Annotated in this window: 104 protein-coding genes, 4 tRNA genes and 5 pseudogenes (1 of these 113 running past the window's edge); 84 read left to right on the forward strand and 29 right to left on the reverse strand. The window is 68.9% G+C overall.

Annotation, left to right across the window (positions count from 1 at the left end; translation table 11 throughout):
* Both H1D24_RS19945 and H1D24_RS19950 read right to left on the reverse strand, forming a co-directional pair.
* Positions 1–1,045, reverse strand: a 1,045-nt coding sequence (locus tag H1D24_RS19945; RefSeq protein ID WP_181659000.1) for a helix-turn-helix domain-containing protein, incomplete at its 3' end; no start/stop codon positions are given.
* A 106-nt stretch (positions 1,046–1,151) separates the two neighbouring features.
* Positions 1,152–1,793 (reverse strand): HAD family hydrolase, encoded by a 642-nt coding sequence (locus H1D24_RS19950; protein WP_181659001.1) that lies wholly within the window; start codon positions 1,791–1,793, stop codon positions 1,152–1,154.
* A gap of 152 nt (positions 1,794–1,945) precedes the next feature.
* Here H1D24_RS19950 and H1D24_RS19955 point away from each other — a divergent pair, with 152 nt between their 5' ends.
* From H1D24_RS19955 to H1D24_RS19965, 3 genes are all read left to right on the forward strand, one after another.
* Positions 1,946–2,227: a ribbon-helix-helix domain-containing protein gene (locus H1D24_RS19955; protein ID WP_181659002.1), complete on the forward strand. Its 282-nt coding sequence runs from the start codon at positions 1,946–1,948 to the stop codon at positions 2,225–2,227.
* Positions 2,224–2,643 (forward strand): PIN domain-containing protein, encoded by a 420-nt coding sequence (locus H1D24_RS19960; protein WP_181659003.1) that lies wholly within the window; start codon positions 2,224–2,226, stop codon positions 2,641–2,643. The genes H1D24_RS19955 and H1D24_RS19960 overlap by 4 nt, the downstream gene beginning before the upstream one ends.
* 291 nt (positions 2,644–2,934) lie before the next feature.
* Positions 2,935–4,755 (forward strand): hydroxysqualene dehydroxylase, encoded by a 1,821-nt coding sequence (locus H1D24_RS19965; RefSeq protein ID WP_181659004.1) that lies wholly within the window; start codon positions 2,935–2,937, stop codon positions 4,753–4,755.
* Positions 4,756–4,845: 90 nt separating this feature from the next.
* On the opposite strand, the gene H1D24_RS19970 is transcribed toward H1D24_RS19965, so the two are convergent.
* Positions 4,846–5,643: a C40 family peptidase gene (locus H1D24_RS19970; RefSeq protein WP_181659005.1), complete on the reverse strand. Its 798-nt coding sequence runs from the start codon at positions 5,641–5,643 to the stop codon at positions 4,846–4,848.
* 768 nt (positions 5,644–6,411) lie between these two features.
* Here H1D24_RS19970 and H1D24_RS19975 point away from each other — a divergent pair.
* The 15 genes from H1D24_RS19975 (at position 6,412) to recQ (ending at position 25,047) form a co-directional block, all read left to right on the forward strand.
* Positions 6,412–6,771: an NADH-quinone oxidoreductase subunit A gene (locus H1D24_RS19975; protein WP_181659006.1), complete on the forward strand. Its 360-nt coding sequence runs from the start codon at positions 6,412–6,414 to the stop codon at positions 6,769–6,771.
* 36 nt (positions 6,772–6,807) lie between these two features.
* A complete protein-coding gene (locus H1D24_RS19980) occupies positions 6,808–7,362 on the forward strand; it encodes a NuoB/complex I 20 kDa subunit family protein (RefSeq protein WP_181659007.1) in 555 nt (184 codons plus the stop codon).
* The gene (locus tag H1D24_RS19985; protein WP_181659008.1) at positions 7,359–8,093 is read left to right on the forward strand and encodes an NADH-quinone oxidoreductase subunit C; all 735 of its coding nucleotides are present in this window, start codon (positions 7,359–7,361) and stop codon (positions 8,091–8,093) included. Before H1D24_RS19980 ends, H1D24_RS19985 begins: the two co-directional genes overlap by 4 nt.
* Positions 8,090–9,415 carry an NADH-quinone oxidoreductase subunit D gene (locus H1D24_RS19990; protein ID WP_181659009.1) on the forward strand — a complete coding sequence of 442 codons (1,326 nt, stop codon included), beginning with the start codon at positions 8,090–8,092 and terminating at the stop codon, positions 9,413–9,415. The genes H1D24_RS19985 and H1D24_RS19990 overlap by 4 nt, the downstream gene beginning before the upstream one ends.
* A complete protein-coding gene (nuoE, locus tag H1D24_RS19995; RefSeq protein WP_181659010.1) occupies positions 9,412–10,272 on the forward strand; it encodes an NADH-quinone oxidoreductase subunit NuoE in 861 nt (286 codons plus the stop codon). Before H1D24_RS19990 ends, nuoE begins: the two co-directional genes overlap by 4 nt.
* Complete coding sequence (nuoF, locus tag H1D24_RS20000) at positions 10,272–11,648, forward strand: NADH-quinone oxidoreductase subunit NuoF (protein ID WP_181659011.1); 1,377 nt, start codon at positions 10,272–10,274, stop codon at positions 11,646–11,648. The genes nuoE and nuoF overlap by 1 nt, the downstream gene beginning before the upstream one ends.
* Positions 11,645–14,155, forward strand: coding sequence for an NADH-quinone oxidoreductase subunit G (locus tag H1D24_RS20005; protein WP_181659012.1), 2,511 nt, complete (start codon positions 11,645–11,647; stop codon positions 14,153–14,155). The genes nuoF and H1D24_RS20005 overlap by 4 nt, the downstream gene beginning before the upstream one ends.
* Before the next feature lie 26 nt (positions 14,156–14,181).
* Positions 14,182–15,540 (forward strand): NADH-quinone oxidoreductase subunit NuoH, encoded by a 1,359-nt coding sequence (gene nuoH / locus H1D24_RS20010; RefSeq protein ID WP_181659187.1) that lies wholly within the window; start codon positions 14,182–14,184, stop codon positions 15,538–15,540.
* Entirely contained in the window at positions 15,533–16,219 is a 687-nt protein-coding gene (gene nuoI, locus H1D24_RS20015) for an NADH-quinone oxidoreductase subunit NuoI (RefSeq protein ID WP_181659013.1), read from the forward strand. Before nuoH ends, nuoI begins: the two co-directional genes overlap by 8 nt.
* Positions 16,216–17,031 carry an NADH-quinone oxidoreductase subunit J gene (locus tag H1D24_RS20020; protein ID WP_181659014.1) on the forward strand — a complete coding sequence of 272 codons (816 nt, stop codon included), beginning with the start codon at positions 16,216–16,218 and terminating at the stop codon, positions 17,029–17,031. The genes nuoI and H1D24_RS20020 overlap by 4 nt, the downstream gene beginning before the upstream one ends.
* A complete protein-coding gene (gene nuoK / locus H1D24_RS20025; protein WP_181659015.1) occupies positions 17,028–17,327 on the forward strand; it encodes an NADH-quinone oxidoreductase subunit NuoK in 300 nt (99 codons plus the stop codon). Before H1D24_RS20020 ends, nuoK (H1D24_RS20025) begins: the two co-directional genes overlap by 4 nt.
* 13 nt (positions 17,328–17,340) lie before the next feature.
* Positions 17,341–19,302 (forward strand): NADH-quinone oxidoreductase subunit L, encoded by a 1,962-nt coding sequence (gene nuoL, locus H1D24_RS20030; RefSeq protein WP_181659016.1) that lies wholly within the window; start codon positions 17,341–17,343, stop codon positions 19,300–19,302.
* Positions 19,303–19,307: 5 nt separating this feature from the next.
* Positions 19,308–20,897 carry an NADH-quinone oxidoreductase subunit M gene (locus H1D24_RS20035; RefSeq protein ID WP_181659017.1) on the forward strand — a complete coding sequence of 530 codons (1,590 nt, stop codon included), beginning with the start codon at positions 19,308–19,310 and terminating at the stop codon, positions 20,895–20,897.
* Entirely contained in the window at positions 20,894–22,558 is a 1,665-nt protein-coding gene (nuoN, locus tag H1D24_RS20040) for an NADH-quinone oxidoreductase subunit NuoN (RefSeq protein WP_181659018.1), read from the forward strand. The genes H1D24_RS20035 and nuoN overlap by 4 nt, the downstream gene beginning before the upstream one ends.
* Before the next feature lie 284 nt (positions 22,559–22,842).
* Complete coding sequence (gene recQ / locus H1D24_RS20045) at positions 22,843–25,047, forward strand: DNA helicase RecQ (protein ID WP_258564204.1); 2,205 nt, start codon at positions 22,843–22,845, stop codon at positions 25,045–25,047.
* 94 nt (positions 25,048–25,141) lie between these two features.
* Here recQ and fahA read toward each other — a convergent pair whose 3' ends face one another.
* The 3 genes from fahA to H1D24_RS20060 all read right to left on the reverse strand — a co-directional run bounded on the left by fahA (position 25,142) and on the right by H1D24_RS20060 (position 29,245).
* Positions 25,142–26,383 (reverse strand): fumarylacetoacetase, encoded by a 1,242-nt coding sequence (gene fahA / locus H1D24_RS20050; RefSeq protein WP_181659019.1) that lies wholly within the window; start codon positions 26,381–26,383, stop codon positions 25,142–25,144.
* 116 nt (positions 26,384–26,499) lie between these two features.
* Positions 26,500–27,048, reverse strand: a complete 549-nt coding sequence (locus H1D24_RS43625; RefSeq protein WP_309484395.1) for a GNAT family N-acetyltransferase — start codon at positions 27,046–27,048, stop codon at positions 26,500–26,502.
* 85 nt (positions 27,049–27,133) lie between these two features.
* On the reverse strand, positions 27,134–29,245 hold the full coding sequence (locus H1D24_RS20060) for a penicillin acylase family protein (RefSeq protein WP_181659021.1): 2,112 nt from the start codon (positions 29,243–29,245) through the stop codon (positions 27,134–27,136).
* A gap of 382 nt (positions 29,246–29,627) precedes the next feature.
* On the opposite strand from H1D24_RS20060, the gene H1D24_RS20065 reads away from it, so the two are divergent.
* From H1D24_RS20065 to H1D24_RS20080, 4 genes are all read left to right on the forward strand, one after another.
* Positions 29,628–31,091 carry an MFS transporter gene (locus tag H1D24_RS20065; RefSeq protein ID WP_220136990.1) on the forward strand — a complete coding sequence of 488 codons (1,464 nt, stop codon included), beginning with the start codon at positions 29,628–29,630 and terminating at the stop codon, positions 31,089–31,091.
* Positions 31,092–31,229: 138 nt separating this feature from the next.
* Positions 31,230–32,045, forward strand: a complete 816-nt coding sequence (locus H1D24_RS20070) for an HAD family hydrolase (RefSeq protein WP_181659023.1) — start codon at positions 31,230–31,232, stop codon at positions 32,043–32,045.
* 219 nt (positions 32,046–32,264) lie between these two features.
* Entirely contained in the window at positions 32,265–33,536 is a 1,272-nt protein-coding gene (locus tag H1D24_RS44095) for an RNA polymerase sigma factor (protein ID WP_374064277.1), read from the forward strand.
* A gap of 129 nt (positions 33,537–33,665) precedes the next feature.
* A complete protein-coding gene (locus H1D24_RS20080; protein ID WP_181659025.1) occupies positions 33,666–34,226 on the forward strand; it encodes a hypothetical protein in 561 nt (186 codons plus the stop codon).
* Between the two features lie 81 nt (positions 34,227–34,307).
* On the opposite strand, the gene H1D24_RS20085 is transcribed toward H1D24_RS20080, so the two are convergent.
* Positions 34,308–36,446: a CocE/NonD family hydrolase gene (locus tag H1D24_RS20085; protein ID WP_181659026.1), complete on the reverse strand. Its 2,139-nt coding sequence runs from the start codon at positions 36,444–36,446 to the stop codon at positions 34,308–34,310.
* Positions 36,447–36,773: 327 nt separating this feature from the next.
* Here H1D24_RS20085 and H1D24_RS20090 point away from each other — a divergent pair, with 327 nt between their 5' ends.
* The 7 genes from H1D24_RS20090 to H1D24_RS44395 all read left to right on the forward strand — a co-directional run bounded on the left by H1D24_RS20090 (position 36,774) and on the right by H1D24_RS44395 (position 43,370).
* Complete coding sequence (locus tag H1D24_RS20090; protein WP_181659027.1) at positions 36,774–37,784, forward strand: polyprenyl synthetase family protein; 1,011 nt, start codon at positions 36,774–36,776, stop codon at positions 37,782–37,784.
* A gap of 287 nt (positions 37,785–38,071) precedes the next feature.
* Positions 38,072–39,325 (forward strand): LolA family protein, encoded by a 1,254-nt coding sequence (locus tag H1D24_RS20095; RefSeq protein ID WP_181659028.1) that lies wholly within the window; start codon positions 38,072–38,074, stop codon positions 39,323–39,325.
* Between the two features lie 45 nt (positions 39,326–39,370).
* Positions 39,371–40,339, forward strand: coding sequence for an ABC transporter ATP-binding protein (locus tag H1D24_RS20100; RefSeq protein WP_181659029.1), 969 nt, complete (start codon positions 39,371–39,373; stop codon positions 40,337–40,339).
* A complete protein-coding gene (locus H1D24_RS20105; RefSeq protein ID WP_181659030.1) occupies positions 40,326–41,243 on the forward strand; it encodes an ABC transporter permease in 918 nt (305 codons plus the stop codon). Before H1D24_RS20100 ends, H1D24_RS20105 begins: the two co-directional genes overlap by 14 nt.
* A gap of 196 nt (positions 41,244–41,439) precedes the next feature.
* Positions 41,440–42,114, forward strand: a complete 675-nt coding sequence (locus H1D24_RS20110) for a hypothetical protein (RefSeq protein ID WP_181659031.1) — start codon at positions 41,440–41,442, stop codon at positions 42,112–42,114.
* A 270-nt stretch (positions 42,115–42,384) separates the two neighbouring features.
* Positions 42,385–42,741, forward strand: a complete 357-nt coding sequence (locus tag H1D24_RS20115; RefSeq protein WP_181659032.1) for a PadR family transcriptional regulator — start codon at positions 42,385–42,387, stop codon at positions 42,739–42,741.
* Positions 42,738–43,370, forward strand: coding sequence for an HAAS signaling domain-containing protein (locus tag H1D24_RS44395; RefSeq protein ID WP_445194921.1), 633 nt, complete (start codon positions 42,738–42,740; stop codon positions 43,368–43,370). The genes H1D24_RS20115 and H1D24_RS44395 overlap by 4 nt, the downstream gene beginning before the upstream one ends.
* A gap of 20 nt (positions 43,371–43,390) precedes the next feature.
* On the opposite strand, the pseudogene H1D24_RS20120 reads toward H1D24_RS44395, so the two are convergent.
* From H1D24_RS20120 to H1D24_RS42515, 6 genes and pseudogenes are all read right to left on the reverse strand, one after another.
* Positions 43,391–44,194, reverse strand: a pseudogene (locus H1D24_RS20120) (IS630 family transposase); the annotation flags it as partial.
* 115 nt (positions 44,195–44,309) lie between these two features.
* On the reverse strand, positions 44,310–44,897 hold the full coding sequence (locus H1D24_RS20125) for a flavodoxin family protein (RefSeq protein ID WP_181659033.1): 588 nt from the start codon (positions 44,895–44,897) through the stop codon (positions 44,310–44,312).
* Between the two features lie 139 nt (positions 44,898–45,036).
* Positions 45,037–45,413, reverse strand: a pseudogene (locus H1D24_RS20130) (VOC family protein); the annotation flags it as partial.
* A 244-nt stretch (positions 45,414–45,657) separates the two neighbouring features.
* The gene (locus tag H1D24_RS20135) at positions 45,658–46,266 is read right to left on the reverse strand and encodes a serine hydrolase (protein WP_181659034.1); all 609 of its coding nucleotides are present in this window, start codon (positions 46,264–46,266) and stop codon (positions 45,658–45,660) included.
* A 604-nt stretch (positions 46,267–46,870) separates the two neighbouring features.
* Positions 46,871–47,203, reverse strand: a complete 333-nt coding sequence (locus tag H1D24_RS20140) for a hypothetical protein (protein WP_181659035.1) — start codon at positions 47,201–47,203, stop codon at positions 46,871–46,873.
* Complete coding sequence (locus tag H1D24_RS42515) at positions 47,200–47,346, reverse strand: hypothetical protein (RefSeq protein ID WP_258564223.1); 147 nt, start codon at positions 47,344–47,346, stop codon at positions 47,200–47,202. The genes H1D24_RS20140 and H1D24_RS42515 overlap by 4 nt, the downstream gene beginning before the upstream one ends.
* Positions 47,347–47,632: 286 nt before the next feature.
* Between H1D24_RS42515 and H1D24_RS20150 the strand changes: the two genes are divergently transcribed.
* Entirely contained in the window at positions 47,633–47,908 is a 276-nt protein-coding gene (locus tag H1D24_RS20150) for a GntR family transcriptional regulator (RefSeq protein ID WP_181659037.1), read from the forward strand.
* A 50-nt stretch (positions 47,909–47,958) separates the two neighbouring features.
* Here H1D24_RS20150 and rarD read toward each other — a convergent pair whose 3' ends face one another.
* Both rarD and H1D24_RS20160 read right to left on the reverse strand, forming a co-directional pair.
* Entirely contained in the window at positions 47,959–48,924 is a 966-nt protein-coding gene (gene rarD / locus H1D24_RS20155) for an EamA family transporter RarD (RefSeq protein ID WP_181659038.1), read from the reverse strand.
* Between the two features lie 137 nt (positions 48,925–49,061).
* On the reverse strand, positions 49,062–49,916 hold the full coding sequence (locus H1D24_RS20160; RefSeq protein WP_181659039.1) for an SDR family oxidoreductase: 855 nt from the start codon (positions 49,914–49,916) through the stop codon (positions 49,062–49,064).
* Between the two features lie 106 nt (positions 49,917–50,022).
* On the opposite strand from H1D24_RS20160, the gene H1D24_RS20165 reads away from it, so the two are divergent.
* On the forward strand, positions 50,023–50,424 hold the full coding sequence (locus H1D24_RS20165) for a winged helix-turn-helix transcriptional regulator (RefSeq protein ID WP_181659040.1): 402 nt from the start codon (positions 50,023–50,025) through the stop codon (positions 50,422–50,424).
* Positions 50,425–50,514: 90 nt separating this feature from the next.
* Here H1D24_RS20165 and H1D24_RS20170 read toward each other — a convergent pair whose 3' ends face one another.
* From H1D24_RS20170 to H1D24_RS20190, 5 genes are all read right to left on the reverse strand, one after another.
* Complete coding sequence (locus tag H1D24_RS20170; protein WP_181659041.1) at positions 50,515–51,588, reverse strand: 2-oxoacid:ferredoxin oxidoreductase subunit beta; 1,074 nt, start codon at positions 51,586–51,588, stop codon at positions 50,515–50,517.
* On the reverse strand, positions 51,581–53,530 hold the full coding sequence (locus H1D24_RS20175; RefSeq protein WP_181659042.1) for a 2-oxoacid:acceptor oxidoreductase subunit alpha: 1,950 nt from the start codon (positions 53,528–53,530) through the stop codon (positions 51,581–51,583). Before H1D24_RS20175 ends, H1D24_RS20170 begins: the two co-directional genes overlap by 8 nt.
* 336 nt (positions 53,531–53,866) lie before the next feature.
* On the reverse strand, positions 53,867–54,556 hold the full coding sequence (locus tag H1D24_RS20180) for a response regulator transcription factor (protein WP_220136973.1): 690 nt from the start codon (positions 54,554–54,556) through the stop codon (positions 53,867–53,869).
* Between the two features lie 185 nt (positions 54,557–54,741).
* Entirely contained in the window at positions 54,742–56,103 is a 1,362-nt protein-coding gene (locus H1D24_RS20185) for a sensor histidine kinase (RefSeq protein WP_181659043.1), read from the reverse strand.
* A 187-nt stretch (positions 56,104–56,290) separates the two neighbouring features.
* Complete coding sequence (locus H1D24_RS20190; protein ID WP_181659044.1) at positions 56,291–57,523, reverse strand: sensor histidine kinase; 1,233 nt, start codon at positions 57,521–57,523, stop codon at positions 56,291–56,293.
* Between the two features lie 266 nt (positions 57,524–57,789).
* Between H1D24_RS20190 and H1D24_RS20195 the strand changes: the two genes are divergently transcribed.
* The 13 genes from H1D24_RS20195 (at position 57,790) to H1D24_RS20255 (ending at position 71,131) form a co-directional block, all read left to right on the forward strand.
* Positions 57,790–58,254: an NADH-quinone oxidoreductase subunit A gene (locus H1D24_RS20195; RefSeq protein ID WP_374064264.1), complete on the forward strand. Its 465-nt coding sequence runs from the start codon at positions 57,790–57,792 to the stop codon at positions 58,252–58,254.
* Positions 58,255–58,319: 65 nt separating this feature from the next.
* Positions 58,320–59,012 carry an NADH-quinone oxidoreductase subunit B gene (locus H1D24_RS20200; protein WP_181659190.1) on the forward strand — a complete coding sequence of 231 codons (693 nt, stop codon included), beginning with the start codon at positions 58,320–58,322 and terminating at the stop codon, positions 59,010–59,012.
* Positions 59,009–60,583 carry an NADH-quinone oxidoreductase subunit C gene (locus H1D24_RS20205; RefSeq protein WP_181659045.1) on the forward strand — a complete coding sequence of 525 codons (1,575 nt, stop codon included), beginning with the start codon at positions 59,009–59,011 and terminating at the stop codon, positions 60,581–60,583. The genes H1D24_RS20200 and H1D24_RS20205 overlap by 4 nt, the downstream gene beginning before the upstream one ends.
* Complete coding sequence (locus H1D24_RS20210; protein ID WP_181659046.1) at positions 60,580–61,548, forward strand: complex I subunit 1/NuoH family protein; 969 nt, start codon at positions 60,580–60,582, stop codon at positions 61,546–61,548. The genes H1D24_RS20205 and H1D24_RS20210 overlap by 4 nt, the downstream gene beginning before the upstream one ends.
* An 83-nt stretch (positions 61,549–61,631) precedes the next feature.
* On the forward strand, positions 61,632–62,261 hold the full coding sequence (locus tag H1D24_RS20215; RefSeq protein WP_181659192.1) for a NuoI/complex I 23 kDa subunit family protein: 630 nt from the start codon (positions 61,632–61,634) through the stop codon (positions 62,259–62,261).
* Positions 62,258–62,932: an NADH-quinone oxidoreductase subunit J family protein gene (locus H1D24_RS20220; RefSeq protein WP_181659047.1), complete on the forward strand. Its 675-nt coding sequence runs from the start codon at positions 62,258–62,260 to the stop codon at positions 62,930–62,932. Before H1D24_RS20215 ends, H1D24_RS20220 begins: the two co-directional genes overlap by 4 nt.
* Positions 62,932–63,324, forward strand: coding sequence for an NADH-quinone oxidoreductase subunit NuoK (gene nuoK / locus H1D24_RS20225; RefSeq protein ID WP_181659048.1), 393 nt, complete (start codon positions 62,932–62,934; stop codon positions 63,322–63,324). Before H1D24_RS20220 ends, nuoK (H1D24_RS20225) begins: the two co-directional genes overlap by 1 nt.
* Entirely contained in the window at positions 63,321–65,315 is a 1,995-nt protein-coding gene (locus tag H1D24_RS20230; RefSeq protein ID WP_181659049.1) for an NADH-quinone oxidoreductase subunit 5 family protein, read from the forward strand. The genes nuoK (H1D24_RS20225) and H1D24_RS20230 overlap by 4 nt, the downstream gene beginning before the upstream one ends.
* 6 nt (positions 65,316–65,321) lie before the next feature.
* Positions 65,322–66,896 (forward strand): complex I subunit 4 family protein, encoded by a 1,575-nt coding sequence (locus H1D24_RS20235; RefSeq protein WP_181659050.1) that lies wholly within the window; start codon positions 65,322–65,324, stop codon positions 66,894–66,896.
* Complete coding sequence (locus tag H1D24_RS20240) at positions 66,893–68,413, forward strand: NADH-quinone oxidoreductase subunit N (protein WP_181659051.1); 1,521 nt, start codon at positions 66,893–66,895, stop codon at positions 68,411–68,413. The genes H1D24_RS20235 and H1D24_RS20240 overlap by 4 nt, the downstream gene beginning before the upstream one ends.
* 302 nt (positions 68,414–68,715) lie before the next feature.
* Complete coding sequence (gene htpX, locus H1D24_RS20245; protein WP_181659052.1) at positions 68,716–69,579, forward strand: zinc metalloprotease HtpX; 864 nt, start codon at positions 68,716–68,718, stop codon at positions 69,577–69,579.
* Positions 69,576–69,974, forward strand: coding sequence for a YccF domain-containing protein (locus tag H1D24_RS20250; protein ID WP_181659053.1), 399 nt, complete (start codon positions 69,576–69,578; stop codon positions 69,972–69,974). The genes htpX and H1D24_RS20250 overlap by 4 nt, the downstream gene beginning before the upstream one ends.
* Before the next feature lie 14 nt (positions 69,975–69,988).
* On the forward strand, positions 69,989–71,131 hold the full coding sequence (locus tag H1D24_RS20255) for a barstar family protein (protein WP_181659054.1): 1,143 nt from the start codon (positions 69,989–69,991) through the stop codon (positions 71,129–71,131).
* A 147-nt stretch (positions 71,132–71,278) separates the two neighbouring features.
* Here H1D24_RS20255 and H1D24_RS20260 read toward each other — a convergent pair whose 3' ends face one another.
* Positions 71,279–72,502, reverse strand: a complete 1,224-nt coding sequence (locus H1D24_RS20260; protein WP_181659055.1) for an APC family permease — start codon at positions 72,500–72,502, stop codon at positions 71,279–71,281.
* A gap of 138 nt (positions 72,503–72,640) precedes the next feature.
* Here H1D24_RS20260 and H1D24_RS20265 point away from each other — a divergent pair, with 138 nt between their 5' ends.
* Complete coding sequence (locus tag H1D24_RS20265) at positions 72,641–72,907, forward strand: GlsB/YeaQ/YmgE family stress response membrane protein (protein ID WP_181659056.1); 267 nt, start codon at positions 72,641–72,643, stop codon at positions 72,905–72,907.
* Positions 72,908–73,037: 130 nt separating this feature from the next.
* On the opposite strand, the gene H1D24_RS20270 is transcribed toward H1D24_RS20265, so the two are convergent.
* The gene (locus H1D24_RS20270) at positions 73,038–73,526 is read right to left on the reverse strand and encodes a YajQ family cyclic di-GMP-binding protein (protein WP_181659057.1); all 489 of its coding nucleotides are present in this window, start codon (positions 73,524–73,526) and stop codon (positions 73,038–73,040) included.
* Between the two features lie 191 nt (positions 73,527–73,717).
* Here H1D24_RS20270 and H1D24_RS20275 point away from each other — a divergent pair.
* Positions 73,718–73,802 (forward strand) — tRNA-Tyr (locus H1D24_RS20275).
* Positions 73,803–74,412: 610 nt separating this feature from the next.
* Here H1D24_RS20275 and H1D24_RS20280 read toward each other — a convergent pair.
* Positions 74,413–75,498: a substrate-binding domain-containing protein gene (locus H1D24_RS20280; protein ID WP_181659058.1), complete on the reverse strand. Its 1,086-nt coding sequence runs from the start codon at positions 75,496–75,498 to the stop codon at positions 74,413–74,415.
* Between the two features lie 684 nt (positions 75,499–76,182).
* Here H1D24_RS20280 and H1D24_RS20285 point away from each other — a divergent pair.
* On the forward strand, positions 76,183–76,881 hold the full coding sequence (locus H1D24_RS20285; protein WP_181659059.1) for a class I SAM-dependent methyltransferase: 699 nt from the start codon (positions 76,183–76,185) through the stop codon (positions 76,879–76,881).
* A gap of 378 nt (positions 76,882–77,259) precedes the next feature.
* Here H1D24_RS20285 and H1D24_RS42520 read toward each other — a convergent pair.
* The 4 genes and pseudogenes from H1D24_RS42520 to H1D24_RS20315 form a co-directional block, all read right to left on the reverse strand.
* Positions 77,260–77,979: pseudogene (locus H1D24_RS42520) on the reverse strand (GrpB family protein).
* Positions 77,980–78,072: 93 nt separating this feature from the next.
* Positions 78,073–78,525, reverse strand: coding sequence for a nuclear transport factor 2 family protein (locus tag H1D24_RS20305; RefSeq protein WP_258564206.1), 453 nt, complete (start codon positions 78,523–78,525; stop codon positions 78,073–78,075).
* A gap of 169 nt (positions 78,526–78,694) precedes the next feature.
* Entirely contained in the window at positions 78,695–79,351 is a 657-nt protein-coding gene (locus H1D24_RS20310; protein WP_181659063.1) for an SDR family oxidoreductase, read from the reverse strand.
* A gap of 202 nt (positions 79,352–79,553) precedes the next feature.
* The gene (locus H1D24_RS20315) at positions 79,554–80,744 is read right to left on the reverse strand and encodes an amidohydrolase family protein (RefSeq protein ID WP_220137003.1); all 1,191 of its coding nucleotides are present in this window, start codon (positions 80,742–80,744) and stop codon (positions 79,554–79,556) included.
* 4 nt (positions 80,745–80,748) lie between these two features.
* Here H1D24_RS20315 and H1D24_RS41750 point away from each other — a divergent pair, with 4 nt between their 5' ends.
* The 10 genes and pseudogenes from H1D24_RS41750 (at position 80,749) to H1D24_RS20360 (ending at position 86,778) form a co-directional block, all read left to right on the forward strand.
* Positions 80,749–81,144, forward strand: a complete 396-nt coding sequence (locus H1D24_RS41750) for a hypothetical protein (protein WP_220137027.1) — start codon at positions 80,749–80,751, stop codon at positions 81,142–81,144.
* Between the two features lie 279 nt (positions 81,145–81,423).
* Positions 81,424–81,496 (forward strand) — tRNA-Thr (locus H1D24_RS20320).
* Positions 81,497–81,542: 46 nt separating this feature from the next.
* Positions 81,543–81,615: transfer RNA gene (locus H1D24_RS20325), tRNA-Met, on the forward strand.
* An 87-nt stretch (positions 81,616–81,702) separates the two neighbouring features.
* The gene (rpmG, locus tag H1D24_RS20330; protein WP_003948671.1) at positions 81,703–81,867 is read left to right on the forward strand and encodes a 50S ribosomal protein L33; all 165 of its coding nucleotides are present in this window, start codon (positions 81,703–81,705) and stop codon (positions 81,865–81,867) included.
* A 236-nt stretch (positions 81,868–82,103) separates the two neighbouring features.
* Positions 82,104–82,556: a MaoC family dehydratase N-terminal domain-containing protein gene (locus tag H1D24_RS20335; protein WP_181659065.1), complete on the forward strand. Its 453-nt coding sequence runs from the start codon at positions 82,104–82,106 to the stop codon at positions 82,554–82,556.
* The gene (locus H1D24_RS20340) at positions 82,553–82,993 is read left to right on the forward strand and encodes a MaoC family dehydratase (RefSeq protein WP_181659066.1); all 441 of its coding nucleotides are present in this window, start codon (positions 82,553–82,555) and stop codon (positions 82,991–82,993) included. Before H1D24_RS20335 ends, H1D24_RS20340 begins: the two co-directional genes overlap by 4 nt.
* A gap of 118 nt (positions 82,994–83,111) precedes the next feature.
* Entirely contained in the window at positions 83,112–83,681 is a 570-nt protein-coding gene (locus H1D24_RS20345; protein ID WP_181659067.1) for a TetR/AcrR family transcriptional regulator, read from the forward strand.
* Positions 83,682–83,747: 66 nt separating this feature from the next.
* A pseudogene (locus H1D24_RS20350) lies at positions 83,748–85,200 on the forward strand (DHA2 family efflux MFS transporter permease subunit).
* 58 nt (positions 85,201–85,258) lie between these two features.
* Entirely contained in the window at positions 85,259–85,639 is a 381-nt protein-coding gene (locus H1D24_RS20355) for a DUF3291 domain-containing protein (RefSeq protein ID WP_181659068.1), read from the forward strand.
* A gap of 83 nt (positions 85,640–85,722) precedes the next feature.
* Positions 85,723–86,778, forward strand: coding sequence for a UDP-N-acetylmuramate dehydrogenase (locus H1D24_RS20360; RefSeq protein ID WP_181659069.1), 1,056 nt, complete (start codon positions 85,723–85,725; stop codon positions 86,776–86,778).
* 45 nt (positions 86,779–86,823) lie between these two features.
* Here H1D24_RS20360 and H1D24_RS20365 read toward each other — a convergent pair whose 3' ends face one another.
* A complete protein-coding gene (locus H1D24_RS20365) occupies positions 86,824–87,846 on the reverse strand; it encodes an adenosine deaminase (protein ID WP_181659070.1) in 1,023 nt (340 codons plus the stop codon).
* Between the two features lie 137 nt (positions 87,847–87,983).
* Complete coding sequence (locus tag H1D24_RS20370) at positions 87,984–89,210, reverse strand: pyridoxal phosphate-dependent aminotransferase (protein WP_181659071.1); 1,227 nt, start codon at positions 89,208–89,210, stop codon at positions 87,984–87,986.
* Between the two features lie 238 nt (positions 89,211–89,448).
* On the opposite strand from H1D24_RS20370, the gene H1D24_RS20375 reads away from it, so the two are divergent.
* The 27 genes and pseudogenes from H1D24_RS20375 to rpsQ form a co-directional block, all read left to right on the forward strand.
* Positions 89,449–89,521: transfer RNA gene (locus H1D24_RS20375), tRNA-Trp, on the forward strand.
* Positions 89,522–89,628: 107 nt separating this feature from the next.
* Positions 89,629–89,916 carry a preprotein translocase subunit SecE gene (gene secE, locus H1D24_RS20380; RefSeq protein ID WP_181659072.1) on the forward strand — a complete coding sequence of 96 codons (288 nt, stop codon included), beginning with the start codon at positions 89,629–89,631 and terminating at the stop codon, positions 89,914–89,916.
* A gap of 77 nt (positions 89,917–89,993) precedes the next feature.
* Entirely contained in the window at positions 89,994–90,848 is an 855-nt protein-coding gene (gene nusG / locus H1D24_RS20385) for a transcription termination/antitermination protein NusG (RefSeq protein WP_181659073.1), read from the forward strand.
* Between the two features lie 172 nt (positions 90,849–91,020).
* Positions 91,021–91,455 (forward strand): 50S ribosomal protein L11, encoded by a 435-nt coding sequence (gene rplK, locus H1D24_RS20390; protein WP_067282281.1) that lies wholly within the window; start codon positions 91,021–91,023, stop codon positions 91,453–91,455.
* Positions 91,456–91,527: 72 nt separating this feature from the next.
* Positions 91,528–92,253 carry a 50S ribosomal protein L1 gene (rplA, locus tag H1D24_RS20395; protein WP_181659074.1) on the forward strand — a complete coding sequence of 242 codons (726 nt, stop codon included), beginning with the start codon at positions 91,528–91,530 and terminating at the stop codon, positions 92,251–92,253.
* 182 nt (positions 92,254–92,435) lie between these two features.
* Positions 92,436–93,329, forward strand: a complete 894-nt coding sequence (locus H1D24_RS20400; RefSeq protein ID WP_181659075.1) for an SCO4651 family lipoprotein — start codon at positions 92,436–92,438, stop codon at positions 93,327–93,329.
* Between the two features lie 350 nt (positions 93,330–93,679).
* The gene (rplJ, locus tag H1D24_RS20405; RefSeq protein ID WP_181659076.1) at positions 93,680–94,210 is read left to right on the forward strand and encodes a 50S ribosomal protein L10; all 531 of its coding nucleotides are present in this window, start codon (positions 93,680–93,682) and stop codon (positions 94,208–94,210) included.
* Positions 94,211–94,332: 122 nt separating this feature from the next.
* Entirely contained in the window at positions 94,333–94,719 is a 387-nt protein-coding gene (gene rplL, locus H1D24_RS20410) for a 50S ribosomal protein L7/L12 (RefSeq protein ID WP_181659077.1), read from the forward strand.
* Between the two features lie 633 nt (positions 94,720–95,352).
* Entirely contained in the window at positions 95,353–98,841 is a 3,489-nt protein-coding gene (rpoB, locus tag H1D24_RS20415; RefSeq protein WP_181659078.1) for a DNA-directed RNA polymerase subunit beta, read from the forward strand.
* Between the two features lie 94 nt (positions 98,842–98,935).
* Positions 98,936–102,835, forward strand: a complete 3,900-nt coding sequence (locus tag H1D24_RS20420; RefSeq protein ID WP_181659079.1) for a DNA-directed RNA polymerase subunit beta' — start codon at positions 98,936–98,938, stop codon at positions 102,833–102,835.
* 546 nt (positions 102,836–103,381) lie between these two features.
* Positions 103,382–103,753 (forward strand): 30S ribosomal protein S12, encoded by a 372-nt coding sequence (gene rpsL / locus H1D24_RS20425; protein WP_007823146.1) that lies wholly within the window; start codon positions 103,382–103,384, stop codon positions 103,751–103,753.
* Positions 103,754–103,755: 2 nt separating this feature from the next.
* Positions 103,756–104,226: a 30S ribosomal protein S7 gene (gene rpsG, locus H1D24_RS20430; RefSeq protein WP_003992340.1), complete on the forward strand. Its 471-nt coding sequence runs from the start codon at positions 103,756–103,758 to the stop codon at positions 104,224–104,226.
* Positions 104,227–104,265: 39 nt separating this feature from the next.
* Positions 104,266–106,386, forward strand: a complete 2,121-nt coding sequence (gene fusA / locus H1D24_RS20435) for an elongation factor G (protein ID WP_181659080.1) — start codon at positions 104,266–104,268, stop codon at positions 106,384–106,386.
* Between the two features lie 166 nt (positions 106,387–106,552).
* A complete protein-coding gene (tuf, locus tag H1D24_RS20440) occupies positions 106,553–107,746 on the forward strand; it encodes an elongation factor Tu (protein ID WP_181659081.1) in 1,194 nt (397 codons plus the stop codon).
* A 435-nt stretch (positions 107,747–108,181) separates the two neighbouring features.
* A pseudogene (locus H1D24_RS20445) lies at positions 108,182–108,346 on the forward strand (hypothetical protein); the annotation flags it as partial.
* Between the two features lie 61 nt (positions 108,347–108,407).
* Positions 108,408–109,472, forward strand: a complete 1,065-nt coding sequence (locus H1D24_RS20450) for an endo-1,4-beta-xylanase (protein ID WP_181659082.1) — start codon at positions 108,408–108,410, stop codon at positions 109,470–109,472.
* Between the two features lie 529 nt (positions 109,473–110,001).
* Complete coding sequence (rpsJ, locus tag H1D24_RS20455; protein WP_003948644.1) at positions 110,002–110,310, forward strand: 30S ribosomal protein S10; 309 nt, start codon at positions 110,002–110,004, stop codon at positions 110,308–110,310.
* Positions 110,311–110,327: 17 nt separating this feature from the next.
* Positions 110,328–110,972: a 50S ribosomal protein L3 gene (gene rplC, locus H1D24_RS20460; protein WP_181659083.1), complete on the forward strand. Its 645-nt coding sequence runs from the start codon at positions 110,328–110,330 to the stop codon at positions 110,970–110,972.
* A gap of 8 nt (positions 110,973–110,980) precedes the next feature.
* Positions 110,981–111,640, forward strand: coding sequence for a 50S ribosomal protein L4 (gene rplD / locus H1D24_RS20465; protein ID WP_181659084.1), 660 nt, complete (start codon positions 110,981–110,983; stop codon positions 111,638–111,640).
* Positions 111,640–112,056 carry a 50S ribosomal protein L23 gene (gene rplW, locus H1D24_RS20470; RefSeq protein ID WP_181659085.1) on the forward strand — a complete coding sequence of 139 codons (417 nt, stop codon included), beginning with the start codon at positions 111,640–111,642 and terminating at the stop codon, positions 112,054–112,056. The genes rplD and rplW overlap by 1 nt, the downstream gene beginning before the upstream one ends.
* A gap of 38 nt (positions 112,057–112,094) precedes the next feature.
* On the forward strand, positions 112,095–112,931 hold the full coding sequence (gene rplB, locus H1D24_RS20475; RefSeq protein ID WP_028805741.1) for a 50S ribosomal protein L2: 837 nt from the start codon (positions 112,095–112,097) through the stop codon (positions 112,929–112,931).
* Positions 112,932–112,943: 12 nt separating this feature from the next.
* Positions 112,944–113,225: a 30S ribosomal protein S19 gene (gene rpsS / locus H1D24_RS20480; RefSeq protein ID WP_010986346.1), complete on the forward strand. Its 282-nt coding sequence runs from the start codon at positions 112,944–112,946 to the stop codon at positions 113,223–113,225.
* A 42-nt stretch (positions 113,226–113,267) separates the two neighbouring features.
* On the forward strand, positions 113,268–113,615 hold the full coding sequence (gene rplV / locus H1D24_RS20485) for a 50S ribosomal protein L22 (RefSeq protein ID WP_003974262.1): 348 nt from the start codon (positions 113,268–113,270) through the stop codon (positions 113,613–113,615).
* Positions 113,615–114,442, forward strand: coding sequence for a 30S ribosomal protein S3 (gene rpsC / locus H1D24_RS20490; RefSeq protein ID WP_010986347.1), 828 nt, complete (start codon positions 113,615–113,617; stop codon positions 114,440–114,442). Before rplV ends, rpsC begins: the two co-directional genes overlap by 1 nt.
* Positions 114,443–114,447: 5 nt before the next feature.
* Positions 114,448–114,867, forward strand: a complete 420-nt coding sequence (gene rplP / locus H1D24_RS20495; protein ID WP_033319640.1) for a 50S ribosomal protein L16 — start codon at positions 114,448–114,450, stop codon at positions 114,865–114,867.
* Entirely contained in the window at positions 114,867–115,091 is a 225-nt protein-coding gene (rpmC, locus tag H1D24_RS20500) for a 50S ribosomal protein L29 (RefSeq protein ID WP_010036720.1), read from the forward strand. The genes rplP and rpmC overlap by 1 nt, the downstream gene beginning before the upstream one ends.
* On the forward strand, positions 115,091–115,343 hold the 5' portion of the coding sequence (gene rpsQ, locus H1D24_RS20505) for a 30S ribosomal protein S17 (protein ID WP_181659086.1). 32 nt of this gene lie beyond the right edge of the window; the window shows 253 of its 285 coding nt (coding positions 1–253); it begins with the start codon at positions 115,091–115,093; its stop codon lies off the right edge, out of view. The genes rpmC and rpsQ overlap by 1 nt, the downstream gene beginning before the upstream one ends.

Below are 115,343 nucleotides of genomic sequence, written 5' to 3' on the forward strand. Positions count from 1 at the left end.
TAAGGGACTCGAAGGAATCGTCAGCCATGCCCGCCCACAGTTGTGCGCGGGCCAGTTCGATGTAGAAGCCGCTGCGCCGTTCCGCGGGCAGGGGCTCGGCTGGCTTCCATTCCTTCGCGACGTCCACGGCCCGGTGAACATGGTCGCTGCCGAGGCTGACGGCGACGGAAACCTCATGGATACGCACGGAGTGAGGACCGAAGGCGGTGCCCTGGTAGATGCCCTCCTGAACGCGGTCGCCGAGAGTACGAGCCTCGTCAAGATGGATGTCTGCTGCCTCGGCATTGCCCGCGCGGCCGGCAATGACGGCAGCACGCATGTGCAGGGCGCCGCGGGCTGCGATCGTCGCGGTGTCGCTCGGCGCTGGCGCGGTGTCGACGGCCTGCTCCAAGGCCCGTAAGCCGGGCGCGTGGGCACGTGCCGAGAAGAACGTCTCCGTGCGGACGTAGCTCACGGTTGCCTCGAGGAGAGGACTATCAGCCTCGGGGACGGCCCAGCGCATGAGCTCGATCAGCCGCGCGGAGAGGTCGGAAGCCCCGTACTTGTAGGCGACGGCATCGGCCGAGCGATAGGCCGCGACGAGAAGCGAAGCCAGTTCGGCACGCTCTGCCCCGCGGCTGGCGTGGAAGGCACGCGCGAGCTCACCGAGCAGGGCAGGCAGTTGCCGGGTGATCTGGACGTATTGTGCGGCTAGGCGCCAGCTCGTGGCCGCTGCGACATCGGAGCGGAGTTCGGCGAGAGGCCGAGTGGGGCCGTCGTCGGGGATGTCGTAGGCGGCGACCGCCGCGGAGATGGAGGGCAGGGCGTCGCGGACACGGTGGTCGACTCGGGTGTGACCGGTGAGAAGCCGCGACGGATCCGTGCCCAGGGCTGCCGCGATGGCGTCGAGGGTGTCGTCGCTGGGTAACCGGGACCCTTGTTCGATCTTGCGGAGCATGCTGAGCGAGACGAAGGCTGCACGCGCGAGTTCGTCTTGGGTCATCCTGCGGGCGCGTCGGGCCGCGGCGATGCGCTGGCCCACCTCGCACATAGGGTCGGCGGGCATACTGGCTCCAGTTCGGTGCGTCCACTCCGAACCGTACCCGCGCCGAGACGCTGCGGACACGCAAACGGACCCACCGCATTCGCTGGTGGGGCTGTGTTGTTGACGGTCAGTCGACGACGATCGCCGGGAGCTCGGTGAGGCTGTCGATCTGCCAGTCCGCCGCGGCCCGCACCTGCGGATCGTCTGCCCAGTAGTGTCCCCAGGGCCCGCGACGGATGTGGGCGGCACGAAGGCCGGCAGCCTTCGCCGGGTGAATGTCGTTGGCCGGATGGTCGCCCACGTACAGCGTGGCCTGCGGCTCGGCCTGCGCGACCTCCAGTACCCGGTGGAAGAACGCCGGGTCGGGTTTGGCGACGCCCCACTCACCAGAGGTCACCACCAGATCAGCGGGCAGGTTCAGGCCGCGGAGCAGCGCGCCCGCGCGCACCGTCTGATTCCCCGCGATGATCACGCGCACGCCCTGCTGTCGGAGCGCGGCGAGGGCGGGCCGGACGTCGTCGTACAGGTCTGTCTCGTCGATGCTCTCGCCGCGGCCCGCGGCTTCCCTGGCCTCGTACTCCGCGGCGATGTCGACGTCGGGTTTAACCAGCCGGACGGCGTCGGCGTTGTCGCGGCCGTGGGTGACGACGGCGCCGACGAGCGCGGAGAGGGTGTGCCGGGGGACGCCGAGCCAGTCGGCCCAGGATGCCCAGTAGCGGTCGTCGCGGGTGATGGTCTCGCCTACGTCGAACACCACTGCATGAATCATGGGGGCAGGGTATATGGGCATGCCGAAAGGCCTCTCCCGCGCGAGAAAGCGGCGAGAGGGCGAGTGTTCATCGGTAAAGCAGCCAAACACACGGACGGAACGGCACACGCGGGACCTGCACGTCAGCCAATATGGGGAGTATGGTGTGAAGTATGGCAACCAAGAAGGTGACCATCACCATCCCTGAGGACCTCTTGGACGAGATCCGCTCAGAGACCGACGAACGTGGCCTGTCGGCGTACGTCGCCGAGGCCCTGCGTGCTCAGCGGCAGCGGGACAGGCTTCTGGAGCTCACTGAATGGCTTCAGGAGGAGTACGGCCCGGTGTCCGAGGAGGAGCAGCAGCAGGCCGCCGCAGAGCTGGACGAGATCGATGCCGAGCACGCCCGCCGCCGCGGCGCGCAGGGCGGCAGCGGGACGGGGGCCGCCGCTTGACCGGCCGCGCGCGGGACCACAAGCCGCTGCGCGTGTTCGTCCTGGACTCCGAGGCGCTTTCACAGGCCGTGCGGGGTGAGCGCCGCATGATGGCACTGCTGGATCTGGCCGCCCGGGGCGAGGCCGAGGTGGTGACCTCTCCGATGACGGTCATCGAGGCGTTCGACGGGCGTGTGACGGAGCGGCGATGGGACTGGGTGTTGTCCCGCTTGGAGGTGTCTGAGCTGGGCAGGCAGCAGGCGCGCGAGGCGCGGAAGCTGCTGGCCGAAGCTGGGCTGCACGGCCACAAGTACGCGATCGACGCGGTGTTGGCCGTCGTCGCCCGGGAGCGGCGTGGCCAGGTGACCGTCTTCACCTCGGACGTTGACGACCTGGAGCGGCTGGTGCCGCGGCACGTCGTGGTGCGAAAGGTGTGAGTGTCCCGGCGGCGTGCGCGAGGCCCGGCGCGGGGATTGGCCGACCCTGTCCGCACAGCCGATCCGGACTGTGCGCCGGATTGCGAGGGTGATCGACAGAGGGCCGCACCGGACGCTCACAGGCGTGGAACCATCTGGCGCCGCTGTCGGCGACGGAGGTGGGGCGGTGCCGCGGCACGGTCTGACGGTCGGTGAGAGGCCAGGCTGCCGGGCGAACACGGTGTGAGGATGCTGTGGGCGCCCGTCGGCTTTCTTCCGTGTCGCAGCCGGTCTCCGTAGCCTGACGGACTCATGACAACCGACATCATGGGTTCCACGGGGCAACCCGGACCCTCACGCAGACGCTTCCTGGCAGGCGCCGGGGCGGCGGTCGGCGGCGCGGTCGGCGCCGCCGCGTTATGGCCGGCCGGTTCCGCGGCCGCCGCTTCGGGCAAACGCGTCGCCGTCCTCGGCGGCGGAGTCTCCGGGCTCAGCGCCGCCCAGGAGCTCGCCGAACGCGGCTATGCCGTGACCGTCTACGAGTACTACGACGTCCTCGGCGGCAAGGCCCGCTCGATGGACGTCCCGGGCACGGGCGAGGGCGGCCGCAAGCCGCTGCCCGGCGAGCACGGATTCCGGTTCTTCCCCGGCTTCTACCGCAACCTCCCGGACACGATGCGCCGCATCCCCTTCCCGGGCAACGCGAACGGCGTGCACGACAACCTCCGCAGCGGCACCGAGGCCCTCTTCGCGCGCGAGGCCGGGCGCCCGGATCTGCGTTTCCCGCTGCGCCGTGCCACGACCCCGCCCCGGCCGGTGGACATCACCCCGTCCTGGATCCGCGACCAGGTGCTCAGCGTCCTCGACCTCGGCACGCGGCTGCCCGCGCACGAGGCGGCGTACTTCGCGGACCGGCTGCTCGTCCACCTCACCAGCTGCGACGCGCGCCGAGAGGACGAGTGGGAGAAGACCGCCTGGTGGGACTTCATCCGGGCCGAGGAGATGAGCGAGGAGTACCAGATCTCCCTCGGCATCGGACAGACCCGCAATCTCGTGGCCACCCGCGCCCAGGAGGCCTCCACCCGCACTGTCGGCCGCGTCATCATCGAGGCGCTGCTGCTCTGGGGGCTGCTGGGCCGCGGCATGGATGGCGACGCGGACATCGACCGCGTGCTGAACGCGCCGACGAGCGAGGCCTGGATCGACCCCTGGTCGGCCCATCTGCGCTCGCTCGGTGTGGAGTTCGTGCTGGGCACTCAGGTGCGCGAGGTCGTGTACGAGGGCGGGCGGATCACCGGCGTCCGGGTGTCCGCGCCCGACGGGAGCGGTGCCCGTACCGTCACCGCCGACCACTACGTCTCCGCGCTGCCCGTCGAGCACGCGCGCGTGACCTGGGGCGCGGCCCTGCGCGCGGCCGATCCGCAGCTGGCGCGGTGCGATGAGCTGAAGACGGACTGGATGGTGGGCATCCAGTTCTATCTGCGGACGCCGACGCCCGTGGTGCACGGGCACATCAACTGCCTCGATTCGCCCTGGGCGGTCACCGGCATCGGACAGGCGCAGTTCTGGGATGTACGGGACTTCTCCGCCGATTACGGCGACGGGCAGGCGTACGACTGCCTCTCCGCGATCGTCTCGGAGTGGGATCTGCCCGGGATCCTCTACGGCAAGACGGCGCGGGAGTGCACCCGCGAGGAGATCGTCGCCGAGTGCTGGGCGCAGCTGAAGGACGGGCTCAACGACGCGGGCAAGACCGTGCTGAGGGACGACGACCGGCTCGGCTGGTTCATGGACCCGGCGGTCACCGGCCTCGGCGGACCGAACCCGCAGAACCGCGAGCCGCTACTGATCCATCCCACCGGCACGCTCTACAACCGTCCCACCGCCCGCACCGCCGTCCCCAACTTCTATCTCGCGGGTGACTATGTCCGGACAGATGTGGATCTGGCGACCATGGAGGGCGCCAACGAGTCGGCCCGCATGGCCGTCAACGCCCTGCTCGACGCGGACGGTTCGGACGCCGAGCGCTGCCGCATCTGGGAGCTGTACCGCCCGCCGGAACTGGAACCGCTCAAGCGCGTGGACGAGGTCCGCTACCGGCTGGGGCTGCCCAACACGTTCGACGTGGGCTGAGCATGCCCGGCCCCGGTGACGCCGACTGAGCACACCGGAGGGCCGCCGTCCCCGATCGGCGACGGCGACCCTCCGGACGGTGGCCCAGCGTCAGAGCACGCGGACCGCACCGCTCGCCGGGTATCCGGACAGGTCCTGGATGACGACGCCCTTGGACGGGTTGGCGGCGTCCAGGTACTGGCCGTTACCGATGTAGACACCGGTGTGGTACGCGGAGCCCTTGCCACCCCAGTAGAGGATGTCGCCGACCTGGAGGTTGGAGAGGGAGACCTCGGTGCCGACCGTCGACTGGTCCTGCGCGACGCGGGGGAGGTCCACACCGACCTGCCTGAAGGCGGCCTGGACGAGGCTGGAGCAGTCCCAGGCGTTGGGGCCGGTGGCGCCCATGACGTACGCGTCGCCCACCTGAGCCTTGAGGAAGCTGATGACGGTGGCGACGCTGCCGCTCGCGGGGGCGGCGACGTCGGAGGTCGCGGCGGCGAGCGTGGTGCGTGCGGAGTTCCGCGAGGCGCGCTCCTCGGCGGCCTTGCGCTCGGCCTCGGCCTCGGCCTTCTTCTTGGCCTCCGCCTTGCGCTTGGCCTCGGCGAGGTCCTTCTTGGCCTGCTTTGCGGCCTTCGCGGCGGCCGCGTCCTGCTCCGCCTGCAGCTCGTACTGGGCTGCCGCCAGCTGGGTGGCGGCTGCGGACTCGGCGACCTGTACGGACAGGCCGGTGGTGAGCGTGGGCAGCTCGATGGTCTCGGTCACGGGCTCGGCCGCGGTCGCCGGCCCGGCCGCACCGGCCACTGCCAGGGTGCTGAGGACGCCACCGGCAACTCCGGCGCGCAGGGCGAGCTTCGACGCTCCGCGGCGGGGCTTCCGGTGGCTGGGTATGTGAGCGGTGTGGGACATGTGTAAAAGCGCTATCAGGGACTCCCCGTTACCTTCAAGAAACGTGTGGTGTGCCACAGTTGCTCATTTCGGACACCGAATCCCGGGCGTGTCGCTCTTTATTGACGCCGTAACGGACATTGCGGGCAGGGTCGATCAGGCCTGTGATCATGGGCTTTCGGTATTACGTCCGAATTGCCCGCCACTTACCACTGGTTGGGGCGGTTGGCCAAGCCCGGTTTCTCCGCCCCGTCCGCTCGTGTGGCACAGGTCACGGAACGGTCACCGTCGTAAGGGCGTCCGGCTCGTGAACGGATGCACGCGTTCGACGTCCGCCCGCCGTCGCCCCGCCCGCGCGGGGTCGCGGTTCAATATCAGCCAGAGGCGTCCAGCGCCAATTTGCTGTGGAGTCCCCTCGCTTGATAGTGAGCCCCTCGCCTCCACCTGCGGAAACGAGACAACTTGTGACCTCTGGTGATCACTCAGGCGCTTCGCGTGTGAAGATCACTGCTCATCCGACTTCATGATCCTTCGACGGGTGGTGGAGATCACAAAGTCCGTGACCCACCCCGTGTCGCAGATCACAGACCCGCAGGCATAGGATGCGTGGCAGTTGGGCTTGTGACCTGCTTCACATGTACACGATCTCCGCGGGTCCTTACGGGACTTGTGGGTCGCTCGGGGCTCAAGGAGTCCTTGTGGCCGATGGGGCTTGTGTGACCAGGGGAAGCAGGGAGCCTGCCCGGCGCCGCCGAAACAGTCAGTGCCGACTGAGAGGAGCGAGGAGCGGTGAACGCCTATGCGCCCATCCTCGTACTGGGAGCCCTCGGGGCAGGCTTTGCGATCTTCTCCGTGGTGATGGCCACGCTTGTCGGTCCAAAGCGCTACAACCGGGCCAAGCTCGAGGCCTACGAGTGCGGTATCGAGCCGACGCCGACACCGGCGGGCGGCGGACGATTCCCGATCAAGTACTACCTGACGGCGATGCTCTTCATCATTTTCGACATCGAGATCGTCTTTCTGTACCCCTGGGCCGTCACCTTCGACGCCCTGGGTGTTTTCGGGCTCGTGGAGATGCTGCTCTTCGTGCTCACCGTCTTCGTCGCCTACGCATACGTGTGGCGGCGCGGCGGCCTGGAATGGGACTGACACGCGCAAGGGACAAAGGGGTCTGAGGGGCCACTAATGGGACTCGAAGAGAAACTGCCGAGCGGTTTTCTGCTGACCACCGTCGAACAGGCCGCGGGCTGGGTGCGCAAGTCGTCCGTCTTCCCGGCCACCTTCGGCCTGGCCTGCTGCGCCATCGAGATGATGACGACCGGCGCGGGGCGCTACGACCTGGCCCGCTTCGGAATGGAGGTCTTCCGCGGCTCGCCGCGCCAGGCCGACCTGATGATCGTTGCCGGCCGCGTGAGCCAGAAGATGGCGCCGGTGCTGCGGCAGGTCTACGACCAGATGCCGAACCCCAAGTGGGTCATCTCCATGGGCGTCTGCGCTTCGTCGGGCGGCATGTTCAACAACTACGCGATCGTGCAGGGCGTCGACCACGTCGTCCCCGTCGACATCTACCTGCCCGGCTGCCCGCCGCGGCCCGAGATGCTGATGGACGCGATCCTCAAGCTCCATCAGAAGATCCAGACCTCCAAGCTCGGCGTGAACGCCGAGGAGGCGGCGCAGGAGGCCGAGGAGGCGGCGCTCAAGGCGCTCCCCATCATCGAGATGAAGGGGCTGCTGCGATGAGCGAGCACAACGGCGTGAACCCCGAGCAGGACCTCAACGCCTCGAATCTCCCTGGCCAGCGGGGCGACCAGGGCGAGGAGATCCGCGTCCAGCGCGGCATGTTCGGCGCCAACAACGGCGGCGACACCACCGGGTACGGCGGGCTCGTCCGCTCCGTACGGCTGCCCGGCCCGGCCGCGCGCCCCTACGGCGGCTGGTTCGACGAGGTCGCCGACGAGCTCGAGGGCGCCCTGGAGGAACAGGGACTTCTCCCCGAGAACGCCATCGAGAAGACCGTCGTCGACCGCGACGAGATCACCTTCCACATCGCCCGCGAGTACCTCCTCCGCGTCGCTCAGACCCTGCGCGACGACCCGGCGCTCCGCTTCGAGCTCTGCACCGGCGTCTCCGGGGTGCACTACCTGGGCGACAAGGGCCGCGAGCTGCACGCCGTCTACCACCTGCGGTCGATCACCCACAACCGGCTGATCCGCCTGGAGGTCAGCGCCCCCGACGCCGATCCGCACGTTCCCTCGCTCGTCTCCGTCTATCCGACGAACGACTGGCACGAGCGCGAGACGTACGACTTCTTCGGGCTGGTCTTCGACGGTCACCCGGCGCTGACGCGGATCATGATGCCGGACGACTGGCAGGGCTTCCCGCAGCGCAAGGACTACCCGCTCGGCGGCATCCCCGTCGAGTACAAGGGCGCCCAGATCCCGGCTCCGGACCAGCGGAGGTCGTACTCATGAGCAGCACGCAGTCAGCTTCGGCCCGTGAGACCACCGAGGGCACCGTATACACGGTCACCGGCGGCGACTGGGACGAGGTCGTCCAGACCGCGGCCAAGGCCGACGACGAGCGCCTCATCGTCAACATGGGTCCGCAGCACCCGTCCACCCACGGGGTGCTCCGCCTCATCCTGGAGATCGAGGGCGAGACGGTCACCGAGGCCCGCTGCGGCATCGGTTATCTGCACACGGGCATCGAGAAGAACCTCGAGTACCGCACGTGGACGCAGGGCACCACGTTCGTGACGCGCATGGACTACCTGACGCCGTTCTTCAACGAGACGGCGTACTGCCTCGCGGTAGAGAAGCTCCTCGGCATCGAGGACGACATCCCCGACCGGGCGACGATCATCCGGGTGCTCCTGATGGAGCTGAACCGGTTGTCCTCGCACCTGGTGTGCATCGCCACCGGCGGCATGGAACTCGGCGCCACCACGATCATGATCTATGGCTTCCGTGATCGTGAACTCATTCTCGACATCTACGAGCTGATTACCGGCCTGCGGATGAACCACGCGTACATCCGGCCCGGCGGACTCGCCCAGGATCTGCCGCCCGGCGCGGTCGACCAGATCCGCGAGTTCGTGAAGAAGATGAACAAGAACCTTCCCGAGTACGACAAGCTCGCCACCGGGAACCCCATCTTCAAGGGCCGTATGCAGGACATCGGCTATCTCGACCTCGCCGGCTGTATGGCGCTCGGCGCGACAGGACCGATTCTGCGCTCGGCCGGCCTCCCGCACGACCTGCGCAAGGCGCAGCCGTACTGCGGCTACGAGACGTACGACTTCGACATCCCGACCACCGACACCTGCGACGCCTACGGCCGCTTCCTCATCCGGCTCGAGGAGATGAGGCAGTCGCTGCGGATCGTCGAGCAGTGCCTGGACCGTCTGGAGCCCGGCCCGGTCATGGTCGCCGACAAGAAGATCGCCTGGCCCGCGCAGCTCGCGCTCGGCCCGGACGGTCTCGGTAACTCGCTCGACCACATCAAGAAGATCATGGGCACCTCCATGGAGGCCCTGATCCACCACTTCAAGCTGGTGACCGAGGGATTCCGGGTGCCGCCGGGCCAGACTTACGCGGCCGTCGAGTCGCCCAAGGGTGAACTCGGGGTGCACGTCGTGTCCGACGGCGGCACCCGCCCCTACCGGGTCCACTTCCGCGATCCGTCGTTCACCAACCTGCAGTCCATGGCGGCGATGTGCGAGGGCGGCATGGTCGCCGACGTCATCGTCGCCGTCGCGTCCATCGACCCCGTGATGGGAGGCGTCGACCGGTGACCACCACCCCTTCCGAACAGGGCGTCAGCCTGGGCATGCCGCAGCTGCCCGCGCCCGACTACCCGGACGACGTCCGAGCCCGGCTCGAAGCGGACGCGCGCGAGATCATCGGCCGCTACCCGGACTCCCGCTCCGCGCTGCTCCCGCTGCTGCACCTGGTGCAGTCCGAGGAGGGGTACGTCACGCGCACCGGGATGCGGTTCTGCGCGGACATGCTCGGTCTGACCACGGCCGAGGTCACCGCGGTCGCCACCTTCTACACCATGTACCGGCGCAAGCCGAGCGGTGACTACCAGGTGGGCGTCTGCACCAACACCCTGTGCGCGGTCATGGGCGGCGACGCCATCTTCTCCGCCCTCCAGGAGCACCTGGGCGTCGGCAACGGCGAGACCACCGGCGACGGCAAGGTCACCCTGGAGCACATCGAGTGCAACGCGGCCTGCGACTTCGCGCCGGTCGTGATGGTCAACTGGGAGTTCTTCGACAACCAGACCGTCGAGAGCGCCAGGCGGCTGGTCGACGATCTGCGCGCGGGTGCCGAGGTCCGGCCGACTCGCGGCGCGCCTCTGTGCACGTACAAGGAGACCGCCCGCATCCTCGCCGGATTCCCCGACCCGCGGCCCGGCGCCGTCGACGCGAGCGGCAGCGCGGGCCCGGCCTCCCTGATCGGACTCCGCCTGGCCAAGGGCGAACAGCCCGAGCCGCGCATCGTGCACCCGCGCGGCGAGGAGATCAGGGGCGCGGCACCCCAGGACGAGCCGCCCGCCGAGCACCGCAGCTCGCACGACGCGCCGCAGAAGACATCGGCATCCGACCCCGCGCACCCCGCGGGCCCGGTCACCGAGGAGGGGGAGTGATGACCGTGTCCACCGAATTCGGGGGGACCTCCCGGCCCGAGGCGGGCGGGGAGTCGAGCCCGGAGAAGCTGCTCGCTCCCGTGCTGTCGGCGTTCTGGGACGAGGACAGGTCCTGGACGCTGGAGGGTTACCGGCGGCACGAGGGATACGAGGGCCTGCGCAAGGCGCTCGCCATGTCGCCGGACGACGTTATCGCCTACGTCAAGGAGGCGGGCCTGCGCGGCCGCGGCGGCGCGGGCTTCCCCACGGGCATGAAGTGGCAGTTCATCCCGCAGGGCGACGGCAAGCCTCACTATCTTGTTGTCAACGCCGACGAGTCGGAGCCCGGGACGTGCAAGGACATCCCGCTCCTCTTCGCGAACCCGCATGCCCTCATCGAAGGGATCGTGATCGCGTGTCACGCGATCAGGTCGGAGCACGCCTTCATCTATCTGCGCGGCGAGGTCGTCCCCGTGCTCAGGCGGCTGCACGAGGCCGTCCGCGAGGCGTATGCGGCGGGCTACCTCGGCAAGAACGTGCTGGGCAGCGGACTCAACCTGGAACTCACCGTGCACGCGGGCGCGGGCGCGTACATCTGCGGTGAGGAGACCGCGCTGCTCGACTCGCTCGAAGGCCGCCGGGGCCAGCCGCGACTGCGTCCCCCCTTCCCTGCTGTCGCCGGCCTCTACGCGTGCCCCACTGTCGTGAACAACGTGGAGTCGATCGCGTCGGTTCCCGCGATTCTGCACAAGGGCAAGGAATGGTTCAGGTCGATGGGCAGCGAGAAGTCCCCGGGCTTCACGCTCTACTCGCTCAGCGGCCATGTCGCCAACCCCGGCCAGTACGAGGCCCCGCTCGGCATCACGCTGCGTCAGCTGCTCGAGATGAGCGGCGGGATGAGGCCGGGACACCGGCTGAAGTTCTGGACCCCGGGCGGCTCCTCGACCCCGATGCTCACCGAGGAGCACCTCGACGTCCCGCTCGACTACGAGGGCGTGGGCGCCGCCGGTTCCATGCTCGGCACGAAGGCGCTGCAGTGCTTCGACGAGACGACCTGCGTCGTACGGGCCGTCACCCGCTGGACCGAGTTCTACGCCCATGAGTCCTGCGGCAAGTGCACGCCCTGCCGTGAAGGGACGTACTGGCTGGTGCAGTTGCTGCGCGACATCGAGGCCGGCAAGGGCGCGATGAGCGACCTCGACAAGCTCGCGGACATCGCCGACAACATCAACGGCAAGTCCTTCTGCGCGCTCGGCGACGGCGCGGCCTCGCCGATCTTCTCCTCGCTCAAGTACTTCCGCGAGGAGTACGCGCAGCACATCACGGGCGGGGGCTGCCCCTTCGACCCGGCCAAGTCCACGGCTTGGGCCGACCACCGTACGGAGGTGAACGCATGACCATCGCCACAAGCGCTCCCTCCGGGGGCGGCGAGGCCGCGGTGCCGCGCGAGGACCTCGTATCGCTGACGATCGACGGCATCGAGATCAGCGTGCCCAAGGGCACCCTGGTCATCCGGGCCGCCGAGATGCTCGGCATCGAGATCCCGCGGTTCTGCGACCACCCGCTGCTCGACCCGGCCGGTGCCTGCCGACAGTGCATCGTCGAGGTCGAGGGCCAGCGCAAGCCCATGGCGTCCTGCACCATCACCTGCACGGACGGCATGGTCGTGAAGACCCAGCTGACCTCGCCGGTCGCCGAGAAGGCGCAGCGCGGTGTGATGGAGCTGCTGCTCATCAACCACCCGCTGGACTGCCCGGTCTGCGACAAGGGCGGCGAGTGCCCGCTGCAGAACCAGGCGATGTCGGTCGGCGACCCGGACACCCGTTTCGAGGGCAAGAAGCGGACGTTCGCCAAGCCCGTGCCCATCTCGACGCAGGTGCTGCTCGACCGCGAGCGGTGCGTGCTGTGCGCGCGCTGCACCCGCTTCTCCAACCAGGTCGCAGGCGACCCGATGATCGAGCTGCTCGAGCGGGGAGCACTGCAGCAGGTCGGTACGGGAGAGGGCGACCCCTTCGAGTCGTACTTCTCCGGGAACACCATCCAGATCTGCCCGGTGGGGGCGCTCACTTCGGCGGCGTACCGCTTCCGCGCCCGGCCCTTCGACCTCGTGTCCAGCCCGACCGTGTGCGAGCACTGCTCCGGCGGTTGCGCGACGCGTACCGACCACCGGCGCGGCAAGGTCATGCGGCGGCTCGCCGCCAACGACCCCGAAGTCAACGAGGAGTGGATCTGCGACAAGGGCCGGTTCGGGTTCCGGTACGCGCAGCTGTCCGACCGGATCGAATACCCCCTCGTCAGGAACGCCGAGAGTGGTGACCTGGAGCCGGCCAGCTGGCCGGAGGCCCTGGAGGCGGCGGCCCGCGGGCTGACCGGGGCGCGCGGCAGGACCGGCGTGCTGACCGGCGGCCGACTGACCGTCGAGGACGCCTACGCCTACAGCAAGTTCGCGCGCGTGGCGCTCGACACCAACGACATCGACTTCCGCGCGCGCGTGCACAGCAGCGAGGAGGCAGACTTCCTGGCCTCACGGGTCGCCGGGCGCGGCAGGGACCTCGACGGCACGGGCGTGACGTACTCGGCGCTGGAGAAGGCACCCGCCGTGCTGCTCGCCGGAATCGAGGCGGAGGAGGAGGCTCCCGGCGTCTTCCTCCGGCTGCGCAAGGCCTGGCGGAAGCACGGACAGCGCACCTTCGCGCTCGCCTCGTACGCCACACGCGGCCTGGAGAAGGCCGGCGGCATGCTGCTGCCCGCGGCGCCGGGCACCGAGACCGAGTGGCTGGACGCGCTCGCGAGCGGGGTCGGTCTGGAAGGCGACGGGGCGAAGGCCTCCGAGGCGCTGCGCGCGGAGGGTTCCGTCATCGTCGTCGGTGAGCGGCTCGCCGCTGTGAAGGGCGGGCTGACCGCCGCCGTACGGGCGGCGACGGCGACCGGCGCACGGCTGGTGTGGATCCCGCGCAGGGCCGGTGAGCGCGGCGCGATTGAGGCGGGTGCGCTGCCGTCGCTGCTGCCGGGCGGGCGTCCGGCGACCGACCCGCGCGCGCGGGACGAGGTCGCGGCCGCCTGGGGGCTCGCGGAGCTTCCGCACCGCTACGGACGCGACACCGGGCAGATCGTCGACGCGGCCGCAACGGGCGAGCTCGGTGCGCTGCTCGTCGCGGGCGTCGAGGTCGCCGATCTTCCCGATCCGGCACGCGCGCGTGAAGCACTTCACGAGGTGGGCTTCCTCATCTCGCTGGAGCAGCGCCCGAGCGAGGTCACGGAACGGGCCGACGTCGTCCTCCCGGTGGCCGCAGTCGCCGAGAAGGCGGGCACCTTCCTCAACTGGGAAGGCCGGGCACGGCCGTTCGAGGCCGCGCTCAAGCCGGACCACATGACGCGCCGCCTGGCCCCCACCGACGCACGCGTGCTGCAGATGCTGGCGGACGCGATGGACGTCCACCTGGGTCTGCCCGATCTGCGTGCGGCACGTGTCGAGCTGGACCGGCTCGGCACCTGGGACGGGCCGCGGGCGACCGAGCCCCTCGAGACGGCGGTGCCCCTGCCCAGGCCCGGCGCCGGAGAGGCCGTACTCGCCGGCCACCGGCTGCTGCTCGACCTGGGCCGCCTCCAGGAGGGCGACGAGGCGCTCGCCGGAACCCGGCACGCGGCCGTGGCCCGGCTCTCCGCCGCCACCGCGGCCGAGGCGGGCGTCAAGGACGGAGACGTCCTGGCCGTCACGGGAGACGCGGGCACCGCGGAACTCCCGCTGCAGATCACGGAGATGCCCGACCGCGTGGTGTGGCTCCCGCTGAACTCCACCGGGACAGGCGTCGCCTCGGACACGGGGGCGCGGCCCGGCGAACTCGTCCGTATCGGCCCGGCGATGGAGCCGAAGGCCTCTTCTGTCACGGAGGTGACGTCATGACGCCGCAGGCCCTGGCGCCAGGGGCGCTGACGCCGTTCGCGGCGGAGGACCTGTCGATGTTCGGCACCGATCCCTGGTGGCTGGTCGCGATCAAGGCGGTCTTCTGCTTCGCCTTCCTGATGGTGACGGTGCTCTTCTCCATCGTGTGGGAGCGCAAGGTCGTCGCCTGGATGCAGCTGCGCATCGGCCCCAACCGGCACGGCCCCTGGGGCATGCTCCAGTCGCTCGCCGACGGCATCAAGCTGATGCTCAAGGAAGACGTGATCGTCAAGCGCGCGGACAAGGCCGTCTACATCCTTGCCCCGATCGTCGCGGCGATCCCGGCCTTCATGGCGATCGCGGTGATCCCCTTCGGGCCGGCGGGCAACGAGATCTCGATCTTCGGCCACCGCACCGCGATGCAGCTCACCGACCTGCCGATCGCAATGCTCTACATCCTTGCGGTCGCCTCCGTCGGCATCTACGGAATCGTGCTGGCGGGCTGGAGCTCCGGATCCACGTATCCGCTGCTCGGGGGCCTGCGCTCCTGCGCGCAGATGATCTCGTACGAGATCGCGATGGGCGCCGCCTTCGCCTCGGTGTTCCTGTACTCCGGGTCGATGTCGACCTCGGCGATCGTCGAGTCGCAGCAGGACCGCTGGTACATCCTGCTGCTGCCGGTGTCGTTCCTCGTCTACATCGTCACGATGGTCGGCGAGACCAACCGGGCGCCGTTCGACATGCCGGAGTCCGAGGGTGACCTGGTCGGCGGCTTCAACACCGAGTACTCGTCGATCAAGTTCGCGATGTTCATGCTCGCCGAGTACGTGAACATGGTGACGGTCTCGGCGGTGTCGGTGACGCTCTTCCTCGGCGGCTGGCGGGCGCCGTGGCCGGTCTCCACCTTCTGGGAGGGCGCGAACCACGGCTGGTGGCCGATGCTCTGGTTCGTCGTCAAGGTCCAGCTGCTGCTGTTCTTCTTCATCTGGCTGCGCGGCACCCTGCCCCGCGTCCGCTACGACCAGCTGATGAAGCTCGGCTGGAAGGTGCTCATCCCCGTCTCGGTGGTCTGGCTGATGCTCGTGGCGACCGTCCGGGCGCTGCGGAACGCGAACTACGCCGTCAGCGACATCGCTCTCTACGTCGGCGCAGGCGTCCTCGCCGTCCTGCTGCTGTCCTTCGTCGTCGACATGTTCCGCGCCAGGCAGCCCGCCGAGGAGGCACGCGAGAAGCCCGCGGCCTTCGACCCGATGGCGGGCGGATTCCCCGTGCCGCCGCTGCCTGGGCAGACGCTTCCGCCGGTGCCGAGGCGGCGCCCGCGACGGGAGCGGGAGCTCATTGTCAGTGGCGGCCCGGATACTCCAAGTGACGGACCTACGGATGGAAAGGAGGCGTCCGATGGCTGAGGAGCCCAAGGAGCCCGGGAAGTCCGGCGAGACCGACCAGGGGTTCCAGAACCCGGTGGCCGGCTTCGGCGTGACCTTCAAGGCCATGTTCAAGAAGCGGCTCACCGAGCAGTACCCGGAGCAGAAGAAGACCACCGCTCCTCGCTTCCACGGACGGCACCAGCTCAACCGCCATCCGGACGGCCTGGAGAAGTGCATCGGCTGCGAGCTCTGCGCGTGGGCCTGTCCCGCGGACGCCATCTACGTGGAGGGCGCGGACAACACGGACGAGGAACGCTACTCGCCCGGCGAGCGGTACGGCCGCGTCTACCAGATCAACTACGCCCGCTGCATCTTCTGCGGTCTGTGCATCGAGGCGTGCCCCACACGCGCGTTGACGATGACCAACGAGTTCGAGCTGGCCGACTCGAGCCGCGAGAACCTCATCTACACCAAGGAACAGCTGCTCGCCGGCCTCCAGGAAGACATGGTCGACACGCCGCACGCGATCTACCCGGGCATGGACGAGCAGGACTACTACCGGGGCCTCGTGACGGAAGCGGCGCCGGGGACGGTCCAGCAGGTCGCGGTCTCCAAGGGGGAGCTGCATCAAACAGCAGGCCCTTCGGGCGCGGCCCAAGAGGCATCCTCGGACTTCGGCCCTGACGAGCCCGCCTCGAAGAAGGTGATCGGCCGATGACACAGCTCGCCGCCTACACCACCTCGACCGGCGAGGCCTTCCAGTTCTGGGTGCTCGGGACGGTCGCCGTGATCGGCGCCCTGTGCACCGTGCTCATGAAGAAGGCCGTGCACAGCGCGCTGTGCCTGGCCGGAACCATGATCGTCCTGGCGGTCTTCTATCTCGCCAACGGTGCCTACTTCCTGGGCATCGTGCAGATCGTCGTCTACACCGGCGCGATCATGATGCTGTTCCTCTTCGTGGTCATGCTCGTCGGCGTCACCGCGGCGGACTCGCTGAGGGAGACCATCAAGGGCCAGCGCTGGCTGGCCGCCCTGTGCGGGCTCGGCTTCGCGGTGCTGCTGATCGGCGGCATCGGCAACGCCTCGCTGAAGGAGTTCAATGGCCTCGGACAGGCCAACTCCGCCGGTAACGTACAGGGCCTCGCGGAGCTCCTCTTCACCAAGTACGTCTTCGCCTTCGAGCTCACCGGCGCGCTGCTGATCACCGCCGCGGTCGGCGCGATGGTGCTCACGCACCGCGAGCGCACCGAGCGCGCCAAAACCCAGCGCGAGCTGTCCGAGCAGCGTGTGCGCGAGGGCAAGCACCTGCCGCCGCTGCCCGCCCCCGGCGTCTACGCCCGGCACAACGCGGTCGACATCGCGGGCCTGCTCCCGGACGGCACCCCGTCCGAGCTCACCGTCAACAAGACGCTGCGCTCCCGGGGCCAGATCCGCGACGTCTCCAAGGACGCACTGAACGATCTGAAGGCGCTCGAGCAGCGCGCGGAGGACCGCCTTGAACGGCCGCGGCCCGAGGAGGCATCGAAGTGAACGCGGTCAACTACGTCTATCTCGCCGCCCTGTTGTTCGCGATCGGCGCCACCGGCGTGCTCATCAGGCGGAACGCGATCGTCGTGTTCATGTGCATCGAGCTCATGCTCAACGCCTGCAACCTCGCGCTCGTCGCCTTCTCCCGGATGCACGGCAATCTCGACGGCCAGATCATCGCCTTCTTCACGATGGTCGTCGCCGCCGCGGAGGTCGTGGTCGGGCTCGCGATCATCGTGTTGCTGTTCCGTTCCCGCCACTCGGCCTCGGTCGACGACGCCAGCCTGATGAAGCTGTAAGGGGTCGCTGAACGTGGAGAATCTGATTGCGCTGCTGGTAGCGGCGCCACTGCTCGGAGCGGCCGTCCTGCTGTGCGGCGGGCGCCGACTGGACCGTACGGGCCACTGGATCGGCACGGTGCTGGCGGCCGTCTCCTTCCTCATCGGCGCCGTGCTCTTCGCCGACATGCTGGGCAAGGGTGCCGAGGAGCGGACGCTCACCCAGCACCTGTTCAGCTGGATCCCGGTCGAGGGCTTCCAGGCGGACGTCGCCTTCCAGCTCGACCAGCTGTCGATGACGTTCGTCCTGCTGATCACCGGCGTCGGCTCGCTCATCCACCTGTACTCGATCGGGTACATGGAGCACGACGAGCGGCGCCGCCGCTTCTTCGGCTATCTGAACCTGTTCCTCGCGGCGATGCTGCTGCTCGTCCTCGCCGACAACTACCTCCTGCTGTACGTCGGCTGGGAGGGCGTCGGCCTCGCCTCGTACCTGCTGATCGGCTTCTGGCAGCACAAGCCCAGCGCCGCCACCGCCGCGAAGAAGGCCTTCCTGGTCAACCGCGTCGGCGACATGGGTCTGTCCATCGCGATCATGCTGATGTTCCTGTGGTTCGGCACCTTCGCCTTCGGGCCGGTGCTCGGCACGCACGAGGATCCCGGTCTCGCCGGCGCTGCCGGGGAGGACAAGCTGACCGCGATCGCCCTGATGCTGCTGCTCGCCGCGTGCGGCAAGTCCGCGCAGGTGCCGCTGCAGTCCTGGCTCGGGGATGCGATGGAGGGCCCGACTCCGGTCTCGGCCCTGATCCACGCGGCCACGATGGTGACGGCGGGCGTGTATCTGATCACCCGGTCCGGCGCGGTCTTCAACGGCGCTCCCGACGCCCAGCTGGCGGTCGTCGTGGTCGGCGCGGTCACGCTCCTCTTCGGTGCGATCGTCGGTTGCGCGAAGGACGACATCAAGAAGGCGCTGGCCGGCTCGACGATGTCGCAGATCGGGTACATGGTCCTGGCCGCCGGCCTCGGTCCCATCGGTTACGCGTTCGCGATCATGCACCTGGTGACGCACGGCTTCTTCAAGGCCGGGCTGTTCCTCGGTGCCGGCTCGGTCATGCACGGCATGAACGACGAGGTGGACATGAGGAAGTACGGCGGCCTGCGGAAGTACATGCCGGTCACCTTCGTGACCTTCGGCCTCGGCTACCTCGCGATCATCGGTCTCCCGCCGTTCTCGGGCTTCTGGTCCAAGGACAAGATCATCGAGGCCGCCTTCGCTCAGCAGAGCGATCTGCGGTCCTGGATCTTCGGTGGAGTCGCACTGCTGGGCGCGGGCATCACCGCGTACTACATGACGCGCGTGATGATCCTGACCTTCTTCGGGGAGAAACGCTGGCAGCCGGCCCCCGACCCGGACACGGCGCCGAGCGTCGAGCCCGGCATCGAGGTGCACCCCGGCGAGATGCCGCATCCGCACGAGGCTCCGAAGTCCATGACGATCCCCATGATCGTGCTGGCCCTCGGGTCGGTCTTCGCGGGCGCGGTGTTCGGCATCGGCGAGCGGTTCGTGCACTGGCTGGAGCCGGTGACCTCCTTCGACCACCCGCACCCGGTGGTCGGCGTGCCGGTCATCACGACGGCCACGATCGTGGTGCTGCTGCTCGGCGTCGGCCTCGCCTACCTCCAGTACGGGCGCCGTCCGGTCCCCGTCGTCGCCCCGCGCGGCTCGCTCCTCACCCGGGCAGCCCGGCGCGATCTCCTCCAGGACGACTTCAACCACATCGTTCTGGTCCGCGGCGGCGAACACCTCACGCGCTCCCTGGTGTACGTCGACCACACGCTGGTCGACGGGGTCGTCAACGGCACGGCGGCCTCGGTCGGCGGGCTGTCCGGGCGGCTGCGCAAGCTGCAGAACGGCTACGCACGCTCGTATGCGGTCTCAATGTTCGGCGGTGCGGCGGTCCTCATCGCCGCGACCCTGCTGATGAGGGGAGTGTGACCACGATGTCGCAAGTAGTGAACGCGGGGTTTCCGCTCCTGACGGCGACGGCTGCGCTCCCGGCAGTCGGTGCGATCGCCACGGCCGCCGTCCCGGCCGCCCGGCGGACCGCAGCCAAGTGGCTGGCGCTGCTGGTCTCGCTGGCCACGCTCGTGCTGGCCGCGATCGTGGCCGTACGGTTCGATCCCGGCGGCGACCGCTATCAGCTCGCCGAATCGCACGCCTGGATCGAGGACTTCGGCGTGCGGTACGAGCTGGGGGTCGACGGCATCGCGGTGGCGCTCATCGCGCTGACCGCCGTACTGATCCCGTTCATCATCCTGGCGGGGTGGCATGACGCCGATCCGCTGGAGACCAAGTCGAAGAGGTGGCGGCCGACACAGGGCTTCTTCGCCCTGATCCTCGCCGTGGAAGCGATGGTGATCCTCTCCTTCGAGGCCACCGACATCTTCCTCTTCTACATCTTCTTCGAAGCCATGCTCATCCCGATGTACTTCCTCATCGGCGGCTTCGGGGACAGGGCTCATGCAGGGGGCGACGAGGCCGCGGCTACCCAACGCTCGTATGCCGCGGTGAAGTTCCTCCTCTACAACCTGGTCGGCGGCCTGATCATGCTGGCCGCGGTGATCGGCCTGTACGTGGTGGCGGGGAACTTCTCGCTTCAGGAGATCGCCGCGGCCCGGGCCGGCGGCCAGCTCGACATGGCGACCAACACCGAACGCCTGCTGTTCCTCGGCTTCTTCTTCGCCTTCGCGGTGAAGGCGCCCCTGTGGCCGCTCCACACCTGGCTGCCGAACGCCATGGGCGAGGCCACCGCCCCGGTCGCCGTCCTCATCACAGCGGTCGTCGACAAGGTCGGCACCTTCGCGATGCTCCGCTTCTGCCTCCAGCTCTTCCCGGAGGCCAGCAAGTGGGCGACACCGGTGATTCTGGTACTGGCCGTGATCAGCATCGTGTACGGCGCCCTGCTGGCCGTCGGCCAGCGGGACATCAAGCGCCTGGTGGCCTATGCGTCGATCTCGCACTTCGGCTTCATCATCATGGGCATCTTCGCGATGACGAGCCAGGGCCAGTCCGGCGCGACGCTCTACATGGTCAACCACGGGATCTCGACCGCCGCACTCATGCTGGTGGCCGGCTTCCTGATCTCGCGGCGCGGCTCGCGGCTCATCGCCGACTACGGAGGCGTGCAGAAGGTCGCCCCGGTGCTGGCCGGCACCTTCCTGATCGGCGGCCTGGCAACCCTGTCCCTGCCGGGACTGGCCCCCTTCGTCAGTGAGTTCCTGGTGCTGGTGGGCACATTCACCCGCTACCCGGTGATCGGCATCATCGCCACCTTCGGCATCGTGCTCGCCGCGCTCTACACCCTCGTCCTCTACCAGCGGACGATGACGGGCCCGGTGAAGCCGGAGGTCTCGGCGATGCCGGATCTGCGGGTGCGCGAACTCGTGGTGGTCGCCCCGCTGATCGCACTCCTGATCTTCCTCGGCGTCTACCCGAAGCCGGTCACCGACATCGTCAACCCTGCGGTCGGGCACACCCTGTCCGACGTACAGCAGCAGGACCCCAAGCCCGAGGTGGAGGCGGCCAAGTGAGCGCATCAGCCGTCCACAGCCTGTGGACAACCGCAGCGACAGCGCCTTTGCAAGACCAGATCACCAAGATCGACGCGCCGAAGTTCGAGTACGGGCAGATGTCGCCCACCCTGATCGTCCTGGGCGCGGCGATCATCGGGGTGCTCGTCGAGGCCTTCGTGCCGCGCAAGTCGCGCTACTACGTCCAGGTCTTCCTGTCCGTCGTGGCGCTCGCCGCCGCCTTCGCCGCGATCATCGCGCTGGCGGCCGGCGGATACGGCACCACGAAGGCCAGGATCTCGGCGATGGGCGCGATCGCCGTCGACGGGCCGTCGCTGTTCCTGCAGGGCACCATTCTGCTGGCGGGTCTGGTCGCGGTGTTCACCTTCGCCGAGCGGCGCCTCGACCCGGCGGCGGGCGCCCACCGGGTCGACTCGTTCGCCGCGCAGGCTGCCTCCGTACCGGGCAGCGACAGCGAAAAGGCCGCGGTGAAGGCGGGATTCACCACTACCGAGGTGTTCCCGCTGGTCCTGTTCGCGATCGGCGGCATGCTGATCTTCCCGTCGGCGAACGACCTGCTGACCCTGTTCATCGCCCTGGAAGTCTTCTCGCTGCCGCTCTACCTCCTCTGCGCCCTGGCCCGCCGCAAGCGGCTCGTGTCGCAGGAAGCAGCCGTCAAGTACTTCCTGCTGGGCGCCTTCGCCTCCGCGTTCACGCTGTTCGGCATCGCCCTCCTCTACGGCTACGCGGGCTCCGTGTCGTACGCGACGATCGCGCAGGTCGTCGACGGCAGCATCCAGAACGTCAGCCCGGCCCTCGCAGACACCATGGGCAACGACGCGCTGCTGCTCATCGGCGCCGCCCTGCTGGTGATGGGCCTGCTGTTCAAGGTGGGCGCGGTGCCGTTCCACATGTGGACCCCGGACGTGTACCAGGGAGCGCCGACGCCGGTCACGGGCTTCATGGCGGCCGCGACGAAGGTGGCCGCGTTCGGCGCGCTGCTGCGGGTGCTGTACGTGGTCCTGCCGGGTCTGCGCTGGGACTGGCGGCCGGTGATGTGGGGCGTCGCGATCGTCACGATGCTGGGCGGCGCGATCGTCGCGATCACCCAGACCGACATGAAGCGGCTCCTGGCGTACTCGTCGATCGCGCACGCGGGCTTCATCCTCGCGGGTGTCATCGCCATGACCCCGGACGGCGTCTCGTCGGTGCTGTTCTACCTGGCCGCGTACTCGTTCGTGACGATCGGCGCGTTCGCGGTCGTGACGCTGGTGCGGGACGCGGGAGGCGAGGCCACGCACCTGTCCAAGTGGGCGGGGCTCGGACGGCGCTCGCCGCTGGTGGCAGCCGTGTTCGCGGTGTTCCTGCTGGCGTTCGCGGGCATTCCGCTGACGTCTGGCTTCGCCGGGAAGTTCGCCGTGTTCAAGGCGGCGGCGGAGGGCGGGGCGGCACCGTTGGTCGTGATCGGTGTGATCTCGTCGGCGGTCGCGGCGTTCTTCTACATCCGCGTGATCGTGCTGATGTTCTTCAGCGAGCCGAAGCCGGAGGGCCCGACGGTCGCCGTCCCGTCGCCGCTGACGATGACGGCGATCGGGCTCGGTGTGGCGGTCACGCTGGTGCTCGGTGTGGCGCCGCAGTACTTCCTGGATCTGGCGGGGCAGGCGGGGGTGTTTGTGCGCTGAGGTTGGGGGCGCGGACGCTTGAACGTGGGACGGGCTGAGCTACTCAGCCCGTCCGGCGTTTGAGGACGAGCCCGAAGGGCGATTTCGGGGTCTGGGGGGCGGAGCCCCCCCAGCTTCGGGAAGGGGTGGGATTGGGGAAAGGCCCCGCAGGGCACCCAACCCAGCCTCCACCCAGCCTGTGGATAACTCTCCGGGTGTCAGCGCCGACCCCTATGGTGGCTGTGGTGGTCGAGGGACGACCTACGGGGGGCACGGCAATGATTGCGATGGGCGGAACAGGCGTGATGGCCGAAGTGGAGGCAGGCTCGGAGCCGAGCACGGGGCTGGGCGCGGAGCCGAGCACGGGCCTGGGCGGGGAGCCGAGCACGGAGCTGGGCGCGGAGCCGAAGGCCGGCTTCTCGGCGCCGGACGACGGCTTCCCCGCACCGGCGAGCGCGGGCGCCGGCGCCGGTCCTGCGCCCGGGTCCGGAGGGCCGGCCGAAAGCGACGCGCTCGGCACCCTCCGCCGCGTCTTCGGCTACGAAGCCTTCCGCGGTGAGCAAGACGCGATCATCGACCACGTGGTGGCAGGCGGCGACGCCGTCGTGCTCATGCCCACGGGCGGCGGAAAGTCCCTGTGCTACCAGATCCCGGCGCTGGTCCGCCCCGGCACCGGAGTCGTCGTCTCCCCGCTGATCGCGCTCATGCAGGACCAGGTGGACGCGCTGAGGGCGCTCGGTGTGCGGGCCGGGTTCATGAACTCCACGCAGGACTTCGACGAGCGACGCATGGTGGAGGCCGAGTTCCTGGCGGGCGAGCTGGACCTGCTCTACCTGGCTCCGGAGCGGCTGCGCCTGGACGCCACCCTCGAGCTGCTCTCCCGCGCCAAGATCTCGGTCTTCGCGATCGACGAGGCGCACTGCGTGGCGCAGTGGGGGCACGACTTCCGGCCGGACTATCTGGCGCTGTCGGTGCTGGGCGAGCGCTGGCCGGACGTACCGAGAATCGCCCTGACGGCGACCGCGACGCGGGCCACGCACCAGGAGATCACCCAGCGCCTCGACATGCGGAACGCCCGCCACTTCGAGGCGAGCTTCGACCGGCCCAACATCCAGTACCGCATCGTGTCGAAGGACGACCCCAAGCGGCAGCTGCTGGCCTTCCTGCGCGAGGAGCACGCGGGCGACGCGGGCATCGTCTACTGCCTCTCGCGCAACTCGGTGGAGAAGACCGCGGAGTTCCTGTGCCGCAACGGCATCGAGGCCGTGCCGTACCACGCGGGCCTGGACGCGGGCACACGCGCCGCCCACCAGTCCCGCTTCCTGCGCGAAGAGGGCCTCGTGGTCGTGGCGACGATCGCCTTCGGTATGGGCATCGACAAGCCGGACGTCCGTTTCGTCGCCCATCTCGACCTCCCGAAGTCCGTCGAGGGCTACTACCAGGAGACGGGCCGCGCGGGCCGCGACGGCCTGCCGTCCACGGCCTGGATGGCGTACGGCCTGCAGGACGTCGTTCAGCAGCGCAAGCTGATTCAGAGCGGCGAGGCAGACGAGTCGTTCCGCCGGCGGGCGGCCTCCCACCTGGACGCGATGCTCGCGCTGTGCGAGACGGCCGGCTGCCGACGCGGCCGGCTGCTGACGTACTTCGGCCAGGAACCCGGAGCCCCGGCGTGCGGTAACTGCGACACCTGCATCACGCCGCCCGAGACCTGGGACGGCACGATCCCGGCGCAGAAGGTGCTCTCCGCGGTGGTGCGGCTGCAGCGGGAGCGCGGCCAGAAGTTCGGCACGGGGCAGATGGTGGACATCCTGCTGGGCCGCCGGACCGCCAAGGTCATCCAGTTCGATCACGACCAGCTGTCCGTCTTCGGCATCGGACAGGAGCTGTCGGAGGCCGAATGGCGCGGCGTGGTACGTCAGTTGCTGGCGCAGGGGCTGCTGGCCGTCGAGGGGGAGTACGGGACGCTGGTGCTGACCGACACGAGCGGGACGGTGCTGCGGCGCGAGCGCGAAGTGCCGCTGCGCAAGGAGCCGAAGAAGCCGGCCGTGTCCCGGTCCGGGGTGTCCGCGAAGGGCGAGCGCAAGGCCAAGACGGCCGCGGCCGACCTGCCCGCCGAGCTGGTGCCGGTCTTCGAGGCCCTGCGCTCCTGGCGAGCCGAACAGGCCCGCGAACAGGGCGTCCCGGCGTACGTCATCTTCCACGACGCCACACTCAGGGAGATCGCCACGGCCGGCCCTCGCTCGGTGGCCGAGCTCGGCGGCATCAGTGGGGTGGGCGAGAAGAAGCTGGCGACGTACGGGGAGGGCGTGCTGGGGGTGCTGGCTTCCCTGGACGTGGCCGGCGACGGAGCCCCGGAGCCTGGGGGAGCCCCGAAGCCCGGGCAAGCTCCGAAGCCCGGGCAAGCCCCGAAGCCCGGGCAAGCCCCGGACGCTGGGGCCGCCGAGGCGTCGGCACCGGACCCTGACTGGCCCGAGCTGGACGCGGAGCCGGAGCCGGACGACTGGATATAGAAGCCGCCGGGGTGTGTCTCGGGCGGCTGCCCACTCGGGTCGGCCGCCGACGGTATGCACCCACGGCTAAGGCCGGTCTGCCCGCCCCCCGGTCCTACGCCGACGGGACGATCCTCCCGGTCACCTCGCCCAGACCCACCTTCGTCCCGCCCGGCCCCGGCGCCCACGCCGACAGGGTCACCACGTCGCCGTCCTCCAGGAACGTCCGCTTGCCGTCGGGCAGATCGAGATGGTCGCGGCCGTTCCAGGTGAGTTCGAGCAGCGAGCCGCGCTCGTGCTCCTCCGGGCCGCTCACGGTGCCGGAACCGTAGAGATCGCCCGTACGCAGCGAGGCGCCGTTCACTGTCATATGGGCCAGCTGCTGCGCCGCCGTCCAGTACATCGTGGAGAAAGGGGGCCGAGAGACCACATGGCCGTTGATCGCGACGGAGATGCGCAGGTCGTAGCCGCCGGGTTCGTCCGCCGCGGACTCCGCCGAGTCGTCGAGATAGGGGAGCAGCTGGTGTGTGCGCTCCGGGGGTGCCACGCGAGCCGCCTCCAGCGCCTCCAGGGGCGTGATCCATGCCGAGACCGACGTGGCGAAGGACTTGCCGAGGAAGGGGCCGAGCGGGACGTACTCCCAGGCCTGGAGATCGCGGGCCGACCAGTCGTTGAGCAGGCACAGCCCGAAGACGTGCTCCCGGAAGTCCGACAGCGCCACCGATGCGCCCATGTCCGACGGCACGCCCACCACGAAGCCGACCTCGGCCTCGATGTCCAGGCGCACCGAAGGGCCGAAGACCGGTGCGGGATCCGCCGGCGCCTTCCGCTGGCCGGATGGCCGTACGACGTCCGTCCCGGACACCACAACAGTGCCGGATCGGCCGTGGTAACCGATGGGCAGATGCTTCCAGTTGGGGGTGAGGGAGTCGGCGGCGTCGGGGCGGAAGATCCGGCCGACGTTACGGGCGTGGTTCTCGGAGGAGTAGAAGTCGACGTAGTCCGCCACCTCGAAGGGGAGGTGCAGCGTGACCTCGGACAGGGGGTACAGCAGCGGCTCGACGACGTCCCGGTGGGCGGGCACGGTCACCCAGGCGGTGAGCGCGCTCCGCACATCGCTCCATGTGGTGCGGCCTGCCGCCAGCAGCGGATTGAGCGTCGGCTGCGCGAGCAGCGAGACATACGGCGAGCTGAGCGTGACGGCCGCCGCGCCCGCATCCAGCACGAACTCGCCGAGCCGCACGCCGACCCGCCGCTCTGGAGAACCGTGCCCGGGGCGGGAGAACACGCCGTACGGAAGGTTGTGCGGGCCGAAGGGGTCGCCCTCGGTCAGGTCGAGCGGGATCGGCTCGGGCATCTGTTCCTGCCTCGCTTTCCGTGTGGTTGTGCCACACGTTACGGGGGAGTTGCGGGCAATGGGCAGTGTCCAAAGAGTCCGCAATGCCCGAATGGAGTCGACCCCGCTCTGACGGCTCAGCCGCGGCCCTCGAAGACCTCCCTGCTCAGAAACACCAACTGCGCCCGCTTCTCCGGCAGGTCGACCTGAGGTCCGCGTACGAAGCCCTGCCGGACCAGGCGCGCGATGGCCTTGTCGTTGCGGGCGTCGGGTTCGGCCACGATCCGCCGCCTGCCCGGGACCGAGAGCACGAAGGTGAGGAAGACGGAGAGGAGGGTGCCGGTGAAGCCCGGCTCCGGGGCGCCACCGGGCGGACCGACCATCAGATGGATACCGAAGTCGCCTGGCTGGACGTCGTAGCACTCGCCGACCGGGTCGTGCTCCGGTTCGTACGTCTGGAAGAGTGCGACGGGCTTGTCGTCCCGGTGTATCAGGTACGCGTGGTGCGTGGTGAGGGAGTCCAGGAACTCGTAGATCTCCAGGACGCGCTCCCGTCCGACGTCGCGCATGCCCCAGAAGCGGGCCCGCTCCTCGGCGACCCAGTCGTGGATCAGGTCGAGGTCGCCCGCCGGGTCCACCGGGACGACGCGGACGGTGCCGAAGCCGTCGACCGTCTGCTCGTACACGGCTTGCCGCGGACGGGCAGGGGATTCAACAGGGGAGGCGGCAGGGGGCTCAACACGGGAGTCGGAAGGGGATGCAGCGAGAGACTCAGAGGTCATGGCTCTCCTCGGTCAGAAGGTTCCAGTCGGTGATCACGGGCACGAGTTCTCCTTGGAGCCACAGCGGCAGCTGGTCGCGGTGGTGGGCGTCACCGGGCACGCCGGAGGCACCGAAGGGGACCACCCAGAGACTGTCCTCGCGCCGCGCGAGGTCCCAGACGTAGCGGGCGGCGGGGCCGCGTGCGCTGTGGTCCGTGACCCCGGGGACGCTGGAGGTGGAGAGCACGCAGTCGTGGTCGCCGGACAGTCCCGGCCACTGCGGCTCCGTGGCGTCGGGCAGGGCCTGCCAGGGTGCGAGCCGGTGCACCTCGCCCCACGGCACTGGTTCCCGTCCGTCGGCGGCCACGTCGGCGGCCACCTCCTCCAGGGCTGCTCTGACGAGGTCCGCCCTCAGGTGGTCGGCCCTGTCGACGCCAGGGATCTGACGGGTCGACAGCAGTGCTTCCAGTGCGTACGCGACCCGCGGGACCAGGGCGAGCCACGGCTGGAAGATCGCGGGGTGGGGCGGGGGCTCGCTCAGGCCGGAGAGCGCCGGATGAGCCGCGAGCCGCCGCACCACCGCCGACCGTACGGCCGCATACGCCGTCGCGTCGGTGCTCCCGGCCTCCATCCGGCGGTCCCAGCGCAGCAGCCGCTCCCGCAGCCGCGCGGCCTCCGGGCTGAGCCCGTCCAGATCGCCCAACCCCGCGAGCAGGTCGATGAGGGGTTGAGCCGACGCCAGATGGGAGTCGGTGTGGATGGCCGCCATGTCCTTGCCGGACCAGGCCGTCGACTCGTCAAGGAGCTGCTGGATCCGCCGCTGCCGGTGCGGTGGTGCGAACTCGACGCCGACCGGGCCGGCGATGCCCCGCTGGTTCGCCATCACGGCGACGCCGTCGACGTCCTCGTGGGGCATTTCGTGCCAGCCGCGCCACTCGTGCCCCGGCTCCCAGGCCGGTACGACCCGCAGCATGTTGTCCCGGTGGCGGCGAGGCACCGCGCCCGCGACCCGGTGCAGCAGCCCGCCCCGGGTGTCCGCGGCCTGGACGACGTTGACGGGCTCGGCCCACTGGTCGAAGGCCCGGTCCACGTCGTCGACGCTCCTGGCCCGGAGCAGCGCGGGCAGCGCGCCGAACCCGAGGTCCTCGCGTACGCGCGGGGGATAACGGAGGCTGACGGCCATCGATTCGCCGGGACCGCCGATCACGACGGGGCCGCGCTCGGTCTCGATCACCTCGACTTCGACGGGATCGGCCCCGGCGACCTCGATGGTCTCGACGTGAGCGGAGGCGGGGCGCCAGCCGTCCGGCCCGAGAGCCTCGACGTCGCCTCCCTGTTGCCGGTCTTCGCGGCGCCGGAGCTGCTCGCGGTAGAGGTCCTGGTAGTCGGCCATGGCGTTGGTGATCGCCCAGGCCACCTGGCCGGTGTGCCCGAAGTGCGCGATGCCCGGGACGCCCGGCACGGCGAGCCCGACCACGTCGAACTCGGGGCAGGCCAGGCGGATCTGCTGGTAGACACCCGGGTCCTCGATGAACCGGTGAGGGTCGCCCGCGATGAGAGCGTTCCCGGTGGCGGTGCGGTCGCCGGCGATGAGCCAGCCGTTGCTCCCGGACGTACCAGGCCCGTCCGTGGCGAACAGTTCGATCGCCTCGGCACCGAGCCGGCGGACGACCTCCTCGCGCCACAGCTTGGTGGGGAAGCCCGCGAACAGAATGTGCGTGGACAGCCAGACGCCCAGCGGCGTCCACGGCTGCCAGCGGCCGGGTGTCAGACCGGTCGCCTCGAACTGGGGCGCCCGTCGCGCGCCCTCACCGAGACCTGCGTTGACCCCGTCGACGTAACTCCTGATCCAGGCGGCGGTGTCCGGATCGAGCCTGTCCAGCCTGTCGAAGCAGCGCCTGGCCGTGTCGTCCAGCAATGCCTGCCGCGCGAACCGGTCCCAGCCGACGGCCTCGGCACCCAGAAAAGCGGCCGTGGTTCCCTGCGACCGGTGCCGCTCGACCTCGATCTGCCACGCCCGGTCCAGGGCGACGTTCCGCCCCTGGGCGAAGGCGAGTTCGAGCGCGTTGCCGGCGCGTAGATGGGGGACACCCCAGGAATCCCGGTAGGCCTCGATGCTCACACCACTTCTCCATCCCTTGGGCCTTGGTGGGGCAAGGCTGACCGTCGTACGGCAGAGCCGGGCGGATGTGGTCCTTCGAGCCGTGTGGGGCCGGCGAGCAGGCGCCGCCCACCGCGTTACTTCGGTTAGGTTAACCTAAGTTCGCACGACGTCCAGTGGCCCCCCGACTGAGACGAAGACGTCCAGTGGCCCGCGACTGAGACGAAGACGTCCAGTGGCCCCGACTCAGACGAAGAAGAGAAGACGCCGCCATGTATCGAGCCAGAACCGCAGACTTCCTCCGACGCGGCCCGCTCGGCACACAGTCGTGACGGCGGCCCCCGACACGGCCGCCGATGGGTCCACCGCGGCCCCGGCAGGTGCCAGACTCCCCGCCCGCTGGCTGATCCTCGCCGTGATCTGCCTCGCCCAGCTCACGGTCGTGCTCGACAACACGATCCTGAACGTCGCGATCCCCACCCTCAGCAGGGACTTGAAGGCGACCACCGCCGACATCCAGTGGGTCATCAACGCGTACTCGCTCGTCCAGGCCGGCCTGCTGCTCGCCGCGGGCAGCGCCTCCGACCGGTACGGTCGTAAGAAGCTGCTGCTCGCGGGGCTCGCCCTGTTCGGCCTCGGATCGCTGGCGGCCGGACTCGCCCAGTCCAGCGGCCAGTTGATCGCCGCGCGGGCGGGCATGGGCGTGGGCGGGGCGCTGCTGCTGACCACCACGCTCGCCGTGGCGATACAGATATTCGACGCCGACGAGCGCCCCAAGGCGATCGGCATCTGGGCCGCCGTGAACGCCCTTGGCTTCGCGGCCGGGCCCCCGATCGGCGGGCTGATGCTCGCCCACTTCTGGTGGGGTGCGATCTTCCTGATCAACATCCCGGTCGTCCTGCTCGCGCTCGTCGCCGTCCAGGCACTGGTGCCCGAATCCAAGAACCCCAGCGGTCACCGGCCCGACCTGGCCGGTGCGCTGCTGTCCACCGTCGGTATGTCCGCGGTCGTCTACGCGATCATCTCGGGCCCCGAGCACGGCTGGGGCTCCGGGCAGGTCCTGCTCCCGGCCGCGGCGGGCGTAGTCGTACTCGTCGCCTTCGCCCTGTGGGAGCGCCGCGTCCCGTATCCCATGCTGGACATGCAGTTCTTCCGCGACCGGCGCTTCGTCGGCGCGGTCGCCGGCGTGGTGCTCATCACCTTCGGCAGTGGTGGCACGCTCTATCTGCTCACGCAGCAGCTGCAGTTCGTCCGCGGGTACGCGCCTCTGGAGGCGGGCCTGCGCATCGCGCCCTTCGCGCTCACGGTCGTCGCCCTCAACTCGGTGGGAATCTCGGCACGGCTCATGCGCCGCCTCGGCCTGCCGCTGTCGATAGCCGTCGGCATGGCGCTGCTGGCAGCCGGTTTCATGGTCGCCGCGCTGCCCTCGTCCGACGGTTACGGTGTGCTGCTGGTCGGTCTCGTCCTCATGGGCGCGGGTTGCGCGCTCGCCAATCCGGCCATCGTCGAGGCGATCATGGGCGCCATCCCTCCGGAGAAGGCCGGCGCCGGCGCCGGGGTCGACGGCACCATGTCCGAACTGGGCACCAGTCTCGGCGTCACCGTTCTGGGCGCCGTCATGAACGCCCGCTTCACCGCCCTCCTTCCGGCCGCCGTCGCCGGCGCGGGCTCCCTCCCGGCCGCCCTCACCGCCGCCGACACGGAGGCCGAACGAGGCGCCGTCATGGACGCCTTCATCTCCGGCATCGAGACGAGCCAGCTCGCGGGAGCCGCGGCGGTCCTCGTCGGCGGCTGCGTGGCGGCGCTGCTGCTGCGGAGGGCGGAGCGGCCGGCGGTGGAGGGGTACGAGACGACGAAGGCGGAGTGAGGCGGACGGCCAGGTGCCGACGGCGCGAGGCGGACAGCCAGGTGCCGACGGCGCCGGGCAAGGGTGGTGCCGTTGTGACTGGACCCAACCTGTGCATCCCCTGGGGCTGATGAGGCGATGGTCCGTATTCTCAGGATCATGGCCGCACCCACCGCACCCCTCGCATATTCGCTTATCGCCACAGACCTGGACGGAACGCTGCTCCGCGGCGACGACACGCTCTCCGACCGGTCACGGGCCGCGCTTGCGGGGGCGATCGCCGCCGGCGCGCGGCATCTCGTGGTGACCGGACGCCCCGCGCCACGTGTGCGGCCACTGCTCGACGACCTCGGCTGCCAGGGGCTGGCGGTGTGCGGTCAGGGGGCGCAGCTGTACGACGCCGGGGCGGACCGCATGATCTGGTCGGTGACCCTGGACCGCGAACTGGCGGAGACGGCGCTCGGGAAGATCGAGGCCGAGGTCGGCGAGGTCTACGCGGCCGTGGACCAGGACGGGGTGGACGGCCTCACGCTCATCGAGCCCGGCTACCGCATGCCGCACCCGCTGCTCCCCGCCGTACGCGTGGACCGGCGCGACGATCTGTGGACGGCGCCCATCAGCAAGGTGCTGCTGCGCCACCCGTGGCTGTCGGACGACGAGCTGGCGGCGGCGGCACGGGAGGCCGTGGGCTCGCTGGCCGCGGTGACGATGTCCGGTCCCGGCACCGTAGAGCTCCAGCCGTGCGGGATAAACAAGGCGACCGGCCTTGCCCTGGCGGCCGAACGCCTGGGCCTGACCTCCTCCGGCACGATCGCCTTCGGCGACATGCCCAACGACATCCCCATGTTCGACTGGGCAGCCCATGGCGTCGCCATGGCCAACGCCCATCCCGACCTCAAGGCGGTGGCCGACGAGGTGACCCTCTCGAACGAGGAGGACGGGATCGCGGTGGTGCTGGAGCGGTTGTTCGTTTGATTTATTGGGCAATGTCGCTCGGGTGACGTGCAAACAAGTTCTTCGGCTGCCACCACGGCTGACGCCTCTCCGCTCCCTCCGAGGCCGTCACCGAGAGGGGTGCCGAAACGTTACTCCTCCGCAGGGTTGGTGGACTTCCCCGGGGGTGGACCGGTGACGGTGGATGTCGAGGGCGGCATTGACGGATGCGGGCCGGACGAAGGAGCCCGCTGGCATGCGGTGTTGCAGCAACGGGAAGCACTGATACGCGCCGCCCGTCCACGTACGGCCACCGTGGAGGACGCCGAAGACGTGGTGCAGGAGGCGATGACGCGCGCCGTCGAGTCCTACCGCGGTGACGAGGAGGGACTCGCTCCCTGGCTCATGCGTGTGACGGTGCGGCTGTGCGCCGACACGCATCGGCAGCGTATCCGCGAGCAGCGCAGGTGGTCGCGTCTTCCCGTTTCCATGGAGCCGGGGTCCTTCGACGAGCGAGTGTGCGATCAGGCGGAGGCCGCGTGGGCGGCGGAGGCGTTGTCCCGGCTGCCCGAGCGTCAGGCCAGGGCGCTGCGGCTGCGAGCAGAGGGGCTCACGGTCTTACAGGTCGCCCGGAAGCTCGGGGTCAGTTACCGGACCGCTGAATCATTGCTGGCCCGGGCGAGAAGCACGCTGAAAGCCGTGCTGGCATCGACGCTGGGACTGGCCGCCGTGTGGTGGAGATGGGCAGCGGATGTGGCCCGGCTCGCCCCCGCACACCCGGCTGTTGCCGCCGCCACGGCCACGACCGCCATGGCTGTGATGGTCGTCGTCACGCCCGTACCGGCGACGGTCGAATCGACGCCGCACCCTTCCCGGCCGGGCGTCGTGCCCGCCACAGTCACCGCCGATGTGCGCTCTACCCCGGCTCCGGCCCTGTCTCCGGCCCCGGCCTCGTCCCCGTCTGTGTCTTCATTACCGTCGTTGTCACCGTCGCCATCCGCGTCCTCCCCCTCGGCCGGGACCGGGCACTCGAATGAAGGGGGGCCCTCGGCGACGCCTGCCGCGGACCGGGGGAAGTCGGCGGATGGGGGAAAGCCGGCGGATCGGGGGAAGTCGGAGGATCAGGGGAAGTCGGAGGATTCTGGCAGCGCCTCGGATCCCGGTAAGCCCGCGGATCCCGGTAAGCCCCCGGATCGGGGTAGGCCCGCGGATCCAGGCAGACCCGCGGATCCCGGAAAGCCGGTCGACCCCGGCAGGCCCGGGGGCCCCGGAAAGCCCGCGGACCCCGGAAAGCCTGCGGACCGGGGTAAGCCCGCAGATCCAGGAGGGCCCGCAGACCCCCGAAAGCCCGCAGACCCCGGAAAGCCCGCGGACCCGGGCAGACCCGTCGGCCGGGGCAACCCTTCCATCGCGCTCGTGCCGACCACCTGTGCGTGGCCTGGTGTCGGCGGAGGGGCCACGCCGCCGGACGCGCCCCCGCTGCCGGGACACATCCCGGCGGCACCCGCCAACCCTCGCAGTACGAGGCCGTGACAAGGAAATATGAGGAAGTGTCATGAAAAAAGTGTGAGTGTCAACCGGCGGACGGGCCATCCCGCTGCGTGAAAGACACAGGACTCGACATGCCGTCGCTGTCCTGTGATCGCTTACCGGCAGGAGACCATGCACAGAGCCCGGTCCTCGGAGACGACGATGCCCACCCCGCCTTCGCCCCATCAGACCGTATGGGCCAGAACCCGTGTCGACCACGGCTGTTTCCTCCTCTACGACCCCCCTGCCTTCCATCACGACGACGGTCTGAGGCTGTGGCGGGACGAGGACTACCGCAGGATGCTGGTCTGCACGCCCTCCGGCGTGGTCGCGCGCAGCGCCGTCACAGGCATTCGCCATGCATCCGTGAGCCTCGAGGTCTACGACACCGAACCCATGATCGACGCCGAGTGGGCGCACGATGCGATGGAATGCGATGTCGCGCTGACGGAGGGTCTGGAGCTCCAGCTCCAGAACTTCATGGGGGACAACGTGGCCACGCTCTGGCTCGGTCGGCGCGGCGTCTGGCGGCTGCGCGGTCACCGACGATCGCCCCGGCACCCGGACGCCGTCGACCACCAGGAGGAGTGGCTGTTCCAGCTCTGGCCGACCCCCGGATCACCGGTCGACCCGGCCGGGGGCGCAGCCGCCGGAGGCCTGATGTGCCGGGAGCTTCCCCGGAGCTGCTGCTAGCCCTTCCGCAGAGCCCGCCTTCTTGACGGGTCGTCGGATGCTCCGGCGACCCGTGCGCCCCGACGGCACCGATGCCGGCGGTCAGCCTGCTGTCCGCGGAATGCGCCGTTCCCACGTCCTGTGGAACACCACCTCGTCGCCCTCCCGGCACACGACCTCGTCCGACGTGATGAAGGACGTTGCGTCACACGCGATCTCCGAGCGCGTATCGATCCGTACGTCCCAGGGCAGCTCGGGCCGGTGCAGCCTGATCGACCGGTCCGATCGGGTACGGGCCGACAGCGGGTCGGATTCGTTGATCGTGTACGTGTCCACGGCGTCCTCCGTCAACTCGAGGCCGTCCGGGTACGCGCGCGTGCCGCCGCTCGAGCGCAGTCGAGAGTGGGGGAGGGGATTCACCTCCAGGCGCCATTCGCCCTTGGCGACATCGCGTACGACGAGGCGTTCCGGGCGCTGTTCGTTGAGCGTCAGGGGGATGACGACGCCCAGCGGCTCGGCCTGCTCCGGTTCGGAGAAGGTGATGGCACCGATAGCACCGGTGGCACCGATCGTGTCGATGGTGCCGATGGCCTCGCCGGTTCCCGCGCGGACCGGGAGTTCCAGCGTGCTGCCCGCCGGGTCGAGCAAGAAGCCCGCCTCGGAGCCCGGCTGGGGCCAGATCCATGGCCAGTACGCGGACGAGACGGCGAGCCGGATGCGGTGGCCGGGTGGGAACGCATGGCCGATGCCGTTCAGTTCGAAGTCGAGGTCCTCGGTCGTGCCCGGCGTCCACTCGACCGCCTTGTCCCGGCCCCTGCGCGCTGAGAAATTCAGCGCACCGCGGGTGACCAGCGTCGACGCTCCGTCCGGTGCCACGTCGCAGAGGCGGGCGACCACCTGCCCCCGGGGCGCCCGCGAGGTCAGCCGCAGCCGTACCCGCGGGCGGCCCAGGATCCATGTCTCCCGCTCGACCCTGAAGTCGAAGCACACCGACTTCCCGTCCTCCTCTCGCTGGTCCGGCGGCAGATCGGCGTCGTTGCCCAGAGGGCAGAAGCGGCCCGCGTCCAGACCGGTGTGCATCGGCGACCGTACGAGGACGGGGGCAGGAGCCCGGATATGGGCGGGGGGTTGGGCCGCGGCCTGGGAAGCCGCGTCCCCCAGCCCGTACGGCACGAAGCCGACATTCGGCGACGGCCACGACGGTTCCCCCACCCAGCGGCCCGCCAGCTCCTCGTACACCGTCGCCGGCGGATGGGAGTCGCTGATCCAGCAGCGGAGCTTCGGCTCCGCCGGCACGCCGCCCGTGCCGGAGGCGCTGTCCGGTCCCGTGATGCCCTTCAGATGCCGGTCCCACCAGCGGAGCGTCTCCTGGAGGAAGCCGATCGCCGGGCCCGGCGGCAGGCCCCGGTCCGGGTACTGGTGCGACCAGGGGCCGATCAGACCCCGTACCCGGTCGTCCGGAAGGTGCCGAAGGCGCTCCACCAGCCGCAGGACCGTGTCGCGGTACGGGTCGTGCCAGCCGCCGACCGCGAGGACGGCGGCCTTGATCGCGCCGTAGTCCTCGCAGACGCTGCCGTGCTGCCAGTAGGAGTCGCGTGTCTGGTGGCTCAGCCAGATGTGGATGAGCGGCTCGACGGCCTCCAGGCGCCACAGCCACATGTCGCGCCATGCGTCGCCCACGTACAGCGGGTCGGGCGGACGCGACACGGAGGCGAGCATCGTCGCGGCCCATGCGTGCATGTCCACCGCCAGGACGGAGCCGCCCATGTAGTGCACGTCGTTGTCGTAGCGGTCGTCGGAGGAGCACACGGTGACGACCGCCTCGAGAGGCTCGGGGGCGAGGGCCGCGATCTGGAGGGCGTTGCAGCCGCCCCAGGAGATGCCGAACATGCCGACCCTCCCGCTGCACCACGGCTGGTCGGCCAGCCACTCGATCACCTCGGCCCCGTCACGCAGCTCGACGGGCGAGTACTCGTCGCCCGGCATGCCCTCCGAGTTGCCGTGCCCGCGCACGTCGACCCGCACGGACGCGTACCCGTGCCCCGCGTACCAGGGATGCCGCTGCCAGTCGCGGGGCGCGGTCCAGTCGGTCAGCCGGTGCGGGAGGTACTCGAGCAGCGCCGGTACGGGTTCACCGGTCATCGGGCGCCACACGCGCGCGTACAGCCGCGTTCCGTCCGACAGCGGAATCCGGACGTCCTGGCGGGTCGTCTCGTACGGAAAAGAGGTGCGGATCTTCATGGGGGGACCTCGGGACGGAACTCCGGCGACCGCTTCTGCGTATGACGTGTGAGGCGTCGGACCTGGGTGAGGTGTACGGGCGGGCGCTTCGCAGGTGCGGCCAGGTGTGCGGGCGTTGAGGGATATGGGGCATATGCGGATGATCACGAACATACCGGGGGAGGTCGCGCACCGCCCGGCTTGGACGGGCGGGCGCTCACTGTGATCGAAAGGCGACCGGATACGCTGACTTGAGTGATGGCAGCGACAGATCGACAAACACATCGACGAACCGTGTCATCGACCATGTGACCGACCTTGTGCTCGTCAGCAGACAGGAGATCCCTCGTGACCGTCGTCGGGCCGTTCGGGCTGAGCGTGCGGGACCAGGCTCTCGAAGCCGATGTCCAGGCCGGATTGGCGGCTGTCGAGGAGGGCCTCCTCGAGGCCACCAAGAGTGAGGTCCCCTTCATCACGGAGGCCGCGCAGCATCTCGTCCGCGCGGGCGGGAAGCGGTTCCGCCCGCTGCTCGTGACGCTCGCCGCGCAGTTCGGCGACCCGTATGCGCCGGGCGTGGTGCCCTCCGCCGTGGTCGTCGAGCTCACGCACCTCGCGACCCTCTACCACGACGACGTCATGGACGAGGCCGAAGTGCGCCGCGGCGTCGCGAGCGCCAACAGCCGATGGGGCAACTCCGTCGCGGTCCTGACCGGCGACTTCCTCTTCGCCCGCGCTTCGCACATCCTGGCGGACCTCGGTCCGGAGGCCGTCCGTATCCAGGCCGAGGCCTTCGAGCGCCTGGTCACGGGGCAGATCCTGGAGACTGCGGGGCCGCGTGACGGCCGCGACCCGGTCGAGCACTACCTGGACGTGATCGGCGGCAAGACCGGCTCGCTGATCGCTGTGGCGGGTCGTTTCGGCGCGATGATGTCGGGTGCCGACGAGACGGTCGTGGATGTGCTGACCCAGTACGGTGAGCGGCTCGGCGTCGCCTTCCAGCTGGCGGACGACGTCCTGGACATCGCCTCCGATACGCGCGAGTCCGGCAAGACACCGGGCACGGATCTGCGGGAGGGCATCCCGACGCTGCCGGTGCTGCGGCTGCGCGAGCGCGTGGAGCGGCTCGGCCTGCCCGAGGACATCGCCCTGAGCGAGCTCCTCGACTCCGACCTCAGCGACGACGCCCGCCACGCGGAGGCGCTCACCCGATTGCGCGTCCACCCGGCGCTGGAGCAGGCCCGCAGGGATACTGTGCGGTACGCGGAGGAGGCGCGGAGCGTGCTCGCGCCCCTGCCCGAGTGCGGTGCAAAGGCGGCGCTGGTGGAGCTGTGCGACGCGGTGGTGCATCGGGCGGGCTGAGCCCGGTCTTTCCCTGCCCACCGGCCCGGTCTCCCCTGCCCACCGGCCCTGACGGCCCCTCGACGACGCAACGCGGCGTCTCCCCCTACGGGGCGAAGGAGGCGCCGCCGTGGCATGTCATACCGCAGGAGTACACGGAGTTGAGCCCCGGGTCTGACGCTTCCTCGTGGCCGATTTGGTCAGATGGACAACACCACTTCACAGTAATTCGGGTGAGAATGGCGGCGCGAGGTGGACGAGTACAGGGACAGGGAAGGCCGCCGCCGAACCACGGAGGTAGGGCACAGATGGCACCGTACGAATCCGGCAATACGTCAGCGGAGGGCCCCGGGGCCGCCGCGGAGGTCGAGGACCTGCGCGCGGGCCGCCGCAGGGCGGCGCGCTACGTGGTCCCGGTCGCGGTCGTGGGGGTGGCCGCGGCGACCATCGGGCTCGTCCCCGCGCTCGCCGACTCCGGTGATCCCGATCTGCCGAAGATCAGCGCCCAGGAACTCATCGAGAAGATCGCCGCGTCGGATGTGCAGCAGCTCTCCGGCACGGTGAAGATCAGCACCGATCTCGGGCTCCCCTCGCTGGGCGGCGTGGCGGGCAGCTTCGCGCCCGGCGGCGGCCCGAGCGGAGACGACAGCGGTTCGTCCGCCGATCCCCAGGCCAAGTTGATGGAGCTCGCGTCCGGTACGCACACGCTGCGCGTGGCGGCCGACGGCCCCGACAAGCAGAAGCTGTCCGTTCTGGACGACGCGGCCGAGTACAGCCTGATCCGCAACGGCGACGAGGTGTGGGCGTACGACAGCGCGTCGAACGAGGCGTACCACGCGACGGGCGCGGAGCACGCCGAGAAGGGCGACAAGGCGGTGCCGGAGGACGTGCCGGCCACGCCCAAGGAGCTTGCCGAGGAGGCGCTGAAGGCGGCCGACGACACGACGTCGGTGACCGTCGACGGCACCGCGCAGGTCGCCGGCCGCGATGCGTACAAGCTGCTCATCAAGCCGAAGCAGTCCGGCTCGACGGTCGGCGCGATCTCGGTGGCGGTGGACGCCAAGACCGGTACGCCGCTGAAGTTCACGCTGACTCCGGCCAGTGGCGGCGCCGCCGTCGTCGACGCGGGCTTCACCAAGGTCGACTTCGCCAAGCCGGCCGCGTCCACGTTCGACTTCAGCCCGCCCAAGGGGGCGAAGGTCACCGAGAGCGATGAGTTGACGGCCCAGGAGTCCCAGGAGTTCCAGGACAAGGCGCCCAAGTCGGGCGAGGAACTCGAGGAGGGGCTGAGCGGCCTGAAGGTCATCGGTGAGGGCTGGAACGCCATCGCCACCTTCGAGATGCCGGGCGGCCAGGGTCTGCCGTCGGCCGGCTCGGGCGATGCCGCGCCTGAGGCGCAGCAGCTCCTGGACGCGCTGGGCGACAAGGTGTCCGGCAAGTTCGGCTCCGGCACGGTCTTCTCGACCCGCCTGGTCAACGCCCTCGTCACGGACGACGGCAAGGTCTACGCGGGCGCGGTGACGAAGGACGCGCTGGTGAAGGCGGCCGACGCGGCGAAGTAGCCCGCACGATCAGGCACGGCACGGCACAAGCAGGTTGGGAGAGCCATGGAGGAACTGTCCGCCGCGGAACGGGACACGGGCACGGTGATCGCCACCCGCGCCCTCACCAAGCGCTTCCGCGGCGGGCAGCTCGCCGTGGACGGGCTCGACCTCACCGTCCCGGAGGGCAGCGTCTTCGGGTTCCTCGGGCCCAACGGCTCAGGTAAAACCACCACCATCCGAATGCTGATGGGCCTGATCGAGCCGACTTCCGGCTCGGCACAGGTCCTCGGCCGTGCCATGCCCCGCTCCACCCGGGACGTGCTCCCGCACGTGGGCGCGCTCATCGAGGGCCCGGCGCTCTACGGCTTCCTGTCCGGCCGCGACAACCTCCTGCGGTACGACGCGGCGGACCCGACCGCCGACCCGCGCACCCGCCGGACGCGTGTCGCCGCCGCCCTGGACCGTGTGGGCCTCACGGCCGCGGCGGGCAAGAAGGCAAGGGCGTACTCGCTCGGCATGAAGCAGCGGCTGGGGCTCGCGGCCGCGTTGCTGCAGCCGAGGCGGCTGCTCGTGCTCGACGAGCCGACCAACGGCCTCGACCCGCAGGGCATGCGGGAAATACGCGCGCTCGTGAGGGAGTTGGCGTCGGACGGCGCCACTGTCTTTCTCTCCTCGCATCTCTTGGACGAGATCGAGCAGGTGTGCACCCATGCGGCCGTGATGGCCCGGGGCCGGCTGATCACCCAGGGCCCGGTAGCCGAACTCGCGGCGGGTGCGCGCGGCCGTCTCGTCGTGACGACCCCGGACCCGGGTGACGCGGCCCGCGTACTGAAGGAGCAGGGCGTGTCGGACGTCGTCGTCACGGACGACCGGGTGACGGGCGAGCCGCCGGACGCGGACCGGGACCTCTCGGAGGTGAACGCGGCGCTGGTAGCGGCCGGTGTGCGGGTCCGCGGCTTCGGCCTCGAACGCGCTTCGCTGGAGGACGCGTTCGTGGCGCTGACCGGGGAGGGCTTCGATGTCGCAGGCTGACGAGACCGCCGTACTCGCTACGCGAAGCGCGCCGGCCGCGCCGCCCGCACCCGCCGTACGACGGCTGTGGACCCTGGGCCTGTTCCGCAGCGAGCTGACGACCACGTTCCGCCGCTGGCGCACTCTGGCGCTGCTCGGGGTGCTCGCGGGGGTGCCCGTGCTCGTCGGCATCGCCGTGAAGATCGAGACGAGCGACGGCGGCGTCGGTCGAGGCGGGGGCGGGGGCGGAGCCGGCCCGGCGTTCATCGCGCAGATCACCAACAACGGCCTGTTCCTGGTCTTCACCTCGCTGGCGGCGACCCTGCCCTTCTTCCTGCCGATGGCGATCGGCGTCATCGCGGGCGACGCGATAGCCGGCGAGGCGAACGCGGGCACCCTGCGGTATCTGCTGGTGGCCCCGGCGGGCCGTACGCGACTGCTGCTCACCAAGTACGCGACCACGATGGCGTTCTGCCTCGTGGCGACCCTCGTCGTGGCGGTGTCCGCACTGACCGTGGGCGCGCTGCTGTTCCCGCTCGGCGAGCTCACCACGATCTCCGGCACACGCATCGGCATGGGCGAGGGGCTGTTGCGCGCGCTGCTGATCGCACTGGTCGTCGCCGCGTCCCTGACCGGTGTCGCGGCGCTCGGCCTCTTCGTCTCGACGCTGACCAACAGCGGGATCGCGGCGATGGCGACGACCGTGGGCCTGCTGATCACGGTCCAGATCCTCGACCAGATACCGCAACTGCACGCAATCCAGCCGTACTTCTTCTCCCACTACTGGCTGTCGTTCGCCGACCTGATGCGCGAGCCGGTCTACTGGGACGACCTGACACGCAACCTCGGGATACAGGCCGTTTACGCGGCCGTGTTCGGCTCGGCGGCCTGGGCGAGGTTCACGGCAAAGGACATCACGGCATAGCGGACCGCTGGGCGGCCTCGTGGGGATGGGACCGCTAGTGCTCTGACCAGAAACGATCACCGGGTTGCTGTCGCGTCGAAGGCTGTGCGATCTCCCCGAGTCTGAGCGCCGGGCCGTCTCGCTGGAGATTGAGTGCCTGGTTGGGCCGGGTCCCTTGTGTGTCGGTGGCTCATCCGAGGGCGCGAGAATGGGCGCCATGATGGAGAAGCGTGAATGGACGTACGACGGTACGGAGCTGGCTTGGCTCCGGGACCGGCTTGGCCGCCCAGAGGCCGGGCCTGGGCACGTGGTGTCCGAGCTCGTTCCGAGCGGGTACCAGGCATACGTGCGGATCTTTCACCGCTTCGAGGCTACGGACGGGTCGGGCCGTAGCCGGACGTGGCAAGCGTGGGCCAAGGACACGGCCGTCCCATTCCATGCCGAGCTGTCCCACTGGTGGCTGCGGGACGAAGACCGCAGTCCGGGACGCTCGCTGTGGCAGGCCGAAGATGGGGCTCTCGACGACAGCAGCCGACGGGCGCTGGCTCGCGTGCTTGCCGGGGTATCCGGCGACCAGGCCGCCTACTTCGCCTACGATCTCGCGGCCCTGCTCTGGGGCGAGGACGAACCGCTCATTCGTCGCGCTTCTCTGGCCGACCTGGAGACCGTGAGGGAAGCGGTGAGGGACGTGGTGGGGGACAGCGGCCCGGAGTTTTGGTGGCCGCAGGATCGCAGCTGGGTGGTCACTACCGACTACGATCTGCTGTCGACCTACGTTGGATGCTCGGCGGAGACCGCTGAGCGACTCCTGGGTGACGATGAGCTCGAAACTCTGCCGGTCACCCTTCAGACCCGCGTCGACTGGGAAACCAACCCGCCACAACACCCGTGACCACACCGATCAAGATCCAGTGAGGTTACGCACCCTTCGAGGTGACAGGACAGTTGCGCTGTCATACGGCGAGTGGTCGTCCGCCCCAGCGGATGCCCTTGATCAGCTGGGCGAACTGGTTCAGCTAGCGGGCGGATCAGTTGGCATCGCAGCCGATGCCGTCTCCGCCCCGGTCAAGGCGGTGCGGGTCATCGGGGCCGACCCAGACGGCGAACGGCCCTGAGACGGTGAGGCTAGCGGGACCTTTCTTCAGCAGGTACCTTGTTATGCATGGTACTTCCGGGTGGAGCACGTGCTGGAGTGAGTCAACTCCGTCGGGGGATCCTGCAGTTCTGCGTCTTGGCGCTGCTGCGTGACGGCGAGAGGTATGCCTTTGAACTGGTGCGGGAACTGTGCGACGCCCACGGACTCGTGACCAGTGAAGGCACCATTTATCCGCTGCTCTCACGGCTGCGGAAGGAGGGGTGGGTCAACACGGTCTGGAAGGAATCTGACTCAGGTCCTCCACGCCGCTACTACACGCTTACCGCGACGGGGCGACGAGCGCTGGATGAGTTCGCTGGTGAGTGGGGGCCGTTCAAAACCGCCGTTGACAACCTCCTGGACAGTGAGGAGAGCCACGAGTGACCTCGAGGCGCAATCAGCTCATCGACGAGTACCTGCACCGCTTCGACAATGCATCTGTATTCCTCCCCGCTGACCGACGCGAGGAGCTCAAGCAGGAGATCGTTGAGCACATAGATGCCGGCCTGGAAGAAGCAGACGCCCGGCACGCCGAAGCAGTCCGCACCGTCCTGGAACGACTAGGGCCTCCTGCGGACATCGTGGCTGCTGAAGTGAGTGGCCCAAGGTCCACTGGTTCCACGCCGGTAGTCAAACCGATCGCTCCTACCACCGATGTGAAGGACGGACACAAGGCTGACCGTCACGAACAGCTACGACAGGACGACGTTGCTGCGTCTCTTGCCTCTTCGCCGCCTTCACGAAGAAGGACGATGCTCCTGATCGGGGCAGCAGCGACAGCACTTGTCGTCGGCGCGATGGCCTTCGGCATCAGCACGTCCAACGACGATCAAGGGCAGCCACCCGCACAGCCACCCGCCTACGAGGGGCCGACCATCACTCCCTCCGAAAGCGAAGGGCCCGGCAGCACGTCGCCAAGCGAGTGGCCTACGGATGCCAGCGACAAGCCCACCGCGCCGCCCTCCGACGGGCTCTCCGAGGTCCCGGACGATCCCACGGCCTCGACTTCCTGACGATCACGCTCCGGCGGCCTGTCCAGGATCACGTAGATCGGGGCGCCGTCCGGACGCGCCGCGCGGATCGACTTGAGCGCCGCCCAGGTGGGGCCGGTGCCTTTGCGGCGCCGGTTGACGCCCCACAGGGTGTCGTCGCCGACCGAGTAGCAGCCGTGGAAGTAGGTGACGCCGTGGGTGCGGTGGAAGGTTGCCGGCAGCCGGTCCGGCTGTCCCTGCTCAGCCCAGCAGGACCCGGCGGTCGGGCGGATGCCGAGCGGCCCGAACTCGTCAAAGGCGACGGTCCGTTTGGGGCGCTCGGTCAGCGCGTACTCGATCCGGTCCAGTTTGGCGTCGAAGTCCGGGTCGGTGGACTCCTTCCACGTCTTGGTCCGTTGGAACGTGATCCCGCGGCGGACCAGCAGGCTGCGCAGGGCCTCGCGCCCGATGCGTATCGGATGGGCGACGTTACGCCTCAGATGGTCGGCGAGTTTCCGGATCGACCAGCGAGTGAAGGGCTTGCCGAGCTTGGTCGGGCGGGTGGTGGCGGTCTGGATGACGAACTCCTCGTCATCGGCGTCAAGCAGGCGGGGACGGCCTCCCGCCCACCGAGGGTCCAGGCAGGCCAGCCCGATCTCGTTGAAGCTGTGGATCACGTCACGGACGGTGTCCTCGTCCGCCTGCACGAGCCTGGCGATCACCGGGACGCTGTTCCCGCCTGCCGAGGCCAACAGCATCATTGCCCTGCGGAACCGCACCGTGCTGGCGCTGCCCCGCCGCACGATCTGCTGCAGCTTCTGTCCCTCCTGCTTGGTCAGCCTGCGAACCCTGACCAGCTCTGCCATCCCGCCTCCGCCGATCGGACGTGTCGTCACATCCAACCGGCGCGAGGCCAGTCAGCACCAACCCGGTGATCATTTCCGGTCACAGCACTAGGCGGCCTCGTAGGGATGCGGACCGCTATGCGGCCTCATGGGGATAGCGGGCCAGTGGCGGTTCCTGAGCGAAGAACGTCTTGGCCCGCGCCAGCGCCTTCTCGTCGTTCAGTACGTCGCCGGGCTTGCTGCCGTTGCCCAGCAGCACCCCGCCGAAACGCATGCCCAGGTACGCGGCCGAGTTGTTCAGGGTGCCGATGAGCGGGTCCGCCACTTCCTGCTCCTCCTCGGCCAGTGCCGTCACGCCCCACAGCGTCCTCCCGGCCATCCGGGCCCTGAAGTCGAGGCCGGACATGCGAAGCCAGCCCGACCAGTGGTCGAGGTAGCGCTTCGTATGGGCCGAGACGGAGTACCAGTACAGCGGGGATGCGATGACGATGTCGGTGGCTTCGAGGGTCGCGTCGAGCAGCAGTTCCACGTTGTCGCCGGTGGGCCGGACGTGGTCGCTGTAGTGCCGCAGATCCTCGAAGTCGGGGAGGGGGTGCTCCGCGAGGTGCAGCCAGCGCTGCCGCACGTCACCGGGCAGCTGTTCGGCGGCCTTGCGGGCCAGGATCTCGGTGTTTCCTGAGCTTCGGCTGCTGCCCAGCACGAAAAGGAAGACGCGGCTGCTCACGGTAGGTACCCCCAGTTACTCGCCATACGCGATATGCACGCGCATGCAGTATATGCACGCGCATGCAGTTGTGTCTGCTCATCCCGTCAGCGGCTCGACGGGCGCGTGGCCGTCAGCAGCTCGGTGGACGCCCGGCAGATCAGTGGACGCAGAACTGTTGCCCTCCAGGTCCTGCATGATCACCCACTCGCCCTTGACCCGGATCAGCGCGGCCGCGCCCAGCGCTTCCAGCTGTGCGACCTCGGCGTCGCGCTGCCCGGCCGCGGAGTGGACGTCGATGTGGAGGCGGTTCTTGACGGTCTTCGGTTCCGGTACGCGCTGGCAGAGGATCCGGCGCCCGAGCCCGAGCCCGAGCCCGAGCCCGGTCCCGGTTTCCTCCTCGTACGGGTCGTCCGGGTGCCGTACCGCCATGAGGTCCCGCCAGGCGCGCCGGCCGCGGAACTCGAGTATGAGGGATTCCGGGACGGCTCCGAAGCTGAGGAGCCGTTCGATCAGGGCGCTGTTGTCCTCGACCTCTACCACAACATGGGACGTGACTCGATCATGGCTGTTGCTCAGGACAGTGATAGGCAGATCCGGGCCAGCTCCGGCGGCTGTGGCCTGGCCTTACCGAGGTCGCGAGTGGCCCGGATCTGCCAATCCCGCGATGGCTCCACCACACAACTTTGAGGACCCGCTAGACACGCCCTTTGAGCGGCCCGCTACCTGCACGTCCAAGACCATGGAAATACCTCGCGCAGCCCGTGCTGGTGACCGTGACTCACCGCGTCACACCAAAGCCGCTGCTGCCGGAAACCGCATCGCTCAGGCCTTCGCCGATCCGTCGCATGGCGGTCAGCACGAGGTCGCGCGGGTCCCGGCCGTTCTCGGGCCAGTTGGCCACAACCGCGTAGGCGAAGCTCCCCTCCGGCCCGTCGACGAACCCCACATCCGCACGCACGCCAGCGTCCGTGCCGGTCTTGTTGCGCAGGAGGAGTCCGCGGTCGCTCTCGACATGCGACAGCGGGTCGAGCCCGAACGCTGACGCAACCATCGAAAGATCGGTATCCGTGGCCAACCATCGGCTCATCCTGTCCGACGTGCCAGGAGAGAGGAGCTCCCGTCGGCTCACCAGGCTCATGAACTGTGACAGTTCGCCGGCGGATCCAATCGACAGGCCCGGAGGATGCTCCGACCCTCGTTGGTCCCGGACACGGTCGAGGAGCGCGGTGTTAGTGAGCCCCAAGTCTTTGGCGAGCTGCTTGACCTGGTCCAGGCCGATTCGTTCCAGGAGCACGTTGGTAGCCAAGTTGTCGCTCACGCTTGCCACGAGGACCGCCAGGTCGTCGACGGGCAGGCTGTCTTGCGTCAGGTGTTGAAGTGCCGCCAAGGGCGGCCCGATTTCAAAGCCGGAGGGCTTTTCGACCCGGCAGTTACCGGCATGGATGCGCCGTTCGCTGATTTATATCGCATCTTGTGGTTCTTTGAGCGAGCCGAGATGAACATTCGGTTCAAGCTGGTGGACCCGGAAGTTTTCTTCGAAGCTGCGGGGTTCCATTGCTGGTGGTGGGGGCAGCTTCTCCGGAATGTGCATGGGCCGAAGGCCGTAGCTGCGCCACACCAATTAGCTCCGCAAGCGGCCGAATGGGCAAAGAGCGCCGGTGTGTATACGGGCTGGCTCGCCCACTGTCCGACCGATTTCAACGGAGGCCCCGCGGTTGAGTTCGACACCACGGAACCCCCAGGAGGTTCCGCGTAAACTGAAACCCGCAGGCGTGGAAACTGGGCGATCATGAGAGTCGAGTGAGGGTGAGACGAGGAAACTGGACTAGAGACCTAATTTCCTGCCGGATCCAGGTTGATGCGGCGAGGCGCCGGGTATACGGGTGGCGGCATCCGTAGATCTTCTCTCGTCGCTTGAAACGTGGATGGCGGAGCCCCACATTTCTCGCTTCAGTGGCCGGGAGTGTGGGACTCCTGCTGTTTCAGAGGGCTTACGGCTGGCGCCGCAGGCTGGCTCTCAGCGCCTTGCTCAACGTCCTTGCGGAATCGCTGGTCATTGGCAGTCGTTCCCCGCGCAGTTCTGCGACCTTCACGGCATCGGCTACGGCGTGAGCCAAGTACCGGACAGCGACGCGGAGTTCGGCGAGGGAGGCGTAGGGGTCCGCTGCCAGCGCTGTTGCTCGCTCCGCGTCCTCCTGCGCAGTGAGCAGCATGCCTTCTTCCATGGCGTCGGCGATGCCGTTGACGATGCCGTCCCCGGGCGTCACGTACGCGTGTCCGCCGTTCTCGGCGCCCCAGGGAAGCCGTCGCAGATGGTTGATCATGCCGACACCGCCGGGATGTAGTCCTGGCCCATCGTGGCCAGCACAAGAGCCCGTCGCCGCTCCCTCTGGCGCTGCCTTTCCTCATGGCGTTCAAGGTGGACCAGGTAGGGCCGGACGAGCGGCAGGCCGTCAGCGTTGATCACGTCAGCGGGACGTACGGATCGGAGTGTGGGAAGCGCGTGGGGGACGTGTTGGGCTGGCTGTGTGGGCGCAGCACGGTGCTTGCCTCGGGCGGGGAGGAAGAGGGTCAGGATCCATTCGAGTAGGGTTCGCATTCGTCGGCACGCTCCGTTCGTGTCGGCCATGCCCCGGGGGTGTTCCCGCACCCGCCGGGGTCTTTCCGTAGGTGCATGGTAGCGACTTGTATCGATACGTATCTAGACGTATCTCAAAGTGCCGACTCGAAGGAGTACACCTAGCTTTCGAGCTATGGCCATTGATCCTGATGCGGAGATTGATCACGGCGCTCCACTGACGCCGTACCGGCAGCTTGCTGAGATCTTGCGTGCGCGCATTCAGCGCGGGGACTGGGCGCCGGGGAGGGCGATCGCGTCGGAAACGCAGCTCGTACAGCAATACGGGCTGGCCCGGTCAACGGTGCGTCGCGCCATCGCCGTGCTCGTCGATGAGGGGCTTGTGTTCACCGTGCCCCAGCGTGGGACCTACGTGACGCTGTCCTCTGAGGGGCGCTCAGAGGACTCGTAGCCGCTGGTCAGCCCGGCGACGGGGAGCGTCGGCGCGCGGCGCGGCGGCCGTCAGGCCGTCCGCTCCCGCGCCGGAGCCGATTCCGCGGTGCGCGGCGAAGTCGCGCCACGCAGCGCCTCCGCCTCCACCCGTGACCTGTGGGTGGTCCGCAGCGCATCCCAGGTCAGCATGGCGAGTGCCAGCCACACCAGGGCGAAGCCCGCCCACCGCTCGGGCGGCATGGCCTCGTGGAAGTAGAAGATGCCCAGCAGGAACTGGAAGACCGGCGCCAGATACTGCAGCAGCCCCAGCGTGGACAGCGGCACCCGGATCGCCGCCGCACCGAAGCACACCAGGGGAGCGGCCGTCACGATGCCCGTGGCCGCAAGGAGCGCCGCGTGCCCCGCGCCCTCGGCACCGAACGTGGACCGGCCCTGCGAGCCGAGCCACAGCAGATAGGCGAGCGCGGGCAGGAACTGGATCGCGGTCTCGGCGGCCAGCGACTCGAGTCCGCCGAGGTTGACCTTCTTCTTCACCAGGCCGTACGTCGCGAACGAGAAGGCGAGCACGAGCGAGATCCACGGCGGCCGGCCGTAGCCGACCGTGAGCACCACGACCGCCGCGAAGGCGATGCCGACGGCGGCCCATTGGACGGGCCGCAGACGCTCCTTCAGCAGTAGGACGCCCATGGCGATGGTGACCAGCGGATTGATGAAGTAGCCGAGTGAGGTCTCGACGACGTGGCCGGCGTTCACGGCCCAGATGTAGACGCCCCAGTTGACGGTGATGACGGTCGCGGCGACCGCGATGAGCCCCAGTTTGCGCGGCTGCCGGATCAGCTCGCCGGCCCAGGCCCAGCGCCGCATCACCAGCAGCGCGACGCCCACGACGCCGAGCGACCACACCATGCGGTGCGCGAGGATCTCGCCGGCCGCTGCGGGCTTGAGGAGGGGCCAGAAGAGAGGGACGAGCCCCCAGGCGCCGTATGCCGCGAAGCCGTTCAGCAGACCTATCCGCTGCTCACTCTTCGGCTTCACGGGACCCCTCCTCCAGGCACGGCAACTCCACGAAGGTAACGCCGAAAACCCCGCCTGTCATGCCCGTATCGCAATACGGTCATGACAGGCGGGGAGTCCCCGAGGAGGCGGGGTCGTGGGGCCCGGGGGCCGGGGGCTCAGCCCTTGAGCGCGGCGGCGATCGCGTCCGCGATCGGCGTGGTCGGGCGGCCGGTCAGCCGGGACAGGTCGCCGCTGGTGACGGCCAGCTCGCCCTTCTCGATGGACGTGTCGACGCCCGCCAGGATCGCGGCGAGGGGCTCGGGCAGTCCGGCGCCGGTCAGGATGCCGACAAGGGCCTCGGCGGGAACGGCGTTGTAGACGATCTCCTTGCCGGTCTGCTTGCTCAGCTCGGCGGCGTACTCGGCGAAGCTCCACGCGGTGTCGCCGCTCAGCTCGTACGTCTTGTTCTCGTGGCCCTCGCCGGTCAGCACGGCGACGGCGGCGGCCGCGTAGTCCGCGCGCGCGGCGGAGGCGACCTTGCCCTCACCGGCGGCGGCGACCACTGCGTTGTGCTCAAGGACGGGGGCGAGCTGCTCGGTGTAGTTCTCGTTGTACCAACCGTTGCGCAGCAGGACATACGGCACACCGGAGTCGAGGATCGCCTGCTCGGTGCCCCGGTGGTCGTCGGCCAGTGCGGCCGTCAGGCTGCCGGAGGCGCTGGTGTACGCGAAGAGCGCGACGCCGGCCGCCTTGGCGGCGTCGAGGACGACCTTGTGCTGGCCGACGCGGCCCTTGTCGAACTCGTTGCCCGAGATGAGCAGCACCTTGTCCCCGGCGGAGAAGAGCCCGTCGAAGGTCTCGGGGGCGTTGTAGTCGGCGATCGCGATCTTCACGCCACGGGCCGCGAAGCCGGCACCCTTCTCCTCGCTGCGGACGACGGCGGTGATCTGGTCGGCCGGGACCTTCTCCAGCAGCCCCTCGATGACGAAACGGCCGAGGTGTCCGGTGGCTCCGGTGACGATGATGCTCATGACTGACAACTCCTGTAAGTGCGGTATGCGACTCTTTCGATCTGACACTCACCCTAGGAGATGCACTAACTCTTCGAAAGTACCCACTTTGAAGTAAGGTACTGGCATGGCCGTAAGCGATGCAGCAGGCAGCAAGACGACAGCCGGCAAGTGGGACCTCGGCGCCGAGGCGATGTGCCCGTACCGCCTCGTCCTGGAGCACGTCACCAGCCGCTGGGGCGTTCTCGTTCTGATCGAGCTCCTCGAGCGCTCGTACCGCTTCAGTGAGCTGCGTCGCGCCATCGGCCGCGTCAGCGAGAAGATGCTCACGCAGACCCTGCAGACGCTGGAACGCGACGGCCTCGTCCACCGGGACGCGAAGCCGGTCATTCCCCCGCGCGTCGACTACTCCCTCACCGACCTGGGCCGCGAGGCCGCCGAGCAGGTCCGGGCACTGGCCCTGTGGACGCACGAGCGGATGGACGACGTGACGAAGGCCCGCCAGGCATACGACGAGGCGCGGGCCTGAAGCCGGGCGTACGACACGGAGAGGCCCGGACCTGAAGCGTCAGGGCTTCGGGTCCGGGCCTCATGCCTTGTGTGGCCTGGGTGCCGGCGGTCAGCCGACCACCGTCCAGGTGTCGCCGCCGGCGAACAGCGCGCTCAGGTCGCCCTTGCCGTTCTGCTCGATGGCGGTGTCCAGCTGTTCGGCCATCTGCGTGTCGTAGACCGGCCGGTCCACGGACCGGAAGACGCCGATCGGGGTGTTGTGCAGGGTGTCCGGGTCGGCGAGCCGGGACAGCGCGAACGCCGTCGTCGGCGAGGCGGAGTGCGCGTCGTGGACCAGGATCTGCGACTCGTTCTCGGGCGTGACCGCGACGACCTTCAGATCGCCGGTGGCCGCGTCCCGTACGACACCCTTGGCGTTGTCGCGGCCGAAGCGGATCTGCTGCCCGTGCTCCAGGCGGATCACCGCCTCCTCGGCCTGCTGCTTGTCCTTGAGGGCGTCGAAGGCGCCGTCGTTGAAGATGTTGCAGTTCTGGTAGATCTCCACCAGCGCCGTGCCCGGGTGGGCGGCCGCCTCGCGCAGCACGCTCGTGAGGTGCTGGCGGTCGGAGTCCACCGTGCGCGCCACGAACGATGCCTCCGCGCCGATCGCCAGCGACACCGGGTTGAAGGGCGCGTCAAGCGAGCCCATCGGCGTCGACTTGGTGATCTTGCCGACCTCGGAGGTGGGCGAGTACTGGCCCTTGGTCAGGCCATAGATCCGGTTGTTGAACAGCAGGATCTTGAGGTTGACGTTGCGGCGCAGCGCGTGGATCAGGTGGTTTCCGCCGATGGACAGCGCGTCGCCGTCACCCGTGACCACCCACACCGACAGGTCGCGGCGGGATGAGGCGAGGCCGGTGGCGATGGCCGGGGCGCGGCCGTGGATGGAGTGCATCCCGTACGTGTTCATGTAGTACGGGAAGCGCGAGGAACAGCCGATGCCCGAGACGAAGACGATGTTCTCCTTCGCCAGGCCGAGCTCGGGCATGAAGCCCTGCACGGCGGCGAGGATCGCGTAGTCACCGCAACCGGGGCACCAGCGCACTTCCTGATCGGACTTGAAGTCCTTCATGGACTGCTTGGCCTCGGCCTTCGGCACCAGCGAAAGCGCTTCGATGGTCCCTCCGGTGGTGGTCTCAGGCATCGATGGCCTCCTTGAGAGCCGTGGCGAGCTGCTCCGCCTTGAACGGCATTCCGTTGACCTGGTTGTGCGAGTGGGCGTCGACCAGGTACTTCGCCCGGATCAGGGTGGCGAGCTGACCGAGGTTCATCTCGGGGATCACCACCTTGTCGTAACGCTTCAGGACCTCGCCCAGATTCCCCGGGAACGGGTTGAGGTGGCGCAGATGGGCCTGGGCGATGCTCTCGCCCGCCTTGCGCAGCCGGCGCACGGCGGCCGTGATCGGCCCGTACGTCGAACCCCAGCCCAGGACCAGCAGCTTTGCGTCCCCGGTCGGGTCGTCGACCTCGATGTCGGGCACCTCGATGCCGTCGATCTTGGCCTGGCGGGTGCGGACCATGAAGTCGTGGTTGGCCGGGTCGTACGAGATGTTGCCCGTGCCGTCCTGCTTCTCGATGCCGCCGATGCGGTGCTCCAGGCCCGGCGTGCCCGGCACCGCCCACGGACGGGCCAGGGTCTGCGGGTCGCGCTTGTACGGCCAGAAGGCCTCGGTGCCGTCGTCCAGCGTGTGGTTCGGGCCCTGCGCGAACTGGACCTGCAGGTCGGGCAGCTCGTCGAGCTCCGGGATGCGCCAGGGCTCGGAGCCGTTGGCCAGATAGCCGTCGGAGAGCAGGAACACCGGCGTGCGGTAGGTCAGCGCGATCCGGGCCGCCTCCAGGGCCGCGTCGAAGCAGTCGGCCGGGGTCTGGGGGGCGACCACCGGGACCGGCGCCTCGCCGTTGCGGCCGTACATCGCCTGCAGCAGGTCCGCCTGCTCGGTCTTGGTCGGCAGACCGGTGCTCGGGCCGCCGCGCTGGATGTCGACGATCAGCAGCGGCAGCTCGAGCGAGACCGCCAGACCGATCGTCTCCGACTTCAGCGCCACACCCGGACCGGACGTCGTGGTCACCGCCAGCGAACCGCCGAAGGCCGCACCCAGCGCGGCACCGATGCCCGCGATCTCGTCCTCGGCCTGGAAGGTGCGCACGCCGAAGTTCTTGTGCTTGCTCAGCTCGTGCAGGATGTCCGATGCCGGCGTGATCGGGTACGAACCGAGGTACAGCGGCAGGTCCGCCTGACGAGACGCGGCGACCAGCCCGTAGGACAGCGCCAGGTTCCCGGAGATGTTGCGGTACGTGCCGGTCGGGAAGGCCTTCGTGGCCGGGGCGACCTCGTAGGAGACCGCGAAGTCCTCGGTCGTCTCGCCGAAGTTCCAGCCCGCGCGGAACGCGGCGATGTTCGCCTCGGCGATGTCCGGCTTCTTGGCGAACTTGGACCGCAGGAACTTCTCGGTGCCCTCGGTCGGGCGGTGGTACATCCAGCTCAGCAGGCCCAGGGCGAACATGTTCTTGCTTCGCCCTGCGTCCTTGCGCGAAAGATCGAACTCCTTCAGCGCCTCCACCGTCAGCGTCGTCAGCGGCACCGGGTGCACGCTGTAGCCGTCCAGCGAGCCGTCCTCCAGCGGGGACGTCTCGTAGCCGACCTTCTGCATCGCGCGCTTGGTGAACTCGTCCGTGTTGACGATGATCTCCGCGCCGCGCGGCACATCCCCGATGTTCGCCTTCAGCGCGGCAGGGTTCATCGCCACCAGCACGTTGGGCGCGTCGCCCGGCGTGAGGATGTCGTGGTCGGCGAAGTGCAGCTGGAACGACGACACACCCGGCAGGGTGCCTGCGGGGGCGCGGATCTCGGCGGGGAAGTTCGGCAGCGTCGAGAGGTCGTTGCCGAAGGATGCCGTCTCCGAGGTGAAGCGGTCGCCGGTGAGCTGCATACCGTCGCCCGAGTCGCCCGCGAAGCGGATGATCACGCGGTCGAGACGGCGTACTTCCTTGTCGCCCGTCGCCCCCGCCTCGGACAGCGGCGTGCGCTGCCCGCCGACGACGGTCCCGTCGGCCTGCTCGGCTGGGCTACTGACCTGGCTGGTCACTGAACTGGACCTCCCTCGAGGCGGCTCTTACGAGGCGGCCGGCCGACCGGCCTCCCCATAGCCCACCCTACGTCGGTAAGGGTGTCCTTCCCTGGACCGTTCGCATGGTGGACGCACTTTTGAGATGATCCGATGTCCTGGTTTGGCATGTTCTGCTGGCCCCTGACCCTTCCCTTAGGCGACGACGACCGCTCATCCTTTGGTTCTAGGGCTCACGCCTGGTGCGCCTTGCCGGTGCCTTGCTGTGGGTCGCGTGCGCCTTGCTTTTGCCTGGCATACGCCTTGCTTTTCGCCCCGTCGCATGCCGTGACTGACATTTGACAGAGTGTCAGTTCGCTACGAGTTCAGATAGGTAAGAACCGCCAGTACACGCCGGTGATCCCCGTCACTCTGGGAGAGACCGAGCTTCAGGAAGATATTGCTGACGTGCTTCTCGACCGCGCCGTCGCTGACCACGAGCTGCCTGGCGATCGCCGAGTTCGTCCGCCCCTCGGCCATCAGGCCCAGGACCTCCCGCTCACGCGGTGTGAGTCCGGCGAGCACGTCCTGTTTGCGGCTGCGGCCCAGCAGCTGCGCCACGACCTCCGGGTCGAGCGCCGTACCGCCCTCGGCCACCCGCACCACGGCGTCCACGAACTCGCGCACCTCTGCCACCCGGTCCTTCAGCAGATAACCGACGCCGCGGCTGGAGCCCGCGAGCAGCTCCGTCGCGTACCGCTCCTCCACGTACTGCGACAGCACCAGCACGCCGAGTCCCGGGTGGAGCTTGCGCAGCTGCACCGCGGCCCGTACGCCCTCGTCCGTGTGCGTCGGCGGCATCCGCACATCGGCGACCACCACGTCGGGCAGCGAGCCCTCCGCGGCGAGATCGGTGATGGTCTTGATCAGCGCTTCCGCGTCGCCCACGCCCGCGACGACCTCGTGCCCGCGGTCGGTCAGCAACCGGGTCAGGCCCTCCCTGAGCAGCACTGAATCCTCGGCGATGACCACCCGCACCCTGTCCTCCACGATTCCTCGGCCCCCCATAGCCTCTCCCGGCTCGCCCTGGCGCGGTCCCTGCTCGGCTCCGCTGGTACGACTCTGGTCGTACGACCTCGTGGGGCCGTACGACCAGGGACCAGCATTCCAGCATTCGGGATGTACAGGGCCTGAGGCACGGGAATCGGGGGTCTGACTCCGGTGCGGTCTGCCCTGCGGGCGGGGCGGGAGGCTCAGCCGCGCCAGGGCAGCTCGGCCGTCACGCGGGTCGGGCCGCCCGGCGGTGAGTCGACGACGAGGATGCCGTCGACGGCGTCCAGTCGCTCGGCGAGTCCCGCCAGGCCGGAGCCCTTGGTCACGTCAGCGCCGCCCGTGCCGTTGTCCGTGACCTGCAGCAGCAGGCGGTTCTCGACGCGCCATACGTCGACGGTGGCCCGGGTCGCCTGCGTGTGCTTGCTGATGTTCTGCAGCAGCTCGGAGACCGTGAAGTAGGCGATGCCCTCGATCGCGGGTGCCGGGCGGGACGGCAGGTCCACGTCGACCTGCACCGGGACCGTGCAGCGGGAGGCCACCGAGGACAGGGCCGCGTCGAGGCCGCGGTCGGTGAGGACGGCCGGGTGGATGCCGCGCGCCAGATCGCGCAGCTCCTGAAGCGCCGTCTTCACCTCGCCGTGCGCCTCGTCCACCATGCGGGCCGCGGCCTGAGGGTCCTCCGCCAGCTTCTCCTTGGCGAGCCCCAGATCCATGGCGAGGTTCACCAGGCGGGCCTGCGCGCCGTCGTGCAGATCGCGCTCGATGCGGCGGAGGTCGGCCGCCGCCGTGTCGACCACGGCCCCGCGGTCCGACTCGAGCTCCACCACCCGCGTGGCCAGCCGCGACGGCCCGAGCAGACCCGACACCAGCAGCCGGTCCACGGTGGTCAGGGCCCGCAGGATCCACGGCGTGGCCAGCGTGATCAGCAGCCCGACCGCCGCCGTCACGGTGATCTCGAACGGGTTGTCCAGATAGACGTTGTGGGTGCCGTCGCCGTAGAGCTGGAGGCCGCCGACGCCCACGTACACCGGGAAGACCCACTGCCACAGCGGGTACGTCAGCATCGCCCAGCCGTACGTCCAGAAGGACACCGCCACCGAGAAGGCGAACACGGCCCACGGGAAGTGCACGATCGCGTACACGACATGCCGCCAGGAGGTGCCGCTCCTCATGAGCCCGATCCCCCAGGACAGCGGGGTGCGCTTCACCGGCCGTACCGGCTCCGGGTCCGCCACGTCGAGGCGCAGCAGCGCCCTGGCCCGGGTCCGCTCCAGCGCGCCGAGGCCGCGGCAGCCCGCCAGTGCCGCGGCGAGCACGGGGATGCCGAGGAAGGTGATCAGCAGGCCCGCGCCGAGCGACAGCATCGTGACGGCGAAGGTGAACATCAGGATGCTGACCGGCAGGCTCAGCATCAGATAGCCGAACTCGCGCCAGGTGCGTCCCTCGAACGGCGCGCGCAGCCCGGCCGGCAGAAGGTGCCGCCGCGCCGGTTCCTCGTCGCCCGCCCCGCCGAACCCGGGCCGGTCGAGCCGCCCGTACCCCTGTCCGTACTCCGTGGCCATCGCTGTCGCCCGTCCGTTTCTGCTCGGTGTCCCGCCACATGGCTGCTCAGGTGGCTGTCGTCGTACGTCAACAGTGCTGCCGGCTGAGCCCGCGAACCATGGAGCGGGTCGGCGTCTTGGGGCGGGGGTTTTCCCTACCTCAAGGCTTCTTGGGCACCGAACCTCAAGGCTTCTTCGGTGCCGAACCTCAAGGCCTCTTGGGTGCCCAGTCGTCGTCCGTCCGGTCCCGCCAGGGCAGTTCGGCCGTGATCGTCGTCGGCCCGCCCGCGGGGGAGTCGATCACGAAGAGCCCGTCGACCGCGCCGAGCCGCTCGGCGAGCCCCGCCATCCCCGTACCGCCCTCCAGGTGCGCACCGCCGCGCCCGTCGTCCCGTACCTGGATCAGCAGCCGCTGGTCCGCGCGCCACACGTCCACGGACGTGGAGCGCGCACCGCTGTGCTTGCTGACGTTCTGCAGCAGCTCGGAGACCGTGAAGTACGCGATGCCCTCGATGGCGGCCGCCGGGCGCTCGTCCAGGTCGGCGGTCACCTGCACCGGCACGGTGCATCGCGACGCAACCGAGGAGAGGGCCGCGTCGAGGCCGCGGTCGGTGAGGACGGCCGGGTGGATGCCGCGCGCCAGATCGCGCAGCTCCTGCAGGGCGAGCTTCACCTCGCCGTGCGCCTCCTCGACCATCGCCGCCGCCGCGTCGGGGTCCTCCAGGAGCTTCTCCTTGGCGAGACCGAGACCCATGGCGAGGTTCACCAGGCGGGCCTGCGCACCGTCGTGCAGATCGCGCTCGATACGGCGCAGGTCGGCCGCGGCCGTGTCGACCACGACCCCCCGGTCCGACTCCAGCTCGGCGATCCGCCGCTCCAGCTCGTCGGAGGGCGACAGCAGCCCGCGCACCATGGCCCGGTCGGCGTTGGTGAGCCCGCGCGCGATGAACGGCAGGACCGGCCACAGGACGAACAGCGACGCAAACGTGACCGTGAAGGTCAGCACGCCCCACGGCAGCCGTATGAACTCGTAGAGGACCGTGCGCCAGCCCACCGGGTCCTTCAGGGCCAGCCACAGCTGTGCTAAGAAGCCGCCGCGCCCGCGCAGCGGGAGCGGGCTGGGCTCGTCAACCCGCACCCCGAGCAGCGCCCTGGCCCGCGCCCGCTCCAGCTTGCCGAGCTGCCGCGCCCCCATCAGCCCGGCCGCGAGCAGCGGAAAACCGATCACCGTCACGGTCAGCCAGGCCCCGGTGAAGAGGACCGTCATCACGTACGTGAAGCCCAGCAGCGACACCGGCAGGTTGGCGAGGAGATGCGCGATCTCCTTCCACGTCTGCCGGTCGAAGGCGAAGCGGGCGGGCGGCAGCCGCTCCTCGCTGCGCTCGGCGCCGTCATCCGGGGCGGCTGCGGCGGCGGTACTGGTGCTGGTCCCTGCGGTCATGGCCGCCAGCGTGCCCGGTTGTGCGCCATTGCGCCATGAGGACCTCCGCCGCGGTTAACTGGGGATAACCCCACCTCGTGCGGGCCGCCGCGGGGGATCCGCCGACTGCACGCATGACGGGCCGCTTACCGTTTCTTTAGCAGGCCCTAGACTCCCGTGCGTACAGATCGTCGAACACGGCCCACCACGGGGCGCAACGAAACGCCCGTCACCGGGCGAAACCAAGCCGCCCGGCACCGGGCGCAATGAGGGAACGAGGGGCGGACGTGCCGGAACCGACCGTTCTCGCGGCAGGCCACGTCGCTGCGGGCGACGTCGCGGGGGTTCACGTCGCCGTGGGCGACCTCGCAGCCGACTATGCAGCCGACTATTTCGAGGCGTACTCCGTCGTCGGGCTCCTCGCCGTCATCGGCGTGCTCTTCGTCGCCGTCGCCTTCGGCGCCGGACGGCTGCTGCGACCCGTCGTCCCCACGCCCGAGAAGCTGCTGACGTACGAATGCGGTGTCGACCCGGTCGGTGAGGGCTGGGCGCACACCCAGGTCCGCTACTACGTGTACGCCTTCCTCTACGTGATCTTCGCCGTGGACTCGATCTTCCTTTTCCCCTGGGCAACGGTGTTCGCCGCGCCCGGTTACGGAGCGACGACGCTGGTGGAGATGTTCATCTTCCTCGGCTTCCTCGCCGTAGGCCTGCTGTACGCATACAAGAAGGGCGTCCTGACATGGGCGTGACCCAGCGCGACGCGGACGCGCCCCGGAACGTGGATGCGACCGGGAACGTGGACGCGACCCGGAACATGGACACGACCGGGCCCGAGCCCGTGCTGCTTCCCGAGCCCGCGCTGCTTCCCGAGCCGAAGCGGCTGGGGGCGCTGGCACGGCTCGCCCCCGAGCCGATGAAGGTGATCCTCAACTGGGGTCGCCGCTACAGCCTGTGGGTCTTCAACTTCGGGCTCGCCTGCTGCGCGATCGAGTTCATCGCCGCGTCCATGGCCCGGCACGACTTCATCCGGCTCGGCGTGATCCCGTTCGCGCCCGGCCCGCGCCAGGCGGACCTGATGGTCGTGTCCGGGACCGTGACGGACAAGATGGCCCCGGCCGTGAAGCGGCTCTACGAGCAGATGCCCGAGCCGAAGTACGTCATCTCGTTCGGGGCGTGCAGCAACTGCGGCGGCCCGTACTGGGACTCGTACTCCGTGACGAAGGGCGTCGACCAGATCATCCCGGTGGACGTGTACGTGCCCGGGTGCCCGCCGCGTCCGGAGGCGCTGCTCCAGGGCATCCTCAAGCTCCAGGAGAAGATCGCGCGGGAGTCGCTGGGGGAGCGGTACGGCTCGGGTGAGGGGGCCGGTGCGAGGGCCGGTGCGGGGCGGCCTTCGGCCGCGGCGCTGCAGAGCGGACTGGTGCAGCCGCCTGTTCAGCCGTCTGCTAAGTCGTCTGCTCAGTCGTCAGTCGTTCCGCCGTCTGTTCCGGGGGAGGCGTCCGAGTGACCGGTTGGCTCACCGCTCCCGTCGAGGAACTCTTCGGTGCGGACGCGACAGCCGAGGAGTCGTACGACGTGCTGACCGTCGACGTGCCCTCGTCCTCCTGGACGACGGCCCTCGAGACCGCGCGTTCGGTGCTGGGCTGCACCTATTTCGACTGGCTGAGCGCCGTGGACGAGCCGGGTACGGGCTTCCGCGTCTCCGCACACGTGGTGGCGCTGGCGCCGGTACGCCGCCTCCTCGTCCGAACGACCGTTCCACACGACGCGCCCGTACTGCCGTCCGCGGTCGGCGTCTACGCGGGCGCGGCTTGGCATGAACGCGAGACCCACGAGATGTTCGGCGTGACTTTCGAGGGCCACCCGGGGCTGGCACCTCTCCTTCTCCCGGATGGTTTCGAAGGGCACCCGCTGCGCAAGGACTTCGTCCTCGCGGCGCGGGTGGCCAAGGCCTGGCCGGGCGCCAAGGAGCCGGGGGAGTCGGAGCACGGCGGCCCCAAGCGCCGCCAGATGCTGCCGCCCGGCGTGCCCGACCCCAACGAGTGGGGCCCGTTGAAGGGCCAGCTTCCCGCGGCCCCGGCCCGTCCGGCGCGCGGCGCGGCCCGCGCCGTGGGCGACCGCCCGGTTCGCCGTACTCGTACGGCGAGCGAGGGGTCGGCGAGCCAGGCGGGGGCGGGGGCCGCCGGCGAGGCGGGCGCCGGCGGCGCTGGCCAGGCGGGCGCGGGCGCTGCCGGCCAGGCGGGCGCGGGAGCGGCGGCTGCGGGCGCGGCATCCCCGGCTGCGGGAACGGCATCCCCGGCTGCCGGTGCGGCGTCCCCGGCTGCCGGTGCGGAGTCGGCGGCTGGGTCGGCGGGGGTGGCGACGCCGCGGCGGTCGCGGAGCGCGAGCCAGGGTTCGGCGAGCCAGCGGGCTGCGGCTGCGCGGGAGGGCGCGGGGGCTGAGGGCGCGGAGGCCGCGGCATCCCCGGCTGCCGGTGCGGAGTCGGCGGCTGGGTCGGCGGGGGTGGCGACGCCGCGGCGGTCGCGGAGCGCGAGCCAGGGTTCGGCGAGTCAACGCGCGGAGGCTGCGGAGGCTGCGAGGGCTGGGGGAGCGCAGGCCGCCGCGGCAGCGGCCGAGACCACTGGTGCCCCGGAGAGCCCGACCACGTCCGTACCCGCGGAAGCACCCGGTGCGCCCTCCCCTGCTGACGCCCCCACGCGCGGGGGGACGTCCCGTCCTCCCCGTAGCGCCGACGCCCCCTGGCACCATGCACGACCGGCCTTCAACGAGTCGGAGCCCGGGGCCACAGCTTCGGAGCGCCCGGCAGCGGAGCGCTCGGCCTCGGAGCCCCTGCCAGCGGAGCCCCCGGCAGTGGAGCACGAGCCCCCGGCACCGGAGCCGTCGGCATCGGAGGGCGCCGAGCCCAACGAGAACACCGGCTCACCCGGCCCGAGCCAGAACCCCAAGTCCCCGGACAAGCCTGCGGAGAAGCCGCAGTCCCGAGACGAGCCCGCCGAGAAGCTGCAGGCCCGCGACGAGCCCGCCGAGAACCCTCAGTCCCCAAACGCCCCGACCGACAACCCAGGAGGCCCGCAGTGAACGACGCGCTGGACGTCGCCCTGCGACTCCTCGTCGTCTTCGTCGTCTTCCTCACGCTGCCCCTGATCATCGGGCAGACCGAGCACAAGGTGATGGCGCACATGCAGGGCCGCCTCGGCCCCATGTACGCAGGTGGTTTCCACGGCTGGGCCCAGCTGGTCGCCGACGGTGTGAAGTTCGCGCAGAAGGAAGACGTCGTACCGGCCGGCGCCGACCGCCGTATCTTCCAGCTTGCTCCCGCCGTCGCCCTCCTCCCCTACCTCCTCGTCCTGGTCGCCATCCCGATCGGTCCGAGCGAGAGCGCCGTCGGCCAGATCGTCGACGCGGGCATCTTCTTCGTACTCGCCGTCATGGGCGTCGGCGTACTCGGCTCGCTCATGGCCGGGTGGGCCTCCGCCAACAAGTTCTCCCTCCTCGGCGGTCTCCGCACCGCCGCGCAGCTCCTCGCGTACGAGCTGCCGATGCTGCTCACCGCCGCCTCGGTGGCGATGGCGGCCGGCACCGTCTCGCTCCCGGGCATCGTCAACGCCTTCGAGTGGTGGTGGCTGCCCTGGCAGATCGTGGGCGCCATCGTCTTCTTCGTCGCGGGCCTCGCCGAACTCCAGCGCCCGCCATTCGACATGCCGGTCGCCGACTCGGAGATCATCTTCGGTGCCTACACCGAGTACACGGGCCTCCGTTTCGCTCTGTTCCTGCTCGCCGAGTACGCCGGCATCGTCGTCCTCTGCGGCCTCACCACCGTCCTGTTCCTGGGCGGCTGGCACGGCCCGTGGGGCGCCGACGGGCTCGGCTGGGTCTGGACCTTCCTCAAGACGGCCGTGCTCGCCTTCATCGTGATCTGGCTGCGCGTGACCTACCCGCGGCTGCGCGAGGACCAGCTCCAGAAGCTCTCCTGGACCCTCCTCGTCCCGCTCTCCCTCGCCCAGATCGCCCTCACCGGCGTCGTCAAGGTGGTGATCCAGTAACCGTGGCCGAGTCCCTACCGCCCACGCGGTCCCGCATTCCGGGTGCCGGCCTCGCCAAGGGCCTGGCCGTCACCCTCCGCACGATGACGAGGAAGTCCGTCACCGCGCAGTACCCGGACGTCCAGCCCGAGCTCCCGCCGCGCACCCGCGGTGTCATCGGCCTGTTCGAGGAGAACTGCACCGTCTGCATGCTGTGCGCACGCGAGTGCCCGGACTGGTGCATCTACATCGACTCCCACAAGGAGACGGTCCCGGCCGCGACGCCCGGCGGGCGCGAACGCAGCCGCAACGTCCTCGACCGCTTCGCCATCGACTTCTCGCTCTGCATGTACTGCGGTATCTGCATCGAGGTGTGTCCTTTCGACGCGCTGTTCTGGTCCCCGGAGTTCGAGTACGCCGAGACCGACATCCGCGACCTCACCCATGAGCGCGACAAGCTCCGCGAGTGGATGTGGACGGTCCCGGCCCCGCCCGCTCTCGATCCCGGAGCTGAGGAGCCCAAGGAACTGGCCGGGGCCCGCAAGGCCGCGGAGAAGCTGGCCGCCGCGCAGGCGGAGCCAGGCGCTCCCGAGCCCGGCGCCCCCCAGGCTCCCGGTGGCCCCGCCACCCCCGACACCTCAGACGCCTCCGGCACCTCCGGCACGTCCAGCACCTCCGGCACCTCCGGCACCTCCGGCACCGCCGGAACCCCCAGACAGGAGGGACCCGCGTGACCCTCGCAGCGAGCAGCCACGGCTTCCTCTCCCCGACCGGCGTCGAGGTCGCCTTCCTGCTGGTCGGGATCGTCACGCTCGGCGCGGCGGTCATAACCGTCACCACCAAACAGCTGGTGCACGCCGCCCTGTGGCTCGTGGTGGCGCTCGGCGGCCTCGCCGTCGAGTACCTCCTGCTGACGGCCGAGTTCATCGCCTGGGTACAGGTCCTCATCTATGTCGGTTCCGTCGTGGTCCTCCTCCTGTTCGGACTGATGCTCACCAGGGCGCCCATCGGCCGCTCCCCGGACGCCGACTCCGGCAACCGGTGGGCGGCGCTGACCGTGGCCGTCGCCGCGGCCGCCGCCCTGGTCTGGGTTGTCGTCGATGCCTTCCGTACGACCTGGATCGACCTGGACGGCGCGGCAGGTGGGGCTGACGGCGGCTCCACCGCCGTGACCGGAGCGAGCCTCTTCCAGAGCTGGGTGCTGCCTTTCGAGGCGCTCTCGGTCCTGCTTCTGGCCGCCCTCGTCGGCGCGATCGTCCTCTCCCGCAAGGCCGCAGCCGAGGGCGAACGCCCGCAGGGCTCAACGAACAAGGCGCCGTCCGACAAGGGCAAGGCGCCGTCCGACAAGGACACGGCGCCGTCCGGTAAGGACCAGGCGGCCTCCGGCAAGGAAGGGGTCCGCTGATGCACCTCGCTTATCCCGCCGTGCTCTCCGTCCTCCTCTTCTGCACCGGCCTGTACGGCGTCCTGGCCCGCCGCAACGCGATCCTGGTGCTGATGTCCGTCGAGCTCATGCTCAACGCCGTCAACCTCAACCTCGTTGCCTTCGATGTCTGGCTCAGCCGGGCCGCCCGCGACGCCCTGCACTCCGGTCAGGCGCTCACCCTCTTCACCATCGCCATCGCCGCCGCCGAGATCGGCATCGGCCTCGCGATCGTGCTGGCCGTGTACCGCGCTCGGGGCACCTCGGACATCGACAAGCTCCGCGACACCGCCGAAACGCGCCCCGGCCCCGGCGACGACGGCACCGAACCGGCCGCCCCCGCCATGGCAGAAAAGACTGAGGCCGCCGCGTGACCACGACCACCCTTGCCGTACTCGTTCCTCTCCTTCCGTTCCTGGGTGCCGCGGCCGGCCTGCTACTCGGCCGCACCGCTCCCGGCTTCGTACGCCCCCTCGCGGTCCTGCCCACCCTGCTGTCGACGGTCTTCGCGGTGCTGGTCGCCCTCCGCCAGGGCGGCGGCCAGGCAATCGACGCGGCCACCGAGCTCACCCCCACCGGCTCGGTCCCCGTCGAACTCGCCCTGCACCTGGACGGTTTCGCCGTCCTCGTCGCCGTCCTCGTCGGCGTGGTCGCGTCCTGCGTGCAGATCTACTCCACGGGCTATCTGCGCGACGACCCGCGCTACCCCTCGTACGCGGCACTCATCTCCCTCTTCACCTCCGCGATGCTGCTCGTCGTCTACTCCGGCGACCTGATCGTGCTGCTGGTCGGCTGGGAGATCATGGGCATCTGCTCGTACTTCCTCGTCGGCCACTACTGGGAGACGCCCGAGGCGCGTGCCGCATCCCTGAAGGCCTTCCTGGTCACCAAGCTCGGCGATGTCCCCTTCCTCTTCGGTCTGTTCGCCCTCGCCGCCGATGCCGGGTCGTTCCGCATCACGACCGTCCTCGGCGCCGTCGCGAGCGGCGGGCTCGACCACCCGACGCTGATCGCGCTGCTGCTCCTGGCCGGCGTGGCGGGCAAGTCCGCGCAGTTCCCGCTGCACACCTGGCTCCCCGACGCGATGGCCGGCCCCACCCCCGTCTCCGCGCTGATCCACGCCGCGACGATGGTCGCCGCCGGTGTCTACTTCATCGCCCGACTCCTCCCCGTCTTCACCGCGTCGGCGGCCGCCCTGGTCGTCCTCGCCGTCATGGCCGCCGTCACGATGACCGGCTCGGCGCTGGCCGCGCTCGCCCAGGACGACATCAAACGCGTCCTCGCCTACTCGACCATCGGACAGCTCGGCTACATGACCGGCGCCCTGGCCGTCGGGGACCGCGGTGCCGCCGTGTTCCACCTCCTCTCGCACGGCGCCTTCAAGGCGCTGCTGTTCCTCGCCGCGGGCGTGATCATCCACGCCGCGGGCACCAACTCGCTGGCCGCCATGTCCCGGATGCGCGACCTGCGCAGCCGCGTCCCCGACGCCTACTGGACGATGACCGTGGCGCTCCTGGCGCTCGCCGCGATCCCGCCCTTCGCCGGCTTCTTCTCCAAGGAGGCCGTGCTCGGGGTCGCCGAGCACGCCGCCGCCGGTGAAGGCGCGGCCGTCCCCGCCTCGGCGGGCTGGATCATCCTCGTCTCCGGACTCGTCACCGCCCTCCTCACCGCCACGTACGCCACCCGGCTGTGGCTGCTGGCCTTCCGGGGCCACGGCGCCGAGGCTCCGGACCACGGCAGGCAGCCCGTCGTCATGAACGCCGTGCTGTGGGTGCTCGCCGTGCCGTCACTCGCCTTCGGGCTCACCATGGGCCTGCTGCCCGACTGGTTCGACGGCCACGACCTCACCCCGACCCTCACCACCTCCGTTCTCGGCACAGGCCTGGCCCTGGTCGGCGGACTCGTCACCTACGGCGCCTGGCGGCACACCACCGCGCTGGCCGCTCGCGTCCCGCTCGGCGCCGTCGCGGCCCACCCCGAGGCGGATGCCGGAGTAGTGGAAGCAGAGGCCATCGCGAGCCACGCTCCCGCGTACGGAGACGTGGCCTACGCCCCCGACCCGGCCGACCCCGGTCGCCTGCTGCTCGGACCGCTGCACCGCCACGCGGCCGTCGGCTTCCATCTCGACGCCGCCTACACTGCCCTGTTCGTACGCCCCGTGCGGGCCGCCGCAGAACTGGTCCGCTTCCTCGACCGCGAGGTCGTCGAAACCTACGTACGCGGTGCGGGCACCGCCCCCCGCTGGCTCGGCACGGCCGTGCGCCGCGCCCAGACCGGCAACGTGCAGACCTACCTCAGCGTCCTGCTCGCCGGCTCGGCCGTCCTGGCGGCCGTCGCCGTCCTCGTCGCCACCAGGGGAGCGTGAGCAGCCGTGATCGATATCAGCGAATCCGTGATGCAGTTCCTTCTTGCGTTCATCGTCGTCGGGCCGCTCATCGGCGCCGCCGCCGCTCTCCTCCCGGCCCCGCCCGGACTGAAGGGGAAGTCGCCCGAGCAGGCCGTGCTGCGCCACGGCGTGACCGTGACCGGCGCGGTCCTCGCGGCCGCGATCGTCCTCGCGCTCGGCTTCGACCACAACCAGCCGTCGAAGATGCAGGCCACGACCGACATCAGCTGGATCCCCGCACTCGACGTGCGGATCCACCTCGGCATCGACGGCATCTCGCTCCCCCTCCTCGTCATGACGGCGCTGCTGACCTTCCTCTGCGCGCTGTACAGCTACTTCAAGATGCCCGCGGGCCCGTCCCCCGCAGCATTCGTGGCCCTGCTCCTGGTCCTCGAGTCCGGCACCCTCGCCACCTTCGCCGTCCTCGACCTGCTGCTGTTCTTCCTCGCCTTCGAGATGGTCCTCATCCCGATGTACTTCCTCATCGCCCGCTGGGGCGGTGAGGGGCGCGGTCCCGCCGCTTGGAAGTTCATCCTCTTCACGCTGCTCGGCTCCGTCGTGATGCTGCTGGGCCTCCTCCTCGTCGGGCTCAACTCCGGCACGTTCGACATGCTGGCACTCGCCACTGACAACGGCCGGTCGCTCACCACATCCGTGCAGGTCATCGCCGTTCTCGCGATCGGGATCGGGCTCGCGGTCAAGACCCCGATGTGGCCGCTGCACAGCTGGCTGCCGGACGCCCACACCGCCGCGCCCACGGTCGGCTCGGTGCTCCTCGCCGGTGTCCTGCTGAAGATGGGCACGTACGGGTTCGTCCGCATCCTCCTGCCGATCACACCCGACGGGATGCGCACGTTCGCGCCCTATCTCGCCGCCTTCGCGGTCGTCGGCATCATCTACGGATCCCTGGCCTGCCTCGCCCTTGCCAAGCAGGGCGGGAAGGGCGACCTCAAGCGCCTCATCGCGTACTCCTCCGTCGGCCACATGGGCTTCGTCCTGCTCGGCATCGCCACGATGACCCCGACCGGCGTCAACGGCGCGCTGTTCGCCAACATCGCCCACGGCCTCATCACCGGCCTGCTGTTCTTCCTCGTCGGCGCCCTGAAGGACCGCACCGGGACGACGGACCTCGACGCCCTCGCGCAGGAGACAGGAGCCGCGCTCTACGGCCGCGCACCCCGCTTCGGCGGCCTGCTCGCCTTCGGCGCCGTCGCCTCGCTCGGACTGCCGGGCCTGGCCGGGTTCTGGGGCGAGATGCTCGCCCTGTTCGGCGCTTTCCAGCCCGCCCAAGGCCTCAGCCGCCCCGCGTTCCTGACCTTCATGGTGTTCGCCGGCCTCGGCACCCTGCTCACCGCCGCGTACATGCTCGTCGTCGTACGCCGCGTCTGCATGGGATCCGCCGAGCAGGAGAGCCGGGCGGTCACCGACGTCCAGGGCTACGAGTTCGCCGCCTGGACGCCCCTCGTCGCCCTCACCGTCCTCGCCGGACTCTGGCCCGCGGTCCTCCTCGGCCTGACCGACCCGGCCGTGCAGCAGCTCCTCGCAGGAGGCACCCGATGAGCTCCGTGGCCCAGTCCGTGGTCCAGTCCGTCGACTGGCTCGCGATCGCGCCGCCCACCATCGCCGCGGTCGTCGGACTCGTCGTGCTGGTCGCCGACCTGTTCGTACGCGACGACAGGAAGGCCCTCCTCGGCTGGGTGTCCGTCGCGGGCCTGGCAGCGGCCGCGCTGTCGCTGCTGCCCCTCCTCGACGGCGACCGCTCCACGTTCTGTCTGCGGGGCGACGCGACCGTCTGCAGCTACACCGCCGACCGGTTCACGCTTGTCATCCAGTTCCTCGTCCTCGGCGGAGCCCTGCTGGCCGCTCTGCTCTCGGCGAGTGCCATCAAGGACGCGCAGGGATCCGGAAAGGAACTCCCCGAAGGGGAGTTCTGGTTCCTGCTGCTCTCCTCCGCCGCGGGCGCCGCCCTGCTGCCCGCATCCCGCGACCTCGCCACCCTCGTCGTCGCCCTCGAGGTCGCCTCGCTGCCCGCCTTCGCCCTGGTCGGCCTCAAACGCGGCGACAGACAATCCGCCGAAGCCGCGCTGAAGTTCTTCCTGTCGTCCGTCACCGCGACCGCCGTGACCCTCATGGGCGTCAGCTTCCTCTACGCCGCGACGGGCACCCTGTATCTGACCGAGATGGCCTCGGCGCTCCAGGACGTCGACGCGCAGCTCAGCACGCTCGCCCAGGCAGGTGTCGTCCTCACCCTCGTCGGCTTCGCCTTCAAGACGGCGGCGGTGCCCTTCCATTTCTGGGTGCCCGACACCTACATCGGCGCGCCCTTGCCGGTCGCCGCGTACCTGTCCGTCGTCGGCAAGGCGGTCGGCTTCTCCGGGCTGATCCTCGTCACCGTCGTCGCCTTCCCCGCGTACGCGGACGTGTGGGGCCCGGCGATGGCCCTCCTCGCCGCGCTCACCATGACCGTGGGCAACGCCGGCGCGCTACGCCAGCAGGCCACGCGCGCGTACAGCGCGGTCCGGCTGCTCGCCTGGTCGTCCGTCGGACAGGCCGGCTACCTGCTGGTGCCGATCGCCGCCGCCGGCTACTCCAAGGACGCCGAGCGGGCCATCGGCTCGACCGTGGCGTACGCCCTGATGTACGCCGCCGTGAATCTCGGCGCCTTCGCCGTGGCCGCTCTCGTGGCCCGTACGAAGCCGCTCAACCGCATCAGCGACTACCGCGGCCTCTACGCCGCCCAGCCGGTGTCGGCCCTGGTGCTCGCCTTCTTCCTGCTCTGCCTCGCGGGGCTGCCGCCGGGCATCATCGGACTCTTCGCGAAGGTCACGGTCTTCTCGGCCGCGGTCGACGCCGGTCTCGGCTGGCTCGCGGTGGTCATGGCCGTCAACGTCGTGATCGCGCTCTACTACTACCTGCAGTGGACCGCGCTGCTCTTCCGCGCCCCGGAGGGAGAGCCCGAGAGGCACCGCATCCCGGCCCCGCTGACGGCCGCGATCGCACTGACCGCCGTCCTCGGCATCGCACTCTCAGGGGCGCCCCAGCTGGTACTGCGCTTCGCGGACACCGGGCTGTTCTGACCCGCGCTGTTCTGACCCGAGCGGTTCTGACCCGAGCGGTTCTGACCCGCGCGGTTCCGACCCGCGCGGACAACTCCGCGGACGACTCCACCGGCACGTGGACGACGTCACCGGCACGCGTCCGTGGCCCGTCACCCGGACGGCCCACGCACGGCCGTGCGCGCACAAGGGAACTCGTGCCTCCCGCCTGGCGTTGACCAGTACGGAAGCGTCCACTGGACAGTGAGCATCTACCGACAGTGGAAGCACCAGAGCGTCAACAAGCAGAGGGTTCCCCTGCCGCACCACCAGGAGGGCGTACCGTGCACCGCCGGCACAACGGGTTGAAGACCGCCGTACTCCTCGGGGGACTGTCCGCACTCATCCTCGTCATCGGCAGTTTCTTCGGGCGTACGGGCCTGTTCGTCGCTCTCTTCGTCGCCCTGGGTACGAACGCGTACGCCTACTGGAACAGCGACAAGCTCGCGCTGCGCGCCATGCGCGCGCGCCCGGTGAGCGAGTTCGAGGCACCGGCGCTGTACCGCATGGTCCGGGAACTCTCCACACAGGCACGTCAGCCCATGCCCCGGCTGTACATCTCGCCGACCGAGGCGCCGAACGCGTTCGCCACCGGACGCAACCCGCGCAACGCCGCCGTCTGCGTCACCGAGGGCATCCTCCGGATCCTCGACGAGCGTGAGCTCCGGGCCGTGATCGGCCACGAGCTCAGCCATGTCTACAACCGCGACATCCTGATTTCCTCGGTCGCCGGCGCCCTCGCTTCCGTGATCATGTTCCTGGTCAATTTCGCCTGGCTGATCCCGATCGGCCGCTCGGACAACGACGAGGGCCCGGGCATCTTCGGCATGCTGCTGATCATGATCCTGGGGCCGCTCGCCGCGAGCGTCATCCAGCTGGCGATCAGCCGTTCCAGGGAGTTCGAGGCGGACGCATCCGGAGCCCAGCTGACCGGCGACCCGCTGGCCCTCGCCAGCGCGTTGCGCAAACTCGACGCCGGGACCAAGCAGTTGCCCCTGCCGCCCGAGCCCCGCCTCGAGACGGCAAGCCACATGATGATCGCGAACCCGTTCCGTCCGGGCCAGGGAATGTCGAGGATGTTCTCCACGCATCCGCCGATGGCGGAGCGCATCGCCCGGCTCGAGCAGATGGCAGGTCGTCACCGGTGAAGACAATCCTCAACGTCATCTGGCTTGTCCTGAGCGGCTTCTGGCTGTTCCTCGGGTACGTGCTCGCGGGCCTGATCCTCTGCGTCACGATCATCGGCATCCCGTTCGGCATCGCGGCGTTCCGCATCGGCGTCTATGCCCTGTGGCCCTTCGGCTATACGACGGTCGAGCGCAGGGACGCGGGCGCGCCCTCCTGCGTCGGCAACGTCCTCTGGGTGGTCCTTGCGGGCTGGTGGCTCGCGCTCGGCCACATCACGACCGGCATCGCCCTCTGCGTCACGATCATCGGCATCCCCCTGGGTATAGCCAACTTCAAGCTCATACCGGTCTCGTTGTTCCCGCTGGGCCGAGAGATCGTGCGGACCGACCAGCCCTTCGCGGCGACAGGCTGGTAGCGGGCGGCGCGGGGGTGCAGCTGCCGAAGTACGCCCTGGCCGCGTACGACGCCGAAGAGCCCGAACACGACCAGATCTGGGCCCTGTGCGCCGACGCGGAGGATCTCTTCGCCGATCCACCGCCCTCCGAACGTGTGCGCTTCGAACTGCTCGGCTGTGCGCCGGAAGGACGACTGGCCGCCGCTCTGGCCCACGCACGGGCCGAAGGCTCCGCACCGCTCGGACTTCTGGCCCTCGAGATCCTCGACAAGGCGGGCAACCGCATCGACGAATGGTGCCTGGAGGACGTACGCATCGTCGGCGACCGCCCCTGCGCGCGAGAGCTGTCGCTGCGCGACATCTCCGTGGAGGCGCGCGAGGCCGACAGCCGGCGCGACCACCCCGGACGGCCTCCGCTGTCCCCGGGCTACCTGTTGCTCGGCGGGCGGGACGAACCGTACGGCCGCTGCCGGGACCTGGCCCACGTCAGTGAGCCGTACGCGGAGCCGCGTCCCGAGCCTCCGCTGCGGCTGCTCGGCTGCTCACCGCGCGGCGCCCTGCGGACGGCCCTGGACGCGGGCGACGAGGAACTCGGCCACGCCCAGATCCTGCGTCTCGACGCCTTCGGGCGGGCGCTCCAGTACGCAGTGGAGGGCGAGATCACCGCCTGGATCCCCTCGGCCCACGGCCGCGGACTGGTCGACCTCACCCTCGAACCCTGGTCGCAGCGGCCTCCGTACGCGGCCCGCGCGGTCTGGGACCTGTGGTGGGACGGCGTTCCCGCCGAGCCGAATCTGTGGGCGCGCTGCGACACGGCGAGTCGCGACTTCTGGCTCGGCACCGCCCTGACCAACCGCGACGGCCGCATACCGGACGCGGCGCCCGGCGCCGCCTACCACCTCGACGGCCGCCACATCACCGACGAGCCGGGCTTCTACTGCGCGCTCGGCGAGGCGGTGAACGGCCCCGGCGGGTACTTCGGCCGGAGCCTCGCCGCCTTCGACGACTGCTTGTGCGGCGGCTTCGGCGCCCAATGGCCGTTCACCGTCGTGTGGCACGACGCCCACGTCGCCCGTACCTGCCTCGGTGTGACCCCTCACGCCGACGGCCGCCCACCGGCGTTCGAAGAACTGCTCGACCACCTGGCCGGGAAGGGGATCGAGGTGGTCCTGGCCTGATCGGCCGCTCCCCCACCGCGTCGCCGCGCTCATCGCTCGCCGCGCTCAACGCTCGCCGCGCTCACCGCTCGCCCCGCTCACCTCACCGACCGCTCACCGGCGCCGACCTTGGGGGCAGGCGCCCCCGCCCGGACGACCGTGGCTTTCTCACTGGGCCGACGGGCGCCTCACCGCGTAAGCGACCATCCCTGCCGCAAGTACGCCAACCCCCGCGGCCACCGAGGTGAACGGCAGGGAGAAGGCCAGCAGAAGGCAGCCCAGCAGGCCGACTACGGGGAGTGCTCGCCGGGAACTCAGCGTGGAGGCCGAGACGTTGGCAATGGCGTAGTAGACGAGCACGCCGAAGGAGGAGAAGCCGATGGCTTCGCGCACGTCGATGGTCGCAGCCAGCACCGCGACCACCGTTCCCACGGCGAGCTCCGCCCGGTGCGGCACCTGGAATCGGGGATGCACGGCGGCCAGGGCGCCGGGCATATGCCGGTCCCGTGCCATGGCGAACGTCGTCCGCGACACCCCGAGGATCAGCGCCAGCAGCGACCCGAGCGCCGCCACCGCGGCCCCCACCTGCACGACGGGCGCCATACCCGGCACTCCTGCGGCCCGCACCGCGTCGGCCAGCGGGGCGGACGCATCGGCCAGGCCGCCGGACCCCAGCACCGAGAGAGCCGCCACGGCCACGGCGGCGTATACGCAGAGCGCGATACCGAGAGCCAGCGGGATCGCGCGCGGAATAGTGCGCGCCGGATCGCGCACCTCCTCGCCCAGCGTCGCGATACGCGCGTACCCGGCGAAAGCGAAGAACAGCAGCCCGGCCGCCTGAAGCACCCCGGCAGCCGTGGCGTCGGCCCCGACGTCCAGCCGGGCGAAGTCCGCGTCCCCCGCTCCCAGACAGAGCACGGCGACCGCGGCGAGCACCGCAAGCACCATGGCGACGATCGCCCGTGTCAGCCAGGCGGACTTCTGCACGCCGCCATAGTTCACGGCGGTCAGCGCGACCACGGCGGCGACAGCGACCGCATGCGCCTGCCCCGGCCAGACATACGCTCCGACGGTCAGCGCCATCGCTGCGCACGAGGCGGTCTTGCCGACGACGAACGCCCAGCCGGCCAGATACCCCCAGAACTCGCCGAGCCGCTCCCGCCCGTACACATACGTCCCACCGGACGCCGGATACAGCGCGGCCAGCCGCGCCGACGACATCGCATTGCAGTACGCGACCACGGCGGCGAGCCCGAGCCCGAGCATCAGTCCCGACCCGGCCGCGTCCGCCGCCGGACCGAGAGCCGCGAAGATTCCGGCCCCGACCATCGACCCCAGCCCGATGACGACGGCGTCGAAGACGCCCAACGTCCTCCGCAACTCCTGCGTCATGCGCTGCGCCCCCGTGTCATATGTCGCGCTCGTGTGTCATGTGCCGCACCCTACTGATCACCGCAACCGGGCGCCGCCCCGCCGACGTCATCCCCGACAAGAGCGCACGAACACCGTGCAGGAAAGGCAGGTTCAGGCATGAGCATCATCAGCTGGATCGTTCTCGGATTGCTGGCCGGTGCCATCGCCAAACTCCTGCTGCCCGGACGCGATCCGGGCGGCTTCATCGGCACGACCCTCATCGGCATCGCGGGCGCCTTCGTCGGCGGCTGGATCTCCGCCCGCTACCTCGACCGCCCGGTCGTCAACGACTTCTACGACGGAGCCACCTGGGCCGCCGCGATCGGAGGCTCCCTCTTCCTGCTGATCGCCTACCGTCTCCTGTTCGGGCACTCCCGCCGCTGACCGAGACCGCAGCCTGGGCAGCAGCGGAGGGCGGTACCCGGTCTGTCGGGTACCGCCCTCCGCTGTGCGATCAACCGGTCTCAGCCTGTCGAAGCCGCACTACGACCACCACCACAGGTGGTCGAACGAACTACCGATAGTTCACGAACTGCAGCGCGAAATCGAAGTCCTGGCCCTTCAGCAGTGCGATCACGGCCTGCAGGTCGTCGCGGCTCTTCGAGCTGACGCGCAGCTCGTCGCCCTGCACCTGTGCCTTCACACCCTTCGGGCCCTCATCGCGAATGATCTTCGCGACCTTCTTTGCGTTCTCCTGGGAGATGCCTTCCTGGATCGACGCGAAGATCTTGTACTCCTTGCCGGACAGCTGCGGCTCGCCCGCATCCAGCGCCTTCAGCGAGATCCCACGCTTGATCAGCTTGGACTGGAACACGTCGAGGACCGCCTTCACCCGGTCCTCGGAGTTCGCCTCCATCAGGATCTTCTCGCCGGACCAGGCGATCGACGCGCCGACGTTCTTGAAGTCGTATCGCTGCGAGATCTCCTTGGCGGCCTGGTTGAGGGCGTTGTCGACCTCCTGCCGCTCGACCTTCGAGACGATGTCGAAACTGGAGTCGGCCATGTCCTGTGGCTCCTTGTATCGGGGTGCTCAGAGGCGGCCGCCGGTCCCGTGGCCGCATCAGCAAAGCCTATCCACCGGGCCACGGGTAGGCGCTGATCAATAGGGTGGCGAAGCACCCCCGTGCATCAGGTATCGTTTACGTCGTTGCCACGGAGCACCGCGAAAGCGGCGGCTCAACGGCAGCAACCCCCGGCGGTGTGCCCGAGCGGCCAAAGGGAGCAGACTGTAAATCTGCCGGCTCAGCCTTCCCAGGTTCGAATCCTGGCGCCGCCACCAGACCGAAAGGGTCTGTGACCAGCAGGAATGCTGATCGCAGGCCCTTTCGGCGTTCCTGGAGAACGCGACGACGTTTTAGACTCTTTATCCCAGCGTGTCTCACCCTGATTCACGTGCTGACCAGCGCGTGTGGGGCAGGTGTGGGGCAGTGCTCAGGCCCTACCTCCCGTTCTTCAGCGCTGCTTCGATCCGGGCGTTCGCCGTGGCTGCGCGCCGTCGGGACACTCGGCGTACACGCGGAAGGGCACCGCCACACTGTGGGCGGCGCGCTGGGCGACGACTTGCGGCAGCAGCGAACCTGCCGGGCGACGCCGTCGACGTACTCGCGCCAGAGGTCGCCCGGGGCGTCGCTGAGGCTGAGCGTCTTCGCAGGTATACGAAGTCGGCGGGGTAGGCCCGCTCCCGAGGCCGATCGCAGATGACGGACTCTGCTTCTGCGGGCAGGTGCCTGAGCGCACGAAGCCGCGAGCCCATACGTCGAGGCCCACGCGCCGGTTGATCAGAGTGTTGTCGAGGTCGAAGAGTGCCAGCACGCATCGGAGCTACAGCGCCCCACGTGCGCGCACACTTTGGACGTCACCTGCTCAAATCAGCACCTGCTCAATCAGCCTTACGTGGTGAGTCCCGCCCTTTCACAAGCGGCTTTGTACTTGGGCGTGCAGATCTGATTGATCGTGTACACGCCGTCCTTGACGACCGTGTCCTTGATGTTGTCGGCGGTCAGGGAGATCGGGGTGAGCAGGACGGCCGGGATGTCCTCGATGGTGGGGCTGTCGACCATGTCTGTGGCGATGTCGCCGAGTTGTTCACCCTGGGCCAGGGCGACGGCCATTTCGGCGGCGGCCTCGGCCTCGAGCTTGAAGGGCTTGTAGACGGTCATGTACTGCTCGCCGCTCACGATGCGCTGTACGGCCGTGATGTCGGCGTCCTGGCCGGTGACCGGTGGGAGCGGTGACACCTCGGCGGCCTTGAGGGCGGAGATGACGCCGCCAGCAAGGCCGTCGTTGGCGGAGTAGACGCCGTCGATGTTGTCGGCGCCCAGAGCGGAGATGGCGCCGGACATGTTGATGTGGGCGTTCTCCGGATTCCACCAGGCGGTGTCGTACGCCTTGCCGATCTTCACCTTCCCCTGGAGGACGGACAGGGCGCCCCTCTTGAAGGCGGCCGAGTTCGGGTCGGTCGGGGAGCCGTTCATCATGACGATCTGCCCGCCGTCCGCCTTGTCGCCCATGGCCTTGAGGAGCGCCCGGCCCTGGATCTCACCGACCTTCTCGCCGTCGAAGGAGACGTAGCCCGATATCGGGCCCCTGGCGAGGCGGTCGTAGGCGACGACCGGGATGCCCGCGTGGTCGGCCGTCTCGACCGAGGACCGGGCCGCCTTGGCGTCGACGGGGTCGAGGATCAGGACATCGACCCCTTTGGTGACCATGGAGTGCACCTGCTGGTGTTGGGTGGCCACATCCTCCTTGGCGTTGGCGTACTCCACCCTGCAGTCGCCGCACAGGTCCTTGATCTTCTTCTCGATCAGGGGCCTGTCGAAGTGCTCGGCGCGAGGGGTCCCGGCTCCCGGGAGCAGCAAGCCGATCGTCACGCCGCCCGTGCCGGAGGTGTTCCCGGTCTTGCCACAGGAGGACAGGACGACGGCCAGGGACACCGCGGCCGCAGCGACGGCGGCACGGCGCAGGTAGAGGTTCACGTGCCGGGACCTCCTTACCCGTCGATCGGACGCCGATCAGATCCCCATCCCAGTATGGGCAGGCACAGGGTGCGGAGGACTGACCACACTGCAGCAAGGCGGACGTACCGGAGCCGCAAGTGAAAGATCTGGACGAGACGTGGACGACGACAGGGACCGGACGCCGCGTTGCCGCTTCCGCCGCAGGTGAGCGGACTGTGGATCTTCCTTCGCGAGAGGTCTGTAAAGCCGGCGCTGCACAAGCGGTAGATCTTTCCCTGACGTCTTTCCCTGACGTCTTACGTCTTTCCCTGACTTCTTTCCCTGACTTCCATCGAGCCCGCGCACGGCGCGGGAGCGAGCCGCCTCTGCGGCACGGCCGCCTCCTGTCTTCGCCCCGACTGGCCGCGCCCGGCGGCGCGCTACGTGCAGCGGGCTGAGCAGGAAAACCCTCTGTGGCTGGGACGGCCGGCTCCACGCCTTTAGGGAGCCACCATGGGGCGAACCTCGAAGATCATGGCCCCAACGTCGTGCTTTACCGGGCAGGTCCACAGACTGCCCGACGCGCCATCAGCTTACGGGGCCATGATCACTCGCCCCATGGCGGCTCCCGCCCAAAGCCGCTCCACCGCCCTCAGCCGTTCGCCTCGAACGAGTCGATCTGACTCTGTGGTGCGCGCACGGCGTGGGTGCGAAGGTGACGGGATGACACGAGCCGAGACTGCGTACCACGGAGAGCTGGGGGAGTACTTCGCCACCCTTGCCACGAACAACGCCTCCAACGCCCACACCGATCGGCCGGCCATGCTCAAGCTGGCCGGGGACGTGGGCGGGCTGCGGGCGCTGGACGTCGGGTGCGGGGCCGGGCACTACGCGGCCGAGCTGCGGGACGGCGGGGCGGCCGAGGTCGTCGGGGTGGAGGGCAGCGAGACACTGCTGCGCGCCGCGCGCGAGCGGCTCGGGGACGGCGTCGAGCTGCACCACCATGACCTGGAGGAGCCGCTGACGTTCCTGGAGGACGCCTCGTTCGACATTGCGGTGATGGCGCTGGTGTACCACCACGTGGAGGCACGCGAGCAGTTGCTCGCCGAGCTGCGGCGCGTGCTGCGCCCCGGCGGAACGCTGCTCGTCTCCACCACGCACCCCGCCGCTGAGTGGACATGGTTCGGGGGCTCGTATTTCGCCGACGAGCGTGTCGAGGCCCCTATCGACGGGGGGTTCACCATCTCCTACCGGCGCATGACGCTGGAGAAGTTCCTCGGGGAGCTGCTCGGCGCCGGGTTCGTGCTGGAGCAACTGGTGGAGCCGCGGGCGATGGAAGAGGCCCGCGAGATCGATCCGCGCCGCTACGAGAAGACCCACACCGTGCCCTACTTCCTGGCCGTCCGGCTGCGCCGCCCGTAGCCAGGGGCTCCACCGCCCTCACGTCTCACCAGCTCAGACCCAAACTTCTGACGGGAGTCTGGCGGCAACGTCAGCGGACGCCGCGGTCCCATTGGACGAGATGCGACCCGTCCTGGGCGAGCTCCAGTAGTCGCCCGGCCACGGTGGACTTACCGACACCGGGTACTCCGCCCAACATCACCGTAAGCATCGGCGGACTGTACCCGTCATCCCGTTCATCCCGTCACCGACGCGATCGCTTCGCCCCCTTGTGGGCGCTTCATGTACGTGTCACACAGTTGAGAGGTGGCGATCGAGGAAGGGGGGACGCTGTATGTCCGGCGGCGCACCGACCGAGCTGCCACCCAGCCGGCCGACGCGCCGCTGCTGCGGGTGGGCTCAGGGACCCGGACGACGTGAGACCGCCCACAGCCGCGCTTCGGCCATCACTTCGAGCACGACTGCCTCCTTCGCGTCGCCGTATCGGGCACGGCTGTCGGGATGCAGATCGGCCGCCCGCCGCTTGGACGCCTCGTATCGTCGGGCGGTCTCTGGGCGGGCCCTGAGGTAGTCGCGGAAGATCCGGTTCTCACGCGGGTGCGGCGACGCCACGCCAAAAACGTGCAGGTGATGGGTGCGCTTCCCGGCTGTGTCCTTGGGAAGGAACAAGTGATCCTGGTCATCGGCGAAGACTCACGGTCGAAAGACGTACCCGTGTCGCTCCAGAGCCGAGACATCCGCGGCGACCTCCTTGACGTCGGGCACCACCGCAATGATGTCGATGATCGGCTTGGCTGCCAGTCCGGGGACACTGGTCGATCCGATGTGCTCGATGCTCACCGCTTGGGGCAGCGCGTCCGCCAGGAGCTGTCGCTCGGTCTCGAACTGCTCCGGCCAGGTCGGGTCGTAGGCGACCACCTCGACGACGCGTACGGGTTCGTCCACGCCGACCACTGTACGGAGCCCTTCGGCCCGTGCGGGCGTTGGCTTCGACCCCGTGGGGCATACGCAGGGCGGACGGACCCCAGGGCCGACGAAGCCCAGCTCGGGCGGGAAGGCCCGCGCGGTCTGCAAATCTGCCGGCTCAGCCTTCCCAGGTTCGAATCCCTGCGCCGCCACGCTGAGGCAGTCGTTCCGCTGGGGCGCCCTCCGACTGCGACACGCAGGTCCGAGGGGGTCTCTTCATGTCTGTGCCAGTCCGGTGGCATTCGCTCAGGGCTGCCGAACATCCATCCTGTTCACCAGCCCGTCCGCCCCGAAGGAATAGACGTGTTCGACCGGGGCGCCGGCCCAGTGGTCGCCCGTCTCGTCCCGCATGCCGACGCGCACCGTTGCGACGACTCGCCGAGGTCCCTCCGAGGAAGCCTGGGTGCCCGGCTGCTCCTCCTCGTCGAGCCGCAGCCCCTCCAGCCGTACGAGAGGAGTGCCGGCGGCGAACTGGCTTGCCCAGTACGCGCGTACCTGCTCGTGGCCGTGGAGGCGGACGCCGTCGAGAACGTTGGGCCAGTCCACGTCCGGGGCGAGCGCGACTGCCATGACGGCCTCGCGCTCATCGGTACTGAACACCTCGTACATCCTGCGGAGCAGGGTGGCCTGTTGCGCCGGTACTTCCTGTTGTTGCTTCAGGGGGTCGTCTTGCTTCTTCAGGGGATCGTCGGTGCTCATGGCAGGCGCTCCTCGCTCGGAAAGAGGCGTGACGGGCGCACGGCGTCCAGGCGGCCCGACGGCCGGCCAAGCACCGGCGCGCCCGAGCATCCCTCCGGCTTACGTCCAGAGCGAACGCGTTACGCCAAAGGCGAACCCGCCCAACCACGAAGGGGCCGGGAGCCGGGCCTCAGTTCCCCGCCACCGACTTGACCGCCACTGACACTGGCGTCGAACCGCTGATCAGCTCCAGCGTCAGCCCTGCTGTCGCCGGCGTGTCGACCAGCTCCGCCAGCACCGCCGCGACGTCGTCACGCGGGACCGGCCCGCGTCCGGTGTGCGCCTCCAGGCGTACGAGACCGGTTCCGGCGTCGTTCGTCAGCATGCCGGGCCGGAGGATCGTCCAGTCCAGGTTCTTGCGCTCCCGGATGTCGGCGTCGGCCTCACCCTTGGCACGCAGATACACATCGAAGACCTCGTCGCCCTGGTGGGCCGGATCCGCCCCCATCGAGGACACCACCAGATACCTCCGCACGCCGGCCCGTTCCGCCGCGTCCGCGAAGAGGACGGCCGCCGCGCGGTCCACCGTGTCCTTGCGCGCGGCGCCGCTTCCCGGCCCCGCGCCGGCCGCGAAGACGACGGCGTCCGCGCCCTGCAGATGCCCCGCAACCTCATCCACGGAAGCGGACTCGAGGTCGCACAGAATCGGTTCGGCCCCCGCGGCCTCGAGGTCGGGGGCCTGCTCGGCGCCCCGGATGAGTCCCGCGACCTCGTCCCCGCGCGCGGCGAGCAACCGCTCGAGCCGCAGCGCGATCTGACCGTGCCCTCCAGCAATGACAATGCGCATGCTTCCGACCGTACGCCCGGCCGGGCGAGTTCGCTGCACGGCCGGTTCGTGCCCGCAGAATGCTGACTCGCCTGCCCAGCCCGGCCAGTTGAGAGCCGGTTGTGCCGGCCGCGCCGCACGGCCGGCTCGCAGTCCCGCCCGAGCACAACCTCGCCACACAGTGAGCACGCATTGCCCGGAGGCGGTTACCGCGTCGCAGCTCTCACGGCGAATCGGGGCCCTTCGACCGTCCCTGTCGCGGCAGGTCCAGCGCCACCGCCGCCGCCGAGTCGCAGTACTCGCGTACCGCGCTGGTACGTGCCACCACGCGCCCCCGGTGCACCACGATGCGGCTGTACGCGAGGGAGAGCGCACCCGCGAGCTGGGCCCCCCGCACGGCCAGCAACTCGGCTGGAAAGCCCGCTTCCACACGCACCTCGGGCAGTCCCAGCACGGCCCGGGCCCGGGCGCTCACCGCGTCGTAAGCCTCCTCGGGACGCAACCCCTCCCGCGAGGCCAGCAGATATGCCGCCTCCAGCGGATCGCCGCGCCCCACCGGATTGGACACGTCCCGAAGCGCGCCGCTGCCGGCCGCGACGCGCACCCCGGCCGCCCGCAGCAGCCGTACGGGAGCCGTGCCGCCGCCCTCCACGCCACCACCCCCGCACCCGCCCTGCGGAAGGCACACCACGGCCACTCCGGCCGCGGCGAGCTGGTCCGCGTTGCGCGACGCCGCCTCGGCGGGCAGCCGCCCGAGTCCGGCGCACGGCCCGATCGTCACTCCTGGCCGCAAGCCGCCCGCAATGGCCGCGAGCCGCGACAGGCGCGCCGGATCACCCGCGTCCGTATGCAGATCGACAGGGCAGCCGTGCTCCGCGGCGACCTCCAGCACCGCCTCCACATACCCCGTCGGATCGGGGTCGAGGTCGGGACAGCCGCCGATCACGGAGGCGCCCATCTTGACCGCGTCCCGCAGCATCGCCAGCCCATCCGCCCCGGCGACGCCCGTCAGGAGCCGAGGCACCGCCACCGCCGTCAGATCGACCAGTCCGCGCAGCGACCGTCGTGCCTGGAGCACCGCCTCCATCGGTCCCAGCCCCGGCACATCGCCGATCCGCACATGGGAGCGCAGCGCCGTCGCGCCATGCCCGAGCTGAAGCAGCGCGGCCTCGGTGGTCCGCCGCTGCACGTCCTGGACGTCGTACGAGACCGGGCCGGGGGTCTCGGCCGAGAGCGCCGTGTCGCTGTGGGCGTGCGGCTCCGCGAGTGCGGGCAGCAGGAGATAGCCGGTCAGGTCCACGCGCGCGGCGTGCGCGGTCAGGCTGCCGGCCGTGCCGACCGCCTCGATGCGTCCCGCGGAGAGTCGCACGTCCACCGTCCGGCCATCGGTGAGACGTGCGCCGCAGAGGAGCAGCGCCGTGCCGTCGCCGACCGCCGGGTCACCGTTGCCGCTTCCCGACCGGCCGGACGATCCCGAGGAGCCTGACGAACCCGAGGAACCCGCCGAACCCGAGGAACCCGCCGAACCCGAGGAACCCGCCGAACCCGAGGAACCCGCCGAACCCGAGGAACCCGCCGAACCCGAGGAACCCGCCGAACCCGAGGAGCCCTGGAAGCCCGACGACCCCGGGAAGCCACCTGACCGACCGGACAAGCCTGCGGGTCCCGAGGGCCCCGACTGGCCGGCGTGGCCCGGGGAACCGGGGGAGTCGGGCTGCTGCGGCTGGCTGTCGGGCATCGCGCTCCTGGGGCTCGGGGACGGCTGCAGGCGTCATGTCGAACGCGGGCGACGCGCGCAAGATCACGCAGCGTGAGTCGAGCCTAGGGTGACGGCTCGTCGGCTTCGAGGAGGAGCGGAATAGTCGTACCGGCGTGGTGCGACCTGGCCGAGGGCCGTTGTGGCGGGACGGCGGGCACGAGGAGGGGGGAGCCGTCGCGTGACTGCAGGGGCTGGAGAAACAGCTGGCGACAGACAGAGTCCGCTGGTGCGGGGCTGATGGGAGCCCGCGACTGAGCTCGTCACCGCTGTGGGGCAGGCCCAGGGAAACGGATTTGGGCGATCGGTGGGCGAGCGTGTAATGTCTTCATCGCTCGCCCCAATAGCTCAGTCGGCAGAGCGTCTCCATGGTAAGGAGAAGGTCTACGGTTCGATTCCGTATTGGGGCTCTGATGTGTAAGGCTTTTCGTCTCGGCGGGAAGCCTGCCACATCGCAGCGGTGTAGCTCAGTCGGTAGAGCAAGCGGCTCATAATCGCTGTGTCACCGGTTCAAGTCCGGTCACCGCTACTCTCAGTAGCCGATTGCGGGGTCGGTCCTTCGATCGGCTACTATTTCTGCGTTAAATGACCCATCCGTTCGTCAAGGAGCACTCACGTGGCTGCCACCGACGTCCGCCCGAAGATCACGCTGGCCTGCGTGGAGTGCAAGGAGCGGAACTACATCACCAAGAAGAACCGGCGTAACAACCCGGACCGTCTTGAGATGAAGAAGCACTGCCCGCGTTGCAACGCGCACACCGCGCACCGCGAGACGCGATAAATCAGGCTCGTACGTGAGGCCGTCCCCATCTCCGGGGACGGCCTCACGTCGTTCCAGGGGGATGGCCTCGCGCCGTTCCGCGGGAGGGCCTCGACGTCGCGGAGAGTGGCCCTCGTGACGCTGCGGGGGTGGCCTCGCGTCCTGACCGGCTCCTCCGTGGAACCCTGACCGGGCAGCCGGCGGGTGCGAGCCGTGCCAGCCAGTGAAAGCCGTGGAAACCAGGAGGTGCCGAGCCCATGGCGCTCGACCAGTCCTTCGTGGGGCGGTCCTACCCGCCCACCGACCCCTATGAGGTCGGCAGGGAGAAGATCCGCGAGTTCGCGGAGGCGGTGGGGGACGCCAACCCCGCGTACACCGACCCGGACGCCGCCAAGGCGCTCGGCCACGCCGATGTGATCGCCCCACCGACCTTTGTGTTCGCGATCACCTTCAAGGCGGCGGGCCAGGCCGTCGCGGACCCGCAGCTGGGTCTGGACTACAGCCGCGTCGTGCACGGCGACCAGAAGTTCGCGTACACGCGCCCGGTGCGCGCGGGCGACCGGCTCACGGTCACCTCGACCATTGAGGCCATCAAGTCCCTGGCGGGCAACGACATCCTGGACATCCGCGGTGAGGTCCACGACGAGGCCGGCGAGCACGTCGTGACGGCCTGGACCAAGCTCGTGGCGCGTGCGGCGGAGGAGGCATGACGGTGAGCACGGCGGCGAAGATCGCATACGACGACGTCGAGGTCGGCGCGGAACTGCCGGCCCAGACCTTCAACGTGACCCGCGCGACGCTCGTGCAGTACGCGGGCGCATCCGGTGACTTCAATCCGATCCACTGGAACGAGAAGTTCGCCAAGGAGGTCGGACTGCCGGACGTCATCGCGCACGGCATGTTCACCATGGCCGAGGCGATCCGTGTCGTCACCGACTGGGTGGGCGACCCGGGCGCCGTCGTCGAGTACGGGGTGCGGTTCACCAAGCCGGTCGTCGTCCCGAACGACGACAAGGGCGCGCTGATCGAGGTCAGCGGCAAGGTCGCGGCCAAGCTCGACGACAACCGCGTACGGGTCGACCTGACCGCCACATCCGGAGGCCAGAAGGTTCTGGGCATGTCCCGGGCGGTCGTACAGCTGGCTTAGAGCAGCAGCCGAATCACCCCAGGTAAGGGGCGCCCTCCATGGCGGGGCGCCCCTTACCGTTTTCCTCCGAGGACATGCACCCTTGACGTAGATAGTGATTGGCCACTAACTTACTCGTATGGTCAGGATGAGTGCCGAGGAGCGGCGCGAGAGCGTCATCCGTGCGGCGATGAGCGAATTCGCCAAGGGCGGCTATCGCGGTACGTCCACCGAGGCGATCGCCAAGCGCGTGGGTGTCTCGCAGCCGTATCTCTTCAGGCTCTTCCCCGGAAAGAAGGCGATCTTCCTTGCCGCGGCGGAGCGGTGTCTGGAGGACGCCTGCCGCCTTTTCGAGGAGGCATCCAAGGGTCTGCACGGCGAAGAGGCCCTGCATGCGATGGCGAACGCGTACACCAAGGTCATCGCGGAGAAGCCGGAGCAGCTGCTGATGCAGATGCAGATGTACGTCGCGGTGGCGGCGGCCGATGAGGCCGGCGACCACGAGCTGGGCGAGGCGGTGCGGGCCGGCTGGATGCGGCTGTTCGACACCGTCCATCTGCCGCTCGGGGCCGACGTGGACGAGACCACGACCTTCCTGGCGTACGGAATGCTCGTGAATTGCCTGGTGGCCATGGGTTTCCGGCCGGACCACCGGGTCTGGGAGGGGCTCTATCCCTCGGCGCGGGTCAAGGGCCGCCTCGAGCACTGAACCCCGAAGCCTCTTTGTGCTCGCGAAAGTTAGTTATCAATAACTAACGATCACTCTGGGGGAGCGATGTCGCAGCAAGCAGCACGGGGCGGGGGAGCCGTCTGGGCCCTCGTCATCACCAGCGCCGCCGGTTTCATGGCGGCACTCGACAACCTCGTCGTCACGACCGCCCTGCCGTCCATCCGCGAGGACCTCGGGGGAGGGCTCGACGACCTCGAATGGACCGTGAGCCTACACGCTCACCTTCGCCGTGCTGCTGATGTTCGGCGCGGCCCTGGGCGACCGGTTCGGGCGCCGCCGGCTGTTCCTCGCCGGTCTCGCCGTGTTCACCGGCGCCTCCGCCGCCGCGGCCATGGCGCCGGGCATCGACTCGCTGATCGCCGCCCGCGCGGTGCAGGGCGTCGGCGCGGCGGTCATGATGCCGCTGACGCTGACCTTGCTGACCGCCGCCGTACCGGCCGCCAAGCGCGGCATGGCCTACGGGATCTGGGGCGCCGTCAACGGGCTCGCCGTCGCCTCCGGGCCCCTCGTCGGCGGCAGCCTCACCGAACACATGTCGTGGCAGTGGATCTTCTGGCTGAACGTCCCGCTCGGTCTCGCCCTGCTGCCGCTGGCCCGGCTGCGCCTCGGGGAGTCGTACGGCACGGGCGCCCCGCTCGACATCCCCGGCACCGTGCTTGCCAGCGGCGGTCTGTTCGGGATCGTGTACGGCCTGGTCCGCGGCCCTGTCGACGGCTGGACCAGCGGATTCGTCCTCACGGGCCTCGTCCTGGGCGGGGCGCTGCTCGCGGGCTTCGTGCTCCACGGCATACGCGCTGAGAACCCGATGCTGCCGATGCGGCTCTTCCGCAGCCGGGCCTTCACCGGCATCAACGGGGCGAGCCTGCTGATGTTTCTCGGGATGTTCGGCTCGATCTTCCTGCTCAGCCAGTACATGCAGGGCGTCCTCGGCTACTCGCCCACCGAGGCGGGGCTCCGGATGCTGCCGTGGACCGGCATGCCGATGCTCGTCTCGCCCGTCGCCGGCTACCTGTCGGACCGGATCGGCGGGCGCGTGGTCGTCGCCGCGGGTCTCTTCCTGCAGGGCGTCGGCCTGGCCTGGTTCGCCTCCGTGGTGGCGGCCGACACCACGTACGCCGCTCAGCTTCCCGCCCTGGTCATCAGTGGTGTCGGAATGTCGCTGTTCTTCGCCCCGGCCTCGAGCCTGGTCATGTCCAGCGTCCGCCCGCACGAACAGGGGATCGCATCCGGCGCCAACAACGCGCTCCGGGAGGTCGGCGGCGCGCTCGGCATCGCGGTGATGGCCTCGATCTTCTCCGCCCAGGGCGGGTACGAGACCGCCCAGCGCTTCGTCGACGGCATCGAGCCCGCCCTGTGGGCCGGCGCCTCGACGGTGGCGCTGGCAGGCGTCATGGCCCTGCTGATACCGACCCGTCGGCGCGCGGCGGCAGAGAAGGAGGACGAGGTGGCAGCGGTCTCGCCCGCCCCCGTCCTGGAGGCGTCCTCGGCCTCGCACTGAGCCGACGAGTCCGGAAATCCGACGCGAGAAACCGAACCGAACTCGAAAGGAACCCGCCGTGCCCACCCTCCCCTGGTCAGTGCCCAACACACCGCCCCGGCACGCCGAGGCCCATGTCATGGCCTCCCGGTTCGAGACCCGCACTCTCTGGGGAGCGCTCCGGTTCTTCATCAGGACGCCGGCCGTCTGGCACCAGGTGAGCAGGGCGCCCGGCGCGTACGGGGCCTCGCTGAAGGCGTCGCCGCTGCGGCGCACCTTCTGGACCCTGTCCGCCTGGGAGTCGCCCGAGGCGCTCCGGCGCTTCGCCCGCTCCGGACCGCACGGCCCGGCCGCCCGGGGGCTGCGTCCGCTGATGCGCGACGCGAAGTTCGTCACATGGTCGGCGACGACCGACGAACTGCCGCTCGACTGGGCCGACGCGCTGAAGCGCTTGGAGTGACAAGCCCCGCGTACGGCTCCGGGGAACGGTCCCACGAACGGCCCCGCCCTGACCCGCGGGGCCGTTCTCGTACTCTGGTGCGCGTGCAGGAACTCCACGACGCCCCGCTCGCCCCGCTGACGACCTTCCGGCTCGGCGGCCCAGCAGCCCGCCTGATCACGGCGACCACCGACGACGAGGTGGTCGCCGCAGTCCGTGAGGCCGACGACACAGGCACGCCGCTCCTGCTCATCGGCGGCGGATCGAACCTGGTCATCGGCGACGAGGGCTTCGCCGGTACGGCCCTGCGCATCGCCACGCGCGGCTTCACGCTCGACGGTACGGAGCTGGAACTCGCCGCGGGCGAGGTCTGGACCGACGCGGTCGCGCGCACGGTCGATGCGGGTCTCGCCGGAATCGAGTGCCTGGCCGGAATTCCCGGTTCGGCAGGCGCGACGCCCATCCAGAACGTCGGCGCGTACGGTCAGGAAGTCTCCTCGACGATCACCGAAGTGATCGCGTACGACCGCAGGACGCACGAGACGGTCACCATTCCGAACGCCGAGTGCGGCTTCTCGTACCGCCACAGCCGCTTCAAGGCCGATCCCGAACGGTTCGTGGTGCTGCGCGTCCGGTTCCGGCTGGAGGACGCCGACGGGCTCTCCGCCCCGCTCAAGTACGCCGAGACGGCCCGCGCCCTGGGCGTCGAGCCGGGCGACCGCGTGCCGCTCGCCGACGCCCGTGACACCGTGCTCAAGCTGCGCACCGGCAAGGGCATGGTGCTCGACCCGGAAGACCACGACACCTGGTCGGCCGGGTCCTTCTTCACCAACCCGATCCTCACCGGGCAGCAGCTCGCGGCCTTCCACGCGCGCGTGGCCGAGCGGCTCGGCCCCGACGTCACCGCGCCCGCCTATCCCGCGGGCGACGGCCTCACCAAGACCTCCGCCGCCTGGCTCATCGACAAGGCAGGCTTCCACAAGGGCTACGGCAACGGCCCCGCCCGGATCTCCACCAAGCACACCCTGGCGCTCACCAACCGGGGCTCCGCCACGACCGAGGACCTGCTCGACCTCGCCCGCGAGGTCGTCGCCGGAGTGCGGGACGCCTTCGGCATCACGCTGGTCAACGAGCCGGTGACGGTGGGCGTCAGCCTCTGACGAGGCCGACCGCCGGCAAGCCCGAACCTCGTCAGCGGAACGCCGTCAGCCGGCCAGCCACGCGTCGATCCCTGCCAGCAGCTTCTCCCGTACGTCGACGGGGGCGGCGGAGGCGCGTACCGATTGGCGCGCCAGTTCGGCCAGTTCCGCGTCGGTGAATCCGTGGTGCGTACGCGCGATCTCGTACTGGGCGGCCAGCCGGGACCCGAAGAGCAGCGGGTCGTCGGCGCCCAGCGCCATCGGCACACCGGCCTCGAACAGCGTCCGCAGCGGCACGTCCTCCGGCTTCTCGTACACGCCGAGCGCGACATTCGACGCCGGGCACACCTCACACGTCACGCCGCGGTCCGCGAGCCGCTTCAGCAGGCGCGGGTCCTCCACGGCCCGCACGCCGTGCCCGATGCGGTGCGCGTGCAGGTCGTCCAGGCAGTCCCGTACGGAAGCCGGGCCCGTCAGCTCCCCGCCGTGCGGCGCGGACAGCAGCCCGCCGTCGCGCGCGATGGCGAAGGCGCGGTCGAAGTCGCGTGCCATGCCTCGCCGCTCGTCGTTGGACAGCCCGAAGCCGACGATGCCGCGGTCGGCGTAGCGCACGGCGAGCCGGGCCAGCGTCCGGGCGTCCAGCGGGTGCTTCATGCGGTTCGCCGCGACCAGGACGCGCATGCCGAGCCCCGTTTCGCGGGAGGCGCTGTCCACGGCGTCCAGGATGACCTCCAGGGCCGGGATGAGACCGCCAAGGCGTGGCGCGTAGGACGTCGGATCGACCTGGATCTCCAGCCATCCCGAGCCGTCCTTCAGGTCCTCCTGAGCGGCCTCGCGCACCAGCCGCTGGATGTCCTCGGGCTCCCGCAGACAGGCCCGCGCCGCGTCGTACAGCCGCTGGAAGCGGAACCAGCCGCGCTCGTCGGTGGCCCGCAGCTTGGGCGGTTCCCCGCTGGTCAGCGCGGACGGCAGATGGACGCCGTACTTGTCGGCCAGTTCGAGCAGAGTTGTGGGCCGCATCGACCCGGTGAAGTGCAGGTGCAGATGTGCCTTCGGCAGCTGACTCACATCACGTACTAGGCGCTCCATCCGGAGATCTTGCCGCATACAGGTGTCGCCCCGGTAGCCGCATTCCCCGTTCGTGGCCTTGCCCGAACGAAGAAACGGGCCGCCTCCCCGGAGGGAGACGGCCCGCACGCGCGCGTGAAGCGCCGAAGCCGCAAAGATCAGTCGCGGGCCTCGGCGAGCAGCTTCTGGATCCGCGAGACGCCCTCGACCAGGTCCTCGTCGCCGAGAGCGTAAGACAGCCGCAGATAGCCCGGCGTACCGAAGGCCTCGCCCGGCACCACCGCGACCTCGGCCTCCTCAAGGATCAGCGCGGCCAGCTCGACTGAGTCCTTCGGGCGCTTGCCGCGGATCTCCTTGCCGATCAGGGCCTTCACCGACGGGTACGCGTAGAAGGCGCCCTCCGGCTCGGGGCAGACGACGCCGTCGATCTCGTTGAGCATCCGCACGATCGTCTTGCGGCGGCGGTCGAAGGCCTCACGCATCTGCGCGACGGCCGTCAGATCGCCGGAGACGGCGGCGATGGCCGCGGCCTGCGAGACGTTCGCGACGTTCGACGTGGCGTGCGACTGCAGGTTGGTGGCGGCCTTCACGACGTCCTTCGGGCCGATGACCCAGCCGACACGCCAGCCCGTCATCGCGTAGGTCTTCGCCACACCGTTGACCACGATGCACTTGTCGCGCAGCTCGGGCAGCAGCGCCGGCAGCGACACGGAGACCGCGTCGCCGTAGACCAGGTGCTCGTAGATCTCGTCGGTCAGCACCCACAGGCCGTGCTCGACGGCCCAGCGGCCGATGGCCTCGGTCTCGGCCTCGGAGTAGACCGCGCCGGTCGGGTTCGACGGCGACACGAACAGCACGACCTTCGTACGCTCCGTGCGCGCGGCCTCCAGCTGCTCCACGGAGACCCGGTAGCCGGTCGTCTCGTCGGCGACGACCTCGACCGGCACACCGCCTGCCAGCCGGATCGACTCCGGGTAGGTGGTCCAGTACGGCGCGGGGACGATGACCTCGTCGCCCGGGTCCAGGATCGCGGCGAAGGCCTCGTAGATGGCCTGCTTGCCGCCGTTGGTGACGAGGATCTGCGACGCGTCGACCTCGTAGCCGGAGTCGCGGAGGGTCTTCGCGGCGATCGCGGCCTTCAGCTCGGGCAGGCCGCCAGCCGGCGTGTAGCGGTGGTACTTGGGGTTCTTGCAGGCCTCGACGGCCGCCTCGACGATGTAGTCCGGGGTCGGGAAGTCGGGCTCGCCCGCGCCGAAACCGATCACCGGACGGCCGGCGGCCTTGAGGGCCTTGGCCTTGGCGTCGACGGCGAGGGTCGCGGACTCGGAGATCGCGCCGATGCGGGCGGAGACCCGGCGGTCGGTGGAAGGAGTTGCAGCGCTCATACACCCCATCGTTCCAGACCGGAAACCGGCGCGGCACACGGGTTTCACACACCGGGCACGGCGGGACGGACCAGGACCCTCGCCACGGGACTGACCAGGGGACTGAGCGGGACCTGCCGCTTTCTGTTCGACGAGGGGCTCCGGAACACGTACACTCACTCCTCGTTGGCCTTCACCGGCCGTACTCGTCCCACGCACTCCGTGCATGTGGATGGATGCGGTACGTTGGGGGAACCAAAGGGTCGTAGCTCAATTGGTAGAGCACTGGTCTCCAAAACCAGCGGTTGGGGGTTCAAGTCCCTCCGGCCCTGCTACACACACCTTCGCCAGGATGTGTGCGCATGTACGTACTGCAATGCACCGCCGTGCGGCTCAACCGGGCGCGGCACGGCCACGACCCGGAATCAGGTGAGGACGAGTGACGGACGCCGTGGGCTCCATCGACATGCCTGATGCCCAGGACGAGGCACCGGAGTCCAGGAAGAAGACCCGCAAGGGCGGCAAGCGCGGCAAGAAGGGCCCGCTGAAGCGGCTCGCGCTCTTCTACCGCCAGATCGTCGCCGAGCTGCGCAAGGTCGTCTGGCCGACTCGCAGCCAGCTGACGACATACACCACAGTGGTGATTATCTTCGTCGTCATCATGATCGCCCTGGTGACCGTGATTGACTATGGGTTCAACCAGGCCGTCAAGTACGTCTTCGGCTGAGCCGAGAGCGGAGGGCGCCCTACCCGGCGCCCATTTCGCGTGTTCCACCCCCATGTATCCAGGAAGAAGCAGCCACAGTGTCTGACCCGAACCTGAACGAGGCGATCGAGCCGGTCGAGTCCGCTGAGGACGAGCTCGACATCGTCGAGGCGGCGGACGCCGTGGACCCGGACCAGGCCGAGGCTGCCGACGCCGCCGCCGGTGAGCCCGCCGAAGAGGCCGCCATCCACGTCGTGGGCGAGGACGAGACCGCTTCCGAGGACGAGGCCCCCGCAGCGGACGCCGAGGCCGAGGCCGAGAAGGAGAGCGAGCCGGTCGACCCGGTCGCCGCGCTCCGCGAGGAGCTGCGCACTCTCCCCGGCGAGTGGTACGTGATCCACACCTACGCGGGCTACGAGAACCGCGTGAAGACCAACCTCGAGCAGCGAGCCGTCTCGCTGAACGTCGAGGACTACATCTTCCAGGCCGAGGTGCCGCAGGAAGAGGTCGTCCAGATCAAGAACGGCGACCGCAAGACCATCCGTCAGAACAAGCTCCCCGGCTATGTGCTGGTGCGCATGGACCTGACGAACGAGTCCTGGGGCGTCGTCCGCAACACCCCCGGCGTCACCGGCTTCGTGGGCAACGCCTACGACCCCTACCCGCTGACCCTGGACGAGATCGTCAAGATGCTCGCCCCGGAGGCCGAGGAGAAGGCCGCGCGCGAGGCCGCCGAGGCCGAGGGCAAGCCCGCTCCGCAGCGCAAGGTCGAGGTCCAGGTGCTGGACTTCGAGGTCGGCGACTCGGTCACCGTCACCGACGGCCCGTTCGCGACGCTGCAGGCGACCATCAACGAGATCAACGCCGACTCGAAGAAGGTCAAGGGCCTCGTCGAGATCTTCGGCCGCGAGACCCCGGTCGAGCTCAGCTTCGACCAGATCCAGAAGAACTAACAGCTTCTGGACCAACCGCCTCCGACCAGGTCAGGCGAGCTGCCAAAGCTCGTCTGACCTGCTCGGTTTCAGGCCGCGCAGCCATAGCCGTTATCGTTGTGCGGTATGCCTCCATCCGGATGATCCGGACTGGATGGCTGAACACTCTCACTAAGACCCGGAGAGAGAGCACATGCCTCCCAAGAAGAAGAAGGTCACGGGGCTCATCAAGCTCCAGATCCAGGCCGGCGCAGCCAACCCGGCCCCGCCGGTCGGCCCCGCGCTGGGCCAGCACGGCGTCAACATCATGGAGTTCTGCAAGGCCTACAACGCCGCGACCGAGTCGCAGCGCGGTTGGGTCATCCCGGTGGAGATCACGGTCTACGAGGACCGCTCCTTCACCTTCATCACCAAGACTCCGCCGGCGTCGAGGATGATCCTCAAGGCCGCGGGCGTGGAGAAGGGCTCCGGCGAGCCGCACAAGACCAAGGTCGCGAAGCTGACGCGTGACCAGGTCCGCGAGATCGCCACCACCAAGATGCCCGACCTCAACGCCAACGACCTGGACGCCGCCGAGAAGATCATCGCCGGCACCGCCCGTTCCATGGGCATCACGGTCGAGGGCTGAACCCAACCGTAGTCACCGTGGGAGGGCCTGCTCGGCCCCGACCACGACTCCTCAGAACACACAGGAGCAGCAGTGAGCAAGCGCAGCAAGACTCTCCGCGCTGCGGACGCAAAGATCGACCGGGAGAAGCTCTACGCCCCGCTCGAGGCCGTCCGTCTCGCCAAGGAGACCTCCGCCACCAAGTTCGACGGCACCGTCGAGGTGGCCTTCCGCCTGGGTGTTGACCCGCGCAAGGCCGACCAGATGGTCCGTGGCACCGTGAACCTTCCGCACGGCACCGGTAAGACCGCCCGGGTCCTGGTCTTCGCGACCGGCGACCGTGCCGAGGCCGCGCGTGCCGCGGGCGCCGACATCGTCGGCTCCGACGAGCTGATCGACGAGGTTTCGAAGGGCCGTCTGGACTTCGACGCCGTCGTCGCCACCCCGGACCTCATGGGCAAGGTCGGCCGCCTCGGCCGCGTGCTCGGTCCCCGTGGTCTGATGCCGAACCCGAAGACCGGCACCGTGACCCCGGACGTCGCCAAGGCTGTCAACGACATCAAGGGCGGCAAGATCGAGTTCCGCGTCGACAAGCACTCGAACCTGCACTTCATCATCGGCAAGACCTCCTTCGACGAGGCCAAGCTGGTGGAGAACTACGGCGCCGCGCTGGAGGAGATCCTCCGTCTGAAGCCGTCCGCCGCCAAGGGCCGGTACATCAAGAAGGCCGCCATCAGCACCACGATGGGCCCCGGCATTCCGCTCGACCCGAACCGCACCCGCAACCTCCTCGTCGAGGAGGACCCGGCCGCCGTCTGAGCCTGAAGCTCTCATGGCAGCCGCGTCGCGCACGGGCTGAAGTGGACGGGCCCCGCACCTCTCGAGGTGCGGGGCCCGTACCCGTTTCGCCCGCACCTGTCTCGTACTTCCTCGTTCCGGACTGGGTGACAGTGGCCTGCGCTAGCGTGCGGGACCACAGGAGGCTCATGGGGGTGGGACGGATGAAGAGCACGGCGGCGCGGTGCTTGGCCCTCTCGATCGCAGTGAGCGCCGTCCTGGCCACGGCCGGCTGCCGTTCCCCGGGAGACTCCGGGGTGGAGGACAAGGCGTCCCGCCGCCAGGGCGGCGGCGTGCAGGTCAGCCCCATGGCCGAGCTGCGCACCGTGGCGAGAACCACCGAACGGGCCGATTCCGCCAAGGTCGAGTCCACGACGATCATGGGCACGACGCTGTCCATGACGGCGGACGGCGCGCTCGCCTGGGCCGGCGGCCTCAAGGGCACCCTGACGATCACGTACACCGGCGGACAGCTGGCCGACACGATGCGTCAGCTGGGGAGCACCTCGATGGAGGCCCGGTATCTGCACGACGCCTACTACGCGAGGATGAGCGACGAGTTCGCCGCTCGGGCGAGTGGCAAGCACTGGATCAAGTACGAGTACGAGGCCCTGGCGGATTTCGCCGGCGGCTCCGGGGCGTATCTGGAGGACCAGATGCAGAACACCACCCCGAACCAGTCCGTGAAGCTCCTGCTGGCCTCCGGAGACGTGAGGAAGGTCGGCGAGGAGAGGGTCCGCGGCGTCGCCACCACGCACTACTCGGGCACGGTCGACGTCACCGACCTCGAAGGCAGGAATGCGAACCTCGGCGACGACCACCTGGCCGACGTGAAGAGGCAGCTCGAGCAGGCCGGCATCACCACGGAGAAGGTCGACATCTGGGTCGACGGCCGGAACCTGCTGGTGAAGAAGACCGAGAAGGCCGAGATGGCGATCGGCGCGATGTCCTCCACGGCCTACTACAGCGACTACGGCACACCGGTCTCGGCTCTGAAGCCTCCCGCCGCCGACACGGCCGATTTCCGGGATCTCGTCCACCAGCAGTCGGCGGGCTGAGCGCCCGAAGCGAGCGCCGATGGATCCTGCGTCGCCGGGACCGAGACCGCCTGAGCCCGACAGATCCCCACCATTGCGGTCGGATTTGCTCGACGGGGAGCCGTTCGCGTACTCTTCCACGGAAGCCAAAGACCGCTGGTCGTTGCCGTGCCCTCGCAAGAGAGTGCGGTGGCCGAAGGATCCGCTGAACAGCGGACGACCCGCGCAGGTGACAGTGGAAGTGCTCCCGGATGGATCCCTCGTGGATGTTTTCCGGTCGAGCTCACGCCCCGTGCGCCTGCGCCGGGGCGTTTCGTTTTCCCAGCCTCCTTCTGAGCGGTCCTCATCACCCGGAAGGAGGCCGACGCTCTATGGCAAGGCCCGACAAGGCTGCCGCGGTAGCCGAGCTGACGGACCAGTTCCGCAGCTCGAACGCCGCCGTGCTGACCGAGTACCGGGGTCTCACCGTGGCGCAGCTCAAGACGCTGCGTCGTTCGCTCGGTGAGAACGCCCAGTACGCCGTGGTGAAGAACACGCTGACCAAGATTGCGGCCAACGAGGCCGGGATCAACACGCTCGACGACCTGTTCAACGGTCCGACGGCGGTTGCCTTCATCACCGGTGACCCGGTGGAGTCGGCGAAGGGTCTTCGTGACTTCGCCAAGGACAACCCGAACCTCGTCATCAAGGGCGGTGTCCTTGACGGCAAGGCGCTGTCCGCCGACGAGATCAAGAAGCTTGCGGACCTCGAGTCCCGCGAGGTTCTGCTCAGCAAGCTGGCCGGTGCCATGAAGGGCAAGCAGTCGCAGGCTGCCGCGCTCTTCCAGGCGCTGCCGTCGAAGCTCGTCCGCACCGTGGACGCTCTTCGCGCCAAGCAGGCCGAGCAGGGCGGTGCCGAGTAATTCGGCTCGCACATTGACCGTCGCCTCCAGGCACGCCTGAGGCAACGGTCGACGCGGGCCAAACGTACGCCCGCCGACATGTACATCCGGCACCAGCCGAATTAGTGGAAGGATCGCCCCTCATGGCGAAGCTCAGCCAGGAAGACCTGCTCGCGCAGTTCGAGGAGATGACCCTCATCGAGCTCTCCGAGTTCGTGAAGGCCTTCGAGGAGAAGTTCGACGTCACCGCCGCCGCCCCGGTCGCCGTTGCCGCCGCCGGTGCCCCGGGTGCCCCGGCCGCCGAGGCCGCTGAGGAGAAGGACGAGTTCGACGTCATCCTCACCGGCGCCGGCGACAAGAAGATCCAGGTCATCAAGGTCGTGCGCGAGCTGACCTCCCTGGGCCTGAAGGAGGCCAAGGACCTCGTGGACGGCGCTCCGAAGCCGGTCCTCGAGAAGGTTGCCAAGGACGCCGCCGAGAAGGCCGCCGAGTCCCTCAAGGGCGCCGGCGCCTCCGTCGAGGTCAAGTGACCCGACGAGCCGTTGCGACGCGCCGCTAGGCGCGGACCGGCTCGGCTCGCGCGTGCGGGCGCTGTCAAAGCGCTGTTGACGCATACGCACTGAAGGGCGATCACCCATCCGGGTGGTCGCCCTTCGGCGTTCCCGGCCTCCCGGGAGGGCAGCCTTGCGCTGTCGGCCGCGACGAGTATGGTGATCTTCGTTGCGCCTCCGGCCGCCGGGTGAGGGGCTCCACGTGACAATGGCAGCACCCGGTTCGGGCTTGGAAGGCCTTGACGAACTGCACGCAGCGCGCAATTCTCAGGACGCGTCGTCACAACGGTCCATATCCGAGGCATGGATCGACGGCGAAGAGGGCAGTATCGATGTGCACTGAAGGCGTGGCTTGCCGCAGGTGTTGAGAACAACTTGCCGCAGGTGTTGAGAACAATGAGGGTCTCCCAAAACCCGCACTGGACATCAGTGGGCCGAGTGGCTACACTGACCCTTTGCGCTGCCTGTTAGCTGCCTCCTGCCCGTCACCAGGGGCATGCCCATGTATGAGCACAGTGGACCGAAGCCACCCCGCCTGGGGTTCTCTGTCCCTGTACCCAGCGTGGGACCGGTACGCGCGTAGTGAGTCCGAGCCCTCGGAAGGACCCCCTCTTGGCCGCCTCGCGCACTGCCTCGACCGCGAATACGAACAACGGCGCCAGCACCGCCCCGCTGCGCATCTCCTTTGCAAAGATCAAGGAGCCCCTCGAGGTTCCGAACCTTCTTGCTCTGCAGACCGAGAGCTTTGACTGGCTGCTCGGCAATGACGCGTGGAAGGCTCGTGTCGAGGCGGCTTTGGAAAGCGGACAGGACGTCCCCACCAAGTCCGGTCTGGAGGAGATCTTCGAGGAGATCTCCCCGATCGAGGACTTCTCCGGGTCGATGTCGCTGACCTTCCGCGACCACCGCTTCGAGCCCCCGAAGAACTCCATCGACGAGTGCAAGGAGCGCGACTTCACCTACGCGGCTCCGCTGTTCGTCACTGCGGAATTCACCAACAACGAGACCGGTGAGATCAAGTCTCAGACGGTCTTCATGGGTGACTTCCCCCTCATGACCAACAAGGGCACCTTCGTCATCAACGGCACCGAGCGTGTCGTCGTGTCGCAGCTGGTCCGATCGCCCGGTGTCTACTTCGACTCCTCCATCGACAAGACGTCCGACAAGGACATCTTCTCGGCCAAGGTCATCCCGTCCCGTGGTGCCTGGCTGGAGATGGAGATCGACAAGCGCGACATGGTCGGTGTCCGCATCGACCGCAAGCGCAAGCAGTCCGTGACCGTTCTGCTCAAGGCGCTCGGCTGGACCACCGAGCAGATCCTCGAGGAGTTCGGCGAGTACGAGTCCATGCGCGCCACCCTGGAGAAGGACCACACCCAGGGCCAGGACGACGCGCTGCTCGACATCTACCGCAAGCTGCGTCCGGGCGAGCCCCCGACCCGTGAGGCCGCGCAGACGCTGCTCGAGAACCTCTACTTCAACCCCAAGCGCTACGACCTCGCCAAGGTCGGCCGCTACAAGGTCAACAAGAAGCTGGGCGGCGACGCCCCGCTGGACGCCGGGATCCTGACCGTCGAGGACATCATCTCGACGATCAAGTACCTGGTGAAGCTGCACGCCGGTGAGACCGAGACGGTCATGGGCGACAACAACGCCTCGATCGTCGTCGAGACCGACGACATCGACCACTTCGGCAACCGTCGTCTGCGCAACGTCGGCGAGCTCATCCAGAACCAGGTCCGCACGGGTCTGGCTCGAATGGAGCGCGTCGTGCGCGAGCGCATGACGACTCAGGACGTCGAGGCGATCACGCCGCAGACGCTGATCAACATCCGGCCGGTCGTCGCCTCCATCAAGGAGTTCTTCGGCACCAGCCAGCTGTCCCAGTTCATGGACCAGAACAACCCGCTGTCGGGTCTCACCCACAAGCGCCGTCTGTCGGCTCTTGGCCCGGGTGGTCTGTCCCGTGAGCGGGCCGGCTTCGAGGTCCGTGACGTGCACCCGTCCCACTACGGACGCATGTGCCCGATCGAGACCCCTGAAGGCCCGAACATCGGGCTGATCGGTTCGCTCGCCTCGTACGGCCGCGTCAACGCGTTCGGCTTCGTCGAGACGCCGTACCGCAAGGTCACCGACGGCCAGGTCACCGACGAGGTGGACTACCTGACCGCCGACGAGGAGGACCGCTTCGTCATCGCGCAGGCCAACGCGCCGCTGACCGACGAGCTCCGGTTCGCCGAGGCCCGCGTGCTGGTCCGCCGCCGTGGCGGCGAGGTCGACTACGTCGCGCCCGATGACGTGGACTACATGGACGTCTCGCCGCGCCAGATGGTGTCGGTCGCGACCGCCATGATCCCGTTCCTCGAGCACGACGACGCCAACCGTGCCCTCATGGGCGCGAACATGATGCGTCAGGCCGTGCCCCTGATTAAGTCCGAGGCACCGCTCGTCGGCACCGGCATGGAGTACCGCTGCGCGGTCGACGCCGGCGATGTGCTGAAGGCCGAGAAGGACGGTGTGGTCCAGGAGGTCTCCGCGGACTACATCACCACCGCCAACGACGACGGCACGTACACCACGTACCGCCTCGCCAAGTTCTCGCGCTCCAACCAGGGCACCTCCGTCAACCAGAAGGTTGTCGTGGACGAGGGCGACCGGATCGTCACCGGCCAGGTGCTGGCCGACGGTCCGGCGACCGAGAACGGCGAGATGGCGCTCGGCAAGAACCTGCTCGTGGCGTTCATGCCGTGGGAGGGTCACAACTACGAGGACGCGATCATCCTGTCGCAGCGCCTCGTGCAGGACGACGTCCTCTCCTCGATCCACATCGAGGAGCACGAGGTCGACGCCCGTGACACCAAGCTCGGCCCCGAGGAGATCACCCGGGACATCCCGAACGTCTCCGAGGAGGTCCTCGCCGACCTCGACGAGCGCGGCATCATCCGCATCGGTGCCGAGGTCATCGCCGGTGACATCCTCGTCGGCAAGGTCACGCCCAAGGGTGAGACCGAGCTGACCCCCGAGGAGCGTCTGCTGCGCGCGATCTTCGGTGAGAAGGCCCGTGAGGTCCGCGACACCTCGCTGAAGGTGCCGCACGGCGAGACCGGCAAGGTCATCGGCGTCCGCGTCTTCGACCGCGAGGAGGGCGACGAGCTTCCGCCCGGTGTGAACCAGCTGGTGCGCGTGTACGTGGCGCAGAAGCGCAAGATCACCGACGGTGACAAGCTCGCCGGCCGTCACGGCAACAAGGGTGTCATCTCGAAGATCCTGCCGATCGAGGACATGCCGTTCCTGGAGGACGGCACCCCGGTCGACATCATCCTCAACCCGCTGGGTGTCCCGTCCCGAATGAACCCGGGACAGGTCCTGGAGATCCACCTCGGCTGGCTCGCCAGCCAGGGCTGGGACGTCTCCGGCCTGGCGGACGAGTGGGCGGAGCGCCTGCAGGTCATCGGCGCCGACCAGGTCGACCCGCGTACGAACGTGGCGACCCCGGTCTTCGACGGTGCCCGCGAGGACGAGCTGGCCGGTCTGCTGGAGCACACCATCCCGAACCGCGACGGCAACCGGATGGTCCTGCCGTCCGGCAAGGCGCGGCTGTTCGACGGCCGCTCCGGTGAGCCGTTCCCGGACCCGATCTCCGTCGGGTACATGTACATCCTCAAGCTGCACCACCTGGTCGACGACAAGCTGCACGCCCGCTCGACCGGCCCGTACTCGATGATCACCCAGCAGCCGCTGGGTGGTAAGGCTCAGTTCGGTGGCCAGCGCTTCGGTGAGATGGAGGTGTGGGCGCTGGAGGCTTACGGCGCCGCGTACGCCCTCCAGGAGCTGCTGACCATCAAGTCCGACGACGTCACCGGCCGCGTGAAGGTCTACGAGGCCATCGTCAAGGGCGAGAACATCCCCGAGCCCGGCATCCCCGAGTCCTTCAAGGTGCTCATCAAGGAGATGCAGTCCCTGTGCCTCAACGTGGAGGTGCTGTCCTCGGACGGCATGTCCATCGAGATGCGCGACACCGACGAGGACGTCTTCCGCGCCGCGGAGGAGCTCGGCATCGACCTGTCCCGGCGCGAGCCGAGCAGCGTCGAAGAGGTCTGACGGGTCTGGCCGGGGCCTCCCTGAGGTCCCGGCCACGCCCCGGACCCGTACAGACCATTGATTGAGACACGACCCTGAGAGGGATTGACGCATAGTGCTCGACGTCAACTTCTTCGACGAGCTCCGGATCGGCCTGGCCACCGCTGACGATATCCGCCAGTGGTCCCACGGCGAGGTCAAGAAGCCCGAGACCATCAACTACCGCACCCTCAAGCCCGAGAAGGACGGCCTCTTCTGCGAGAAGATCTTCGGCCCGACCCGGGACTGGGAGTGCTACTGCGGCAAGTACAAGCGCGTCCGCTTCAAGGGCATCATCTGTGAGCGGTGCGGCGTCGAGGTCACTCGCGCCAAGGTGCGCCGTGAGCGGATGGGCCACATCGAGCTGGCCGCTCCCGTCACCCACATCTGGTACTTCAAGGGCGTCCCGTCGCGGCTGGGCTACCTGCTCGACCTCGCCCCGAAGGACCTCGAGAAGGTCATCTACTTCGCCGCGTACATGATCACGTACGTGGACGAGGAGCGCCGTACGCGTGACCTGCCGTCGCTGGAGGCCCATGTCTCCGTCGAGCGCCAGCAGGTCGAGAACCGCCGCGACGCCGACCTCGAGGCCCGTGCCAAGAAGCTCGAGGCCGACCTGGCCGAGCTCGAGGCCGAGGGTGCCAAGGCCGACGTGCGCCGCAAGGTGCGCGAGGGTGCCGAGCGCGAGATGAAGCAGCTGCGCGACCGCGCTCAGCGCGAGATCGACCGTCTCGACGAGGTGTGGAACCGCTTCAAGAACCTCAAGGTCCAGGACCTCGAGGGCGACGAGCTGCTCTACCGCGAGCTGCGTGACCGCTTCGGCACGTACTTCGACGGTTCGATGGGTGCCGCGGCGCTGCAGAAGCGCCTGGAGTCCTTCGACCTCGAGGAGGAGGCCGAGCGTCTCCGCGAGATCATCCGTACCGGCAAGGGCCAGAAGAAGACCCGTGCGCTCAAGCGCCTGAAGGTCGTCTCCGCGTTCCTGCAGACCAGCAACAGCCCCAAGGGCATGGTTCTGGACTGCGTGCCGGTGATCCCGCCGGACCTGCGTCCGATGGTGCAGCTGGACGGTGGCCGCTTCGCGACCTCCGACCTGAACGACCTGTACCGCCGTGTGATCAACCGCAACAACCGTCTGAAGAGGCTCCTGGACCTCGGCGCGCCCGAGATCATCGTCAACAACGAGAAGCGCATGCTTCAGGAGGCTGTTGACGCCCTCTTCGACAACGGTCGTCGCGGCCGTCCGGTCACCGGTCCCGGTAACCGCCCGCTGAAGTCCCTCAGCGACATGCTGAAGGGCAAGCAGGGTCGTTTCCGTCAGAACCTGCTCGGTAAGCGAGTCGACTACTCGGCGCGTTCCGTCATCGTCGTCGGCCCGCAGCTCAAGCTGCACCAGTGCGGTCTGCCCAAGGCCATGGCGCTGGAGCTCTTCAAGCCGTTCGTGATGAAGCGTCTGGTCGACCTGAACCACGCGCAGAACATCAAGTCGGCGAAGCGCATGGTCGAGCGCGGCCGCACGGTCGTGTACGACGTGCTCGAAGAGGTCATCGCCGAGCACCCGGTGCTGCTGAACCGTGCACCGACCCTGCACCGCCTCGGCATCCAGGCCTTCGAGCCGCAGCTGGTCGAGGGCAAGGCCATCCAGATCCACCCGCTCGTCTGCACCGCGTTCAACGCGGACTTCGACGGTGACCAGATGGCCGTGCACCTGCCGCTGTCCGCGGAGGCGCAGGCCGAGGCCCGCATCCTGATGCTGTCCTCGAACAACATCCTCAAGCCCGCTGACGGCCGTCCGGTGACGATGCCGACCCAGGACATGGTCCTCGGTCTGTTCTTCCTCACCACCGACGGTGAGATGCGGGACGTCAAGGGCGAGGAGCGCTCCTTCTCCTCCGTGGCCGAGGCGATCATGGCGTTCGACGCCGGCGAGCTCTCGCTGCAGTCGCGCGTGGACATCCGCTTCCCGGTGGGCACCATCCCGCCGCGCGGCTGGACCCCGCCGGCGCGTGAGGAGGGCGAGCCGGAGTGGCAGCAGGGTGACACCTTCCGCCTGCGGACGACCCTGGGCCGCGCGCTCTTCAACGAGCTGCTGCCCGAGGACTACCCGTTCGTCGACTACGAGGTCGGCAAGAAGCAGCTCTCCGAGATCGTCAACGACCTCGCCGAGCGCTACCCGAAGGTCATCGTGGCGGCGACGCTCGACAACCTGAAGGCGGCCGGCTTCTACTGGGCCACCCGTTCCGGCGTCACCGTCGCCATCTCCGACGTCGTCGTTCCCGAGGCGAAGAAGGAGATCGTCAAGGGCTACGAGGCGCAGGACGAGAAGGTCCAGAAGCAGTACGAGCGCGGTCTGATCACCAAGGACGAGCGCACGCAGGAGCTCATCGCGATCTGGACCAAGGCGACCAACGAGGTCGCCGAGGCGATGAACGACAACTTCCCGAAGACCAACCCGATCTTCATGATGGTGAACTCGGGTGCACGAGGCAACATGATGCAGATGCGTCAGATTGCCGGTATGCGTGGTCTGGTGTCGAACGCGAAGAACGAGACGATCCCGCGTCCGATCAAGGCGTCGTTCCGTGAGGGTCTGTCCGTGCTGGAGTACTTCATCTCCACGCACGGTGCCCGTAAGGGTCTCGCGGACACCGCTCTGCGTACCGCCGACTCGGGTTACCTCACCCGTCGTCTGGTCGACGTCTCCCAGGACGTCATCATCCGCGAGGAGGACTGCGGTACCGAGCGCGGTCTGAAGCTGCGGATCGCCACGCGCGACGCCGATGGCACGCTGCGCAAGGCGGACGACGTCGAGACCAGCGTCTACGCCCGCATGCTCGCCGAGGACGTCGTCATCGACGGCAAGGTGATCGCGCCGGCCAACGTGGACCTGGGCGACGTGCTCATCGACCAGCTGGTGCGCCACGGTGTCGAGGAGGTCAAGACCCGCTCGATCCTGACGTGCGAGTCCCACGTCGGCACCTGCGCCATGTGCTACGGCCGCTCGCTGGCCACCGGCAAGCTGGTCGACATCGGTGAGGCGGTCGGCATCATCGCCGCCCAGTCCATCGGTGAGCCCGGTACCCAGCTGACGATGCGTACCTTCCACACCGGTGGTGTGGCCGGTGACGACATCACCCAGGGTCTGCCCCGTGTCGTCGAGCTCTTCGAGGCCCGTACCCCGAAGGGTGTCGCCCCGATCTCCGAGGCCTCCGGCCGCGTCCGGATCGAGGAGACCGAGAAGACCAAGAAGATCGTCGTCACCCCGGACGACGGCAGCGACGAGACGGCGTTCCCGATCTCGAAGCGCGCCCGTCTGCTGGTGGGCGAGGGCGACCACGTCGAGGTGGGCCAGAAGCTCACCGTGGGTGCCACCAACCCGCACGACGTGCTGCGCATCCTGGGTCAGCGGGCCGTCCAGGTCCACCTGGTCGGCGAGGTCCAGAAGGTCTACAACTCGCAGGGTGTGTCGATCCACGACAAGCACATCGAGATCATCATCCGGCAGATGCTGCGCCGTGTGACGATCATCGAGTCCGGCGACGCGGAGCTGCTGCCGGGCGAGCTCGTGGAGCGCTCGCGCTTCGAGACCGAGAACCGTCGTGTGGTCCAGGAAGGCGGCCACCCGGCCTCCGGCCGTCCGCAGCTGATGGGTATCACCAAGGCCTCGCTGGCGACCGAGTCGTGGCTGTCGGCGGCGTCCTTCCAGGAGACGACCAGGGTCCTCACGGACGCGGCGATCAACGCCAAGTCCGACTCCCTGATCGGCCTCAAGGAGAACGTCATCATCGGTAAGCTCATCCCGGCCGGTACGGGTCTGTCCCGCTACCGCAACATCCGGGTCGAGCCGACCGAGGAGGCCAAGGCCGCGATGTACTCGGCCGTGGGCTACGACGACATCGACTACTCGCCGTTCGGCACGGGCTCTGGGCAGGCTGTGCCGCTGGAGGACTACGACTACGGTCCTTACAACCAGTAAGCGGGTCGCTTGAGTCGAAGGGCGGCCACCCCTCGGGGTGGCCGCCCTTTCGGCGTTGCCGTCGCCGTTGCCTGCCGCCGTTGCCTGCCGTCGTCGTTGACGCTGCCGCCGCCCCTGTGGGCACGGCCCACGACGTGCCCACAGCGGCCGCCGGACGCCTGTCCACAGCGGCGCCGGGACGCCTGCCCGCAGCGGTGTGGGACGTCTTCCCACAGTGGTGCTGCGGGCGCCGGACGGCTGCCCGCAGCGGTGTGGGACGTCTTCCCACGGTGGGGCCTGCGGAATGCCTGCGTGCCGCAGCGGTAGCGTCAGGGCATTTGTTTTGACCGGAGTGGATGCGATAGGTACGCTCAGACCTTGTGCCTGGGGTGTGCCCTGGCTCCCGTGCGTGCCTGCAACCGTAGGGGAAGCCGTAAGCGCCGCACCGCAATCTGCCGCCCTCTCCGCCTCGCAGCGGGGGTCTGCAGTATTCGACACACCCGACCGCGTGGGTCGGCGACGTTCCAGGTTAGCTTTACTACTCGGCACACAGAAACCGGAGAAGTAGTGCCTACGATCCAGCAGCTGGTCCGGAAGGGCCGGCAGGACAAGGTCGAGAAGAACAAGACGCCCGCACTGGACGGTTCCCCCCAGCGCCGTGGCGTCTGCACGCGTGTGTTCACGACCACCCCGAAGAAGCCGAACTCGGCCCTGCGTAAGGTCGCGCGTGTGCGTCTGACCAGTGGGATCGAGGTCACCGCTTACATTCCGGGTGAGGGACACAACCTGCAGGAGCACTCCATCGTGCTCGTGCGTGGCGGCCGTGTGAAGGACCTGCCTGGTGTTCGCTACAAGATCATCCGCGGATCCCTCGACACCCAGGGTGTCAAGAACCGCAAGCAGGCCCGCAGCCGCTACGGCGCCAAGAAGGAGAAGTAAGAATGCCTCGTAAGGGCCCCGCCCCGAAGCGCCCGGTCATCATCGACCCGGTCTACGGTTCTCCTCTGGTGACCTCCCTCATCAACAAGGTGCTGCTGAACGGCAAGCGCTCCACCGCCGAGCGCATCGTGTACGGCGCCATGGAGGGCCTGCGCGAGAAGACCGGCAACGACCCGATCATCACCCTGAAGCGTGCGCTTGAGAACATCAAGCCCACCCTCGAGGTCAAGTCCCGCCGTGTCGGTGGCGCGACCTACCAGGTGCCGATCGAGGTCAAGCCCGGCCGCGCCAACACTCTCGCGCTCCGCTGGCTCGTGGGTTACTCCCGTGCCCGTCGCGAGAAGACCATGACCGAGCGTCTGCTGAACGAGCTGCTCGATGCCTCCAACGGCCTCGGCGCTGCCGTGAAGAAGCGCGAGGACACCCACAAGATGGCCGAGTCCAACAAGGCCTTCGCGCACTACCGCTGGTAGTCGCTACCCCATCGAGAACCGAGAGAAGACTGAAGCCTTATGGCTACCACTTCACTTGACCTGGCCAAGGTCCGCAACATCGGGATCATGGCCCACATCGACGCGGGCAAGACGACGACCACCGAGCGGATCCTGTACTACACCGGCGTCTCGTACAAGATCGGTGAGGTCCACGACGGCGCTGCCACGATGGACTGGATGGAGCAGGAGCAGGAGCGTGGCATCACGATCACGTCTGCTGCCACCACCTGTCACTGGCCGCTCGAGAACGTCGACCACACGATCAACATCATCGACACCCCGGGCCACGTCGACTTCACCGTCGAGGTGGAGCGCTCGCTGCGCGTGCTCGACGGTGCCGTGACGGTGTTCGACGGCGTCGCCGGTGTGGAGCCGCAGTCCGAGACCGTGTGGCGTCAGGCGGACCGCTACGGCGTCCCGCGTATCTGCTTCGTCAACAAGCTCGACCGTACGGGCGCCGAGTTCCACCGCTGCGTCGACATGATCACGGACCGCCTCGGCGCGACCCCGATCGTGATGCAGCTGCCGATCGGTGCCGAGGCCGACTTCAAGGGCGTCGTGGACCTGGTCCAGATGAAGGCGCTCGTGTGGTCCGCCGAGACCGCGCTCGGCGAGGCGTACGACGTCGTCGACATCCCGGACACGCACCGCGAGGCCGCCGACGAGTGGCGCGGCACGCTCCTGGAGACCGTCGCCGAGAACGACGAAGAGATGATGGAGCTGTACCTGGAGGGCGAGGAGCCCACCGTGGAGCAGCTGTACGCGGCGATCCGTCGCATCACCATCGGCTCCGGCAAGGGCGGCGGCACCACCGTCACCCCCGTGTTCTGCGGTACGGCCTTCAAGAACAAGGGTGTCCAGCCGCTGCTCGACGCCGTTGTCCGCTACCTTCCGTCGCCGCTCGACATCGAGGCGATCGAGGGCCACGCGGTCAGCGACCCGGAGGAGATCGTCAAGCGCAAGCCCTCCGAGAGCGAGCCGCTGTCGGCGCTGGCGTTCAAGATCGCGAGCGACCCGCACCTCGGCAAGCTGACCTTCGTCCGGGTGTACTCCGGCCGCCTCGAGGCGGGTTCTCAGGTGCAGAACTCCGTCAAGGGCAAGAAGGAGCGCATCGGCAAGATCTACCGGATGCACGCCAACAAGCGTGAGGAGATCGACTCGGTGGGTGCCGGCGACATCGTCGCCGTCATGGGTCTGAAGCAGACCACCACCGGTGAGACCCTCTGCGACCCGGCGAACCCGGTGATCCTCGAGTCGATGGACTTCCCGGCCCCGGTCATCCAGGTCGCCATCGAGCCCAAGTCGAAGGGCGACCAGGAGAAGCTGGGCATCGCGATCCAGCGCCTGGCCGAGGAAGACCCCTCCTTCAAGGTCCACACCGACGAGGAGACCGGCCAGACCATCATCGCGGGCATGGGCGAGCTGCACCTGGACGTGCTGGTCGACCGCATGAAGCGCGAGTTCAAGGTCGAGGCCAACGTCGGCAAGCCGCAGGTCGCGTACCGCGAGACCCTCCGCAAGGCGGTCGACCGGTACGACTACACCCACAAGAAGCAGACCGGTGGTTCCGGTCAGTTCGCGAAGGTGCAGATCGCGCTCGAGCCTCTCGAGGGCGACGGCTACGAGTTCGTCAACAAGGTCACCGGTGGCCGTATCCCGAAGGAATACATTCCTTCCGTGGACGCGGGCTGCCAGGAGGCCATGGAGTTCGGTGTGCTCGCCGGCTACCCGCTCACGGGTGTCCGCGTGGTCCTCCTCGACGGTGGCTACCACGAGGTCGACTCCTCCGAGATGGCCTTCAAGGTCGCCGGTTCGATGGCCTTCAAGGAGGCCGCGCGCAAGGCCTCCCCGGCCCTGCTCGAGCCGATGATGAAGGTCGAGGTGACGACGCCCGAGGACTACATGGGTGACGTCATCGGCGACATCAACTCCCGTCGCGGTCAGATCCAGTCCATGGAGGACCGTCACGGTGCCAAGCTCGTCACGGGCCTGGTCCCGCTGTCGGAGATGTTCGGCTACGTCGGCGACCTCCGCAGCAAGACGTCGGGTCGCGCGAGCTACTCGATGCAGTTCGACTCCTACGCCGAGGTTCCGCGGAACGTCGCCGAGGAGATCATCGCGAAGGCCAAGGGCGAGTAACTCACCGAGTCAGACTCAATCGAGTTCACACCTTAGGCTTGACTCCGGAGCCTGCTGGGGCATTCCACCGCAACCGCGGCGGAATGCCCCGGGCCCCGGCTTTCCAGCAAAGATCACCTGGCGCCGATGAGTAAGGCGTACAGAACCACTCCACAGGAGGACCCCAGTGGCGAAGGCGAAGTTCGAGCGGACTAAGCCGCACGTCAACATCGGCACCATCGGTCACATCGACCACGGTAAGACGACCCTCACGGCCGCCATTACCAAGGTGCTGCACGACGCGTACCCGGACCTGAACGAGGCCTCGGCCTTCGACCAGATCGACAAGGCTCCTGAGGAGCGCCAGCGCGGTATCACCATCTCCATCGCGCACGTCGAGTACCAGACCGAGACGCGTCACTACGCCCACGTCGACTGCCCCGGTCACGCGGACTACATCAAGAACATGATCACGGGTGCGGCGCAGATGGACGGCGCCATCCTCGTTGTCGCCGCCACGGACGGCCCGATGCCGCAGACCAAGGAGCACGTGCTCCTGGCCCGCCAGGTCGGCGTTCCGTACATCGTCGTCGCCCTGAACAAGGCCGACATGGTGGACGACGAGGAGATCCTGGAGCTCGTCGAGCTCGAGGTCCGTGAGCTGCTCTCCGAGTACGAGTTCCCGGGCGACGACCTGCCGGTCGTCAAGGTCTCGGCGCTCAAGGCCCTCGAGGGCGACAAGGAGTGGGGCCAGTCCGTCCTCGACCTGATGAAGGCCGTCGACGAGAACATCCCGCAGCCCGAGCGTGACGTCGACAAGCCGTTCCTGATGCCGATCGAGGACGTCTTCACGATCACCGGTCGTGGCACCGTCGTCACCGGCCGTATCGAGCGTGGTGTCCTCAAGGTCAACGAGACCGTCGACATCGTGGGCATCAAGCCGGAGAAGACCACCACCACGGTCACCGGCATCGAGATGTTCCGCAAGCTGCTCGACGAGGGCCAGGCCGGTGAGAACGTCGGTCTGCTGCTCCGCGGCATCAAGCGCGAGGACGTCGAGCGCGGCCAGGTCATCATCAAGCCGGGCTCGGTCACCCCGCACACCGAGTTCGAGGCGCAGGCCTACATCCTGTCCAAGGACGAGGGTGGCCGCCACACGCCGTTCTTCAACAACTACCGCCCGCAGTTCTACTTCCGTACCACGGACGTGACCGGCGTCGTGACCCTCCCCGAGGGCACCGAGATGGTCATGCCGGGTGACAACACCGAGATGAAGGTGGAGCTCATCCAGCCCGTCGCCATGGAAGAGGGCCTGAAGTTCGCCATCCGTGAGGGTGGCCGGACCGTGGGCGCCGGCCAGGTCACCAAGATCACGAAGTAAGTTCCTCACTTCTTGATCGGGGAGACCCGGCGCTCCTAGGGGCATCCGAAAGGGCCCGTACGACTTCGGTCGTGCGGGCCCTTTCGCTGTCTCCGACCGGATGGGAGGGGCGCCTCAAAGACTGAAAATTTTTCGGCACTGTAGACCCATTGTTTCCGGGAAATTATCGCTCCACCATTTGGCACGGCAGTTGACGCATGTATCTGCCGTCCCGACTCGGAGGAGCGTTCCATGGAGAGGTCTGTCCCGCCACGGCCGAGCCGTAGAGCCGTTCTGGGGTCGGGTGCCGGTGCCGGTGCCGGTGCCGGTGCGGGTGCGGGTGCGGGTGCGGTCGGGTGCCGGTCTCGGAGCCCTGACGCCGACCGCGCCCGGAACCCTTCCGGGGCTTTCCGCCGTCGCGCAGGCGGCCTCCACGGAACCCGTCCACCGCGACGCAACGTCAACCTCACCGCCACCCGGCACACCTTCGCCCAGGCCGGAGTGCACCGCCTCAATTTCTGGATGGTCGACCCGACCGTCGTACTCCAGCGCCTGGTGATCGACACCGGTGGCCTCATACCCACGTACCTCGGGCCTCTGGAGAGCCACCGCGTGCGCTGACCAGCACCACTCGCCCGTACTACCCGTACCGGCGAACAATCCGTACCGACGAAGGAAGAACATGACGCGTTTCCGCACGCCCGTCGCAGCAGCTGCCCTGCTCAGCGCCGTACTCATGGTCACCGGGACGCAGGCGGCCTCAGCCGCCGACCAGGACCCCAGCCTCCGCAAGCTCGCGGGCCGCGCGGACCTCCTGATCGGTACTGCCGTGAACACGTCGGCCCTGGCCGACGACACCGCGTACCGGAAGTCGACCGCCCAGGAGTTCAGCTCCGTCACGGCCGAGAACGTCATGAAGTGGGAGGCCGTCGAGCCGGAGCGCGGGGTGTACGACTGGTCCGAGGCCGACGACCTCATCCGCTTCGCCCACGACAACGGGCAGGCCGTGCGCGGCCACACCCTGGTCTGGCACAGCCAGCTGCCGACGTGGCTGACCTCGGGCGTCGCCGACGGCTCGATCGACTCGGACGAGCTGCGCGCGATCCTGAAGAACCACATCACCACCCAGGTCAAGCACTTCAAGGGCAAGATCTACCAGTGGGACGTCGTCAACGAGGTCTTCGAGGAGGACGGCACCCTGCGCAACTCGATCTGGCTCCAGAAGCTCGGCCCGTCCTACATAGCCGACGCCTTCCGCTGGGCCCACGAGGCCGACCCCAAGGCGAAGCTGTTCGTGAACGACTACAACGTCGAGGGCATCAACGCGAAGTCCACGGCCTACTACGAGCTGGCCAAGCAACTGAGGGCGGAGGGCGTCCCGGTCCAGGGCTTCGGCATCCAGGGCCACCTCGGCATCCAGTACGGCTTCCCGGGCGACGTCGCCGCGAACCTGAAGCGCTTCGACGACTTGGGGCTGGAGACCGCCTTCACGGAGGTCGACGTCCGGATGATCCTGCCCGTCGACGACACCAAGCTGGCCCGCCAGGCCGACGACTACCGCCGCCTGCTCGACGCCTGCCTGGCCACGACCGGCTGCAAGTCCTTCACCGTCTGGGGCCACACCGACAAGTACAGCTGGATCCCGGGCGTGTTCGACGGCCAGGGTGCCGCGAACCTGCTGGACGAGAACTACGCGCCGAAGCCGGCGTACTCCGCGGTCCGTGAGGAGCTGGCCTCGGGCCGCTGACCCCGCCGACCATATGGGTGCCCCGGCCGCTCGGTCGGGGCACTGGCGTGTGGGGGAGCAGCCCGGAGCGTCGTTCCGCGTCATCCCGCCTGTGGCGCATGCACCCAATGGTTTGATCCGAGCCCGGCACCGGGTACGCTCTTCGGCTCGATTGGCTATGGCCCCGTCCCGTATGGCAGACTATCGGGGTTGCTCGGTTGAGTGCCGATGCTGCGCGCCTCCCGCCGGGAGGACCGGAAGCGAGTCCCACAGTACTCGTCGTCCCATGCATTACATCGAGAGGTGTAGGGGCGGAAGTACGGGAATCTTCCGGGAAGCGTCAGCGGGGTACCGGCCAGGCACCCGGCGGGTGGTCTCACCCCCGCACCGCGGTCGACGATCGCACCCCTAGCAGGGAAATCCATCCGGATATCCGTGTCAGTGGGGCAGCGACACGCCCGACCGCGGGGGTCGGAGGAGAGGCCCGGCTTCCACGAGCCGGCCCTCCGGGTTCCAGAGCGTTTACGAGAGACAGGACTACGAAGTAGCCATGGCGGGACAGAAGATCCGCATCCGGCTCAAGGCCTACGACCACGAGGTCATCGACTCCTCGGCGAAGAAGATCGTCGAGACGGTGACTCGCACTGGTGCGTCGGTCGCGGGCCCGGTGCCGCTGCCCACTGAGAAGAACGTGTACTGCGTCATCAAGTCGCCGCACAAGTACAAGGACTCGCGCGAGCACTTCGAGATGCGCACGCACAAGCGCCTGATCGACATCCTCGACCCGACCCCCAAGACCGTTGACTCTCTGATGCGACTCGACCTCCCGGCCGGTGTCGACATCGAGATCAAGCTCTGAAGGCCGGTGATCTGAAGATGGCTAAGCAGATCAAGGGCATCCTGGGCGAGAAGCTCGGCATGACCCAGGTCTGGGACGAAAACAATCGTGTCGTCCCAGTCACCGTGGTCAAGGCCGGTCCGAACGTCGTGACCCAGGTCCGTACGAACGACACCGACGGCTACGAGTCGGTCCAGATCGCCTTCGGCGAGATCGACCCGCGCAAGGTGAACAAGCCCCTCAAGGGCCACTTCGCCAAGGCCGATGTCACCCCCCGTCGTCACCTCGTCGAGATCCGTACCGCTGACGCCAGCGAGTACACCCTCGGCCAGGAGATCACCGCCGAGACCTTCGAGGCCGGCGTCAAGGTGGACGTGACCGGCAAGAGCAAGGGCAAGGGCTTCGCCGGTGTCATGAAGCGCCACAACTTCCGTGGCCTCGGCGCCGGGCACGGCACCCAGCGCAAGCACCGCTCGCCCGGTTCCATCGGTGGCTGCGCCACCCCGGGCCGCGTGTTCAAGGGCCTCCGCATGGCGGGCCGCATGGGCAACGAGCGGGTCACCACCCAGAACCTGACCGTCCACGCCGTTGACGCGGAGAAGGGTCTGCTGCTCATCAAGGGCGCGGTTCCCGGTCCGAACGGCGGCCTCGTCCTGGTCCGCACCGCGGCCAAGGGGGCCTGAGGTAACCGATGAGCACTGTTGACATCCTTTCGCCGGCAGGCGACAAGGCCGGTACCGTCGAGCTCCCCGCGGAGATCTTCGACGCCAAGGTCAGCATTCCGCTGATCCACCAGGTCGTCGTCGCCCAGCTGGCCGCTGCCCGCCAGGGCACGCACAAGACGAAGACCCGCGGCGAGGTCCGCGGCGGTGGCAAGAAGCCGTACCGCCAGAAGGGCACCGGCCGCGCCCGCCAGGGTTCGACCCGTGCGCCGCAGTTCGCCGGCGGTGGCGTCGTCCACGGCCCGCAGCCGCGTGACTACTCGCAGCGGACCCCGAAGAAGATGAAGGCCGCCGCCCTGCGCGGTGCCCTCACCGACCGGGCCCGCAACAACCGCATCCACGTCGTCACCGGCGTGGTCGAGGGCGAGATCTCCACCAAGGCCGCGAAGAACCTGCTCGGCAAGATCTCGGAGCGCAAGAACGTGCTCCTGGTCGTCGAGCGGAACGACGAGGCCGCGCTGCTCTCCGCCCGCAACCTGCCCCAGGTGCACATCCTGGAGCCGGGCCAGCTGAACACGTACGACGTGCTCGTCTCGGACGACGTGGTCTTCACCCAGGCCGCCTTCGAGTCCTTCGTGTCTGGCGCGCCTGTGTCGTCGGCTGATGAGACCGAAGGGAGCGAGGCCTGATGGCTACGCGTCACCCGAGCATTGCCCCCAAGGCCGCCAAGGCCGCGAAGGCCGCGCGCATCGCCAAGGCGAAGCGCCACGCCACCGAGGGCAAGAACACCGTTGAGACCCCGCTGAGCAAGAGCTTCACGGACCCCCGTGACGTCCTCCTCAAGCCGGTCGTCTCCGAGAAGAGCTACGCGCTCCTCGACGAGGGCAAGTACACCTTCATCGTCGACCCGCGTGCCAACAAGACCCAGATCAAGCAGGCCGTCCAGGCGGTCTTCTCGGTCAAGGTCACCGGGGTCAACACGATCAACCGCCAGGGCAAGCGCAAGCGGACCCGCACGGGCTTCGGCAAGCGTGCCGACAGCAAGCGCGCGATCGTGACCCTCGCCGAGGGCGACCGTATCGACATCTTCGGCCAGGCCTCCTAACGGAGCGCCCTGGTCCGATATCGGACGAGGACTGAGAAATGGGTATCCGCAAGTACAAGCCGACGACTCCGGGCCGTCGTGGCTCCAGCGTCGCCGACTTCGTCGAGGTCACGCGGTCCACGCCGGAGAAGTCGCTGGTCCGCCCGCTGCACAGCAAGGGCGGCCGTAACAACGCCGGTCGTGTGACCGTTCGCCACCAGGGTGGCGGACACAAGCGCGCCTACCGAGTGATCGACTTCCGTCGTCACGACAAGGACGGCGTGCCGGCGAAGGTCGCGCACATCGAGTACGACCCCAACCGCACCGCGCGCATCGCGCTGCTGCACTACGCGGACGGCGAGAAGCGTTACATCCTCGCCCCGCGCAACCTGTCGCAGGGCGACCGCGTCGAGAACGGTCCTGGGGCCGACATCAAGCCGGGCAACAACCTGGCGCTCCGCAACATCCCGGTCGGTACCACGATCCACGCGATCGAGCTCCGTCCCGGTGGCGGCGCCAAGTTCGCCCGCTCCGCCGGTGCCTCCGTACAGCTGCTGGCGAAGGAGGGCCAGATGGCCCACCTTCGTATGCCGTCCGGTGAGATCCGCCTGGTCGACGTGCGCTGCCGCGCCACCGTCGGCGAGGTCGGCAACGCCGAGCAGTCGAACATCAACTGGGGCAAGGCCGGCCGTAAGCGCTGGCTGGGCGTCCGCCCGACCGTTCGCGGTGTGGCGATGAACCCGGTTGACCACCCGCACGGTGGTGGTGAGGGCAAGACCTCCGGTGGTCGCCACCCGGTCTCCCCGTGGGGTCAGAAGGAGGGTCGTACTCGTTCGCCGAAGAAGGCTTCGAACAAGTACATCGTCCGCCGCCGCAAGACGAACAAGAAGCGCTAGGAGCGGGTTTAGATGCCGCGCAGTCTCAAGAAGGGGCCCTTCGTCGACGACCACCTGATCAAGAAGGTGGACGCACAGAACGAAGCCGGTTCCAAGAACGTCATCAAGACCTGGTCCCGTCGCTCGATGATCATCCCGGCCATGCTCGGCCACACGATCGCGGTGCACAACGGCAAGACCCACATTCCGGTGTTTGTCACCGAGTCGATGGTCGGCCACAAGCTCGGCGAGTTCTCGCCGACGCGCACCTTCCGGGGTCACGTCAAGGACGACCGGAAGTCGAAGCGCCGCTAGTAGCGGGGTGGAATGACCATGACAGACACTGGAAGGACAACCATGGAAGCCAGGGCCCAGGCGCGGTACATCCGCGTCACGCCCATGAAGGCCCGCCGCGTGGTGGACCTTATCCGTGGCATGGACGCCACGGAGGCTCAGGCGGTCCTGCGTTTCGCCCCGCAGGCCGCGAGCGTGCCGGTCGGCAAGGTGCTTGACAGCGCCATCGCCAACGCCGCGCACAACTACGACCACACCGACGCCGACAGCCTCTTCATCTCCGAGGCGTACGTCGACGAGGGTCCGACCCTGAAGCGGTTCCGTCCGCGTGCCCAGGGCCGTGCCTACCGGATCCGCAAGCGGACCAGCCACATCACCGTGGTCGTCAGCAGCAAGGAAGGAACCCGGTAATGGGCCAGAAGGTTAACCCGCATGGGTTCCGGCTCGGCATCACCACGGACTTCAAGTCCCGCTGGTACGCCGACAAGCTGTACAAGGACTACGTCAAGGAAGACGTCGCCATCCGCCGGATGATGACGTCCGGCATGGAGCGCGCCGGTATCTCGAAGGTTGAGATCGAGCGCACCCGTGACCGCGTGCGGGTGGACATCCACACCGCGCGTCCGGGCATCGTCATCGGCCGCCGTGGCGCCGAGGCCGACCGCATCCGCGGCGACCTCGAGAAGCTCACGGGCAAGCAGGTCCAGCTGAACATCCTCGAGGTCAAGAACCCCGAGACCGACGCTCAGCTGGTTGCCCAGGCCGTTGCCGAGCAGCTGTCGTCCCGCGTCTCCTTCCGCCGCGCCATGCGCAAGAGCATGCAGTCGGCGATGAAGGCGGGCGCCAAGGGCATCAAGATCCAGTGTGGTGGCCGTCTCGGCGGCGCCGAGATGTCCCGCTCGGAGTTCTACCGCGAGGGCCGTGTGCCCCTGCACACGCTCCGCGCGAACGTCGACTACGGCTTCTTCGAGGCCAAGACGACCTTCGGCCGCATCGGTGTGAAGGTCTGGATCTACAAGGGCGACGTCAAGAACATCGCCGAGGTCCGCGCCGAGAACGCTGCTGCCCGCGCCGGCAACCGCCCGGCCCGTGGCGGCGCCGACCGCCCGGCCCGTGGTGGCCGTGGTGGCGAGCGTGGCGGTCGCGGTCGCAAGCCGCAGCAGGCTCCGGCTGCCGAGGCCCCCAAGGCCGAGGCTCCCGCCGCCGCTCCGGCTGAGAGCACCGGAACGGAGGCCTGACCGACATGCTGATCCCCCGTAGGGTCAAGCACCGCAAGCAGCACCACCCGAAGCGCCGTGGTCAGGCCAAGGGCGGTACGACGGTTGCGTTCGGCGAGTACGGCATCCAGGCCCTCACGCCGGCGTACGTGACCAACCGCCAGATCGAGGCGGCTCGTATCGCGATGACCCGTCACATCAAGCGTGGCGGCAAGGTCTGGATCAACATCTACCCGGACCGCCCGCTGACCAAGAAGCCTGCCGAGACCCGCATGGGTTCCGGTAAGGGTTCGCCGGAGTGGTGGGTCGCGAACGTTCACCCGGGCCGGGTGATGTTCGAGCTGTCCTACCCGAACGAGAAGATTGCGCGTGAGGCGCTTACCCGCGCTGCTCACAAGCTTCCGATGAAGTGCCGCATCGTGCGGCGCGAGGCAGGTGAAGCGTGATGTCGGCCGGCACCAAGGCGTCCGAGCTGCGCGAGCTGGGCAACGAGGAGCTCCTCAACAAGCTCCGCGAGGCCAAGGAAGAGCTGTTCAACCTCCGCTTCCAGGCGGCGACCGGTCAGCTCGAGAACCACGGCCGTCTGAAGGCGGTCCGTAAGGACATCGCCCGGATCTACACCCTGATGCGCGAGCGTGAGCTGGGCATCGAGACGGTGGAGAGCGCCTGATGAGCGAGAGCAACGTGACTGAAAACAAGACCGAGCGCGGTTTCCGCAAGACCCGTGAGGGTCTGGTCGTCAGCGACAAGATGGACAAGACCGTCGTCGTCGCTGTCGAGGACCGCGTCAAGCACGCGCTGTACGGCAAGGTCATCCGCCGCACCAGCAAGCTCAAGGCGCACGACGAGCAGAACGCTGCGGGCGTCGGCGACCGCGTCCTCCTCATGGAGACCCGGCCGCTGTCGTCGACGAAGCGCTGGC

It is taken from the genome of Streptomyces himalayensis subsp. himalayensis (assembly GCF_013778455.1).
In the GTDB taxonomy this organism is placed as follows: domain Bacteria; phylum Actinomycetota; class Actinomycetes; order Streptomycetales; family Streptomycetaceae; genus Streptomyces; species Streptomyces himalayensis.

Coding starts and splice junctions, on each gene's coding strand:
- H1D24_RS19950 (WP_181659001.1), bottom strand. CDS start 1,793: ATGATTCATGCAGTGGTGTTCGACGTAGGCGAGACCATCACCCGCGAC.
- H1D24_RS19955 (WP_181659002.1), top strand. CDS start 1,946: ATGGCAACCAAGAAGGTGACCATCACCATCCCTGAGGACCTCTTGGAC.
- H1D24_RS19965 (WP_181659004.1), top strand. CDS start 2,935: ATGACAACCGACATCATGGGTTCCACGGGGCAACCCGGACCCTCACGC.
- H1D24_RS19970 (WP_181659005.1), bottom strand. CDS start 5,643: ATGTCCCACACCGCTCACATACCCAGCCACCGGAAGCCCCGCCGCGGA.
- H1D24_RS19980 (WP_181659007.1), top strand. CDS start 6,808: ATGGGACTCGAAGAGAAACTGCCGAGCGGTTTTCTGCTGACCACCGTC.
- H1D24_RS19985 (WP_181659008.1), top strand. CDS start 7,359: ATGAGCGAGCACAACGGCGTGAACCCCGAGCAGGACCTCAACGCCTCG.
- H1D24_RS19990 (WP_181659009.1), top strand. CDS start 8,090: ATGAGCAGCACGCAGTCAGCTTCGGCCCGTGAGACCACCGAGGGCACC.
- nuoF (WP_181659011.1), top strand. CDS start 10,272: ATGACCGTGTCCACCGAATTCGGGGGGACCTCCCGGCCCGAGGCGGGC.
- H1D24_RS20005 (WP_181659012.1), top strand. CDS start 11,645: ATGACCATCGCCACAAGCGCTCCCTCCGGGGGCGGCGAGGCCGCGGTG.
- nuoI (WP_181659013.1), top strand. CDS start 15,533: ATGGCTGAGGAGCCCAAGGAGCCCGGGAAGTCCGGCGAGACCGACCAG.
- H1D24_RS20020 (WP_181659014.1), top strand. CDS start 16,216: ATGACACAGCTCGCCGCCTACACCACCTCGACCGGCGAGGCCTTCCAG.
- H1D24_RS20035 (WP_181659017.1), top strand. CDS start 19,308: ATGTCGCAAGTAGTGAACGCGGGGTTTCCGCTCCTGACGGCGACGGCT.
- recQ (WP_258564204.1), top strand. CDS start 22,843: ATGGCCGAAGTGGAGGCAGGCTCGGAGCCGAGCACGGGGCTGGGCGCG.
- fahA (WP_181659019.1), bottom strand. CDS start 26,383: ATGCCCGAGCCGATCCCGCTCGACCTGACCGAGGGCGACCCCTTCGGC.
- H1D24_RS20070 (WP_181659023.1), top strand. CDS start 31,230: ATGGCCGCACCCACCGCACCCCTCGCATATTCGCTTATCGCCACAGAC.
- H1D24_RS20080 (WP_181659025.1), top strand. CDS start 33,666: ATGCACAGAGCCCGGTCCTCGGAGACGACGATGCCCACCCCGCCTTCG.
- H1D24_RS20085 (WP_181659026.1), bottom strand. CDS start 36,446: ATGAAGATCCGCACCTCTTTTCCGTACGAGACGACCCGCCAGGACGTC.
- H1D24_RS20095 (WP_181659028.1), top strand. CDS start 38,072: ATGGCACCGTACGAATCCGGCAATACGTCAGCGGAGGGCCCCGGGGCC.
- H1D24_RS20100 (WP_181659029.1), top strand. CDS start 39,371: ATGGAGGAACTGTCCGCCGCGGAACGGGACACGGGCACGGTGATCGCC.
- H1D24_RS20105 (WP_181659030.1), top strand. CDS start 40,326: ATGTCGCAGGCTGACGAGACCGCCGTACTCGCTACGCGAAGCGCGCCG.
- H1D24_RS20110 (WP_181659031.1), top strand. CDS start 41,440: ATGATGGAGAAGCGTGAATGGACGTACGACGGTACGGAGCTGGCTTGG.
- H1D24_RS20115 (WP_181659032.1), top strand. CDS start 42,385: ATGGTACTTCCGGGTGGAGCACGTGCTGGAGTGAGTCAACTCCGTCGG.
- H1D24_RS20140 (WP_181659035.1), bottom strand. CDS start 47,203: ATGATCAACCATCTGCGACGGCTTCCCTGGGGCGCCGAGAACGGCGGA.
- H1D24_RS20150 (WP_181659037.1), top strand. CDS start 47,633: ATGGCCATTGATCCTGATGCGGAGATTGATCACGGCGCTCCACTGACG.
- H1D24_RS20160 (WP_181659039.1), bottom strand. CDS start 49,916: ATGAGCATCATCGTCACCGGAGCCACCGGACACCTCGGCCGTTTCGTC.
- H1D24_RS20165 (WP_181659040.1), top strand. CDS start 50,023: ATGGCCGTAAGCGATGCAGCAGGCAGCAAGACGACAGCCGGCAAGTGG.
- H1D24_RS20170 (WP_181659041.1), bottom strand. CDS start 51,588: ATGCCTGAGACCACCACCGGAGGGACCATCGAAGCGCTTTCGCTGGTG.
- H1D24_RS20180 (WP_220136973.1), bottom strand. CDS start 54,556: ATGGGGGGCCGAGGAATCGTGGAGGACAGGGTGCGGGTGGTCATCGCC.
- H1D24_RS20185 (WP_181659043.1), bottom strand. CDS start 56,103: ATGGCCACGGAGTACGGACAGGGGTACGGGCGGCTCGACCGGCCCGGG.
- H1D24_RS20190 (WP_181659044.1), bottom strand. CDS start 57,523: ATGACCGCAGGGACCAGCACCAGTACCGCCGCCGCAGCCGCCCCGGAT.
- H1D24_RS20200 (WP_181659190.1), top strand. CDS start 58,320: ATGGACACGACCGGGCCCGAGCCCGTGCTGCTTCCCGAGCCCGCGCTG.
- H1D24_RS20215 (WP_181659192.1), top strand. CDS start 61,632: ATGACGAGGAAGTCCGTCACCGCGCAGTACCCGGACGTCCAGCCCGAG.
- nuoK (WP_181659048.1), top strand. CDS start 62,932: ATGCACCTCGCTTATCCCGCCGTGCTCTCCGTCCTCCTCTTCTGCACC.
- H1D24_RS20240 (WP_181659051.1), top strand. CDS start 66,893: ATGAGCTCCGTGGCCCAGTCCGTGGTCCAGTCCGTCGACTGGCTCGCG.
- H1D24_RS20260 (WP_181659055.1), bottom strand. CDS start 72,502: ATGACGCAGGAGTTGCGGAGGACGTTGGGCGTCTTCGACGCCGTCGTC.
- H1D24_RS20265 (WP_181659056.1), top strand. CDS start 72,641: ATGAGCATCATCAGCTGGATCGTTCTCGGATTGCTGGCCGGTGCCATC.
- H1D24_RS20270 (WP_181659057.1), bottom strand. CDS start 73,526: ATGGCCGACTCCAGTTTCGACATCGTCTCGAAGGTCGAGCGGCAGGAG.
- H1D24_RS20285 (WP_181659059.1), top strand. CDS start 76,183: ATGACACGAGCCGAGACTGCGTACCACGGAGAGCTGGGGGAGTACTTC.
- H1D24_RS20305 (WP_258564206.1), bottom strand. CDS start 78,525: ATGAGCACCGACGATCCCCTGAAGAAGCAAGACGACCCCCTGAAGCAA.
- H1D24_RS20310 (WP_181659063.1), bottom strand. CDS start 79,351: ATGCGCATTGTCATTGCTGGAGGGCACGGTCAGATCGCGCTGCGGCTC.
- H1D24_RS20335 (WP_181659065.1), top strand. CDS start 82,104: ATGGCGCTCGACCAGTCCTTCGTGGGGCGGTCCTACCCGCCCACCGAC.
- H1D24_RS20340 (WP_181659066.1), top strand. CDS start 82,553: ATGACGGTGAGCACGGCGGCGAAGATCGCATACGACGACGTCGAGGTC.
- H1D24_RS20345 (WP_181659067.1), top strand. CDS start 83,112: ATGGTCAGGATGAGTGCCGAGGAGCGGCGCGAGAGCGTCATCCGTGCG.
- H1D24_RS20365 (WP_181659070.1), bottom strand. CDS start 87,846: ATGGAGCGCCTAGTACGTGATGTGAGTCAGCTGCCGAAGGCACATCTG.
- H1D24_RS20370 (WP_181659071.1), bottom strand. CDS start 89,210: ATGAGCGCTGCAACTCCTTCCACCGACCGCCGGGTCTCCGCCCGCATC.
- rplK (WP_067282281.1), top strand. CDS start 91,021: ATGCCTCCCAAGAAGAAGAAGGTCACGGGGCTCATCAAGCTCCAGATC.
- H1D24_RS20400 (WP_181659075.1), top strand. CDS start 92,436: ATGAAGAGCACGGCGGCGCGGTGCTTGGCCCTCTCGATCGCAGTGAGC.
- rplJ (WP_181659076.1), top strand. CDS start 93,680: ATGGCAAGGCCCGACAAGGCTGCCGCGGTAGCCGAGCTGACGGACCAG.
- rplL (WP_181659077.1), top strand. CDS start 94,333: ATGGCGAAGCTCAGCCAGGAAGACCTGCTCGCGCAGTTCGAGGAGATG.
- rpsG (WP_003992340.1), top strand. CDS start 103,756: ATGCCTCGTAAGGGCCCCGCCCCGAAGCGCCCGGTCATCATCGACCCG.
- fusA (WP_181659080.1), top strand. CDS start 104,266: ATGGCTACCACTTCACTTGACCTGGCCAAGGTCCGCAACATCGGGATC.
- H1D24_RS20450 (WP_181659082.1), top strand. CDS start 108,408: ATGACGCGTTTCCGCACGCCCGTCGCAGCAGCTGCCCTGCTCAGCGCC.
- rpsJ (WP_003948644.1), top strand. CDS start 110,002: ATGGCGGGACAGAAGATCCGCATCCGGCTCAAGGCCTACGACCACGAG.
- rplC (WP_181659083.1), top strand. CDS start 110,328: ATGGCTAAGCAGATCAAGGGCATCCTGGGCGAGAAGCTCGGCATGACC.
- rplD (WP_181659084.1), top strand. CDS start 110,981: ATGAGCACTGTTGACATCCTTTCGCCGGCAGGCGACAAGGCCGGTACC.
- rplW (WP_181659085.1), top strand. CDS start 111,640: ATGGCTACGCGTCACCCGAGCATTGCCCCCAAGGCCGCCAAGGCCGCG.
- rplB (WP_028805741.1), top strand. CDS start 112,095: ATGGGTATCCGCAAGTACAAGCCGACGACTCCGGGCCGTCGTGGCTCC.
- rpsS (WP_010986346.1), top strand. CDS start 112,944: ATGCCGCGCAGTCTCAAGAAGGGGCCCTTCGTCGACGACCACCTGATC.
- rplV (WP_003974262.1), top strand. CDS start 113,268: ATGGAAGCCAGGGCCCAGGCGCGGTACATCCGCGTCACGCCCATGAAG.
- rpsC (WP_010986347.1), top strand. CDS start 113,615: ATGGGCCAGAAGGTTAACCCGCATGGGTTCCGGCTCGGCATCACCACG.
- rplP (WP_033319640.1), top strand. CDS start 114,448: ATGCTGATCCCCCGTAGGGTCAAGCACCGCAAGCAGCACCACCCGAAG.
- rpmC (WP_010036720.1), top strand. CDS start 114,867: ATGTCGGCCGGCACCAAGGCGTCCGAGCTGCGCGAGCTGGGCAACGAG.